103 protein-coding genes, 1 tRNA gene, 1 pseudogene and 1 other annotated feature (1 of these 106 cut by a window edge) are annotated in these 103,378 nt (G+C 51.4%); of the genes and pseudogenes, 83 read left to right on the plus strand and 22 right to left on the minus strand.

All coding sequences use genetic code 11. The annotated features are described in order from the left end of the window. Positions 1 to 71, minus strand: partial view of an acryloyl-CoA reductase gene (locus NSS83_RS33160; RefSeq protein WP_341186421.1) — the 5' end (the start) only. Its footprint begins 922 nt before the window's first position; only the first 71 of its 993 coding nucleotides appear in the window; the start codon lies at positions 69 to 71; the stop codon falls past the left edge of the window. Positions 72 to 206: 135 nt separating this feature from the next. Here NSS83_RS33160 and NSS83_RS33165 point away from each other — a divergent pair, with 135 nt between their 5' ends. The 6 genes from NSS83_RS33165 (at position 207) to NSS83_RS33190 (ending at position 5,240) form a co-directional block, all read left to right on the plus strand. Then, on the plus strand, positions 207 to 698 hold the full coding sequence (locus NSS83_RS33165; protein WP_341186420.1) for a hypothetical protein: 492 nt from the start codon (positions 207 to 209) through the stop codon (positions 696 to 698). Between the two features lie 81 nt (positions 699 to 779). Continuing rightward, the gene (locus NSS83_RS33170; RefSeq protein WP_341347405.1) at positions 780 to 2,186 is read left to right on the plus strand and encodes an NAD-dependent malic enzyme; all 1,407 of its coding nucleotides are present in this window, start codon (positions 780 to 782) and stop codon (positions 2,184 to 2,186) included. 492 nt (positions 2,187 to 2,678) lie between these two features. After that, positions 2,679 to 3,218, plus strand: a complete 540-nt coding sequence (locus tag NSS83_RS33175) for an AAA family ATPase (protein ID WP_341186417.1) — start codon at positions 2,679 to 2,681, stop codon at positions 3,216 to 3,218. 28 nt (positions 3,219 to 3,246) lie between these two features. Next, complete coding sequence (locus NSS83_RS33180) at positions 3,247 to 3,681, plus strand: hypothetical protein (protein ID WP_341186416.1); 435 nt, start codon at positions 3,247 to 3,249, stop codon at positions 3,679 to 3,681. 15 nt (positions 3,682 to 3,696) lie between these two features. Beyond that, positions 3,697 to 4,140: a GNAT family N-acetyltransferase gene (locus NSS83_RS33185; protein WP_341186415.1), complete on the plus strand. Its 444-nt coding sequence runs from the start codon at positions 3,697 to 3,699 to the stop codon at positions 4,138 to 4,140. An 11-nt stretch (positions 4,141 to 4,151) separates the two neighbouring features. Beyond that, on the plus strand, positions 4,152 to 5,240 hold the full coding sequence (locus NSS83_RS33190; protein ID WP_341347406.1) for an alpha/beta hydrolase: 1,089 nt from the start codon (positions 4,152 to 4,154) through the stop codon (positions 5,238 to 5,240). A 196-nt stretch (positions 5,241 to 5,436) separates the two neighbouring features. Here the strand turns inward: NSS83_RS33190 and NSS83_RS33195 are convergent, their stop codons facing one another. Further along, positions 5,437 to 5,667 (minus strand): hypothetical protein, encoded by a 231-nt coding sequence (locus tag NSS83_RS33195; protein WP_341186413.1) that lies wholly within the window; start codon positions 5,665 to 5,667, stop codon positions 5,437 to 5,439. A gap of 142 nt (positions 5,668 to 5,809) precedes the next feature. On the opposite strand from NSS83_RS33195, the gene NSS83_RS33200 reads away from it, so the two are divergent. The 9 genes from NSS83_RS33200 to NSS83_RS33240 all read left to right on the plus strand — a co-directional run bounded on the left by NSS83_RS33200 (position 5,810) and on the right by NSS83_RS33240 (position 16,342). Next, entirely contained in the window at positions 5,810 to 6,346 is a 537-nt protein-coding gene (locus NSS83_RS33200) for a hypothetical protein (protein ID WP_341186412.1), read from the plus strand. A gap of 14 nt (positions 6,347 to 6,360) precedes the next feature. After that, positions 6,361 to 6,984 (plus strand): hypothetical protein, encoded by a 624-nt coding sequence (locus NSS83_RS33205; RefSeq protein ID WP_341347407.1) that lies wholly within the window; start codon positions 6,361 to 6,363, stop codon positions 6,982 to 6,984. A gap of 586 nt (positions 6,985 to 7,570) precedes the next feature. Beyond that, complete coding sequence (locus NSS83_RS33210) at positions 7,571 to 9,244, plus strand: response regulator transcription factor (RefSeq protein WP_341186410.1); 1,674 nt, start codon at positions 7,571 to 7,573, stop codon at positions 9,242 to 9,244. Between the two features lie 5 nt (positions 9,245 to 9,249). Then, positions 9,250 to 11,025: a sensor histidine kinase gene (locus NSS83_RS33215; protein ID WP_341186409.1), complete on the plus strand. Its 1,776-nt coding sequence runs from the start codon at positions 9,250 to 9,252 to the stop codon at positions 11,023 to 11,025. A gap of 194 nt (positions 11,026 to 11,219) precedes the next feature. Continuing rightward, the gene (locus NSS83_RS33220) at positions 11,220 to 12,548 is read left to right on the plus strand and encodes an extracellular solute-binding protein (RefSeq protein ID WP_340941521.1); all 1,329 of its coding nucleotides are present in this window, start codon (positions 11,220 to 11,222) and stop codon (positions 12,546 to 12,548) included. 108 nt (positions 12,549 to 12,656) lie between these two features. Further along, a complete protein-coding gene (locus NSS83_RS33225; protein ID WP_340754232.1) occupies positions 12,657 to 13,553 on the plus strand; it encodes a sugar ABC transporter permease in 897 nt (298 codons plus the stop codon). Next, entirely contained in the window at positions 13,546 to 14,370 is an 825-nt protein-coding gene (locus NSS83_RS33230; protein WP_341186408.1) for a carbohydrate ABC transporter permease, read from the plus strand. The genes NSS83_RS33225 and NSS83_RS33230 overlap by 8 nt, the downstream gene beginning before the upstream one ends. Before the next feature lie 340 nt (positions 14,371 to 14,710). Further along, entirely contained in the window at positions 14,711 to 15,013 is a 303-nt protein-coding gene (locus NSS83_RS33235) for a metalloregulator ArsR/SmtB family transcription factor (protein ID WP_341150994.1), read from the plus strand. Positions 15,014 to 15,157: 144 nt separating this feature from the next. After that, entirely contained in the window at positions 15,158 to 16,342 is a 1,185-nt protein-coding gene (locus tag NSS83_RS33240) for an MFS transporter (protein WP_341186407.1), read from the plus strand. A gap of 77 nt (positions 16,343 to 16,419) precedes the next feature. On the opposite strand, the gene NSS83_RS33245 is transcribed toward NSS83_RS33240, so the two are convergent. Together NSS83_RS33245 and NSS83_RS33250 are read right to left on the minus strand one after the other, a co-directional pair. Then, the gene (locus NSS83_RS33245) at positions 16,420 to 17,325 is read right to left on the minus strand and encodes a helix-turn-helix domain-containing protein (protein ID WP_341186406.1); all 906 of its coding nucleotides are present in this window, start codon (positions 17,323 to 17,325) and stop codon (positions 16,420 to 16,422) included. A gap of 212 nt (positions 17,326 to 17,537) precedes the next feature. Next, the gene (locus tag NSS83_RS33250; protein WP_341186405.1) at positions 17,538 to 17,942 is read right to left on the minus strand and encodes a hypothetical protein; all 405 of its coding nucleotides are present in this window, start codon (positions 17,940 to 17,942) and stop codon (positions 17,538 to 17,540) included. Between the two features lie 266 nt (positions 17,943 to 18,208). Between NSS83_RS33250 and NSS83_RS33255 the strand changes: the two genes are divergently transcribed. The 3 genes from NSS83_RS33255 (at position 18,209) to NSS83_RS33265 (ending at position 20,647) form a co-directional block, all read left to right on the plus strand. Next, a complete protein-coding gene (locus tag NSS83_RS33255; RefSeq protein WP_341186404.1) occupies positions 18,209 to 19,039 on the plus strand; it encodes a copper amine oxidase N-terminal domain-containing protein in 831 nt (276 codons plus the stop codon). Between the two features lie 35 nt (positions 19,040 to 19,074). Beyond that, positions 19,075 to 19,923, plus strand: coding sequence for a DUF1835 domain-containing protein (locus NSS83_RS33260; protein ID WP_341347408.1), 849 nt, complete (start codon positions 19,075 to 19,077; stop codon positions 19,921 to 19,923). Between the two features lie 232 nt (positions 19,924 to 20,155). Next, complete coding sequence (locus NSS83_RS33265; RefSeq protein WP_341347409.1) at positions 20,156 to 20,647, plus strand: DinB family protein; 492 nt, start codon at positions 20,156 to 20,158, stop codon at positions 20,645 to 20,647. A gap of 72 nt (positions 20,648 to 20,719) precedes the next feature. On the opposite strand, the gene NSS83_RS33270 is transcribed toward NSS83_RS33265, so the two are convergent. Beyond that, positions 20,720 to 22,396: an ABC transporter substrate-binding protein gene (locus tag NSS83_RS33270; RefSeq protein ID WP_341347410.1), complete on the minus strand. Its 1,677-nt coding sequence runs from the start codon at positions 22,394 to 22,396 to the stop codon at positions 20,720 to 20,722. 123 nt (positions 22,397 to 22,519) lie between these two features. Here NSS83_RS33270 and NSS83_RS33275 point away from each other — a divergent pair, with 123 nt between their 5' ends. From NSS83_RS33275 to NSS83_RS33285, 3 genes are all read left to right on the plus strand, one after another. After that, on the plus strand, positions 22,520 to 24,058 hold the full coding sequence (locus NSS83_RS33275; protein WP_341347411.1) for a DUF4173 domain-containing protein: 1,539 nt from the start codon (positions 22,520 to 22,522) through the stop codon (positions 24,056 to 24,058). Between the two features lie 64 nt (positions 24,059 to 24,122). Then, positions 24,123 to 24,821, plus strand: coding sequence for a cyclic nucleotide-binding domain-containing protein (locus NSS83_RS33280; RefSeq protein WP_341347412.1), 699 nt, complete (start codon positions 24,123 to 24,125; stop codon positions 24,819 to 24,821). A gap of 149 nt (positions 24,822 to 24,970) precedes the next feature. Continuing rightward, complete coding sequence (locus NSS83_RS33285) at positions 24,971 to 26,674, plus strand: methyl-accepting chemotaxis protein (protein ID WP_341347413.1); 1,704 nt, start codon at positions 24,971 to 24,973, stop codon at positions 26,672 to 26,674. A gap of 53 nt (positions 26,675 to 26,727) precedes the next feature. On the opposite strand, the gene NSS83_RS33290 is transcribed toward NSS83_RS33285, so the two are convergent. Next, the gene (locus NSS83_RS33290; RefSeq protein WP_341347414.1) at positions 26,728 to 27,810 is read right to left on the minus strand and encodes a nucleotidyltransferase domain-containing protein; all 1,083 of its coding nucleotides are present in this window, start codon (positions 27,808 to 27,810) and stop codon (positions 26,728 to 26,730) included. 241 nt (positions 27,811 to 28,051) lie between these two features. Here NSS83_RS33290 and NSS83_RS33295 point away from each other — a divergent pair, with 241 nt between their 5' ends. The 3 genes from NSS83_RS33295 (at position 28,052) to NSS83_RS33305 (ending at position 34,415) form a co-directional block, all read left to right on the plus strand. Continuing rightward, positions 28,052 to 31,945: a discoidin domain-containing protein gene (locus tag NSS83_RS33295; protein ID WP_341347415.1), complete on the plus strand. Its 3,894-nt coding sequence runs from the start codon at positions 28,052 to 28,054 to the stop codon at positions 31,943 to 31,945. Positions 31,946 to 32,455: 510 nt separating this feature from the next. Next, the gene (gene cysK / locus NSS83_RS33300) at positions 32,456 to 33,379 is read left to right on the plus strand and encodes a cysteine synthase A (protein WP_341347416.1); all 924 of its coding nucleotides are present in this window, start codon (positions 32,456 to 32,458) and stop codon (positions 33,377 to 33,379) included. Between the two features lie 19 nt (positions 33,380 to 33,398). Next, positions 33,399 to 34,415 carry a hypothetical protein gene (locus NSS83_RS33305; RefSeq protein WP_341347417.1) on the plus strand — a complete coding sequence of 339 codons (1,017 nt, stop codon included), beginning with the start codon at positions 33,399 to 33,401 and terminating at the stop codon, positions 34,413 to 34,415. Between the two features lie 29 nt (positions 34,416 to 34,444). Here the strand turns inward: NSS83_RS33305 and NSS83_RS33310 are convergent, their stop codons facing one another. The 4 genes from NSS83_RS33310 to NSS83_RS33325 all read right to left on the minus strand — a co-directional run bounded on the left by NSS83_RS33310 (position 34,445) and on the right by NSS83_RS33325 (position 37,836). Continuing rightward, positions 34,445 to 34,960: a VanZ family protein gene (locus NSS83_RS33310; protein WP_341347418.1), complete on the minus strand. Its 516-nt coding sequence runs from the start codon at positions 34,958 to 34,960 to the stop codon at positions 34,445 to 34,447. A 47-nt stretch (positions 34,961 to 35,007) separates the two neighbouring features. Beyond that, the gene (locus tag NSS83_RS33315) at positions 35,008 to 35,871 is read right to left on the minus strand and encodes a M15 family metallopeptidase (RefSeq protein WP_341347419.1); all 864 of its coding nucleotides are present in this window, start codon (positions 35,869 to 35,871) and stop codon (positions 35,008 to 35,010) included. 179 nt (positions 35,872 to 36,050) lie between these two features. Next, positions 36,051 to 37,148, minus strand: coding sequence for a HAMP domain-containing sensor histidine kinase (locus NSS83_RS33320; protein WP_341347420.1), 1,098 nt, complete (start codon positions 37,146 to 37,148; stop codon positions 36,051 to 36,053). Then, on the minus strand, positions 37,141 to 37,836 hold the full coding sequence (locus tag NSS83_RS33325; protein ID WP_341347421.1) for a response regulator transcription factor: 696 nt from the start codon (positions 37,834 to 37,836) through the stop codon (positions 37,141 to 37,143). Before NSS83_RS33325 ends, NSS83_RS33320 begins: the two co-directional genes overlap by 8 nt. 471 nt (positions 37,837 to 38,307) lie before the next feature. Here NSS83_RS33325 and NSS83_RS33330 point away from each other — a divergent pair, with 471 nt between their 5' ends. The 14 genes from NSS83_RS33330 (at position 38,308) to NSS83_RS33395 (ending at position 50,593) form a co-directional block, all read left to right on the plus strand. Beyond that, the gene (locus NSS83_RS33330) at positions 38,308 to 39,180 is read left to right on the plus strand and encodes a histidine kinase (protein WP_341347422.1); all 873 of its coding nucleotides are present in this window, start codon (positions 38,308 to 38,310) and stop codon (positions 39,178 to 39,180) included. Beyond that, positions 39,149 to 39,814 (plus strand): response regulator transcription factor, encoded by a 666-nt coding sequence (locus tag NSS83_RS33335; RefSeq protein ID WP_341347423.1) that lies wholly within the window; start codon positions 39,149 to 39,151, stop codon positions 39,812 to 39,814. The genes NSS83_RS33330 and NSS83_RS33335 overlap by 32 nt, the downstream gene beginning before the upstream one ends. 67 nt (positions 39,815 to 39,881) lie before the next feature. Further along, positions 39,882 to 40,532: a DUF1775 domain-containing protein gene (locus NSS83_RS33340; protein ID WP_341348799.1), complete on the plus strand. Its 651-nt coding sequence runs from the start codon at positions 39,882 to 39,884 to the stop codon at positions 40,530 to 40,532. A gap of 339 nt (positions 40,533 to 40,871) precedes the next feature. Continuing rightward, positions 40,872 to 41,210: a hypothetical protein gene (locus tag NSS83_RS33345; RefSeq protein WP_341347424.1), complete on the plus strand. Its 339-nt coding sequence runs from the start codon at positions 40,872 to 40,874 to the stop codon at positions 41,208 to 41,210. A 144-nt stretch (positions 41,211 to 41,354) separates the two neighbouring features. After that, positions 41,355 to 41,531 carry a hypothetical protein gene (locus NSS83_RS33350; protein WP_341347425.1) on the plus strand — a complete coding sequence of 59 codons (177 nt, stop codon included), beginning with the start codon at positions 41,355 to 41,357 and terminating at the stop codon, positions 41,529 to 41,531. A gap of 197 nt (positions 41,532 to 41,728) precedes the next feature. After that, on the plus strand, positions 41,729 to 42,076 hold the full coding sequence (locus NSS83_RS33355) for a hypothetical protein (RefSeq protein ID WP_341186360.1): 348 nt from the start codon (positions 41,729 to 41,731) through the stop codon (positions 42,074 to 42,076). Between the two features lie 69 nt (positions 42,077 to 42,145). Continuing rightward, the gene (locus NSS83_RS33360) at positions 42,146 to 42,667 is read left to right on the plus strand and encodes a hypothetical protein (protein ID WP_341347426.1); all 522 of its coding nucleotides are present in this window, start codon (positions 42,146 to 42,148) and stop codon (positions 42,665 to 42,667) included. Between the two features lie 127 nt (positions 42,668 to 42,794). Next, on the plus strand, positions 42,795 to 43,256 hold the full coding sequence (locus NSS83_RS33365; protein ID WP_341347427.1) for a hypothetical protein: 462 nt from the start codon (positions 42,795 to 42,797) through the stop codon (positions 43,254 to 43,256). Beyond that, positions 43,253 to 43,795, plus strand: a complete 543-nt coding sequence (locus NSS83_RS33370) for a hypothetical protein (RefSeq protein ID WP_341347428.1) — start codon at positions 43,253 to 43,255, stop codon at positions 43,793 to 43,795. Before NSS83_RS33365 ends, NSS83_RS33370 begins: the two co-directional genes overlap by 4 nt. A 14-nt stretch (positions 43,796 to 43,809) precedes the next feature. Further along, complete coding sequence (locus NSS83_RS33375) at positions 43,810 to 44,037, plus strand: hypothetical protein (protein ID WP_341186357.1); 228 nt, start codon at positions 43,810 to 43,812, stop codon at positions 44,035 to 44,037. A gap of 198 nt (positions 44,038 to 44,235) precedes the next feature. Beyond that, positions 44,236 to 47,613, plus strand: coding sequence for a X2-like carbohydrate binding domain-containing protein (locus tag NSS83_RS33380; protein WP_341347429.1), 3,378 nt, complete (start codon positions 44,236 to 44,238; stop codon positions 47,611 to 47,613). Positions 47,614 to 47,790: 177 nt separating this feature from the next. Beyond that, positions 47,791 to 48,384: a sigma-70 family RNA polymerase sigma factor gene (locus tag NSS83_RS33385; RefSeq protein WP_341186355.1), complete on the plus strand. Its 594-nt coding sequence runs from the start codon at positions 47,791 to 47,793 to the stop codon at positions 48,382 to 48,384. After that, a complete protein-coding gene (locus NSS83_RS33390) occupies positions 48,363 to 49,349 on the plus strand; it encodes a hypothetical protein (RefSeq protein ID WP_341186354.1) in 987 nt (328 codons plus the stop codon). Before NSS83_RS33385 ends, NSS83_RS33390 begins: the two co-directional genes overlap by 22 nt. 572 nt (positions 49,350 to 49,921) lie before the next feature. Beyond that, the gene (locus NSS83_RS33395) at positions 49,922 to 50,593 is read left to right on the plus strand and encodes a hypothetical protein (protein WP_341347430.1); all 672 of its coding nucleotides are present in this window, start codon (positions 49,922 to 49,924) and stop codon (positions 50,591 to 50,593) included. Positions 50,594 to 50,666: 73 nt separating this feature from the next. On the opposite strand, the gene NSS83_RS33400 is transcribed toward NSS83_RS33395, so the two are convergent. After that, positions 50,667 to 51,284, minus strand: coding sequence for a nitroreductase family protein (locus tag NSS83_RS33400; RefSeq protein WP_341186352.1), 618 nt, complete (start codon positions 51,282 to 51,284; stop codon positions 50,667 to 50,669). A 324-nt stretch (positions 51,285 to 51,608) separates the two neighbouring features. Here NSS83_RS33400 and NSS83_RS33405 point away from each other — a divergent pair, with 324 nt between their 5' ends. From NSS83_RS33405 to NSS83_RS33455, 11 genes are all read left to right on the plus strand, one after another. Next, positions 51,609 to 52,046, plus strand: coding sequence for a DUF1641 domain-containing protein (locus tag NSS83_RS33405; protein ID WP_341186351.1), 438 nt, complete (start codon positions 51,609 to 51,611; stop codon positions 52,044 to 52,046). A 31-nt stretch (positions 52,047 to 52,077) separates the two neighbouring features. Beyond that, a complete protein-coding gene (locus NSS83_RS33410; RefSeq protein WP_341186350.1) occupies positions 52,078 to 53,256 on the plus strand; it encodes an NAD(P)/FAD-dependent oxidoreductase in 1,179 nt (392 codons plus the stop codon). A 165-nt stretch (positions 53,257 to 53,421) separates the two neighbouring features. Beyond that, positions 53,422 to 54,051: an SGNH/GDSL hydrolase family protein gene (locus tag NSS83_RS33415; protein ID WP_341186349.1), complete on the plus strand. Its 630-nt coding sequence runs from the start codon at positions 53,422 to 53,424 to the stop codon at positions 54,049 to 54,051. A 96-nt stretch (positions 54,052 to 54,147) separates the two neighbouring features. Beyond that, a complete protein-coding gene (gene map / locus NSS83_RS33420) occupies positions 54,148 to 54,894 on the plus strand; it encodes a type I methionyl aminopeptidase (protein WP_341186348.1) in 747 nt (248 codons plus the stop codon). A gap of 81 nt (positions 54,895 to 54,975) precedes the next feature. Beyond that, the gene (locus tag NSS83_RS33425; protein ID WP_341347431.1) at positions 54,976 to 55,335 is read left to right on the plus strand and encodes a carboxymuconolactone decarboxylase family protein; all 360 of its coding nucleotides are present in this window, start codon (positions 54,976 to 54,978) and stop codon (positions 55,333 to 55,335) included. Between the two features lie 107 nt (positions 55,336 to 55,442). Next, the gene (locus NSS83_RS33430) at positions 55,443 to 55,865 is read left to right on the plus strand and encodes an Rrf2 family transcriptional regulator (RefSeq protein ID WP_341021047.1); all 423 of its coding nucleotides are present in this window, start codon (positions 55,443 to 55,445) and stop codon (positions 55,863 to 55,865) included. Between the two features lie 388 nt (positions 55,866 to 56,253). Next, positions 56,254 to 56,802, plus strand: coding sequence for a GNAT family N-acetyltransferase (locus tag NSS83_RS33435; RefSeq protein WP_341347432.1), 549 nt, complete (start codon positions 56,254 to 56,256; stop codon positions 56,800 to 56,802). Between the two features lie 29 nt (positions 56,803 to 56,831). Further along, positions 56,832 to 57,227 carry a hypothetical protein gene (locus NSS83_RS33440; protein ID WP_341347433.1) on the plus strand — a complete coding sequence of 132 codons (396 nt, stop codon included), beginning with the start codon at positions 56,832 to 56,834 and terminating at the stop codon, positions 57,225 to 57,227. Between the two features lie 30 nt (positions 57,228 to 57,257). Further along, positions 57,258 to 57,932: a DUF4085 family protein gene (locus NSS83_RS33445; RefSeq protein ID WP_341186345.1), complete on the plus strand. Its 675-nt coding sequence runs from the start codon at positions 57,258 to 57,260 to the stop codon at positions 57,930 to 57,932. Between the two features lie 572 nt (positions 57,933 to 58,504). Beyond that, positions 58,505 to 59,371, plus strand: coding sequence for a VOC family protein (locus NSS83_RS33450; protein ID WP_341347434.1), 867 nt, complete (start codon positions 58,505 to 58,507; stop codon positions 59,369 to 59,371). Positions 59,372 to 59,553: 182 nt separating this feature from the next. Then, complete coding sequence (locus NSS83_RS33455) at positions 59,554 to 61,584, plus strand: Na+/H+ antiporter (RefSeq protein ID WP_341186343.1); 2,031 nt, start codon at positions 59,554 to 59,556, stop codon at positions 61,582 to 61,584. A 166-nt stretch (positions 61,585 to 61,750) separates the two neighbouring features. On the opposite strand, the gene NSS83_RS33460 is transcribed toward NSS83_RS33455, so the two are convergent. The 3 genes from NSS83_RS33460 to NSS83_RS33470 all read right to left on the minus strand — a co-directional run bounded on the left by NSS83_RS33460 (position 61,751) and on the right by NSS83_RS33470 (position 63,715). Next, on the minus strand, positions 61,751 to 62,188 hold the full coding sequence (locus NSS83_RS33460) for a threonine/serine exporter family protein (protein ID WP_341186342.1): 438 nt from the start codon (positions 62,186 to 62,188) through the stop codon (positions 61,751 to 61,753). Positions 62,189 to 62,215: 27 nt separating this feature from the next. Next, positions 62,216 to 62,983, minus strand: a complete 768-nt coding sequence (locus tag NSS83_RS33465) for a threonine/serine exporter family protein (RefSeq protein ID WP_341186341.1) — start codon at positions 62,981 to 62,983, stop codon at positions 62,216 to 62,218. Between the two features lie 150 nt (positions 62,984 to 63,133). After that, entirely contained in the window at positions 63,134 to 63,715 is a 582-nt protein-coding gene (locus tag NSS83_RS33470) for a YitT family protein (protein WP_341186340.1), read from the minus strand. Between the two features lie 116 nt (positions 63,716 to 63,831). Between NSS83_RS33470 and NSS83_RS33475 the strand changes: the two genes are divergently transcribed. Beyond that, a complete protein-coding gene (locus tag NSS83_RS33475; protein ID WP_341347435.1) occupies positions 63,832 to 64,053 on the plus strand; it encodes a hypothetical protein in 222 nt (73 codons plus the stop codon). A 69-nt stretch (positions 64,054 to 64,122) separates the two neighbouring features. Here NSS83_RS33475 and NSS83_RS33480 read toward each other — a convergent pair whose 3' ends face one another. Both NSS83_RS33480 and NSS83_RS33485 read right to left on the minus strand, forming a co-directional pair. Beyond that, on the minus strand, positions 64,123 to 66,558 hold the full coding sequence (locus tag NSS83_RS33480; RefSeq protein ID WP_341347436.1) for a glycosyl transferase: 2,436 nt from the start codon (positions 66,556 to 66,558) through the stop codon (positions 64,123 to 64,125). A 111-nt stretch (positions 66,559 to 66,669) separates the two neighbouring features. Beyond that, positions 66,670 to 67,728, minus strand: a complete 1,059-nt coding sequence (locus tag NSS83_RS33485; RefSeq protein WP_341347437.1) for a LacI family DNA-binding transcriptional regulator — start codon at positions 67,726 to 67,728, stop codon at positions 66,670 to 66,672. Between the two features lie 215 nt (positions 67,729 to 67,943). On the opposite strand from NSS83_RS33485, the gene NSS83_RS33490 reads away from it, so the two are divergent. From NSS83_RS33490 to NSS83_RS33520, 7 genes are all read left to right on the plus strand, one after another. Beyond that, positions 67,944 to 69,743 (plus strand): sensor histidine kinase, encoded by a 1,800-nt coding sequence (locus NSS83_RS33490; RefSeq protein WP_341347438.1) that lies wholly within the window; start codon positions 67,944 to 67,946, stop codon positions 69,741 to 69,743. Continuing rightward, positions 69,718 to 71,325 (plus strand): response regulator, encoded by a 1,608-nt coding sequence (locus tag NSS83_RS33495; protein ID WP_341347439.1) that lies wholly within the window; start codon positions 69,718 to 69,720, stop codon positions 71,323 to 71,325. The genes NSS83_RS33490 and NSS83_RS33495 overlap by 26 nt, the downstream gene beginning before the upstream one ends. A gap of 63 nt (positions 71,326 to 71,388) precedes the next feature. Next, positions 71,389 to 72,303, plus strand: a complete 915-nt coding sequence (locus NSS83_RS33500) for a sugar ABC transporter permease (protein ID WP_341347440.1) — start codon at positions 71,389 to 71,391, stop codon at positions 72,301 to 72,303. 3 nt (positions 72,304 to 72,306) lie between these two features. Then, complete coding sequence (locus NSS83_RS33505) at positions 72,307 to 73,146, plus strand: carbohydrate ABC transporter permease (RefSeq protein ID WP_341186333.1); 840 nt, start codon at positions 72,307 to 72,309, stop codon at positions 73,144 to 73,146. 33 nt (positions 73,147 to 73,179) lie between these two features. Next, positions 73,180 to 74,502 carry an extracellular solute-binding protein gene (locus tag NSS83_RS33510; protein WP_341186827.1) on the plus strand — a complete coding sequence of 441 codons (1,323 nt, stop codon included), beginning with the start codon at positions 73,180 to 73,182 and terminating at the stop codon, positions 74,500 to 74,502. Positions 74,503 to 74,586: 84 nt separating this feature from the next. Next, a complete protein-coding gene (locus NSS83_RS33515; RefSeq protein WP_341347441.1) occupies positions 74,587 to 76,239 on the plus strand; it encodes a hypothetical protein in 1,653 nt (550 codons plus the stop codon). A gap of 50 nt (positions 76,240 to 76,289) precedes the next feature. Then, the gene (locus NSS83_RS33520; RefSeq protein WP_341347442.1) at positions 76,290 to 77,189 is read left to right on the plus strand and encodes a glycoside hydrolase family 43 protein; all 900 of its coding nucleotides are present in this window, start codon (positions 76,290 to 76,292) and stop codon (positions 77,187 to 77,189) included. A 59-nt stretch (positions 77,190 to 77,248) separates the two neighbouring features. Here NSS83_RS33520 and NSS83_RS33525 read toward each other — a convergent pair whose 3' ends face one another. After that, on the minus strand, positions 77,249 to 78,529 hold the full coding sequence (locus NSS83_RS33525; protein ID WP_341186330.1) for a hypothetical protein: 1,281 nt from the start codon (positions 78,527 to 78,529) through the stop codon (positions 77,249 to 77,251). A gap of 170 nt (positions 78,530 to 78,699) precedes the next feature. Between NSS83_RS33525 and NSS83_RS33530 the strand changes: the two genes are divergently transcribed. From NSS83_RS33530 to NSS83_RS33560, 7 genes are all read left to right on the plus strand, one after another. Further along, complete coding sequence (locus tag NSS83_RS33530; RefSeq protein ID WP_341186826.1) at positions 78,700 to 78,909, plus strand: hypothetical protein; 210 nt, start codon at positions 78,700 to 78,702, stop codon at positions 78,907 to 78,909. A 165-nt stretch (positions 78,910 to 79,074) separates the two neighbouring features. Continuing rightward, positions 79,075 to 79,746, plus strand: a complete 672-nt coding sequence (locus NSS83_RS33535; protein WP_341186329.1) for a stalk domain-containing protein — start codon at positions 79,075 to 79,077, stop codon at positions 79,744 to 79,746. 164 nt (positions 79,747 to 79,910) lie between these two features. Beyond that, positions 79,911 to 80,507: a hypothetical protein gene (locus NSS83_RS33540; RefSeq protein WP_341347443.1), complete on the plus strand. Its 597-nt coding sequence runs from the start codon at positions 79,911 to 79,913 to the stop codon at positions 80,505 to 80,507. A gap of 432 nt (positions 80,508 to 80,939) precedes the next feature. Then, positions 80,940 to 81,314: a hypothetical protein gene (locus tag NSS83_RS33545; protein WP_341186327.1), complete on the plus strand. Its 375-nt coding sequence runs from the start codon at positions 80,940 to 80,942 to the stop codon at positions 81,312 to 81,314. Then, the gene (locus NSS83_RS33550) at positions 81,307 to 81,876 is read left to right on the plus strand and encodes an accessory gene regulator B family protein (RefSeq protein ID WP_341186326.1); all 570 of its coding nucleotides are present in this window, start codon (positions 81,307 to 81,309) and stop codon (positions 81,874 to 81,876) included. Before NSS83_RS33545 ends, NSS83_RS33550 begins: the two co-directional genes overlap by 8 nt. Beyond that, entirely contained in the window at positions 81,836 to 81,979 is a 144-nt protein-coding gene (locus NSS83_RS33555) for a cyclic lactone autoinducer peptide (RefSeq protein WP_341186325.1), read from the plus strand. Before NSS83_RS33550 ends, NSS83_RS33555 begins: the two co-directional genes overlap by 41 nt. A 17-nt stretch (positions 81,980 to 81,996) precedes the next feature. Then, positions 81,997 to 82,392, plus strand: a complete 396-nt coding sequence (locus NSS83_RS33560; RefSeq protein WP_341186324.1) for a LytTR family transcriptional regulator DNA-binding domain-containing protein — start codon at positions 81,997 to 81,999, stop codon at positions 82,390 to 82,392. A 92-nt stretch (positions 82,393 to 82,484) separates the two neighbouring features. On the opposite strand, the gene NSS83_RS33565 is transcribed toward NSS83_RS33560, so the two are convergent. After that, complete coding sequence (locus NSS83_RS33565; protein ID WP_341186323.1) at positions 82,485 to 83,015, minus strand: GNAT family protein; 531 nt, start codon at positions 83,013 to 83,015, stop codon at positions 82,485 to 82,487. A 303-nt stretch (positions 83,016 to 83,318) separates the two neighbouring features. Between NSS83_RS33565 and NSS83_RS33570 the strand changes: the two genes are divergently transcribed. Both NSS83_RS33570 and NSS83_RS33575 read left to right on the plus strand, forming a co-directional pair. Further along, complete coding sequence (locus NSS83_RS33570) at positions 83,319 to 83,864, plus strand: hypothetical protein (RefSeq protein WP_341347444.1); 546 nt, start codon at positions 83,319 to 83,321, stop codon at positions 83,862 to 83,864. Positions 83,865 to 83,929: 65 nt separating this feature from the next. Beyond that, a pseudogene (locus NSS83_RS33575) lies at positions 83,930 to 84,454 on the plus strand (Rpn family recombination-promoting nuclease/putative transposase); the annotation flags it as partial. Positions 84,455 to 84,532: 78 nt separating this feature from the next. Here NSS83_RS33575 and NSS83_RS33580 read toward each other — a convergent pair. Further along, positions 84,533 to 84,604 (minus strand) — tRNA-Val (locus NSS83_RS33580). Positions 84,605 to 84,798: 194 nt separating this feature from the next. Between NSS83_RS33580 and NSS83_RS33585 the strand changes: the two genes are divergently transcribed. From NSS83_RS33585 to NSS83_RS33595, 3 genes are all read left to right on the plus strand, one after another. Continuing rightward, complete coding sequence (locus tag NSS83_RS33585) at positions 84,799 to 85,221, plus strand: NUDIX domain-containing protein (RefSeq protein ID WP_341186321.1); 423 nt, start codon at positions 84,799 to 84,801, stop codon at positions 85,219 to 85,221. Positions 85,222 to 85,283: 62 nt separating this feature from the next. Next, complete coding sequence (locus tag NSS83_RS33590) at positions 85,284 to 86,093, plus strand: helix-turn-helix transcriptional regulator (RefSeq protein WP_341186320.1); 810 nt, start codon at positions 85,284 to 85,286, stop codon at positions 86,091 to 86,093. A 154-nt stretch (positions 86,094 to 86,247) separates the two neighbouring features. Next, positions 86,248 to 87,201, plus strand: coding sequence for an aldo/keto reductase (locus tag NSS83_RS33595; protein WP_341347445.1), 954 nt, complete (start codon positions 86,248 to 86,250; stop codon positions 87,199 to 87,201). 108 nt (positions 87,202 to 87,309) lie between these two features. Here NSS83_RS33595 and metG read toward each other — a convergent pair whose 3' ends face one another. Then, positions 87,310 to 88,965 carry a methionine--tRNA ligase gene (gene metG, locus NSS83_RS33600; protein ID WP_341347446.1) on the minus strand — a complete coding sequence of 552 codons (1,656 nt, stop codon included), beginning with the start codon at positions 88,963 to 88,965 and terminating at the stop codon, positions 87,310 to 87,312. Between the two features lie 49 nt (positions 88,966 to 89,014). After that, positions 89,015 to 89,286, minus strand: a binding site (T-box leader). Positions 89,287 to 89,415: 129 nt separating this feature from the next. Between metG and NSS83_RS33605 the strand changes: the two genes are divergently transcribed. The 6 genes from NSS83_RS33605 (at position 89,416) to NSS83_RS33630 (ending at position 92,890) form a co-directional block, all read left to right on the plus strand. Then, positions 89,416 to 90,492 carry a site-2 protease family protein gene (locus tag NSS83_RS33605; RefSeq protein ID WP_341347447.1) on the plus strand — a complete coding sequence of 359 codons (1,077 nt, stop codon included), beginning with the start codon at positions 89,416 to 89,418 and terminating at the stop codon, positions 90,490 to 90,492. Between the two features lie 69 nt (positions 90,493 to 90,561). After that, a complete protein-coding gene (locus NSS83_RS33610) occupies positions 90,562 to 90,777 on the plus strand; it encodes a hypothetical protein (RefSeq protein ID WP_341347448.1) in 216 nt (71 codons plus the stop codon). A 123-nt stretch (positions 90,778 to 90,900) separates the two neighbouring features. Then, complete coding sequence (locus NSS83_RS33615) at positions 90,901 to 91,344, plus strand: GNAT family N-acetyltransferase (RefSeq protein WP_341186315.1); 444 nt, start codon at positions 90,901 to 90,903, stop codon at positions 91,342 to 91,344. 91 nt (positions 91,345 to 91,435) lie between these two features. After that, on the plus strand, positions 91,436 to 91,672 hold the full coding sequence (locus NSS83_RS33620; protein WP_036695032.1) for a DUF3892 domain-containing protein: 237 nt from the start codon (positions 91,436 to 91,438) through the stop codon (positions 91,670 to 91,672). 256 nt (positions 91,673 to 91,928) lie between these two features. Continuing rightward, a complete protein-coding gene (locus NSS83_RS33625; protein ID WP_341186314.1) occupies positions 91,929 to 92,483 on the plus strand; it encodes a copper amine oxidase in 555 nt (184 codons plus the stop codon). A gap of 83 nt (positions 92,484 to 92,566) precedes the next feature. Then, positions 92,567 to 92,890: a DUF1292 domain-containing protein gene (locus NSS83_RS33630; RefSeq protein ID WP_019911532.1), complete on the plus strand. Its 324-nt coding sequence runs from the start codon at positions 92,567 to 92,569 to the stop codon at positions 92,888 to 92,890. Positions 92,891 to 92,967: 77 nt separating this feature from the next. On the opposite strand, the gene NSS83_RS33635 is transcribed toward NSS83_RS33630, so the two are convergent. Next, positions 92,968 to 94,443, minus strand: coding sequence for an aminotransferase class I/II-fold pyridoxal phosphate-dependent enzyme (locus NSS83_RS33635; RefSeq protein WP_341021098.1), 1,476 nt, complete (start codon positions 94,441 to 94,443; stop codon positions 92,968 to 92,970). Positions 94,444 to 94,587: 144 nt separating this feature from the next. Between NSS83_RS33635 and NSS83_RS33640 the strand changes: the two genes are divergently transcribed. The 4 genes from NSS83_RS33640 to NSS83_RS33655 all read left to right on the plus strand — a co-directional run bounded on the left by NSS83_RS33640 (position 94,588) and on the right by NSS83_RS33655 (position 99,177). Then, complete coding sequence (locus NSS83_RS33640; RefSeq protein ID WP_341347449.1) at positions 94,588 to 95,877, plus strand: MFS transporter; 1,290 nt, start codon at positions 94,588 to 94,590, stop codon at positions 95,875 to 95,877. 327 nt (positions 95,878 to 96,204) lie between these two features. Beyond that, positions 96,205 to 96,801 carry a hypothetical protein gene (locus NSS83_RS33645; RefSeq protein ID WP_341186312.1) on the plus strand — a complete coding sequence of 199 codons (597 nt, stop codon included), beginning with the start codon at positions 96,205 to 96,207 and terminating at the stop codon, positions 96,799 to 96,801. Positions 96,802 to 97,066: 265 nt separating this feature from the next. Further along, entirely contained in the window at positions 97,067 to 98,479 is a 1,413-nt protein-coding gene (gndA, locus tag NSS83_RS33650) for an NADP-dependent phosphogluconate dehydrogenase (RefSeq protein ID WP_341186311.1), read from the plus strand. Positions 98,480 to 98,670: 191 nt separating this feature from the next. Then, a complete protein-coding gene (locus NSS83_RS33655; RefSeq protein WP_341186310.1) occupies positions 98,671 to 99,177 on the plus strand; it encodes a shikimate kinase in 507 nt (168 codons plus the stop codon). Between the two features lie 39 nt (positions 99,178 to 99,216). Here NSS83_RS33655 and NSS83_RS33660 read toward each other — a convergent pair whose 3' ends face one another. Further along, entirely contained in the window at positions 99,217 to 99,525 is a 309-nt protein-coding gene (locus tag NSS83_RS33660) for a rhodanese-like domain-containing protein (protein WP_341186309.1), read from the minus strand. 126 nt (positions 99,526 to 99,651) lie between these two features. Here NSS83_RS33660 and aroA point away from each other — a divergent pair, with 126 nt between their 5' ends. The 4 genes from aroA to NSS83_RS33680 all read left to right on the plus strand — a co-directional run bounded on the left by aroA (position 99,652) and on the right by NSS83_RS33680 (position 102,994). After that, positions 99,652 to 100,944, plus strand: a complete 1,293-nt coding sequence (gene aroA / locus NSS83_RS33665) for a 3-phosphoshikimate 1-carboxyvinyltransferase (RefSeq protein ID WP_341186308.1) — start codon at positions 99,652 to 99,654, stop codon at positions 100,942 to 100,944. After that, entirely contained in the window at positions 100,932 to 101,498 is a 567-nt protein-coding gene (locus NSS83_RS33670) for a GNAT family N-acetyltransferase (protein ID WP_341186307.1), read from the plus strand. Before aroA ends, NSS83_RS33670 begins: the two co-directional genes overlap by 13 nt. Positions 101,499 to 101,663: 165 nt before the next feature. Continuing rightward, positions 101,664 to 102,098 (plus strand): CoA-binding protein, encoded by a 435-nt coding sequence (locus tag NSS83_RS33675; RefSeq protein WP_341186306.1) that lies wholly within the window; start codon positions 101,664 to 101,666, stop codon positions 102,096 to 102,098. A 224-nt stretch (positions 102,099 to 102,322) separates the two neighbouring features. Next, entirely contained in the window at positions 102,323 to 102,994 is a 672-nt protein-coding gene (locus tag NSS83_RS33680) for a hypothetical protein (RefSeq protein WP_341347450.1), read from the plus strand. The last annotated feature ends 384 nt before the right edge of the window (positions 102,995 to 103,378 follow it).

Consider the following 103,378-nt stretch of genomic DNA (forward strand, 5'->3'; position numbering starts at 1 on the left):
GATACCGGTCTGATCTCAACGGAGAATGGTTCTGTCTTGTCCACTACCAATGCTTGAAAAGGCTTCGTCATATCTTCTCTCTCCTAATTCGTGCTGTATTTGTTCAAACATAAGAATTCATAGGCTTCACACCATTACTATTGTGCCCCGTCAATCTAGGAAACACAATGATATGCCACACTAAATGGTTACAAAGGAGTGTTCATATGAGGGCGAAATTGCATAAAAGCGTGCTTATCGCAGCAATCTGTCTCGTTTTGGGCGGGGGAGCATTGTACGTATCCGCAACATCTGATTCCGGTCCGGCAGTACAGAGGCTGCGTCTAAGTGAGGATGAGCCTGCGCGGTATCTGCAAGGGCTTGCGGCTGTAACTCTGGATCGGCTGGAGCTGACGCTTGGTGATCAGAGCCGTCCGGGTAATTATATCAGTATTCCTAACCATACAGAGCTGCTATGGAGGAAGCCTGTGCAGACACCGGCAGGCCAAGGGGAACTGATCAAGTTCATACAGGAGGGGAGTGCGGTCTATCCAGCCCCTGAAGTTACTTATTATTGGCTCTGTTATCAGCGTCCCGGCAAGAGTGAGAGCGATGATACCGTCACCTACTATATAGAAGCGAAAGTATTGGGGCAAGATGAAGAGGCTGCGGAAGCAGAGCTGCTAGAGCTGGCCGAGAACTGGGAAATTCCCGGTTAACCCGGATTTAATTGTGAACAACAAGTGAACTGTAGTATATTGAGGGTAGAATTCATCCGTCTGATGAGGGAGGCATACTCTATGTCCATTGCAACAACGATGATTATCCGGCTTGAAATCCGTAAGGCAGAAGCTTCTTTTGGCGATGTGGCGTCCAGGCTGGCAGCAGCCGGCGGCGATATTGTAGCGATTGACGTGATCCGTGGCGGCAAGGATGTGACGACCCGTGACCTGACCGTGAATGTGCAGGATGCGGCGAATGAAGAGATTATCAGCGTGCTGAAGAATATGCCTGGAATCAAAGTCATCAATGTCTCCGACCGTACCTTCCTGGCCCATCTCGGCGGCAAAATCGAGGTTACCCCGAAGATGCCGATCAAGAACCGCGAGGATCTGTCGCTGGTGTATACCCCAGGCGTGGCCCGTGTCTGTACGGCGATTGCCGAAGATCCGTCCAAGGCGTATTCCCTGACGATGAAAAGAAATACGGTAGCTGTCGTCACCGACGGCACCGCTGTGCTGGGGCTTGGCGATATCGGACCAGAGGCGGCGATGCCGGTGATGGAAGGTAAGGCCATGCTGTTCAAGCAGCTGGCGGATATTGACGGGTTCCCGCTATGTCTGGACACTAAGGACCCGGAAGAAATCATTCAGATTGTGAAAGCGGTTGCTCCCGGCTTCGGGGGCATTAATCTGGAGGACATCAGCTCTCCGCGCTGCTTTGAGATTGAACGCCGGCTATCAGCGGAGCTGGATATTCCAGTCTTCCATGATGATCAGCACGGAACGGCCGTAGTTGCGCTGGCCGGTCTGTTGAACGCTCTCCAAGTCGTGGAAAAGTCGATTGCAGACTCCAGAATCGTAGTCGTCGGCATCGGTGCGGCAGGCGTATCGATTTGCCGTCTGCTGCTGGCGGCAGGTGCCAAGCATCTCTATGCGGTAGACAAGGAGGGGATACTGAACCGGAACGAATCCTACACCAATGCCGAATGGAGCTGGCTGGCCGAAGCCACGAATACTGAGAATCTGAGCGGAGGACTGGATGAGGCGGTGCGCGGAGCAGATGTCTTCATCGGTGTATCCAGAGGAGGGATTTTGCAGGTTAGCCATTTACAGAGCATGGCCCAGGACAGCATCGTGTTCGCTATGGCTAATCCGACCCCGGAGATTGAACCGGATCTGGCCGAGCCTTACGTCCGGGTGCTGGCAACCGGCAGAAGCGATTACCCTAACCAGATTAATAACGTGCTGTGTTTTCCGGGGATTTTCCGCGGGGCGCTGGACTGCCGGGCCAAGACGGTGAATCTGGAGATGAAGCTCGCAGCGGCGCAGGCCATTGCATCGGTGGTTCACCCGGATGAGCGGAATGAGCAGTATATTATTCCGAGTATTTTCAACGAGAAGGTTGTAGAGCAGGTACGTCTGGCTGTAATTAAGGCCGCCATAGCGACCGGCATCGCCCGGCGCATCCCGCCGGATGTGAGCTGAGGAGTCCACTGAGTATGGGGAAGGTGAACAAGCTGTGGCCTTAGGCTGCGGCTTTGTTTGCGTCTGCTTTTGAGCAGGAGTATATAGTTGGCCATGTAAAAGCAAGGATGCCAGGGGCCCGGGAGTGATAGATTGAGCGGAGGAAGGCTTACGCCTGTGCTTATGGGAGAGGTGGGAAGGGACGAGTGGCAGGAATTAGATGAATTTTGTACATTTGCTGGTGGCCGTTGGGGGCATGGTAGGGCAACAATTGGATAAACAACACTTAATTATCGTGATTCAAGGAAAGTCTTCAAAAGTTGAGTTAACAGTTGGACTTTTTCCACTTGTCTCCTGGAAATCCCCGATATTCGATAAATTAAGATACGTTTGTACACTTGCTTCCTGCCGGGGAGGAAGAATCCTTTAAGATCAGGCTACGCTGTTTATATATAAGGGGCAGCATGGTAAAATATACAAATGGATACAATGATTCATCATTCAGGAGGGCTTATGTACCGCAGAATTCATATTATGGGAGCTTCCGGGGCGGGAACAACTACCTTGGGCAAGGCGCTGGCGGCGAGGCTTCCGCATGTTCAATTGGACAGTGACGATTATTTCTGGGAGCAGAAGTATACGAAGCAAAGTGTTGTGGCAGAGCGTCTGAACAAATTGCAGGCAGATATGGCGCAGCATGAGCCATGGATTCTGTCCGGTGCGGTTTGCGGCTGGGGGGATTCGCTGCGGGATACCTTCGATCTGGTGATTTTCCTGTGGATTCCTGAGCAGGTACGTCTGGATCGGCTGCGGGCGAGGGAGTATGAACGATACGGTGATGAGGGTCTGCCGGGCGGAGATAAATATGAGGATGTACAGGAATTTATGGCTTGGGCGGCGCAGTACGATACGGCAGGACCTGAGGTCCGCAGCCGCACGCTGCATGAGGATTGGATGGCTGGGATAAACGGTGATCTGTTGCGGCTGGAAGGGGATTTTACAGTGGAGGAGCGGGTGGAGGCAGTACTGCAATTCCTATCCCGTTCAAGCTAATTGAATCTATGGGAAAAGGGGGCTGACCATGAGGACGATACTTCGTGTGCTGCTGCTTCCGGCAATTCTGCTATTGCTGCTGACGTCCTGCAATACGGAAACGACCTATTTCAATTATACGTTCAAGGGCGAGGGGGACACCTGGTCAGGGGTGTATAAGCAAGAGGCCAGCCAGAAGCTGACCAAAAAGAATAAAGTGACCAGTGAAAGCTCCAAGCGGTATAACTTAGTACTGCGTTACAAAGGCGACCAGTCTGATCTCGAAACGATTAAACAGATGAAATATACGTTCAAAGCTAAACATAGCAGCGGCAGCCAGACTATCGAGGGGCCTGTTGAAGTAGCAATGCTGAAAATGGGTGCTTCTGGAAATGGCTCTGTTGAGAAAAAAGACTCCGTCATTAAAGTCACTGTTGAGTGGGACGGGAAGAGTGAGGAGTTTGAGCTCAAGAATGAGAAGTAGGGGGCGTATCCGGCCATGGTAACCATCGAACAAATCGAAATCGCATCACTCGAAGCATTGAACACACTCTACGATGAATTAATGGGCGGACGGGCGGACCCGTTGAAGCTGGAGAATGCCTTTCGGACAATCCGGGAGGATGAACGGTATGTGCTGCTGGGTGCTTTTGTGGACGGGGAATTGTTAGGCTCGCTGATGGGGATCGTCTGCCAGGACTTGGTGGGGGATTGCCGCCCGTTCATGGTCATAGAGAATGTGGTGGTATCTTCGCGCGCACGGCGGCAGGGGCTTGGCAAGAAGCTGATGACTGCGATCGAAGCGATTGCGCATGAACGGGACTGCTACTATATCATTTTCGTGTCGGGAGAGAAGCGGAAGGAAGCGCATATTTTCTATGAGGCGATGGGGTATAGAGAGGAGAAGGTCGAGGGGTACCGCAAGCATCTTAGCTCGCATTAGGGCGGGAACATATGATTGAGGGGAAACTTATAAGTGTAGGAAATCATAAGTTGTATCACAGTATTATGGGTGAGGACAAAGGCTTGCCTCCAGTAGTGTTGGAGCATGGCTGTGGTTCTTCTGCATTGTTCTGGTCACTTGTTGCTCCTGAGGTTGCTAAGGTCACACAAGTTATCGTATATGATCGTGCGGGCTATGGCTGGAGTGAGCCAGGACCGTTTCCGCGTACCAATGAGCAGTGCGTAACTGAGTTGTATGAGCTATTGCAGCAATCTGGAATGAAAAGTCCCTATTTATTGGTCGGTCATTCCTATGGCGGATTAAATGTAAGGCTGTTTACCGGGAAATATCCCGGTCTGGTGGCGGGAGTAGTGCTGGTAGATTCGATGCATGAGGATGAAGTTACAGCGCGGTTTCCGGAAGAGCATGTGAAGGGGCAGATTTTGGCGGCGAGGTTCTATCGGGCCCTGAATTTGCTATCCAGAACTGGATTGTTAAAGGTCTTGTCCGCGTTAAGAAGCTTCCCCGGTTTTTCAGCTACCATTAAGCCTTTTTCGAAGCAGACGCAAGAGTTGTTATGGAGATTATCCTTTCAAAAAAAGACTATAGCGGCCATGCACAGCGAGTTCTCTAATGTTCAGGCCGGCTATGAGCAGGTTAGGGAACTGATGCAAACCGATATTCCATTGACCGTTATCAAATCGGAAATAGTCAATGACTTCTATCCGGGGACTTCAGAAGATACGAAGCGGACCATAAGAGAGAAGCTGTGGGAAGTGGCAAATGAGCTGAACCGTATCATAAGTTGGGGCAAGTTTTTTTGGAAAAAAATAGCAGGAGTCTTTATTTACAGCATGAGGGCCATTGGAGCAGGGGAGTTCACGCTCCGGTCGGAACATTGCGTAAACGGGCTCCTGCAAGTTTATTTGTACTATAGAATGATGATGTACTTCGAAGGGGCTTTTGCCGATTCACAGCAAAAGCCCCTTCCGCCGTTTCGGCAGAAGGGGCCAGTTCAAAAAAATGTTGTTGCACCTGCAGGTAGAATTCGAGTTCTATGCTTCGCATATCCTTTTGGATGCCGAAGTGAATCTGCCTGATGATGGTCTGGAAGAGAGTCTTCTGTGTTTCTGAGGAGAAGAATGCAGCAGCGAGTGGAATGGCCCAGTAACTGCTGAACCAACTTTACCGGAATTGGGTCGGAGGCGCACTCCATGATCCGCTTCCTGTTAGGGATGGTTGTATAAAACAAGCCGCATTCTTCTTAACGAATTCCCATGCTCTCTTTAGAAAACATTACTTAAGAAAACTTACAATAATTAATGTTAAAAACAGTAAAGGGATTCCAAAAACGATACAATATCCAATATATCTTAATGGTACAGGCAAGCTTTGAAGATCCACTTTTTTTGGTGGGCCACCAGCTTCAATTTGTTGCAAAGGGTTTAGCTGCTCATCTATATAAGTTGATTTTTGTTCAATAATGTTTTTATCGGTTGATTGTGTTTCATGAGTTTTCTGTTCCATTGTAACACGCTCCTCACCTAGTTTAACCATATTATAACATAAAAAAAGATTTATGATGAAATAATCCATTAAACTTGAATTAATTCCCTTATTATGGAATGATATAGATGCAGCTGCAAATCTATAATTTAGAGGTGGAAAAATGACTAAAGTAAAAACACTAATTCTTACGGCAATAATTTTACCAGTGTTACTTATTGGAGGGAATTCAGCCCAATCTGTCCATGCCGCTTCTGTTGATGAAGAATCAGTAATAAAACCGTTGGCATTCTTTCCTGAGGATACTGATCTAATTTCGATTTGGCGGGTTGCAAGTGGAGGATATATTTACTCTCCGGTCAGTGTCACCTCCTACGTAAGTATTTATTCAACAACGTCCGGCTCTAATCTCTTAGCTACAAAAAGAGAACTGGTAAGTAAAACCTTTCTAAGTGCATGGGACGTTTATCCTAATGCGACTTTTGGGCCCGGTATTCTTAATATTAGGGGTTCAAATGTTTCATTGCCCAATTATGGTAGTTATTTGAGTGATCCTAGTTGGGTAATGATAGGCAAATATAATGATACTCAGGCTTTGTATAGTTCCACCTCAGGAAGTGGATATGGACAATCAGTATTTGTTGGAGGCAGTGGGTCTTTTCAAGTAGATACTACAGGACAAGTTGATTTCACTTGGTAAGGGGAGAGGAATTTATGAAAAAAAAATATATTGCCAGTTTTGCAGTTCTTTTTGCGGGAGTAATTTCTTTTAGTGTTATGTTATCTGCTGAAACTCCATTGGAAACTAAATCTTCACAGATCCCTAAACAAGTTGAAAGTAATTTACAACTTGAGACAAAAACTATTTTTCAACTTGACAAAATTTCAATAACTAATCAAGATGTTGAAAATTTTAAAGCATATCAACAAATAGGAGATTCATCACTAACTGATAAAGAAATAATAGAACAACTAGCAACTGAGCAAATTTATTTGAGCGTTGCTCAACAAAAAAATGTTGCTGCAACTCTAGAAGAGGGTAAACAAGAAGCTCTAAAGAATAGAGAAATTCTAAAAACACAACCTCAAAATATTCAAAATACACAATTAAAATTGATAAAACTCATGGGACTTGACGAAGAAGAGTATTGGAATGATTTTGCTCCAAAAGAATATCAAAAAATTCTCACTGCTCAAAATTTAACTAAACTTCTCTTAGAAGAAAATATTCTTAAATACAACTCTAATCAGCCACAGGAGTTCGGAAAAGAACTTAAAGCTTACAAACACAATCTTTATGTTCAAGCTCTTAAAAAAGCAAATGTACTACCAGAATAATTCAAAAAAGCCGTTCACAGTAAGGCTACGTGAACGGCTTCTTCTGAGATTAGGTGCTTGAACATATGGCAGTCTACAATCAGGTGTTTTTTCAAACTAAAGGGCAATGGAACAAAATTAGAGGAGATTGATTAAACTTTTTAATTTTGGAGGACATTAAGAAATACAACCTAATCCTAAACAAAGATAAGGTCTATGAAAAAGATCCTTGTTTTTTTGTCGTTCAAGATTTGCTATTATTTAAAAACTTGCCGCTTCAGCTATCAGGGTGAGGCATACCTCCACTAAAGGGCACTTGGTTGAAGCACAGGGCAGCGGGCATAATATACATATAGAGAAACCACAGATTATTATTGATGCAATAGTGCAGATGCTGCGGCCCCCTCATTAATAGGCTATTTCCAAAGCTGGGACACACAGGTTCTAGCTTTTTTTGTTGTTACAATTCCAATTCTCCGCTAAGTGTCAGGTATCTTCACAGTGATCCTCCAAAATTTAAGTTTGACCATCTCCATGATAGCGCTTTATAATCCGTTCATGACTGGCATAGGCCGGCGAGGATCACTATGAAAGGCGGGGGAGAAACATGAATCCAATATGTAAGGTGCTGATTGTGGACGATGAAATCCTGGTCCGGCAAGGGATTAAGTATGTGCTGGATTGGGAACAGGAAGGATTTCAGATCGTGGGTGAAGCGGCCAACGGACGGGAAGCATTGAATTCGCTGCAGACCTTGCAGCCGCATATCATCATTACGGATATTGTCATGCCGGTGATGGATGGCGAGGAGTTAACCAGGCTGGTGAAGCGCGATTATCCGGCTACCGAGGTGATTGTGTTAAGCAGCTTCAGCGAGTTCCATTATGTGCGCTCGACGTTCCAGCATGGGGTGGCGGACTATATTCTGAAGCCGAAGCTGGAAGCCGGAGCCTTATTGCAGGTGTTAAAAAAGACCCGGGAACGCATCCCGGAACTGAGTGCCGCCGCAGCATCCATGGAGGAAGCAGAAACCCGGCAGCCGCTGGATACCCTGCTCGGCCGGATGCTATCCGGTTACCGGCTGCCGCCGGAGAGCGAAGCGGAGGTGAAGCGGCAGCTGCCGTATAAGGGCTTCGCGCTGCTGGGCTGGGAGACGCTACAGCCGGTACCGGGCGGCGAAGCCCTTAACCGTAGCTCCGGTAACGCTGCCATGAACAATAGCGCCCTTAGCCTTAGCGGCAATCATGCGGCCATAAGCAGCAGCGCCCGCACTGCATATGAGACGGCATCTGTCACCGTCACCACCGCAATTACCGGAGAACTGGACCGGAGAGTTCCGGGACTTAAGCAGTGCGTCCTTCCAGGCGCAGAGCCTTCGGGCACTACATTCATGCTGATTAATCTGGAGGAAGCCCATTGGCCGCAGTTGCTGGAGGCTGTACACCAGTTAGCCGATACGCTGGCTGGGCAAGAAACGGAAATACGGCTGACGCTCAGCCGGAGATTCAGCTCGCTCAGCGAGCTGGCGGCCATCCAGCAGGAGAGTAATGAGCGACTACAGCAGTGCCGGTTTTTCCGGCCGGAGCAGATCCTGCTCAACCAGCTGGAACGTCCAGATCAGGAGGCCCCGCTGCCCAAGTTCAATCTGACGCAGTTCACAGAACAGCTGAAGCGGCAGCAGCTTACGGAAGCGTTCGGTGATCTGCATCAGCATGTGGATGCGCTCAGCCGCCAGAATGACGGGGATGTGTATCAGTTCAAGTCCTTCCTCAGCAATATCATCTTCAATATTACGAATCAGTTCAGCCATCTGCAGGAGCTGGAGGAGGGGAAATACGGCCTGTTCCGGGCCATCGATGAAGCGGGTACTGCGGAGCAGGCTATGCAGATTCTGGATCATTATCTGACCCGGATCATGGAGCTGACTTCATCGGCAACGTCTGCACCGGGCGGCAATGCCAATATGGCGAAGCTGCTTCAGTACATAGAGGAGCATTATGCCGAGCCGCTGACCCTTACGGAGCTGGCCCGTCATTTTCATTTTAACCCATCCTATCTGTCCAGCCTGTTCACAACTCATAATCGCGAAGGCTTCAAGGAGCATCTCAACACGGTCCGCACGGGCAAGGCGGCAGAACTGCTGCGGGCTGGGGAAGCGCCTATAGCGGAGATTAGCAGTATGGTCGGGTACGGGGACCACAGCTATTTTTGCAAAGTGTTCAAGAAATACACCGGCTTGTCCCCGAGCGGCTACCGGCGTCAGCATTACGGGCAGGAGTAGAGCGCATGCGCAGATACTGGGAACGGTTCAAATTTCACAGCCTGTTCATCAAAATCTTCATCGTCATGCTCATCAGCATCATCGCCGTAGCCATCGCTTCCTCCTGGACAACCGTCCGCATGTCGGAGAAGCTGTTCATGAATACCTTCAGCATTACGAATTCCAAGGTGATCAGCCAGATTAAGTCGAGCTTTGAAGCGTTTCATTATTCGATCGTTACGGCTACCAATAATACTCAGCTAAGCGGCACGATCCGTTCCTTCTTGTCTGAGGAGGACTCGGACTCCCTGCGGATGCTGCGGACCTATTACAATATGACCACGCAGATGAAGAAGATTCAGTCCACGCTCGATGCCTACCAGGTCGGGATCAAAATCATGGGCAAAAACGGCCGCAGCTATTCCACCAATACGAACAATCTGCTAATGAGTGACCGGGAGCTGCAGCAGCATGAGCTGACACGGAATACTTTGGCTGAGCCGAAACGGCTGATGTATCAGTTCTATGAGGAGACGGTGCAGGATGCGCCGAAGAAGGAAGCAGTGATCGTGGGCAGCAAAGCGCTGATGGACAGGACTAGCGGCGATATATACGGGACGCTGTATTTTACCATTCATGAAAAGGATTTCCGCTCCTTCTACGGGAGCTTTGTCAGTACCGGGAACGATGTGGTGATTCTGAATAAGCAGGGGATGATTGTGTCCAGCAACCGGAGTGATCTGATGGGCCGGCAGGCAGGAGATCTATTGCAGGTGGCCAGTGAGATTGAGGAGCAGCAGCTTGCGTACCGGAACATTGATTTTCAGGGCACGGATTCGATTCTGATTGCGGATTACCTGCCGTCTTATGATTTCTATATTGTGAACCTGATCGATAAGCAGACGGCCCTCGGCCAGATGGTCAACGGTAAAATGGTCGTGCTGTTCTGCTCAGCCATCGTGGCCGTGGCCCTGATCGTGGTGTTCCTGATCTTCAGAAGGCTGACCCGCTCGCTCACGCTGCTTACCCGGCAGATGTCCAAGATCACCGAGCGTAACTTCCACAACTACATTACGGTTACGGGGAGCTTTGAATTTCAGGAGCTGGGCCATGCCTATAACTATATGCTGGACGAGCTGAATGAATATGTCGAGAAACTGGTGGAGACGCAGAAGGAGCAGCGGAATGCCGAGCTTGCGGCCTTGCAGCATCAGATTAACCCGCATTTTCTGTACAATACGCTGGCTTCGGTCAACTTCCTGGTGCAGCAGGGCAGCCAAGAGAAGGCGGTGCATACGATTCATGCCCTAATCTCGATGCTGCAGAATGCGCTGAGCAATGTCAGTGAGAGCATTACGGTGACGCAGGAGCTGGAGAATCTGAAGTCTTATGTGTTCATCAACCATGTGCGGTACGGCGAACGGATCAGGGTGAATTTCTTCGTCTCCCCGGACTGTATGGAATACCAGCTGCCGAAGCTGATTATTCAGCCGTTCATTGAGAATGCCTTCTTCCATGCGTTTACGCACAAAAGCGGCGGATATATCCATATCCTAATCTCCCAGGATGCCGGGTCCCTGCTCTGCGAGGTGGTGGACAACGGGGACGGGATGGATACTGGTGCGGCTGATCTGCCTATGCCCGGCCTTGAGGGAAAGCGCCAGCTGTTCACCGGAATCGGTATCCGCAATGTGCATGACCGGCTGGTGCTGATGTACGGCGAAGAATATGGAGTCACGATTAAGAGTGCGCCTGGAGAGGGGACTGCCATCCGAATCCGCCTGCCGCTGATGAAGAAGTGAGATTATTACCATTTTCCAAAAAAAGAACAAATGCCAAACAAGGTAACGCTTACAATCAGGCGATAAAATGACCAATCCCCATAAAGTAAGTTCTAACGGGTCCCCTGGAACGGGTGATAAGATTACTTATGTAATAAATAAGCGCTTACATACAAGCGAAATACAGTAAAGCGCATCAAAGGGGAGGCTTACCAATGAAAAAAGGCTTTGCGTTAGTCCTGATTTGCCTGCTGCTGCTTACGGCCTGCAGCTCGAACTCCGGGTCCAAGAATTCCGGCAACACTGCTGCGGACACGGGAAAGACAGAGAATACAACAGCTACAGAGCCTGCACAGGCGAAGGAAATTACGATTTGGGCTTGGGACCCTGCATTCAACATCGCCGCGCTGGAAGTGGCCAAAGCAGAATATGCCAAGACAAATCCTGACGTGAAAATAAACATTGTGGAATATGCCCAAGCGGATATTATCCAGAAGCTGAACACGGGACTGAATTCCGGAACCACCAAGGGTCTGCCGAACATCGTGCTGATTGAGGATTACCGTTCCCAGAGCTTCCTGCAATCGTATAAGGATTCCTTCTACGATCTGAGCAGCTCGATCAAGGGCACCGACTTCGCGGATTACAAAAGCGGACCGACCAGCCTGGACGGCAAGCAGTATGGGATTCCTTTTGACTCCGGCGTGACCGGCCTCTATCTTAGAACCGACTATCTGGAGCAGGCAGGCTACAAGCTGGCCGATCTGCAGGATATCGACTGGAAGCAATATATTGAAATCGGCAAAGCGGTGAAAGAGAAGACCGGCAAAGCGCTGATTACCCTGGACCCGAACGACCTCGGCCTGATCCGGGTGATGATTCAATCCGCAGGCGAGTGGTACCTGAAGGAAGATGGCAAGACGCCGAATATCGCGGGAAATGCACCGCTTAAGGAAGCTTTTGAAACCTATAAGGAGCTGACCGAATCGAACGTAGCCAAGGTGCATGCAGACTGGAGCCAGTTCGTGGCTGCCCTGAACAGCGGTGATGTCGCCTCCGTGCCGACAGGCAACTGGATTACCCCTTCGATTACGGCTGAAGCGTCACAATCCGGCAAGTGGGGCATTGCACCGCTTCCGAAGCTGACGGTGAACAAATCCGTTCATGCCTCGAACCTGGGCGGAAGCTCCTGGTATGTGATGAATGTGGATGGTAAGGAGACGGCAGCAGACTTCATGGCAAAGACCTTCGGCTCGAATGTGGAAATGTACCAGAAGCTGCTGACGGACATCGGTGTCATTGGGACCTTCAAAGCGGCTGCGGGCGGAGAAGCTTACAGCCAGGCCAATGAATTCTTCAGCGGCCAGAAGATTGTATCGGATTTCGCCGCCTGGACGGAGCAGATCCCAAGTGTCAATTACGGAATCAACACGTATGCGATTGAAGACATCCTGATTGTAGAGATGCAGAATTATCTGAACGGCAAGGATATTGACAGCGTGCTGAGCGATGCCCAGGCCCAGGCCGAGTCACAGATTAAATAGTTAGCTCTTATATAGTGACCTTGGGCGTGGCCAGCAGCTTCCGGGAGTTCAGGAGGCGGGCGGCGTCCGGGGTTTATTTTATAATATTCAGGAAAGGACTGGGCAGCTGTGCATCAAACCAATTCCAAACTAAGATTCCGCACCAAAAGCGTGTTGACCGGATGGTCCTTCGTCCTGCTTGCGGTCATTCTGATCTTCGTCTTCTATTTCTATCCGATGCTTCAGGCACTTATTCTGTCGTTCCAGACGGGAACGGGCAGCAATCTTACCTTCACCGGCTTCGATAACTATTCACGGCTTCTGTCTGACAAGACATTCATAGTATCGGTTAAGAACACCTTCATCTATCTGCTGGTTCAAGTGCCGCTGATGATCATCCTTGCGCTGTTTATCTCGGTGCTGCTGAATGACAGCAAGCTGAGATTCAAGGGGTTTTTCCGGACGGCGATCTTCCTGCCCTGTGTCACTTCACTGGTTGCGTATTCTGTGGTATTCAAGTATTTGTTCTCCGGCAACGGCCTGGTGAATACGATGCTGCTGAAGCTCCATCTGGTCAGTGCCCCGATAGAATGGATCACCGATCCGTTCTGGGCCAAAATCACCATTATCATAGCGATCACTTGGCGCTGGACGGGTTACAATATGATTTTTTACCTGTCGGCCCTGCAAAATATCGATCACTCCATCTACGAGGCCGCCAAAATTGACGGAGCATCGTCTACCCGCCAGTTCTTCGGAATTACGGTCCCGCTGCTGAAGCCGATCATCCTGTTCACCTCGATTACTTCAACCATCGGAACGCTGCAATTGTTCGACGAGGTCATGAATATTACAAAGGGCGGCCCGGGCAACGCGACCCAGACGATCTCCCAGTATATCTACAATTTGTCGTTCAAATATGCAGCAGACTTCGGCTATGCAGCCACCGTATCGTATTCGATTGTCATTATGATCGCGCTGCTGTCGGTCATCCAGTTCAAAGTGGCAGGTGATAAGAATGGCTAAAAGTAAACGGTTCTTCATGTATCTGTTCCTGAGCATCGCGGCCTTTGTCTCGATCTTTCCATTCCTGTGGATGGTCGTCAGCTCGACGAACCAGTCGGTGGATGTCACCCGCGGGCGGCTGCTGCCGGGCACCCATCTGATGGAGAATCTGCGCAAGCTGCTGGACACCACGGACCTGCAGGTATCCCTGATGAATTCAGCGAAAATCTCCATAACCACCACGCTGCTGGCGCTGCTGATTGCCTCGCTGGCCGGTTACGGCTTCGAGGTGTTCCGCAGCCGCTCGAAGGACATAGTCTTCAACATTCTGCTGCTGTCGATGATGATTCCGTTCGCCGCGCTGATGATCCCGCTCTACCGGATGTTCGGCCAGATCTCGAACGTCTTTCCGTGGATGGGTATCGATACGATGACCTCGGTCATTCTGCCTACCGTGACCACTGCGTTCCTGATCTTCTTTTTCCGGCAGAGCACCAAAATGTTCCCGAAGGAGCTGCTGGAGGCCGGCCGGATGGATGGGCTCAGTGAGCTGGGCATCTTCCTGCGCATCTACCTGCCAACCATGAAGACGACTTACGCAGCCGGAGCGATCATTACGTTCATGTCGAGCTGGAACAACTATCTCTGGCCGCTGATCGTATTGCAGACTCCGCAGACCAAGACCATGCCACTGCTCATATCGACCCTCGGCTCAGGCTACGCCCCGGACTACGGCATGATTATGATAGCGATCGTAATCGGCACGATCCCTACTGCGCTGGTATTCTTCGTGATGCAGAAGCATTTTGTGGCTGGGATGATCGGGTCGGTGAAGTAAGGTGAACAGGAGTTACCTCTCTATATTGGGAATAGTCGTGGCTCCGGAGATTGTTTGGACTTTCGGCCGCTGTTGTCTCCAGATTTCTTGATTCAAGCCGCTTCCAGCGGTTGAAATCTGGAGACAAAGGCGGACGCTACCGCTCCTACAGTTCCAAACATCCCCTCCGCCACTCCTCCCAAATAGGGGGAAGCTCAAGTTCACTTACTTTGGGGGTAGGGCAGGGGGAAAGGATAAAGGCAAAGAGAAAAGCAAAAGCAAGGGGGGTTTAAAATCCCTAAAGGAAAACCAATATGTCTTCCGTATTGACATATCGCAAATCATCGATATAATAATGATTATGAATCCAATAGATGTATTTAAGGCTTTATCGAATGAATCCAGGTTACAGATCTTACAATGGCTCAAAGAGCCATACGTCCATTTTAAACCCCACGAAGGAGTGGATATGGAGGAGATTGGGGTTTGTGTAAGTCAAATAACCGACAAGCTGAACATGACTCAGTCAACGGCCTCTCAATATCTTACGATGTTGCAGCGGGCAGGGCTAATCACCACAAAACGTATAGGCAAATTTACGTATTATCAGAGAGACGAAGAAGCTATACGTCAGTTAGCCCAGTATACGATGAGTGAGATGTAAGAGAGATGAAACTGAGTTCTGTACACAGAATTCAGCTTTTTCTCGGCACTATGATTCGACAATTCGCGATATGTCTTTTTAGATATCAAATCGACAATTCACGAATTGTATATTCAAAAATATTCAAAGGAGTTGTATCATTCTATGTCTGTAAGCTGGAAGGTGTATATTTTAGCCATTGTTAGTTTTTTGGTCGGGACGTCGGAGTATATTCTGTCTGGCATTCTAGATAAGGTATCCCTTTCTCTTGGTGTTTCAGTTGCTGCAGCCGGACAATTAATTACGATTTTTTCGCTAGTCTACGCTATATTCACTCCAATTCTTATGGCTGTAACCGCAGGTATAGACAGACGAAAATTAATTATGATGGGTCTAGGTTTGTTTGTGGTATCTAACATTCTCGCTGTTCTTTTGCCCGGGTATGGATTGTTTGTAGTTGCCCGCATCATTATGGCCATAGGCGCAGGGGTAGTGGTTGTTACCGCCTTAAACATCGCAGCGAAAATTGCCCCAGAGGGTAAACAAGCAAGTGCGATTGCAACGGTCGTAATGGGCTTTACAGCATCATTAATCATAGGCGTACCTCTTGGGCGCATTGCAGCGGATACGCTTGGCTGGAAATCTGTGTTCGGGGGAATCGCCCTTTTAGGGATTATCGCAATGATTATACTTTCTTTCGCCATCCCGCGTGTTAAGGGAGATGAACCTATTCCATTAAGGCAACAATTACGTTTGCTACAAAAGCCTAAGGTCGCACTGGGACTCTCGATTACCTTCTTTTGGCTTGGCGGATATTCGGTAGCATATACGTATCTTTCACCGTATCTGCTTGAAGTATCGGGCATAAATGATAAATATCTCAGCGGAGCTTTGCTTATATTTGGAATAGCCAGCATGATAGGCTCCAAAATCGGTGGCTTCAGCACAGACCGGTGGGGGGTTAACCGAACCTTATTCAGCGGGTTGATACTCCATATTGTAATGCTGATCCTATTGTCTTTAGTAACGAATACACTCATTGGTGTAATGGTTGTGCTATTGTTGTGGTCCTTCTCCGCATGGTCCTCTGGTCCAACGCAGCAATATCATTTAACGACAATTGAACCCGAAGCGTCAGGTGTGATGCTTGGCCTTAATCAGTCTATGATGCAGCTTGCTATGGCAGCGGGTGCTGGGATAGGGGGAGTAGCTATTGAAGCAGTCTCGCTTGTATCTATTACATGGATTGGTGCTGTTGGGGTTGCGATTGCTATAATCGCTACGCTCATTTTATATAGAATGAATTCTAAATCAGAGATGAATGTTCAACATCTAGTTCAGAACCAGTGAATGTTGCTAACCTTGCAGAAATACATCTGGTGACAAAAAAACGGTGGCCGGTTATTCCGGGCACCGCTTTTTTCATCCTATTCCCCGACTCTATACCATAGTTCACAATATTCATAGCCATCTGCGCTTGTACCATACATTTCGAAATTGCCGCCATCTAGAATCGTATAGGTTGATGTTGGCAGCCATTCCGAGAAGATACGATTCTTCAAAGACCGTAAATCATACTTGCCGCTGCCATTCCCATCATGGAGTGTTGAGAATACGACCCACGTAGCTGCGGGAACATCAACCACAGTGTATCCTTTCACTTGGCTGCCTGGCGCTTTGTAGCACCCGATTAGGTATGGGAAGGTCGAGTTGCTAGTGAAGGTATAGGCATCGAAGGCAAAGACCGCTCCAAGCTCCTTACTGAAATTGCCTTCGTCTCTCCAAGCCCCGCTTACTGATTGGGCTAAACGTTCGAACTCACCATTCTTGAATATATTTTGCCAGACCTCCGGGATCGTTACGCCCGCTTCATTCGCAATAGTGTCGTAGTGGTAGATATCCTCCAGCCCATACACTTGAAAAGCATCCCGTTTCTCCATCCGGTAATTCATTCCGGTCACTCCCTTTAAGATGATTTGAAAGGAGATGCGGGGATAGGCTCTTAACTCACTTCCGGCATTGCGCGCTAATGTAGGCGTCATTCCATGCAGATTGTGAAATGCACGGGAGAAGGCTTCCGGTGATTCATACCTGTACTTCAAGGCTATCTCCAGCACAGTGTTCTTTCTGTCCTTTAGATCAAACGCAGCCAGCGTCAGTCTTCTGCGCCTGATATATTCGGACAAGGGGACATCAAGAACAAATGAAAACATACGTTGAAACTGGTAAACCGAACATAAGGCGATTTTAGCGATTTGATCGTAAGCAATATCTTGTTCCAGGTTGTCTTCAATATAGCTGATCGCCCGATTCATTCGTTCTAGCCACTCCACGGCAATCCCTCCTTTCGTAAGAAGCATATCATCGGGCAGTAATCGAAGCCTGATTATCGGTGCAGCATATTGTCAGGCTTAGTTTGGGAATAGTTATGGCTCCAGGAATCGTTTGGACTTTCGGACGCTACCGCTCCTACAGTTCCAAACATCCCTTCCGCCACTCCTCCCAAAAAGGGGGACCAAATACGCTTATCGTGTTTCCCTTTGTACTAACACCCAATATGTTCGTCCCCGCATTCGTAATTAATTCTATTTCCGATGTTCCACTTCATGAATAAATTAATATCCTCGATAGAATCTAGGATTCTCCATTTATACTCTTTGTTTTCGCGGAGCTCTCTCAGGACGAGGGGTTTAACGATGTGTTTCTCTAACTGTCCTTTCGTCCGGGCGATGTATGCAAATCCCAAAACGGCATTAGCACGAATAGCAGCTGACTCATGATCCGCAAGCTGGGCACAAGTATCTTGGGCGAACTTCCAGTTCGAATGGTATTCACCGACAGAAAGAGGGAGCGTCAGAAGATCAGCGGCGTCATTTCTTTTTAGACGGTCCTTTATCTCCTCGCTGGTGAGTTCATTGAGCGGTGTATAAATTCTGGACGACTTTAGCATAATTCTCCTTCATCCCCTTGCACTTTGGCATAGCTCATAATATTAATCTCTTTTGCAATAACTTCACTCTAATTATAAATAGATCAAGTAAGTATTCAAATGGCTTCTACGTCTTCAATCAGAGAAAGGGCATGTCACGAAAATGACACTGCCTCCCTGGGCGGTTTGTTAGATTTTAGTAGAGAGGCGCAACTGATGCGGAAATATGGAGTAATAAGAAAGATGGTAAAAATATATGAAATAGAGGAAAAGAGAGGATGTTTGGGATGAAGACAGGTAAAAAAGTGCTGACAGCCTTACTGGCTGCGGGATTGAGCTTCGCTATGTTGACGGGGGTGAATCCGGGGAAGGTAGAGGCGGCGGCCAAGAAATACCCTGCGCTGCTGAAAATTAACGATTACTATGTGCTCTATACGGCACCAAAGGCGCCATATGTGGATGCCAACTACCGGACGATGATTCCGCTTCGCTCCATTAGTGAGCTGATGGGGGCCAAGGTCAGCTATGATGCCAAGGCAAGAACGGCTGCCATCGAAAAAGATAGTGTAACGGTTAAGTTCACAATTGGTTCCAAAACTGTATCGGTTAACGGGGTTGCCGGGTCGATGGATACGGTTCCGGTGATGGAGCAGAATTCGATGTTCATCCCCGTCAGTGTACTCGCCGGACGTCTGGGCATTGTGAGCAAATGGGATCAGGCGAATCAGCTCTACACGCTGACAGGTGAAACCCTGATGCAGACGGATATCATCAAGTATTCTATAGAGGACACTGAGAAAGGTCCCTTCACTTCCCCACCGGGGACGATCATTAGCGACGATGCGTTCCGGCCAGTTTCTTACACCTTTGACCCTGCAAAAGGCAGCTTCACGGTGAAGGCGAAGAATATAACAGGGAAGGATGTTCCTGAAGGAGCAGCGGATGTTGCCGCGTATATTCTTTATGATGATCAATTGATTCAGTTGCCGGCGCAGAAGCGGGAAAGACCGGCTGTCCGTAAGGATGGAACAATTGAGGTTACCGTTAAAACCGAAACACCGAGTACTCCTGCCTATTTGCTTGTAAAAGGGCGCCTGCTCGACCGCTCCGAGAATTAATTTCAATTTCGATTTTGGAACAGAGGTGAATCTATTTGAAGGACACCCATGTTCACATCCTGTGCGGCGACTCGTTCGGGGGCAGTATGAAGCAGGCGCTGAAAGGTCTTGGCTGGACGGATAGCCATAAGCTGATTATTCTTCGGGAGAATTATGCTATAGGTCCGCTGGATCAGTTGGATACACTCGTGGGAAGGAAGCTTCGCAGCGACTGGTTCCGTCAGCATATCCAGGAATACTTTACGGTCTCTGATGAATGTGATAGAGAGTATACGGAGCTGCTCGATAACCTGGAGCAGATTCCCGAACAGGCCAAGATAGTCATCTGGACCGGGAGCAATGCATCCGAGCAGGCGGGGCTACGTCTAACCGTTCATCTGCTGGGGAATAGAGAGAATGAACTCATAGTGATGGACGCCGGGGCCATCTGTGAGGAGCTGTTCAACCGGCCGGATGCCTTCATTAACTACTGTCATTCCGGAGAGATTCCGTCAGACAAGCTTAGGGAAGCGCTTCTGCGAATTGATGTGGGCAGCAGGTTGAGTGCTTCGCATATCGCGCGGCTGTCTCAGGATTGGCTGAAGATTTCCGGGCAGTCCGGCGTACTGAGAATCTGGCAGAAGGATGCCCTGCAGGAAGTGCCTGCTGATTACTACGACAGCTATCTGCTGGAGAAGCTGGATTCACTGACACCCCCGCCAGGAGAAGACGGGTTCCTGAAATCAGCCCGGCTGGTCGGAGAGGCGATCGGATACTGTGAGCAGTATGTCGGTGATGCTTATTTCGAGCATAGGGTGAGGGAACTGATCTACAGCGGGGTGCTGGAGATCAAGGGCGTTCATACAGCGATGAGATTCTATAGCATCCGGCGCAAGAAAGGGTAAGGTATAAAGGTTATATAAGAAGCACTATAGCAATTAACAAAAAGCAAAAAGAAGCGGAGGGGAAATTTGGAACTGTAGGAGCGATAGCGTCCGCCTTTGTGTTTGGATTTCTACCGCTAATAGCGGTTATAATCAAGAAATCCAAACACAACAGCGGCCGGAGGGCCAAATGTTCACCGCAGCGACGGTCAAGCTTGGAGTTCAAATCTTTAGAGGCAAAAGGAGGCCAACCATGCAAACCTTATTTCGTTATAACTGGCAGGTCCGCGAGGAATGGTATCAATGGTGCGAGGAGCTGCCGGAAGAAGAACTGGTGAAGGCACGCATTGGGGGAGTCGGCGGGATTCTGCAGACACTGGTGCATATAGTGGATGTGGAATTAAGCTGGGTACGGGATATGGAAGGCAAGCCGGATATTCGTATAGACTTCCCGGAGTATAACACTTTGCAGAAAATCAGAGAGGTGGACGCACGCTTCCGGCCGGAGGTGGAGTCCTTCATAGTAGCCTGGAATGAGGATTTGGAGCGGAGGATTCTAAGGGAGGATAGACCGGATGGGCAGGTTACCCAGCACACCTGGGGCGAAGTAATACGCCATGTTATCGCCCATGAGATTCATCATATCGGCCAGCTCTCCATCTGGTCAAGGGAACTTGGCCGGAAGCCAGTCTCCCCTAATCTGATAGGCCGGGGGCTGGCGGAGTATCTGCCCGGCAAAGCATAGGGGCTTGTCCAACCCTATGTCTCTGCCGGGAGTCTTCACCGGCTCCAAAAGTATTAGCTACTTTCTGTTCCGCTACAGCTCCGGCGGAAACCACAGATGGCGCAGATCGACCCAGCCCTGGCTGTTGAAGGTCACCCCGCGCACGGAGGGCAGATAGGCAGTCTCGGCAGGCCGCTCGTACAGAATATGCAGCTGGTGGTCACGGGTTAGAGTATCCTCAATCACCCGGAAGCCTTCCGCACGCACTGCGGCGTCAGGCTCCCGCGAGATCTGGCGCAGCCTGCCCTCAATGCCCGCGCGGGTGCGCGGTTCAATGTGCAGCGAGAGAGTCAGATACAGGTCGTACAGCCGGAGCTGCTCGTCCTGGTCGCGGAGCAGCGAGAAGACGATCAAGTCGGACTTCAGGCGGATCGGGCCTTTGAATTCCTCCGGCGACACGGATAACACCTTGCAGGAATACCCGTGCTGCCTTAGTCTTGCGGCGATGTATTCGGCATCCCCGGCATACTGCGGGATCGTGGCAATCTGCAAGACTTCAGCCGGAGGCGCTGCGAAATGCCGGAAGGGCACTCTCGGTGCTTCCTGCAGACAGGACAGCAGCTCGGCACGGAGAAGGGGATCGCTTAGCGGTCCCTTTTTCTTCGTGTTGCAGGTTACGAATTTGCGGACATAGGACTCAGAGTGGATTCTGCTTAGAGAGTCTGTGCCGGCTGCTGACGGATTCGGGATGACATGGAAGGCAGAGCCGGTCTCTGAGGGCTCCCGGTCAAGGCTCCACGGGACATAGATAATCTCCACACGGTCCAGATGGGCCCGCCCCTGGAAGTAGTAAGGGAACACCTCCAGCACACAGGTGTCCTCATTCATCTCCACGACCTTGAACGGACCGGTGCCCGCCGGTCTGCGTCCAAACAGATTCTCTCCAATGGATTCCAGATCGCGGGGCACAATCGCCGCCCGGCTGGTGCAGAGGAAGGGAAGGAAGAGTTCGTTCGGCTTCTTCAGCAGAATACGGACGGTTGACGCATTCAAGGCCTGGACCTCCTGAATCTCCTTGACAATATAACTGTACAGCATGCGCTGCGAGGTAGACATCATCCGTTCGAAGGAGTAGACGACATCCTCCGCGGTCAGTACCTTGCCGTGATGGAACAAGACCTCCTTGCGCAGATGAAAAGTCCAGGCCGTCCGGCTCCCGTCTGTCTCCCAGGCATGCGCCAGGCCGGGGATCACCTTGCCGCGTTCACCGCTGCGGCCGACCAGCCCGTCAAAAACATGGCTGGAGACAAACGACTCCGCCAGCAAATTCATATACAGCGGATCGAAGGTATGGAGCTGCTGGGTGACCGGCAGCCGCAGCGTATCGATCCGCTTATCGCTGTGCACCTCGGCATGATGCCCGAAGTACGCCAGCAGCCAGCCTTGCAGCGTGTCCTGCAGTGATGAAGTGCGGGCATGTCCGCGGATGCCCTCCAGCGCACTGCTGATATCTTTACTGCTTATCGCCTGCTTCATGGATTCCAGGGCAATGTCCTCGGCCGCCGCGAGGAATACCAGCTTGGAGCGCCGTCCCCGCCCCCGGCTGGGGGTCCAGGTGATCCAGCCGAGATCGGCCATTTTGCGGATCACATGCAATGCATTGCGGTGGGTACAGCCAAGGGTCAGGGCCAGCTCGTCCAGGGTGATGGAGATCTCGGCCGGACCTCCATGCTGCGAATGCAGCTTCAGGAATTGACTGTGCAGCTTCATGTGGGACATTCTCCTCCTGTCAAATCTATAAAATAGGAAATTAATGATAATATATTTCTCTTTTTCTTCTTATTTTATCAGCTAAAATCAGGGTATGACAGTAAAAAGATGGGGGAATTTACCATGGGCGATCAAAATGATTCCAAACGGGGGCTTGGTCGTGTAGCTTTATTAGCCGCATTCCTGCTTGCGGTTGTGCATCAGTATCTGTTTTACGACAAAATGCCGGGAATCTCATATCCGATTTTTATCACGCTATTTTATGCCTTTATGCTCTATTTCGCCAAGGAGCGGCTGCGCAAGCAGACCTGGTTCAGCTATGTTTGGATGGTGTCCATATTTCTGTTGTCCCTGACCTATATGCTGTTCGGCAACTGGTTTTTCTTTGCGCTTAACTTCGTTGTTATTCCGGTGCTCATTCTATTACATATGACGTATATGCTTAGTTACCGCAAGCCCGCATGGAGCGGACTTGCGCTGATCGGCGCGGCACTTGAGCATCTGTTCCCGCAAAGTCTGCGCAACTGGGCCACGGCACTGAGGCTGCTGCGCCGGGGCAAAGGCGGGATGGCGAATGAACGCAAGCAGGTATTGATGCGGGTGATGATCGGCCTGCTGATTTCCGTGCCGCTGCTGCTGATCGTGATCTCGCTGCTCTCTACGGCGGACGGAGTGTTCAGTCAGCTGCTGGCAGCCCTCCCGGGGATTTTTGACAATATTTCGCTGGGGGACTGGATCTTCCGAGGCTTGTGGGTTCTGTTGCTCGGACTCGGCATGTTCGGCTTCCTCTGGGGGTTCGTACAGAGCAAATCCTATATCCGCTCCCCTCTGGTCAGTGAGCTTGATGCGATGGGGAAGAAGCTGGAAACGGCTGAAGCAGGGGACGAGGGGATCGGTCTGGATGACCCGGTCATTATCACTACCATACTTACCGCAATCAATGCAGTGTACATGCTGTTTGTGAGTGTCCAGTTCTCGTATCTGTTCGGGGCCTGGGATGGTATTCTGCCGGAGAACAGTACGTATGCGGACTATGCGCGGAGCGGTTTTCTGGAGCTGATTCTGGTCACATCGATTAACTTCGCAATCTTGCTGCTGTCCTTGCTGGCAGTGCGCAAAGCGGGCGGTATCCTGAAACGGGTCATTCAGCTCCTGCTGTATATTCTGGTGTTATGCTCCATGGTCATGCTGTATTCTGCATACTCGCGGCTGACGCTATATGAAGAGGCGTACGGTTACACCTACATCCGGTTCCTGGTGCATGCCTTCATGATCTTCCTCGGATTGCTGCTGGTGCTGGCGGCCGTGCGGATTAGCCGGGAACCCTTCCCGCTTCTAAAATGCTACATTGTGCTCGGCCTGCTCTCCTATGTGCTGATGAACTATATAGGGATGGATCATATCATTGCGAAGCAGAATATCCAACGATATAAGGCAAGCGGCACACTGGATGCCGGTTATCTGGCCGGGCTCTCCGCAGATGTGGTTCCAGAGCTGATCGAATTCAGCAAGCAGAAGAAGGGAATTCTGGACGAGGCGCTGCGCAGCAGACTGTCTAACCTTACTCAGCCTAAGCAAAGCTGGCCATCGTTCAATCTGGCGAATCACCGGGAGCGCAGAGCGCTTGCGGAATATTTTGCGGGAGAGGTAGCACAGAAATAGCTTCCGTGCTTTGACTTGTGTTACAGTGATTTCAGCTAAGATGACACAAGGAGAGAAGAAGCTGATGCAATCGATTATAAATCCGGAGGCGGTTCGGAGCCTTACCGAGCAGAATGGCCTTACAGCCATGTTCAGCAGCAGCGCCATTGCCCAGATGGAGCTTCGGCGCTACGGCGGCGGGGAGGCGGTCTGCTCAGTGGGCGACCGGCTGGAGCATATGTTTTTCCTGATGCAGGGCAAGCTGAAGATTCATACGCTGCTGCCCAACGGCAAGTCGATGCTGGTCCGGTTCGCCCGGCCGATGTCAGTGATCGGGGATGTGGAGCTGCTGCGTCAGTATCCGGTCAAGAATGAGGTTGTCTCTGTAGGGGATAGCCTGTTGCTTGTCGCCGGAAGGAAGCTGCTGCTCCGGGAGATTGAAGACAATACCGCGCTGCTGCGCTTCCTGGTAGGAGAGCTGAGCCACAAAATGTACACGCTCGGCCAGACCTCAGCCATGAATGTGCTCTATCCGGTGGAGAACCGGTTCGCGAGCTACCTGATGTCGCTGTTCGCGGACAACACCGGCGACCAGCGCGTAGAAGAGATTCGTACCTCCACGCTGACAGAGACAGCCGATCTGCTTGGCACCAGTTACCGGCATCTGAACCGGGTGGTGCGCCGCCTGATTGAAGACGGGATTATTGAACGCAGGAACGGCCGTCTGATTGTACGGGATGAGGAGCGGCTGGCAATGCTTGCGAACGGGAATTTGTACGATTGAACCGGATGATTAGGAAGTAATTCAGAGAACCACTATTTCTGCCTTGGCAGGGATGGCGGTTTTTTGCATTCAGATTTATTTAAGAATTATGAAGTACGATACATAGAGAATACATAGTAGAGCTTACATATCGAGTGGAGGTAGTTATCATGTCGAACAGAGTTAGAGGAATCCGGGCCAAAATCATGTTTGGTTTCGCCGCTGTTATTATCGTGTTCATTCTCGCATTAACCGGCAGTACTCTATTTCAGGGTAAGGTGACCATGCTTACAGATCAGATCAACCGTAATTACAGCAAGCTCTCGATGGTACAAAAATTAACCGATGAGATCCGGACGGCGGACGGCCTGGCCGCAAGGTATGTGATGAGTAATACCACTGAGGAGAGAACAGCCAATCTGACCGCCTATGAAGCCAAGATCCCGGAGATTACAGCCGCAGTCGAGGAGGTTAAGGGCGCCGGCCTGAATGAAGCGGAGCTTGCGGGAATTCAGAAGCTGGAGGGCGAGTGGGACAATTATCTGACGGTGCTGAAGCAGGCTTTTGCCTTGGCTAAGGAAGGGAACTTCCCGCAAGCGCAGAAATCGTTCACAAGCCTCTCCCTTACGACTATCATCGATTCACAGCTGGTGTTCGAGACGATGCTGCATGATGAAATTATGAAGGAACAGAGCCAGGCGGCAACCCACCGCAGCTCGGCAATGATTACCAGCATGGGGGTTACGGGCTTATCCGTGGGACTGGCTCTGTTGATCGCGTTCGTATTGTCCGCACGGATACTGAGGCCGGTGAAGGATATCAACAGGCAGCTCCAGGAGATTGTGGACGGCGATGCCGACTTAACCCGCAAGCTTAGTGTGCAGACGAAGGATGAGATCGGTGAGCTGGCCCGGAATTTCAATAAAATGACCGATAATCTAGGAGCGATGATCACCCAGGTGAAGCTATCCGCGAACGGTCTGGCGGCTTCTTCAGTGAAGCTGACCTCGGATAGCGGAATGACCGCCGGAACTACCGAGAAGATCGCCGGAATTATGGGTGAGGTCGCTAGTGGGGCGGGAATGCAGATGAATGACCTGCAGACTAACATGAACAACATTATTGAAATGTCGGACGGCATTCAGCTGATTGCAGCCAGTGTACAGGAAATCTCGGAAGCTTCCCTGCGTTCTGCAGATTATGCGGTGGCCGGGGATCTATCCCTGCAATCTGCTGTCCGGCAGATGGATTCCATCAATGAATCCATTCAGTCGTTATCGCAGAAGGTGACGGGCTTCGTGAATCGTTCACAGGACATAAGCAGCATTGTCGGGGTGATCAAGGGGATTGCCTCAGAGACGAATATGCTGGCACTGAATGCAACCATAGAAGCGGCCCGGGCCGGAGAGCACGGCAGAGGATTTGCTGTGGTAGCCGATCAAGTGCGCAGACTGGCCGAGCAGTCCGCAGATTCCGCCAATCAGATTGCAGAAATGGCGACTGGAATCCAGACCGATGCTGACCATGCAGTGAAGGTGATGAAGAATAGCATGAACGAAGTAATGGGCGGAACCCGGATCATAGAAGAGGCCGGGCAGTCTTTCAATGCCATCCGCCATTCGATCGATTCACTGGCGGGACAGGTTCAGAAGGTATCCGGTGCGGTAGAAGAAATCACGGCAGCGACGGAGGAAATTGTAGATTCCATCCGTACTGTTACGCATATCTCGGAGACCACAGCGGCCAATACACAGCAGGTATCCGCAGCATCGCAAGAGCAGATGGCTTCAGTGGAACAGATCGCCTCTTCTGCCAGTGCCCTCAGCATGCTGGCGCAAGGACTGCAAGGACTGGTAGCACGGTTCAATGTGTAGTTAGGCAAGCCCCCAACCTGAACGCAGGGAGGGGGCCTGGTCTTGCTTATCTGTTACTTATTCATATATTGCCGGTACAGCTCTTCAAAAGTATCGTAACGCTGGGGCTGCCGGCCGACCCGGTGATATTCCTCCAGATAGCCGTCCATTGCCAGGAGGAACTGATCCTTGAACAGATCCAGATTGGCGGCATCAAAATACTGCATGAGCTTGAACTTCCGTGTTCCCCGCGACCCGGTCATCTCATCCAGCAGACCCTGCGCTCCCAAGGCGGTGTAGAAGGCGTAAGAGGCATCCTTCTTTTCAGCACTAGCAATGACCTTGTTGCGGTAGTTGCACCATAACTCCTCATAAGTACCTGCCAGATTATCATAAGTCGGGACTGGCTGTTCCACATATTTTTGATATAGGGTTCTGTACAAATCAAGGATACTTTTGAGCAGAATGCCGGAGGACCTTCGGATCTCGTTAACCGTCTTTGCGCAGATCACATTCATGTAGATCGTTTCATAATTCACAGGGAGATAGCGGTAGGCTGCGGTGTCCTCCAGGTATCTTTTCATCCCTCTTTTCAAATAAGTATTGTTCATATGCGTCAACGCGTTCACCAGATTGTAGACCAACTCCGCTGAAGCCAGCCTAACGGCTCCCTTATCCTCCGTAAGACAAAGATTCGCATATTCCTGCTTCGCCAGATCGATCCACTTCTTCGCCCTTTCCAGACAATCGCGTCCTACAGGCTTCGCTAGTGCATCCAGCGCCCGCTGCTGGTACCCTCTAAGCTTCTCCAGGTCCTCAGGCTTGGCATAATAGAGCACCTGCAAATCTATAAGCGAGGAGATCATCGGACTCTCAAGCGCCGCCTGATCTTCGATCCGGGTCTCCCATGGAGTGCAGTAGATATCATAACCGACATCCCCCAAAATGAAGCAGGAAGAGATGCTCCAGCCTTGGTTGTTATTATTGATGATGATCAGATCCAGATCGCTTTTCTCATGATAATCTCCGGTATTGTAAGAGCCTGTAAGTCCGATCACCGCAATCTCTTCCGGAAAATCCCGTTTGGCCCGCTCGATCACCATGTTGATCAATTTTTCATTTTTGGATAATAGCTTCTGCCTGATACTTTCATTCATAGCTGATTCCTCCTGCGCTGTGGCTTGTTGTTGTACTCATTGTAAAAGGATCTGCCGCCCGCGGGTATGCCGACTTCAGCTAGGTTCATTCTCTCCCAGAACGCTCCGTATGTACGCACATACTTTTCATAGAATATGCCATCGACCTGAGCCAGGCTCTGTCTTATATTATTACCATAATTTGTTTTATGAAAGCGCATACTCGAAGGTGGCACTATAATCTATGGGAGGTGGTTGTCAAATGATCAGCAGAACCAGGTCTTCGGTGAAAAGGACATTCCTCATGTACGGTCTGATGCTTGTGTTATGTGTGGGACAGCTCGCGTTATTTCCGGCAACGGGGGCGGCGGCAGGCAATCTGGCTCAAGGCAAGACGATTAGCGCAAGCTCAGTCGGTGATGTGTATGTAGCAGCGAACGCCAATGACGGTAACCAGGGGTCGTATTGGGAGAGTGCCAGCAATGCTTTTTCGCAATGGATCAAGGTGGATCTGGGTGCCGTCAGCAGTGTGAATCAGGTTGTACTCAAGCTGCCAGCAGCCTGGGAAGCAAGAACGCAGACGTTGTCGGTCCAAGGCAGTACGGATGATGCCTCATACAATAATCTGACCGTCTCTGCGGGGTATGTGTTCAATCCTTCCAGCGGCGTTAGCTCCGTCACGATTCCCTTCACTGCAACAACCGCCCGTTATATCAAAATAAACTTCACGGCCAACACCGGCTGGCCTGCTGCGCAGCTGTCGGAGATTGAGGTGTACGGCACCACGGCCTCTCCACCGGGAACCTACGAAGCGGAGGCCGCCGCCTTATCCGGCGGGGCCAAGACGAACACCGATCACACCGGCTATACCGGTGCGGCCTTCGTTGACGGCTATTTGACACAGGGAGCAGCCACAACCTTCACGGTAACGGCTCCGGCGGCAGGGAATTACAGCGCGGCTCTGCGGTATGCCAATGCCTCAGGCAGTACGAAGACGCTGAGTATCTACGTGAACGGCATGAAGATCAGGCAGACGCAGTTTGCCAATCTGCCAAGCTGGGATAATTGGTCCACGCAGGCTGAGGTGGTGGCCTTAGCTGCCGGAACTAACACGATTGCCTACAAATATGAGGCGTCCGACTCCGGGAACGTGAATCTGGATCAGCTTGTACTGACAGCTTCAACGGCACCAACGGCAACGGTTGCCCCTACGCCCGTTCCAACGATAGCGCCGACAGTTGCGCCAACGGTTGTGCCAACTGCAAGGCCGGCTACCACACCAACTGTAGCTCCAACGCCAACTACTACACCTGTGCCAACATCTACACCAGTCCCTACAGCAACCCCAACCACAGGTCCCGGCGTGAACCTGGCGACCGGCAAAGCTGTGAATGCTTCCTCCTCCGTCTTCACCTTTGTTCCGGCCAACGCCAATGATGGAGATGTCACGACCTATTGGGAAGGAGCAGGGGGAGATTATCCGAATACGCTGACTGTTAACCTTGGTGCAAACGCCAATATAACTTCGGTAGTTGTGAAGCTGAATCCGGCAGCAGCCTGGTCAACCCGTACCCAAACTATTCAAGTCCTGGGGCATAATCAGTCGACAGGCACCTTCTCCAGTCTGGTACCGGCAGCTGTGTATACCTTCAATCCGGCCAGCGGCAACACAGTGACCATTCCGGTCACAGCAACCGTCAGTGAGCTGCAGCTGAAATTCACAGCGAACTCCGGATCAAGCGCCGGACAGGTGGCGGAGCTCCAGATCATCGGCACACCGGGGGCGAACCCGGATTTGACGGTGACCGGGATGTCATGGAGTCCTTCCGCTCCGGTAGAGACAGATTCTCTGACACTGAACGCTACAGTGAAGAATAGCGGCACTGCCTCATCCGCAGCTACCAATGTCAGCTTTTATCTCGGTACCGTTCTTGCCGGATATGCCCCCGTGGATACCCTGGCCGCAGGAGCTTCGGCCAATGTCTCCTTCAGTGTTGGTGCCAAGGATGCCGGAACCTATACGGTAAGCGCCAAGGTAGATGAGATGAGCAATGTTGTAGAGCTGAATGAAGGCAATAACAGCTATACGCATCCTTCTGCCCTTACAGTAAATCCGGTATCCAGCTCAGATCTGATCGCCTCTCCGGTCAGTTGGTCTCCAAGCAATCCGGCAGGGGGGAACGTGGTCAGCTTCGCGTTAGCCATCAAGAATCAGGGATCAGCTTCCTCGGCAGGCGGCGCTCATAACATCACGCTGACCTTGTCCGATGCTACGACCGGCGCGGTCCTCAGAACGTTGACCGGCACTTATAACGGTGTCATTGCTGCCGGAAGTACTACCGCTCCTGTGGCTCTTGGAACCTGGACGGCTGTGAACGGTAAATATAATGTAAAAACAGAAATTGCCGTGGATGGCAACGAACTGGCGGTAAAACGGGCCAACAACATCCAGAATCAGCCGCTCTACATCGGACGCGGGGCCAATATGCCTTACGATATGTATGAGGCAGAAGATGGAGTGATCGGCGGCGGAGCGGTCAAGCTGGCACCGAACCGGAATATCGGTGATCTGGCCGGTGAAGCTTCAGGCAGACGGGCCGTTACGCTGAATACCACAGGCAGCTATGTCGAATTCACCACCAAAGCCAGTACGAATACCCTGGTCACCCGGTTCTCTATTCCCGACTCGGCCAGCGGTGACGGCACAACAGCGACCCTGAATATTTATGTTAATGGTGTCTTTAACAAAGCCATCACCTTGAATTCCAAGTATGCCTGGCTCTATGGCTCAGAGACCAGTCCGGGCAATTCGCCAAGCGCCGGTTCCCCGCGCCATATCTATGATGAAGCGAACATCATGTTCGACAGTATCATTCCGGCAGGCAGCACGATCCGGCTGCAGAAGGATGCAGCCAACACCTCACAATATGCGATAGACTTCGTGAGCCTGGAGCAGGTATCGCCGATCGCCAATCCTGATCCGGCGAAGTATACCGTTCCGCTTGGATTCACACATCAGGATGTGCAGAATGCGCTGGATAAGGTCCGTATGGATACAACGGGTAATCTTGCGGGTGTCTATCTTCCTGCCGGAAACTATGAGACCTCGAATAAATTCCAGGTCTACGGCAAGGCAGTGAAGATCATCGGAGCCGGACCGTGGTATACCCGGTTCTATGCTCCGCTCAACCAGTCGAATACAGACATCGGCTTCCGGGCGACAGATTCAGCGAATGGCTCGACCTTCTCGGGGTTTGCCTACTTCGGCAACTATACTTCACGGATTGACGGTCCCGGCAAGGTGTTCGACTTCTCCAATGTGGCGAACATAACGATCGACAATATCTGGACTGAACATCAGGTATGTATGTACTGGGGGGCCAATACCGATTATATGGTGATCCGCAACTCCCGTATCCGCAACACCTTCGCCGACGGGATCAACATGACGAACGGCAGCACGAATAATCTCGTGTCCAATAATGAAGCCCGGGCTACCGGAGATGACAGCTTCGCGTTGTTCTCGGCGATTGATTCCGGCGGCTCGGATATGAAGGATAACGTCTATGAGAATCTGACCTCGATCCTGACCTGGCGGGCAGCCGGGGTAGCGGTATACGGCGGTTATGCCAATACCTTCCGCAACATCTACATCGCGGATACGCTCTGCTACTCAGGAATTACGATCAGCTCGCTTGATTTCGGTTATGCGATGAATGGCTTCGGCGCTTCGCCGCCGACGAACTTCCAGAATATCTCGGTCGTCCGGGCAGGCGGACATTTCTGGGGCTCCCAGACCTTCCCGGCCATCTGGGTGTTCTCCGCCTCCAAGGTGTTCCAGGGCATCCGGGTGAGTGATGTGGATATTGTGGACCCGACCTATCACGGGATTATGTTCCAGACCAATTATGTCGGCTCATCGCCGCAGTTCCCTGTGGCCGATACGATCTTCTCGAACATTACAATTTCCGGTGCCCTCAAGAGCGGTGACGCCTTCGATGCCAAGTCCGGTGTCGGTATCTGGGCGAATGAGTCGGCAGAGCCCGGCCAAGGACCGGCGGTGGGTAATGTAGTCTTCAACAACCTGAAGATCCTGAATACGGTAACGCCGATCAAAAACACGACCTCCACGTTCACTATAACGGTGAATCCGTAGGGGGGACGAAGCACCGCCTTCTGTGAAGCAGCGTACCACAAAAAACCGCCGCCCGTGTGTCCGGGAGAGGCGGTTTTTTGTGCTAAATCGCTGCGGGGTCCTTAGGCTTAGATTGCAGCATGACTACTCGACCACATAGGTTATCTTTCATACCACGCCTGGCTACGGGAAATCCTGCATCTTTTACAACAAATTAGTCTCTGCATAGCCTCCAAAACGGAAATCCTGCACAAATTACAACAATATGAACTCAGACTTCCCAATCTGCTGATTAATCCTGCAAAATGTGCAACAATCGTGGACCTGAGCTACTCTGAAGCTGGAAATCATGCAAAATGTGCAACAATCGGCGACCAGAGCTACTCTGCGGCTGGAAATCTTGCATAATGTACAACATTGCCGGTGTTGCAGATTCCACAATTCTTTAAAATCGACAAATGCTATCCCGTGACTATACAATGGGTGTTATATCGTGCATAGGATAAGGACAGAAACAAAGGAGGCACACCCATGACGAATCGGGTAGTAAGCAATATTACGGAGCTGATCGGCGGTACGCCGGTTGTGCGCTTGAACCGGGTAACGGGACCTGCGGATGCGGAGGTGTATGTGAAGCTTGAGATGTTCAATCCCAGCGGCAGCGTCAAGGACCGGGCGGCCTATAATCTGATTCTCCAGGCGGAGCTGGACGGGCGGCTGCAGCCGGGCGGGACGATTATCGAGCCGACTAGCGGAAATACGGGGATTGGGCTGGCAATGAACGCGGCAGCGAAGGGATATAAGGCCATTCTGATCATGCCGGATAATATGACGAAGGAACGGATCAATATCTTGAAGGCTTATGGGGCGGAAGTGGTGCTGACTCCGGCGGCGGAGCGGATGCCCGGTGCGATTGCCAAGGCGGTGGAGCTGGGACGGGAGATCCCCGGCAGCTTCATTCCGCAGCAGTTCGAGAACCAGGCGAACCCGGACATTCACCGCACCACCACCGCGCCGGAAATTCTGGAGCAGATGGAAGGGCGGCTGGATGTCTTCGTTGCCACTTCCGGGACAGGCGGCACTATTACCGGAACAGGCGAGGCGCTTCGCGCGGGGCTTCCGGAGCTGCGCGTGGTTGTCGTGGAGCCCCAGGGTTCGCCGGTGTTATCCGGCGGTCAGCCCGGGCCGCATAAGCTGGTGGGGACCAGCCCCGGCTTCGTGCCGGCGATTCTGAATACCGGCATTTACGATGAGATCGTCCAGGTATCCGATGAGGATGCCTTGGAGATGGTAAGAGAACTGGCCCGTACCGAGGGAATTCTGATCGGACCTTCCGGCGGAGCCGCAGTCTGGACTGCCTTGCAGGAGGCACGGCGCCTGGGACGGGGCAAGCGGGTGTTATGTATCGCGCCGGATACCGGGGAACGTTACCTCAGCATGGGGATTTTCGACTAAATCATATTGGAGGACCGCTATGAATCAAGCGAAGCGCAGTTTCCGGTACGGGGTAAGAGCGGCTGGAAGTCTTATTCTTACAGCAGCCATAGCCGCTAGCCTGAACGGGTGTGCCCGGACGAACAGCAATGACGCTGCCAGCAGTGCAGCAGCTTCGGCCGGTCCGTCTGCCGGCAGTCCATCGCCAGCCGCACAGCCGACGGATAGTCCGCCAAGTGCGGTCCCGGCAGCATCAGCGTCAGCTACGGCCTCCCAAGCCCCGGCTGTCTTCCTCGACCCTGCCAAGCTGCAGCCGGTCTTCGGATTCGCGAGTGAGACCGGGAGTCATATTATCGTCACCAGGGAAGAGGAGGGCGCCGGGGAGCAGATGAAGTCCCTGAATACTGCCATCGGGAACGGAGGCCAGGTGTTAGCTGTGAAGCTGGAGAAATGGCAGACGGGCAACGAGAATAACAACGGCCGGGAGCTGGCGAATAATATTCCGAATATGTCCGGTTATCTGTTCAAGGTAGAGGGTGACGCAGCGATGCGGGATGAGACCTATGTTCTGGTTGATTCTGCGGTCTTTCCGCAGGCAGCCTTGCTGGAGCTTCAGCCTGCTGACCCGGCAGGCCCGCAGCTTGCAGCTGGTGATCCGGTCCGCAAGAGTATAGCAGCCGCCAAAGGGCGGAAGATCCAGGCAGCCTGGAAGCTGGCCGGGCTGGGCCCGGACAGACAGCTCTATCTCGTGCAGTTCGTAAGACAAGATAAGGATATGCTGTTTAGCCTTGTTCTGGAGGTGGACGGGAAGCTCAGCTTCAAGGACTATCCTGCGGAGATTACGGATAATGAATATTCAGTCTGGCGTGTCGATGACGGCGGTGAGGTGAATCCGCAGATGTTCTCCCTGCTGTTCGCTGCACATTCCGCAGACGGACTACTGCTAGGGCTGAACTGGTGGGGAGCAGAGGGGGTGAACAGCTTTTTCCTGCAGCAGGAAGGCAATGGCTTCACAGAGCTAGCGATCGAATATGGCCGCTATATCTCTCCCTTGTGAGCAGGGCGAACGGACAGCAAGGCTCCCCGTCACTTTTGGGTGACGGAGGGGCCTTGTCTGCCTGTCATATAGATCATCTGGATAGGCCGGATCAGCATATATCCCAGCATCCCGCCAAATGTATTCAGAAGAAGGTCATCCACATCAAAGGTTCCAATATAGAAGACGGCTTGCGAGCATTCCAGCACCGCGCTTAACGCGAAGGACCACAGCAGGACTCCGGTGAAGGAGCCGCTGCCTTTTCCATTCGGGTTGAGCAGCACCAGGAAGATGCCATAAGGAATGAATAAGGCGATATTCCCCAGGAAATTAACGACGGTGCTTGTGCTGATATGGTGATAGGTATTGGTTAAGGTGGCCAGCGGGACCAAATTTCCTCTTTGCAGACTGGCGGCAATATGGCCCGGGCTGTTCTGGAGCTGCTGCCATAGAAACGGGAGATCCATCGAACCGAATTTGAACAAAATAATTTTAAACAAAATATACACGTAGACGATAAACAGTACCTGTAAGCCGTACTTTGTCTGCTTGTGTGCCGTATTCATTTTATATCACCGCTTTCTATAGATTGTAATGTTATATGGCTTAGTCCTTAAGGATAGACCGTCATAATCACACCGTTCATATTGTCGCCGGAGAACTCAATATGCTGAGCGTCAGGGGTGGGAACAGGAGTGTTCCCGGTAACTTTGATATAGGAAATTTGATATTCGACCCCGTTAACGGTAGTGACAATCGACTTCTGCTCCTTAAGGAATTCAAGGTATTCTTCCAGCGTGAAGTTCTTGTCGCGCATAATCACACTGTGCGGAAGCCCTACATACCGGAAATGCCAGGGCTCATACTTGATGCCGGTGATATCTGTTTTATCCTCAGGATAGCGCAGAATGAAGCCGTAATCCCATGCATGCTCCCGCAGCCATTGCCCTTCAGGGGCATGGCTCATGGACATCTGAGAGGAGCCGATGTCAAGCGACAAGCCCAGGTTATGCTCGCTGTATCCGGGCGGAAGAGCGTAGTCTGCTCCTTTTTCCTCGTATAATTGCTTCTGCTTCTCATTGTCCCGGTAGCCGCTGCTGATCAGAAAGCTGTTGATGTCATCCCCGGCTGCGGCATGTACCATCTTGGTGAATTTCTCTGCCACTTGCTTGGAGAGCAGCGTTTTGTGATCCAGCAGCAGGTAGCCGGAAGTCAGCTCATCATAATCGGTAAGCCTTACAATATCCGCGCTGACCCCCGAGGGCTGAACGGGATACTCCTTGTTGACCAGCAGCAGGTTCCCCTGATAGATCTGGCCCTTCGGGATCACGGTCAGAGTCTTCGAGCCATTATCATTATCTGCCGAGACTCGTATTGTCTTAATATTCAGGTCTGCCGTGGCATCCTCTTTATCCCTGGACAGCCACTCATAACCGATCAGCAGGGCAATCACAATTACCACTAACCATTTCTTCATGTTCTCGTCCTCCTTGTTTCAATGACTTAAGCATAGGGGAGCGTGTTTAAATAGAAGTGGGGGAAAGATAAAGTTTTTCTTAAAACGTCTCCGCTTAAAGTGTTCCAGCTTGAAATGTACATGCAAAAAAAACCGTCCTTCTAAAAGGACGGCAACACTTCGGCTATAGCTGGAGCAGACTAGTGGATCAGACCCGGCAGACGGACCTCGAAGAGCGTGCGGATCGTGTCACTCTGTACGGAGATCGTCCCCTGATGCTGCTCGACGATATTTTTGGCAATGAACAATCCCAGCCCGGTACTGCCTTCCTGATGGGTTCGCGCCCGGTCGCCCGTATAGAACATATCGAATAGAAAAGGCAGGTCCTCCTCAGGAATCCTGTCTCCATAGTTGATGACCTGGACAACGACCTGCTCACCCTCCGGGTAGCAGCGGATATCGACATAACGGCCGTCTTTGCCGTAACGCACCGCATTGGTCAGCAGGTTCTCGAACACCCGGGCCAGTAGTTCCCCGTCCCCGGTAATTTTGAGCTGCGGAGTGACCTCAATCCGGGCCGTCAGCCCGTTGTTCTCCAATAGAGGATACAATTCCTCGATCAGCTGGACCAGCAGCTCGCTCAGATCAAGGGGGCGCTGCTCCACGGTAAGCATGCCGTAGTTCATCCGGGTAATCTCGAACAGCTCATCGATCAGCTTTTCCAGCCGCTGTGATTTGGTGTAGGCAATCGTGGTGTAATGTTTAACTTGTTCGGCGGTTAATTCTCCGTCCTTCAGCACCAGATCCAGGTAGCCGAGTACAGAGGTCAGCGGAGTCCGCAGATCATGAGCCAGATTCAGCACCAGCTTGTCCTTGCTGTTCTCCGCGAAGTCCCCGCGTTCCACCGCTTCTTCGAGTTTGTCTTTGGCCTGGTTAAGATCGGCGGCAATATCCTCGAATTCATCGTTAGAATGGATTTCGATCCGGCTTTTGAAATCCCCGTTAGCCAGCAGGCGGATATGATGCGAGATTTCTTTGAAATAGCGGGCGTACGGCTTGGTGAACAGGAAGAAGAACAGCAGCGCCAGCGGAATGAAGAAGATCAGGAAGAAATTCAGGTCGCCGAAATCGGCAATTAGGTAACGGAAGCGGGTCAGCTTGTCTTCATACTTCACCTGAGAGGTATAATACATTTGCAGGCTTTTGTAGAGTACAAAGGTAATAACGCCGGAGCAGAGCATGCTGAGTACCAGCAGGGATATCATTTTGAAGCGGAAGCTGCGGACCAGATTAGCCATTGAACGTGTACCCAACTCCCCAGATCGTTTTGATCCATGTATTTTTACTCTGGTCTTCGCCCAGCTTTTTGCGCAGGGTGCGGATATGGACCATCACGGTGTTCCCGCCTTCATAATAAGCCTCACCCCAGATTTGCTGAAAAAGCTGCTCAGCGCTGAATACTTTCTTCGGGTAGCTGGCGAGCAAATACAGGATATCGAATTCCTTCGGCGTCAGCTCCACGGGCTGTCCGTACAAGGTCACGGAACGGCGGTCCGGATCGACAATCAGTCCCCCGGCTTCCACCACGGCCTTCTGCTCGGTAACCGGCTGGTTCAGCTTCATGGAACGTCTGAGCTGCGCGTTCACTCTGGCGACCAGCTCCATGGGATTGAAGGGCTTGGTCATATAATCGTCGGCGCCGATGACAAGCCCGGTGATTTTATCCAGATCCGAAGTCTTCGCGCTCACAAAAATAATCGGCAGCCCATGCTGCTCCCGGATCTGCCGGGTCACCTCATACCCGTCCAGCCCGGGCATCATAATATCCAGAATTGCCAGGTCGATATGCCTGGACTGGATGACCTGCACCGCCGCCGGGCCGTTTGTAACCTTTATAGGGTGGTAGCCTTCTTTTTCCAAATGCAGTCCGATCAGATCGGCAATTTCCGCATCGTCGTCGGCGACAAGAATCGTAATTCGTTTCATTTCATTATCTCTCCTGTAGTGTCAGCATGAAATTATCCTTGATTGTGCTTCAATCCTAGTGTAACCTATCGGATATTGTTTCGCTAACTGTTATGATAGTAAGACTATATAAGAAGCACTTAAGATTTTTGAACTTGAAGCTTCATCGTCACTGCGGTGAACATTTGGACTTCCGGCCGCTGTTGTCCCCAGATTTCTTCATCCAATCCGCTGTTCGCGGTTGAAATCCGGTGACAGCTTATGCTTACGAGGTAGCTTTCCTGCGGAAAGCTTTCGGGCGGTCGCTACCGCTCCTACAGTTCCAAATTTCCCCTCCGTTTCTTTTGCTTTGTGTTAATTTCTTTAGCGCTTCTTATTTAACATTTTAAATACTTAATTTCGTAACAATTATCTGTGGGTATAGCCCGAAAGAGTCATGCCGGGAAATGCCCGGGAATGATAAAGTAATCCATAGTAATTAGGGAGGGAACCGTGACGTATACCCGAATTAAAGTGCTAATCCTGCTGATTCCAACAGTCATGGTGGGTATCTGGGAGTGGGTGAGACATCAGTTCCTGATGCAGTACATTTCCATGGACACGGGAAACTACTTAACACCTGTATTGGTTTTTATGTTCAGTATTATTCTGCTGCTGCCGCTCTTTCGGATCATGGAGCGGAACCAGCGGGAGCTGGAGCAGGAGCGGGCGGCAACAGGGGCGATGGAAGCGCGGGAGGCTCTGGCCAAGGAGCTGCATGACGGAATGGCCCAATCCCTGTTCCTGCTCTCCGTGCGGATTGACCGTCTGGAGCAGAGCCGTAAGGACGGCAGCGTCAGCGCGGACAGTGTGGATCAGATCAAGAAGACCGTTCACGAGGTGAACCGTTATGTACGTCAGGCCATTGCCAATCTGAAGGTGCCGGTGAGCGGCGCGGAGAGCTTTTCGCTGGAGCGTTCTATCCATGAGCAGCTGGCGGCAATAGCCGGAGAAGTCATGATCGAGGTATCTCTGGACTGGCATCTGGAAGAGCAGGTGCTCACACCGGCGGAACAGGCAGAGCTGTTGTCCTGCATTCGTGAAGCGATTATCAACGTGCGTAAGCACACACGTGCGGGCAAGGTATCCGTATCGGGCCAAGGGAATGAGCATGGCTGGCGTGTAACCATTGCAGATGACGGTGCTGGAATTGAGCATGACGATCCTTTTGCGGTGAACGGCAGCTATGGCCTGCAGATTATGAGGGAACGGTCCCGCAGTATGGGCTGGGCGCTTCAACTTCACTCAGGAGCGGACGGAACCACTGTAGAAATTGTAAAAGGGGGTGCGCAGAATGGAACGCTGCCGGGTGCTGATCGTCGATGACCATGCGCATGCACGTGAAGCGATGATCGAGATTGTGGGACTGGATGAACGGTTTGAAGTGATTGGTGCGGTGGCCAGCGGAGCTGAGGCGATCGTCTGGACCGGGCAATGGATGCCGGATCTCATTCTGATCGATATCGAAATGCCGGGAATGGACGGTCTGGAGACCACGCGGCGCATTAAGCTGGAATATCCGTATGTCCGGATTGTCATTGTCACCGTGTCGGATGAGATCTCTTATCTGTTCGAAGCGCTTAAGCAGGGCGCGCAGGGGTACCTCCTGAAGAACCTGGCCCCGTCCACCTGGATCGAATATCTGCTGGCAATTGTAAGCGAAGAGGTGCCATTGAGCCGGGAGCTGGCATTCCAGATTCTGAAGGAGTTCGCGGTCACCTCCGTCAAGGAGGAGCGGGAGGCATTAACCGCGCGGGAGAAGGAGATACTGGGCTGTGTATCCTCCGGGTCCACCAATAAGGAGATTGCCGTCACTCTCGGGATCTCCGAGCATACGGTCAAGAATCATCTCAAGAATATTCTTCAGAAGCTTCAGCTTCAGAACCGCACACAGCTTACCAGATATGCGATGGAGCAGGGACTGGCTTCGCGGGAGCGGGATTTTCCGGGGAAGAGATAGAGCTTAAGATAGCGTAGACAGACCCAATATCCATTATTAGAGAATAGGGGAGATTCCATTGAATAGAATGTTTCGCAAAATAGCAGCACTGGCTGCACCGGCAGCCGCCGTACTACTGTTGTTCGCAGCCGTGGCGAGCGCCCACGTAACCGTTAGTCCAGCGCAGTCCAGCACGGGGGCCTGGGAGACGTATACCCTGAAAGTACCGTCTGAAAAAGAAAGCGCCACCGTCCAGGTGGATCTGCGGATTCCGGCAGGCGCGGAATTTAAGCAATACGAAGCCACTCCCGGCTGGGAGGTAACAGTGGACGGGAATAAAGTAAGCTGGATTGCCAAGGATGGCGGCATTCAGGCCGGACAGTTCCAGCGCTTCTACTTCACAGCCAAGAACCCGGACTCCGCAGGCGATATCGCCTGGGATGCCTATCAGCACTATGCGGATGGCAGCCTCGTGCAATGGTCCGGCGAAGCCGGCTCAGAATCCCCGCATTCCATCACCGCCATCGCTGAAGCCTCCGGCAGCGCCGATGGCGGTCACGGCCACGGTGCCGCAGACATGTCCGGCTCCGGCACCATGACCATGGACGAGCATCAGGCCATTGTGGACAATGAAGGCGCCAGCACCGGCACCTCGCCGATGCTCTACATTACCCTCGGCATCTCGCTGGTCTCCTTCCTGCTGGCAGCGATAGCCTTGCTTCGGAGGAAGCAGGAGTAGGCTGGAGGATTAGGATGGATTGACTTGTATGGAGAGAACCCCGCAGCAGATGTGATTTCTGCTGCGGGGTTCTTTGTGGTTGGTATGGGTGCGGCGTTGGCCCGGACTGTTGTCTGTTGCACTATACTGGATGCTGTTTATATAATGGCTATTTGTGATAGCGCGGAGAGTGAGGGAATAAGTATTGGATCCCAAGTCGGTTGATTTCCTAAAAAAGGTAGCAAAAAGGCGGCAGAATCGTTAAAGTGTTTGTACCCCTATATCTTCCAAAATGAGATGACTTTATGAAAATATCTGAATTTTGAAGTTTTAGAAAAATTAATTGAAAGGAGATGCTTAATGTTTGATTTTGAAGAATTAAAAAAATGGATTATAGAACACGATATTGAACAAAAAGCATATAAGGGATTTTGGATGAATCTAGAGAATTATAAAATCGAAGAGCCTAATGAATTTATATGCTATTTTTCTGCATACAAAGGAAAAGAGGATAGAGGGGATTTTGAAGTCGAAATTAAATCAGTATCAATAAATTATAGTAACAACTATCCTAAATGTGATTATAATCATGTTATTGTTACAATCCCTGTTAAATATAAAGGGAAAGAAGTTGGATACTATCAACTGCTTTTAAATTTTGATGGTACACCTGACGATGATTTTTTTGTAATACACTAATATAGTTAGATTTATCAGTAGCTGTTTTACTGCTTCATGATAAATGAATGAATCTAAATTGAGAATAATTTGGGTAGCCGAGAATCCAGAGCGGGAAGCACAACAAGCAGGATTAAAATCCGTTCCAATTAAGGTGGAGAAATAATGGGAGTAGAAAGCTTTTATGCTAAATTACTTGTTAAAGAACAAGAAGGGAATAATAAATCAATATCTGATTTAATAAGTAGGCTTACTGAATTGAATATTAATTGTGTTCCAAGAAATGAAAATGAGTTTGAATTAGAGAAGTTTTTAATAATGACGATTTTTCCCTTATTATAAATTACAGGTTTGATAATCCAATTGAATATGTGAATACTACTTTAAACGTAATTTTTATGGGGAGATCTTTCGCTGAATATTATATTCTTCTAAATTTGAATGGAGAAATTATAGATGATGGATTAAGTTTTGAATAAAAGGGAAAAAAGTATCAGATAAGTCGATACGAGTTAAATGACAATAAATAGGAGAACAATATGGAGAACCTCAAAGTGCTGTACTTAAATGATACTGAACGTTCAGAATGGGAGGGCAAGAGCAAAGGGTATAGGAATGATGTTTACGTTAAGGTAGGGAACAAGTTATTTAACATAAAAGTCTATGATATGGTAAGGCTTCAGCAGGACTACGAATTAGAAATACAAACATATGGATACTACTCCATTGAACCTAATCTGGTTTTAGTAAAAGATGTGAGCAAAGAGGAAATTGAATTTGTTGTCAGAAGATTGTTTGAACAGAACTATTTTGAAAATATACAACCAATCGATGATGAGAATATCTATAGTCATTTTGAAAAAAATGCAAATAACGGTGAATATTGAGTTCATAATTCCAGGTGAAAGCTTTGTCTCTAAACTTGTATCAACAATTCGAACTCATAGGGTAGGTATATGGAAATAAAAAAAAGAACAATAGTGAGAGTATTATTTATCATTATGTTTACTATACTTATCGCTACAATAGTCTTAAAGTATAGTTCATTTGAGCGAAGGATCTTGTTGTTTGAAATGTTTCGTGGGATAGTTTCTTTGTATGGACTAATTGTAGAGCTTCCTTTGGCATTCGTTCGAAATCGTAATCAGTTAGATAAGTTATGGAAAAGAGTAGTATTATTACCTGTTCTCATATTTGCAGTATTTAGTATCTGTGTTACTGGGATAAATACATATAATCTGACCAAAGATGTCTTCACAGGATATCTCGTAAAAGTGGTATCCATTATTGAACGAGAACATGAGTATAGAAGTAGTGACCGTATTTGGGTTAGTGACAATTCTAAGCGTTTAAAGCTATACCTGGCCCCTGGATACGTTAATGTAGACGTTGGAAAAGCTTATACTTTCCGGGTTTTTGAGAATTCTCATATAGCAATTCCTATTAATAAAGTGGAGCAACCTAATGATGATAGCTAAGGAAGGATCTATCTAATAAAAGGAGGAGGGAACGCAGATACAATTAAGACTAGAAAAACTATGGAAGAGGGCACATATAGAAAGAAGCTACTTTAGTCTGGAGAAAATATCAGACAGATTTATTTTGGTGAAAATAGTATTTGATTATGACAAGGTGAAAGATTATTACGGGAGACTAGTATGGTGTTATTATGGTAAAGCGGAACCTCTCATTATTTACTTTGATAAAAGCAGGGAAACTTATACAAGTGAAGAAGTTTTGCTCCCTAGTGAGTTGACATTTTTTGTTGACTCATTCTCAGATAAGTACGTAAATTATCCGCAGATAAGAACCTCAGGGCTTCCCGCTTTATCTTTAACAACAAAGGAAAGGATGAGTGATGACTTTCTTGTTGAGGAAAGAGGCGAGTTAACAGTGGCTTATAAGGACAACAACATCTATTGCCTATTGAATGCAGGTCAACCTGACGATATTGTACAAGCGGGAGAGAATATTGGTTTTTATTTCTCTAACAAAATGCTGTCTGGAATTAAGCTGCAGTTAACCGATCATGATATGCTGCTACTCCAGCAGGTCCATTTAATTTGACTAATACAGATTTATTGAGCGAGGTGATCCCCATAGCCGCTAACTTCAACATAGTCATCTACTCTCGGGACATCATTGACCCGGATAAATTGTTGAGAATTGTGCGAGACAAGGGTTTTGCACCTGCTATCAAACAGATCGAATCAATAAGAAACTGGGAATATGAAGATTCGAGAACTCTCACGATTCAGGGAATGCTGACAGACCCTTTAACCGCTCTTCTAGAGGAAGGGAGAATTATTCTAATCCAGGGAGAGGCCAAGCTGAACAGGTTTGTAGTGCTTTTGAGCAAGTCGGAAGAAGTGTATGAAACAAGAATTTCAATCGATACCCGCCATATAGATTACCTGGACGATACTCTGAACGAACGTAACCAGCCCTTCTATGATGCACTATCAAACCTGTTGTTATCTTCCGAACTGTCGAATGATTTCCTTGTTGCCGCATTAGGTGTTGAAGTGGTGGTAGACTACCATACCGACCCAAACAAGATGATGCGCAATAGCCACAATGTGCTGAAGTGGGTATTTAAACCATAAAGGAGGCTCCCATAATGTCCCTATCCCGACAACAACTAATTGCTCTTGTAACCAAGATCGTGAACGCTGAAGGAACTGAGGCGGAGCTGGATGAGTGGCTGGAGGTGGTAGCGAGCAATGTGCCTCATCCCGGCGTGAGTGATCTGATCTTCTGGAATGAGCCGGAGCTGACGCCGGAGGAGATTGTGGATGCTGCGCTAGGGTATCAGCCGATTGTGCTGCCGCCTCCAATAGAGAACTAGCTCTGAACTGCCTTGCGATTGCTGATCGCGAGGTTTTTTCATTACACAGTACCCCAATCCCCAAATTCGTCAAGTGTGAAAATGGTGCGCTAATTGCTGACAAAATTCCCGTATAATCAACCGTTTTCTCTCACAGCATCGGCGAAATCTGCTCTATGATGGAAGCGTTACCAAAGTATGCTTGGGGAGGTAAGGATCATGAGTCGAAAACGTATCCGAAGACTAGGAATACTTGTCCTGCTGACAGCGATGTCAGGCTCTTTGTTGAACGTTGCTCCCGCTGTAACCCATGCCGCAGCCACTGAAGACTATAGCTGGAACAGTGTGGTTACCGGTGCGGGCGGCGGTTTTGTGCCGGGGATTATTTTCAACCAGACGGAACCGAATCTGATCTATGCGCGGACGGATATTGGCGGCGCTTACCGCTGGAATGAGGCGGACAAGAGCTGGATTCCGCTGACTGACTCGGTCGGCTGGGCGGACTGGAACAAGAACGGGGTAGATGCGCTGGCTACTGATCCGGTTGATCCGGACAAGGTGTATATGGCAACGGGCACATACACGAATTCCTGGGACGGCAACGGTCAAATTATGCGTTCCAGCGACCGTGGGGATACCTGGCAGTCTACCCCGCTGCCGTTCAAGGTTGGCGGCAATATGCCTGGACGTTCAGCCGGAGAACGGCTGGTGATTGACCCTAATAAGAACAGCATCCTGTTCTTCGGGGCGCGGAGCGGGAACGGTCTGTGGAAGAGTGTGGACTCTGGCGTGACTTGGTCCAAGGTTACCTCCTTCACTAACGTAGGAACGTACATCCAAGATCCGGGGAATGAGTATCAGAGTGATATCGTGGGCTTGTCCTGGATTACTTTTGATAAAAGCACGGGCTCTGCCGGACAAGCGACCCAGACGATCTATGTCGGCGTCGCCGATACCGCCAAAAGTGTGTTCCGCAGCACAGATGGAGGCGCCACCTGGTCTGCGCTGCCCGGCCAGCCTGTAGGCCTGCTTCCGCATCATGGGGAGCTGTCTCCTACCGGCGATCTGTACATTACTTACAGTGACGGGGTAGGTCCGTATGACGGACACAAAGGCGAGGTCTGGAAATACAACACAACCAGCGGGGTTTGGAAAAATATCAGCCCTACAACGGGGGCCGACAACTTCTACGGCTTCGGTGGGCTTGCCCTGGATGCCCAGCATCCGAATACGCTGATGGTCGCCAGTCTCAACGCCTGGTGGCCGGACGAGGTGATCTTCCGCAGTAAGGACGGCGGAGAGACCTGGAGCCGGATCTGGGATTGGGGCTTCTATCCGGAGCGCAACTACAAGTTCGAGATGGATATCACGGCGGCGCCGTGGCTTAATCTTGGACTGACTTCGAGCTCGCTTGATCCTGCACCGAAGATGGGCTGGATGATGGGGGACCTTGAGATTGACCCGTTCAACTCGGACCGGATGATGTACGGCACGGGTGCTACGATCTATGGTACGAATAACCTCGGAGCCTGGGACACCGGCGGCAAGGTCAAGATATCCGTTATGGCTAAAGGGGTAGAAGAGACCGCAGTGCTTGGGCTGATCAGCCCGCCAGCGGGTGCCCACCTGATTACCGCACTTGGCGATGTGTCCGGCTTCCGGTATGAGGATCTGACAGCGGCACCCGTCAAGTTCCAGACCAGCCCTTCCTGGGCCAGCACGAACAGCATCGATTATGCGGAGCTGGACCCGGCCTATGTCGTCCGTGTCGGCGGTGTGGACAAAGAGAAATATCCGAACAGCAAGTCGATCGGGATTTCGAATGACAACGGCAAGAACTGGTATATGCCCAATGCGGAACCCTCCAGAAACGGCAGCACCACGGTAGGCCAGGGCCAGATTGCTGTATCGGCGAGCGGCAATGCGCTGCTGTGGAGCACCTCAGATATCGGGGTCTTTTATTCCAAGACCGGGGGCAATGCCTGGACCGCAAGCAGCGGCGTACCTGCCGGAGCGAAGATTGCCTCGGACCGGGTGAATCCGAATAAATTCTATGGCTTCTATGAGGGCAAGCTCTATGTCAGTACGGATAGCGGAGCTACCTTCACTGCTACGGCAGCCACCGGCTTGCCTGCCAATAACGTGAACGGCCTGCAGCCCAGCCAGGCACAGGTCAGTCTTAAGGCGATGCCAGGCGTTGAAGGAGATATCTGGTTCGCCGGCGGGCATCCGCTGGATAAGTACGGCATCTGGCATTCTACCAACTCAGGTGCCAGCTTCACGAAGCTGAGCAATGTGGAAGAAGCGGACCTGATCGGGTTCGGTAAGGCCGCGCCGGGTGAGAATTATATGGCACTCTATACGGTAGCCCAGATTGACGGGGTTAGAGGAGTCTTCCGTTCGGATGACGCCGGAGCCAGCTGGGTGAGGATTAATGATGATAATCATCAGTATGCCAGAATTAATATGGCGATTACAGGAGATCCGCGCGTCTATGGCCGTGTCTATCTCGGAACCAATGGCCGCGGGACGTTATATGCAGATCCGGTGAACCCTCCGGCAGCAGGCTCCGTCATTACGCCGGTCACTGCCAGCTTTGATAAGAAGACGGGGAATCAGAGCGACATTGCAGTGACGATGACCTTGAACGGAAATACCCTGGATTCCATCACCAATGGTTCTACTACGCTAACTGCTGGCACGGATTATACAGTCAGCGGTTCAACAGTGACGATCCATAAGGCTTATCTGGCAGCGCAGGCTGTGGGAACTAGCACATTAAGCTTCCATTTCAGTGCCGGAGCTGCGAAGACCTTAACGGTTACGGTGGCAGATACGACATCAACGGCTAATGATTCAGCCATAACACCAGTCACTGCCAGCTTCGACAAGAAGACGGGTAATCAGAGCGACATTGAAATAGCGATGACCTTGAACGGGAATACTTTAGCTTCTATCAAAAATGGCCCGGCAGTGTTAACCGCCGGAACCGACTATACAGTGAGCGGATCGGTTGTAACGATCCACAAGGCCTATCTGGCAGCACAGGCTGTGGGAACAACCACGCTGAGCTTCCAGTTCAGTGCAGGGGCTGCGAAGACCCTGGCGGTTACAGTAAGCGATACGACAGCGCCGGTGGACGGCGGTCTGAAGGTCCAGATGTTCAACAGCAGCACGGCAGCTGCAACGAATGCCCTCAGCCCGCGGATCAAGCTGGTGAATACCGGTACTGCTGCGGTCTCCCTCGCAGATGTGAAGCTCAGATATTATTACACCAGTGACGGCGAGCAGGCCCAGAATTTCTTCTGTGACTGGTCCCAGATAGGGAGCGCCAATGTGACAGGGACGTTCGTGAAGCTTCCGGCAGCCTTGAGCGGAGCGGACCATTACCTGGAGCTGGGCTTCACAGCAGCAGCAGGCTCGCTTGCTCCGGGAGCCAGCATCGATATCCAGATGCGGGCCTCCAAGGTGGACTGGACCAACTATAACCAGTCCGATGACTATTCGTTTAATCCTACAGGTACAGCTCCTGCGGATTGGGCCAAGCTTCCGGCTTACCTCTCCGGCAGTCTGGTATGGGGGAATGAGCCTTTGTAATCTGTAACGCATAGCCAGGGAGGTTCCGGCGGCAGCACAAGAACCGGTTGCACATGATGAAACTCATGGGCAACCGGTTTTTGATATGTCAGGATGAAATAAATTGCATAATAAGGGAACCTTCGGCCGGTACCGGACCAATATAGAGTGAAGTCAACTTAGAGAGGGGAGAGGAAGATGACTGAAGAAGAGCTTCGGGATTGTCTGCAAAGGCTGGCACAAGGAGATAAAGAAGCCTTCACCGTATTACATAACACCATCCGGCAACAGGTATACGGAACGGTCAGCCTGCTGGTGAACCGGCAGGCTGATGTGGCAGATGTAGTCAATGAAATTTATGTCGAGCTGTTCCGTTGCCTGCCGCAGTATGATGGCACACGCCCCTTCGGCGCCTGGTTGAACGGTATAATCGTCAGGCAATGCAGTAATTGGAACCGCAGAAGCTGGCGCCTGATGCGGCTCATGATCCGCAGCCGGGAGAATACATCTGAGATCCTGTATCCGGGGGCGGATGCACAGCTTCTGATGCAGGAACAACAGGGCGAACTGATGCAGCTGGTCAGCGGACTGCCGCCCAAGCTCCGCAGTGTAATTGTGCTGCGTTACTATGGGGAGTGCAGCTATGATGAGATTGCTTCAGCCTTGGGCATACCACTGGGGACAGCTAAGTCCAGGCATCATAAAGCGCTGCGCAAGCTGCGGCAGCATGCGGCTTTTACGGAGGAAGATGAGATGAAGGAGGAATGGACATGTCTGCCGAGAGTCAACTGAAGCAGGAGTATGCTGAGTATAGACGTACCATAGCCGTACCGGAGCCGCTAGAGCAGCGGTTAGCAGCGAGCTTTGAGCAATTTCATCTGCCGCAGCAGCGGGGAAATACCGGCCGGCCCGTGCGCGTGCGCGGGACAGCGAGGATCGCCCTGGTACTCTGCGGACTGATGCTATTCGGCGGCGTGGTCTATGGTGCGGAGCGGCTATGGCAGGTTACTTATGGTGCCACCAGTTTGGAAGTAGACATTCATGAGGGAGCTAATGAGTCGACAGCCTTTGCGAACCATACAAGGCGAATGATTACAGACATTCAGTCCCAGCTCGCTGATAATGAGTCGGCTATGCTGCTAATTTCCAGGTCAAACGGGATGACGGAGCTCCGTATGATTAACCGCCCGCAGATATTCACAGATATCGATAGCTGGAAGAAGGCTATGGAGCCTGTCACAAGTAAGCTGAGCGTGCCGGGCCGAATGCCGGAAGGGTATCATTTTGCCGAAGGAAGATCCGACAGTACAGTGGGCATTACAGACAGCTCCTGGGTCAAAAAATACACGAATGTCCTAACCAAGCGGCTTAAGCCCGGTGAGCATTATGCCTGGATCAAGAGCTTCAATGTGCCCAACCAGCAAGCCGGGACGGTTAGTCCTGAGCTGGTGTACCAAGGTCCTAAGGGAGAAAATGATTTCATCTCGATTACTTATTCCCCGCTTACTCCATGGGCACAGCTTACATCTGATGTTTGGGCAAATACAAAGGTTGAGCATCTAAAGGTGAATTCTGAGGAAGCCTTGTATGTTGAGAACCGCCAAGCCTATGAGAATAACAGCAACGGTTATTATGCTTACATCCGCTGGATTGAGGTGCGGGAGGATGAGGAGAGGAATTTGATGTATCAGGTAAGTACCGGCTCGCCTAAAGTCACCAGAGAGATGCTGCTAAAAGTGGCTGAAGGCCTGCGTTAACCTAGAGCGGCGGTAAGACTGTGCAAACACATATAAACCTCTATCGTTGATCAGTACATCAACAATAGAGGTTTATAATGTTACCACTATACCCATGTTAGTCTCAGACTCCTTATCCTATCCTTTGTACTCAGCCGGGTAGAAATGGTCCGAGGCGGCAGTATATTTGCCTATCCTGCACATTCATACTGCTCTAACTGATCCGCTTACCACGATAGGATTGGATGGTGTAGCCTGTGAGCTTTAAGAAGCTCATACCGTTTCGTGCAGGGACTCACTTAAGGCGGGAATGTCAGGATCAAAGATATAGTCTCAGTCACAAGGTGGAGCGCTGCTTAAGATTAGCTGCCGGAGATTCTGCCCTGGCTCACGTTCTTTCTGCAGTGTCTGTTTCCTTGAGCTGATATCTGAATTATACCGTCCGTACGGAGAATAGTAAAAAGCCGAAATTTTTAAATTTGCACTTCCTGTTTGGAAAAAGGTCTTGTAAGCGCTATTATTCTGCGATTTCCTTAGAATCTGCTGAATTCAAATCCCACTGCCTTTGCTGTATAATGAAAAGGATGGTTTCAATGCTGCGTATACTCCGGCAGCTTTGCGTGGAGGGAAAGGATACGGAAATGAGCTTGTATGGGGTGAAGCTTGAGGAACCCGGCAGCGGGCTGCTGAAGTCCTTTTTGGAGGATAATTATATATGTGCGGGCTATCCCGGCGTGGGTGATCTGGAGCATCATAGCAGAGAAGAGATTATCCGTAAACTGGTTGCTGCCAGCTATCACGGACAGGAGCTGGAGAGTGCAGCGAATACCCTGGATATCTTCGTCAATGCGATGCAGGATGGGGATTATGTGCTGATCGCCGATGAAGAGTGGGTATATCTTGGGGATCTTGGCGATTATTTCTATGATACCCGGCACAGCGGAACAGAGGACAGTACAGCACACCGGCGCGGTGTCACCTGGCTGAAGAGTCTGCCCCTCGCTGCGGTTCATCCGGCTGTAACAGAGCTGCTTGCCTCTGACAGCAGAATAACTGTCTATTCCGGAGTGCTGCCCGCAGCCCGTATCGATCTGTGGCTGGGGAATCAGGCAGGGGATGGCGGGAGTGCCGCCGGGTCCTGTTCAGTTCAGGTGGATGAAGCTACAGTTGCGCAGGCGCTGGCTATCCTGAAGGCGGCTCTGCACAGCACGGATGTAGAGCGGCAGGAGCGTGCGGCTGTGGCAATTTTGCAGTATGCCCGGTGAGGATGGGGTTATGAATACGGAAGGATGATATAAATAAGGGTCTTTCGGTGTAGTAGCCGGAAGACCCTTTTTATTAGATAAATTCAACAAACTCATTAACCGGCTTGCGGTAGCCGCGCGATCTGATCTTGTGCTGGTTGTCCTTGCCGATCGTAATCAGCATTACTGGAACCATATGGTCGCCCAGACCGAGGGTAGCCTTCACAGCCTCCGGATCGAAGCCGATCATCGGGCAGGTATCCCAGCCCTTATCCTTGGCAATCAGCATGAACTGCATCGCCGACAGAGAAGCATTGCGGATCGCTTCATCCCGCTGGAACGCATCATTCCCGGTATATGCATCATTGATGGATTGAATGGTTTGCTCATAAGCATCTTCGCTCATTGCTCCCAGCAGCTTAAGCCCGCTATAGATTTCAGGAGCCTGCTGATAGGCATTCTTGTCACCCAGCACGACAATAACAGCAGAAGCAGTGTGGATCTTGTATTGGCCATACGCGTCCTTGCGGATGGCTTCCTTCACGTTGTCATCGCTGATTACTTTGTAATGGGCGTGCTGAAGATTATAAGCTGAGGGAGCCAGACGGGCCAGGGAGAACATCTCTTCAAGCTCACTCTGCGGGATGGTAACACCTTCCACGAAATTATTAGCCGATCTGCGGGATTGCACCAATTCGGAAAAAGTACTCATAAATCATTACCTCCATCTAATTATGTATGCTGCTTAGTTAAAATTAATTGCTGATATTAATTAATAAACTTACAATAAGTTACTTGCTTAAGATATCACGACTATCCGTATACGTCAATGAGCAAAAACATAATCATTTGTAAATTTAACCTGATTTAATGACTAAGTTGGATGAAATCGACGAGGAAGTGATAATAATCACAAAAATAGGTTGAAAAGACAAAAAGATTGTGACAATAATAACAAATAGAGTGTTATAATAGTCACATAGTTTTACCTGGATGTCATTATGCAAGAATACGATTTGTAAAAGGAGACTTCGATATGTCAGAAACCCTTACCCAAAATCTTCCTGAACAAGAAATACCAGAAGCAGCCCTTCCCAAAGAGGATGTACTGAAAGAGCTCTTGAAGCCGGAGGTTCAGCAATCTCTGATGGTACTGGTCGAGCAGCTGCCGCAGATCACACAAATGGTCAGTGTATTGTCCAAATCATTAGATTTTGTGCAGTCGGTGGCCACGGATGAAGTGCTTAAGAATGACACAGTCGGTGCGATCAAGGAAATGGCGGGTCCTGTGGTGGGCACAGCCAAGAATCTGGCGGCTACTGTCATTGAAGCGAAAGACCGCGCGGAAGCAAGCAGCGAAACCGTCAGCCTGTTCGGCATGATGAAGATGATCAAGGACCCGCAGGTGCAGAAGGCTCTCCGGTTTATGAATGCCTATCTGCAGGTCAGCGGTGAACGCCAATCGGGCAAATAAGCCCGTAATACTTAATGATGGAGGAATAATCATGTCAAAACATATAGTGATTCTAGGTGCAGGCTACGGCGGTCTGCTTAGTGCCTTAACCGTTCGTAAATATATGAGCAAAGCGGAAGCCAAAATTACGGTTGTCAATCAGTATCCGACACACCAGATTATTACGGAATTGCACCGGCTTGCAGCGGGCAGTGCGTCTGAACAGGCGGTTGCCATGCCACTGGCGAAGCTGTTCGCCGGTAAGGATATTGATCTGAAAATCGCCAAGGTCAACTCGTTCTCCGCAGAGAACAAGCAGGTTATTCTCTCGGACGGCGTTATGCTGACTTATGATGCTCTCGTTGTCGGTCTCGGCAGCACCACCGCATACTTTGGTATTCCGGGACTTGAAGAGTACAGCATGGTGCTGAAATCAGCAGCAGATGCGCTGCGGATCCGCCGTCATATTGAAGACCGGATTCGTGACTATTCCAAAACCCGCAACGCAGCAGATGCTACGATTCTGATCGGCGGCGGCGGACTGACCGGCGTAGAGCTGGTAGGCGAAATTGCTGACATTCTGCCTAAGCTGACGAAGCAATACGGAGTGAATCCTGCTGAGATCAAGCTTCTGCTCGTTGAGGCGGGTCCGAAGATTCTCCCCGTCCTGCCGGATCATCTGATTGAGCGCGCTACGGCCAGCCTGGAGAAGCGCGGGGTGCAGTTCCTGACGGGTCTTCCGGTTACGAAGGTGGTTGACAATACGATTGATCTGAAGGATGGCCAGCAGATTGTGGCGAACACCTTCGTCTGGACCGGCGGGGTACAGGGCAATCCGCTGGTTGGGGAATCCGGTCTTGAAGTCAACCGCGGCCGGGCCACGGTGAATGAGTTCCTGCAGTCCACTTCACACCCTAATGTATTTGTAGCCGGAGACAGCGCTGTTGTCTTTGCACCGGATGGCCGTCCTTATCCGCCAACGGCACAGATCGCCTGGCAGATGGGTGAGCTGATCGGCTACAATCTGTTCGCATATCTTAATGATAAACCGCAGGAAGCCTTCAGCCCGGTCAATTCCGGCACACTTGCCAGCCTCGGACGCAAAGACGGGGTAGCCATTGTCGGCGGTAACTCCACTCCGCTGAAGGGGCTGCCGGCTACACTGATGAAGGAAGCCAGCAATATCCGTTACTTGACTCATATCCATGGCTTGTTCAGCCTGGCCTATTAATCTTTGATCCTAAGATCCCCCTCGGGCTGTCATATGGCAGTCTTAGGGGGTTTTCTAATTTAAAATAGAAGGAATAATTTTCAATGAAAACGTGTCCGCAGGAAAGTCTATTTGCTATAATGATCATGTTTATATAACAGATGTTTTCATAGGAGGATTTCAGGCATGCCATTTCAAAAGAACGATATCATCCTGTTCCAGGGGGATAGTATCACGGATTGTGGACGCAATTACGCCGATGCCTCATCGCTGGGTGTAGGTTACGCGCTGATGGCCGGCGCCCGGCTTGGCCTTCAGTATGCAGAGAAGAATCTTACGTTCCTGAACCGCGGAATCAGCGGCAACCGGGCGGTAGACCTGCAGGAGCGCTGGGAGCGGGATTGTCTTGCGCTGAAGCCAACCTGGGTATCTATTTATATTGGAATAAATGATACCTGGCGCTGGTATGATTCGGGGCAGGAGACTACAGCAGCTGAATTCGAGTCGTCCTACCGTGATCTGATTGAACGGACCAAGCAGCATCTGGATGCCAAGCTGGTACTGGTGGAGCCGTTCGTATTGCCGGTGCCGGAAGACCGCAAGGGCTGGCGTCAGGACCTGGACCCCAAAATCCATGTGGTCCGTGAGCTGGCCCGTGAATACGGAGCGGTGCTGGTGCCGCTGGACGGCCTGTTCGCAGCGGCATCCGTCAACGCTGAACCTGGCTACTGGGCGGCGGATGGCGTGCACCCTTCGCCTGCCGGACATGCCCTAATCGCCGATGCCTGGATGAAGGCTGTAGGTGCAATAAGGTAATAGGTACGTTCATTTCACTCTGCGTAACAAGGCTGTTATACTTGTAGGATACATACTCAAGGTGTAGCTTTGATAACGAGAGGAATGTGAGCAGGGATGACGAGCGAGACGCTCCAGGATATGCAAGGACTGAAAGCGGCGGGTGCAGTGGTAGGCCACACCATCGCGGAGATGAAAAAAAGTGTAGTTCCCGGAATGACGACTGCGGAGCTGGATGAAGTGGGGGCGAAGATTCTGAACCATTTTGGCGCAAAATCTGCTCCAAAGGTAACCTACAACTTCCCTGGAACGACCTGTATCAGTGTCAATGAAGAGGTGGCACATGGAATTCCGGGACAACGCGTCATTCAGGCCGGAGATCTGATCAATATTGATGTCTCCGCCGAGCTGAACGGTTATTTTGGCGATGCCGGGGTATCGTTTCAACTGCCTCCTTATAATGAGAAACTGGTTCACCTCTGCCGGAGTACGGAAGAGACCATGATGAGCGTGATTAATCATCTCCGGGCGGGTATGAAGGTTAACGAGATCGGCCGGGTTATGGAGTCTGAAGCACGGAAGCGCGGCTATAAAGTCGTGCGTAACCTATGCAGCCATGGCATCGGCAAAGCGTTGCATGAGAAGCCGTTTGAGATTCTGCCCTTCTATAATCCGCGTGTTTCGACGGTTCTGAAAGAAGGACAGGTGATTACCATCGAGCCGTTTCTGTCCACGGGAACTGATTTTGTAGAGCAGCAGGCGGATGGCTGGACACTCAGCGTCGCCGACAACAGCCGCGTGGCCCAGTTTGAGCACACCATTGTGGTCACCAAGGGCAAGCCGATTATTTTGACCAGTGCGTGAAGAGATTTAGGAATATTTAACAGTTGTAATGTATGCATTACGCAAGAAACCCTCATACTAAAGATGATGTTATGATTTGGAATGCAAGAATATGTTTCCAGAATCGGAGGGTTATTTAAAGTGGATAATGTACCGCAAGTCAGTCATGCCTTTATGACATTTATGAAGGAAGCGCCGGAGCAGCAGAAAGCCCTTGGCGAAATTGTGAAGAAGCTGGATGCTGCAAGCAGCCTGGATGCCAAAACCGAGGAGATTGCTTATATTTCCGTACTCGCGGCGGTTAGGCTGGAGAGCGGGCTTCCCTTTCATGTCAAGCATGCCAAAGCGCTCGGCGCAACCCGTGACGAGATCATCAGCGCAGTGCTGCTGCCCCTTCCGGCGGTGGGCAATGTGGTGATTCAAGCCCTGCCGGTGGCATTGCAGGCTTATGACAGTGAATAGTGTTCTGTTGTCTGCAAACTCCTCGCGGGATTGACAATTGCTCGAAATGTAACTATTATAGTTGCATCTGGCGGAAGTTTTCCGGCCAGTGTGAAGGAGTGATTGTTATGAACATTAGCACGCGGTTTGCGGTGGCTATTCATATTTTAACCTTAATTGACAGCAACAAAGACGGCAAAAGTACCTCCGAGTGGATCGCCGGCAGCGTGAATACCAACCCCGTAGTGATTCGCCGCCTTACGGGTATGTTGAATAAGGCAGGACTTGTGGAAGTTCGTCCCGGTGTAGCCGGAGCGAAGCTTGCCCGCAGTGCAGCTGATATTACGCTGCTGCAGATTTATAAGGCAGTGAATGCGGTGGAAGAGGACTCTCTGTTCTCTGTCCATGAGCATCCGAACCCGGAGTGTCCGGTGGGCAAGAACATTGCAGGAGCTATTGTTCCTGTGTTCTCTCTTGCACAGAAGGCGATGGAGAATGTGCTGCAGGAGGTCACCCTGGATCAGATCGTACATCAGATTCCTGTAGGGTAAGCCAGGATTTGATGGAAGTGAATTTTAAGGAAACCTTCAGCCCCGCTTTATGTTTTTTTAAGGTTCGGGGAGTATAGTGAAGTTCTCCACCCCCCAGTGGAACCATTTGTGGAAGACCCCGCCGTGCCTCGGCAGGGTTTTTCTTTTTGCTACTATATATATTCATGCATTTTCATTAAACCTTTATGTGTTTTTCATCTGGCCTTAAGCTTCGCTCAGTATAGTAGACCCATGACCCCCTTACAATAGACTTTGGCCCTGCCGGTTACCGGCGGGGCCACTTTTTTTGACGCGTAGCTGTCCTGGCGTTAACTTTACACTGCGATTTCTATCGTTTAGACTGACACATATGTGACAGGATTACAGGAATATAAGGGGAGATCTCATAATGATTCTATTTCAGAACGGGGACCTCAGTGTCCGCAGGCTGGAACAGCAAGATGCGCCGCTGCTCGTACGATGGCTCTCAGACCCGGAGGTGCTGGAATATTACGGGGGCCGTGACCTTCCGCATGATCAGGAGCTGGTGCAGACGACTTTTTATAATCATGAGGAAGAGGAGATTCATCGGGCAATTGTGCAGTTCAAAGGCAGGGACATAGGCTATATCCAGTTCTATCCTGTCGGCAGGGAAGAGCTGATAGAGTACGGTTACGCAGAGTATATGGGAAAAGTCTACGGTATGAATCAATTCATCGGTGAGCCGCAGAGCTGGAACCAAGGCATTGGTTCACTATTAGTAGGCGGGATGGTGAAGCATCTGATTGAAGTGGAGCAGGCAGACCTGATTGTCATGGACCCGCAGTGCTGGAATCATAGGGCACTCAGAGTCTACGAGAAAAACGGATTTGTCCGCGGCAAGCTTTTACCGGAGCATGAACTGCATGAAGGAAAGTGGAGAGACTGTTGGCTCCTTACGTATAAGGCTGCGCATTAATCTAACATACATATAAGGAGATGCTGTTCATGAAGAATCAATATACCGTCCTGGGAGCTGCTCTGATTCTGGGCCTGTGTCTGGTTGCCGGCAGCTTTGTGATCGGTGATCGGATTAGGGCGGGTTATGAGACGCAACTGCCGGCACCTGCCGGAGCGCAGACGGAGAGCCAAGCTGAGGATCATCCGTTAATGACACTTGCAGAGACTGCGCAGTTCCTGCGGCTGAGTGAAGATCAGGTGAAGAATATTATGAAGGCGGAAAATGCAATGTTGCGTAATGACGGACCCTTCGAGGGGACGAAGCTCCCTTATCTCAGAATAGATAATGAGTTCCTGTTCAATAAGCAGCAGTTAACCGTCTGGATTCTGGCTGCTTCGCAGGAGCATAGGGTATACGCGGGGGCGAAGCTGGCCGGGAATTAAGGATCGCTACAGAGTGGAGGGAAGGGCAGAATGAAATTTTTCACAATACCCTGGTATGAAGAAATGCAGGTGCGCGGGTTCATGGTCTTCCCGGAGACAGAGCAGGATTGGGTGGAGGATGTGGCCTGGCATGTGGCGGAAGGGATCAGCTACGAGGAGCGGGCCAAGGATTGTCTGGAATATATGAAAAAAGATCTGCTGAAATATCTTCCCGGGTACTTCCACGCTTCGATACATGACGGAACGATAAATTCCACCTATCCTGCGTCTGAGTTCAAGGAACGGGCCTTGCAGTGGGGCAGGGAATACGATGAACGGATGCAGGTGCTTTTCAGGGAATACCGCAAAGGGTACGAAGCTGTTAAGCATGAACTCCCGGAGGGCGCGGTACAGCTAGTCGAGAAGAGTCTGCATGATGCAAGAGTAATCTCTTATGCCATACCTGCAGAAGGGGTGCTGGAGATGATTCTGGACTGCGGCGGGGCAATGCATTACCAGTGTGAGGTGAAGCTAACGTTCAGCGGTGTGAGCGGACTGCGCTTGCCAGAGCCGCTGGAGAAGAAGTATTGGCTGTATGACGAGATCTATGCCGTGGAGCAGGGGTTCGAGCTACGGGTTCTGATGGATTCCCCGCCGAGTGAACTAAGAATTACTGCACAGGATGTATCGATAGAGATCCTTGGGGAACCTAAGTATATGGAATGACTGTGCTTTCGGAGTTTAGTAGAGCATCAGATTAAAAAGGATGGATAAGCTTGTTAAACCCTATCGACCCAAAATCTAACGGACCGGAGAGATCTTATCCCCGCGAAAGCGCCACTTTTTGCAGCTTAACGGACTCCGTGGAGCTTATAGTCTCTCCATGAGACATTTCGGAGTTGACGTGCAAAGGATAAGGCCTGTGTAGTCCGTTACTTGCCCCATTGGCGACTTTCTTCCCAGATAAGAGCACCTCAGTCCGTTACGCTACGCCAAACGCCCCTGAAGAACAACGCCCGCTTGGAAAAAGATGAAATTCGAAGCGGAATTTCGTCTGCTCCACTATTTTAAATCTGATAAGGTACTGGCCTGTTGGCTGGGCTTTTTTGTTGGACATGACCTGTATTATAAAAGTAATTGACAAACATATATAATGCTACTAATATTAAGTAAGTTAGTATGTAACGGAAATCGAAATTACCTTTGCATGGACAGGATAGGAACAGTTAACACTAACCGTTAATATGCACCGGGGATTGTATTTGAATTAGCATACATTTATTTCAGGAGGGATTCCTATGACAACAACAGCTATTTTACCGCAACAACTGGAAATTGGACTTGTACAGATTCGTGTAAGTAATTTGGAGCGCTCGCTCAGCTTTTACCAGAATGTGATAGGACTGAAAATCCTGCGGCAGCAAGGGCGAACGGCAGAGCTGACGGCGGACGGCCAGCAGGTGCTGCTGGTTCTGCGGGAGATTGAGCAGGCTCAGGTGCTGCGCCGGAACTCGGTAGCCGGACTGTACCATTTTGCAATTCTGCTGCCGGACCGCCCCTCTCTGGGACTGGTGCTGCGCAATCTGATCGACTCCGGGATATCGGTCGGACAGGGGGATCATCTGGTCAGCGAAGCTCTGTACATCGAAGACCCTGACCATAACGGAATCGAGCTGTACCGCGACCGCCCCCGTGACACCTGGAAGTATGAAGCAACAGGCGAGGTGGTCATGACCACAGATCCGGTGGATGTGGACGGTCTGCTGGCTGCCTCGGAAGGACTGAGCTGGACCGGGCTGCCTGCCGGCACTGTAATGGGTCATGTTCACTTCCATGTGGGCGATCTGGCAGAGGCCAAGAAATTCTACGTGGATGCGCTTGGATTCGCGGTGACCGCCCATTATGGCGATGCGGCCATGTTCATTTCGGCTGGAGGCTATCATCATCATATGGGACTGAATACCTGGGCTGGCAAGGGGGCTCCTGCGGCTCCGGCGAATGCGGCGGGTATCGATTATTTTACACTATTGCTCCCTGACATTCAGGAAGTGCATGAAGTGGCTGAACGTGTGAAGCGTGCCGGATACCGTGTTGAAGAAGAAGGCGGTATAGTCACTCTGTGGGACCCGTGGAATATTGGCATACAGCTGCTAGTGAAACGCTAAAATAAAAGGGCGGACAGCATCACGTTACTATTTACTGCTAGACACGCGGCGGACAGCCGTGAATGATAAGGCAACGGAAGGTACGGGCGGAGAATCATAATTTCCGTGGTGCCTTCCGTTTGTTGACGTTAGCCGGGTCACTGCAATATTATAATTGATTATCAGACGGGGAGATGATGGGCTTGGAGACTTTTCTGGCTGTGCTGTTAATGCTTGGATTAATCGCCGTATCGAATATCTTGAACCGCTTCATTCCGTTTGTCCCCGTTCCCCTGATTCAGATCGGACTTGGAATCATTGCTGCACTCATTCCGACGGGAATACATATGCACTTCGAGCCTGAGCTGTTTTTTGTATTATTCATCGCTCCGCTGCTCTTCAATGACGGGCGGCGGACACCGCGCGGTGAGCTGTGGAACCTTAGGGCCCCCATTTTGCTGCTGGCGCTTGGACTTGTGTTTGTCACGGTATTTGTAGCGGGCTATGCAATTAACTGGATGATTCCCTCGATTCCGCTGGCGGCATCCTTCGCTCTGGCGGCTATTCTGTCTCCTACCGATGCGGTCGCGGTGAGTGCGCTGGCTGGAAGGGTTCATCTTCCCAAAAGCATCCACCGGATTCTCGAAGGAGAATCGCTGATGAACGATGCTTCCGGCCTGGTCGCCTTTAAATTCGCGATTGCAGCCATGGTTACCGGTGTGTTCTCTCTGCCTAAGGCCTCGCTCAGCTTTGTGCTGATTGCCGCAGGGGGACTGCTGCTTGGGGCAGTGCTGTCGTTCCTGCTGATCCGGCTCAGCGTGTTCATCCGCAGGTTCGGCATGGAGGATGTGACGATCCATGTTCTGCTGCAGATCCTTACCCCGTTTATTATTTATCTGATCAGTGAGGAGATCGGGGTCTCAGGCATCCTGGCCGTTGTGGCAGGGGGAGTCATGTATGCCATTGAGAAGGACCGGGCAGTCTCTCCGCAATATAAGCTTCAACTGGTATCTGCCAGTACCTGGTCAGTACTGCTGCTGGTGCTGAACGGGCTGGTCTTCCTGATTCTCGGCGTGTCCGTTCCGGATGTGGTCGAGGTTATTTACCGGGATCAGACGCTCAATAACTTCATGGTCGCCGGCTATGTTCTGGCGATCACAGCGCTGCTGATTGTGCTGCGGTTTCTGTGGGTCTATGGGTACTCCTTATGGGAGAGCAAGCGGCTGAAGGCAGAGAAGGCTCCGCTTAAGTCACAGATTATTACATCAATCTCAGGCGTGCGTGGAGCGGTTACCCTTGCTGGTGCTTTTTCGATTCCGTTGGTGCTTGGGGATGGAGTGACGCCATTTCCGGAGCGGGATCTCATTATTGCGCTGGCGGCAGGTGTCATTCTGATGTCGCTGGTCATCGCCAGCATCTTCCTTCCGCTGCTTGCGGACAGTGAAGAGACCATAGTTCAGAGCGCCGGAGCTGTGCACGGGAATACGGAGCTGACGGCCAGAAATGTGGTCATTGACGCCGGGATGTCGATGCTGCGCAGCCTGGTCTCAGAGAGCCCGGAACGTTCAACACAGCCTGTGCTGCTGGAATTCACAGATAAGGTTGACCGGCTGTGTGCTGCCAAACCGGATCATGATCCGGCCCATGAGCAGTTCCTCCGTCTGGGAGTCGAGGCACGCAAGAGTGCGCTCGAAGCTGAACGCACAGAGCTGCGGCGGATTATGGAGAACGGGTCACTGCCGGAGCCTGTTGCTGTGAAAATGGAGGAGCTGCTGGACCATACGGAGTCTCTGCTGTGCAAACGGCTGAATACGCAGATTAGGTTCTCTTTAACAGAAATTCAGCGTCTGTTCTCTGGACTGTTCTCAGGTAAGCTCGGCGGGGAAGAAGGACAGCTCGCTATGCAGAATGCCGAGAGTGCGCGGACGGCGAAGATTGCGATGTGCCAGGCGGCTGTATCCGCCGTTAGTGCGGGAATAAGTGATGAGAATCGGCTCGCCTCACAGAAGGTCATCGACAAGTACGAACGGCTGGAATCCAAGCTGGTACAGGGCGAAGGCTGGATTAATGACGGCGTGCTGGATGATGACAAGCTGGAGCTGAAGCTGCAGGCAATTCAGGAGCAGCGGAATACCGTGCAGGAGATGTACCAGAACGGGGCGATTAATCTTAAGATTGCCGGCAGGCTGCGGCGGTTCGTCGATCAGCTTGAAACCTCAATCTGGGAGGATTAAGCTCAGATCAAGTGGAAACGGCATTGCCGTCCTTTTAAGGACGTATGCAACATATAAATTCTTATATTTGTACAAAGCCCGCTTGCACAAGGACCCGGAGGCCTTGCTGCAAGCGGGCTTGTCTATGCTGCCTGAAGGCTCAGGCTGCTATCTGTGAAATGGAGCGTTACGGTTGTTTGGGCAATTTCCTGAGGCGCATAAAGACTTGGCCCAGCACCTCGCTCAGCACCAGCCCGGTAGCAATGGCCCCGGACAGCAGGAGCGCCTGAACCCCATACTGGATGCCGAGGTTATTATCATTCTCCACGAACCTGCGCATGGCATCATACGCAAGACCGCCCGGCACAAGCGGGATAATGCCGCCGACACTGAAGATGATGACCGGCATCTTGAAGGAACGCGCAAAAAACTGGCTGATCAGTCCAACCACAACGGTAGCACCAAAGGTTGCGACGACAGTATCGGAACTGTAATCCAGCAGCAGGTACAGCATCCAGCCGATCATTCCGGCAAAGCCGCATTGCAGCAGCGCGCGCACCGGCGCATTGAATAGAATGCAGAAGGTTGAGGCAGCGATGAAACTGGTGATCAATTGCAAAATCATGGCAGGAAGACCTCTTTCAAGTGGGTGTTAAAAAATGGACAGGACCAGCCCGATGCCGGTCCCGATGGCGAACGCAGTCAGAAAGGCGTCGGCCCCTTTGGAGATGCCGGATACCAGATGCCCGGCCATCAGGTCACGGACCGCATTGGTGATGAGCAGCCCCGGCACGAGGGGCATTACACAGCCGATAATAATCTTGTCCATCTCCCGTCCCACGCCGAGCTTGACGGAGAAGAAGGCCAGCAATCCAATAATGAAGGAAGCAATGAATTCCGCGAAGAAGCGGATCTGCACCAGACGGTGAAGATAAGTGGCTGCTGCGAAGCCTGTACCGGAGATCAGCAGCGAAGGCAGAGCATCCTGCAGGCTGCCCTTGAACATAACCGTAAAGCAGGCTCCGGTCAAGGCTGCGGCTGCGATCTGTACCCATACCGGGTAAGCATGGGCTGCGTCATCGACCACGCCAAGGCGTTCGCGGGCTTCAGCAGCTGTCAGCTGACGTTCGGTCAGCCGCCGGGAGATGTCATTCACCTCGGATACCTTTTGCAGGTCTGTTGTCCGTTCGGCGATCCGGAACAGCTTCACCGGCTCGGTCCGGCTGGTGGTGAACATAATGACCGTGGGCGTGACGTAGCTATGCGCACCGGGGAAGCCGAGTGCCGCCGCCATCCGGCTCATGGTATCCTCCACACGGTAGGTCTCTGCACCGCTCTGCAGCATGATCTTGCCTGCCAGCAGGCACAGATCGACAATGTCATGTGTGGAAGGGTTGCTATTCGTGCTTGTACTATCCAACTTCGTTAATCCTCCCCGGGAATGTTATCTATTCGATTGTCGCCTGAAAGTCTGAAAATTTCAACCTTTATTCCATAGCTTCCGGCAAATCCCGGGATTTTATCAAAAATAGCGCGGAAATCATGCTTCCGGCGGCCTAATGGTTACTGTCTATTCCTCCAGTGTGCATAATCCTGTAGCCACCCCTCCTGCAATAATCGTCAGAATCGAATGTAAAAAGGTCTCCTTGGAGATCAGAATACCGCCAGCACCGATGATCAGGAAATCCGTCAGGAAGATAATCAGGCCGACATTCAGCGGAAGGTAGCGCTGGATGAATCTGGCGAGGAGGTCGGTTCCGCCTGTACTGGCTTTGAAGCGCAGCATCAGCCCTAGTCCGGTGCCCATCAGGAAGCCGCCGATAATGGCGCTTGAAATGGAGCCCAGCTCAATATAGTACAGGAAATAATACTGGAGCGGAAAGAGCAGCTCGATCAGCAGGGAGGAAGCCAGCAGACCCAGAATGCTGTTGTAAAAGATTTCCCGCTCACGGAACCAGGCCAGCAGGAAGATAGGCAGACTGCATAGCATAATGCACAGTCCGATTTTGGCGCCGGAGATATAATTAATAATGAGGGCAATGCCGATAATTCCTCCATCGAGGATTTTATAGGGGACCAGAAAGAAGTTCGTTCCTGTTGCAATCAGCAGGCTGGCCAGCAGAATAATCACATAGCTTGGGAAGGATCGCATAGTTAACATCTCCGGAATTAAGGCATGTCTTAAACCTTATGCGCCTATCTGGAAAAAAATAGCTAAAATCTCTGCTCTGCCCGAATCAATTGACGATAAAGCAGGTGAAGTCTGAAATGGGTGATTTCTATAAAATACTGGAGACTGATATGGAGCTGCTGGCTGCTGCATTGTCGGAGGTGCCGGTGGCAGTATTGCTGAAGAGCGGATCAGAGGAGCAGCTGGAGACGGGACCGATCAGAGCCTACACGCCGCAATCCGTGCGGATTCGCGGGTTATCCTACTGCCGGGAGCTGCATCAGTTCCGTATCCTTGCCCCGGGTTCCGCCTGGCCATAAACAAACAACCCGGCTGTACCGCTTTGGCGGACAACCGGGTTGTTATGCTTTTATAGGAGTGATAGATAATTAACCGAGAGTGACTACAACCTGGTGTACTGCACCGTCGCCTGCAGGAGCGATAATGTTGCCTTCCACGGCAGTGCCGTCGAGGGTCAGGCTGGCTACGCCTTTGGAGACATGGTTCGGATTCTGGATCGAGATCACATAGGTGTCGCCGCGGAAGACGCGGGTAATCTCGAAGCCGTCCCATTCTGCAGGGATACAAGGGTCAACCTTGAGCCCGGCGAAGTCTGCCTGAATCCCCAGGATAGACTGTGTAATCGCTACATAGTTCCATGCGGCTGTACCTGTGAGCCAGGAGTTTTTCGCTTCCCCGTGACGTACGGCATCTTTACCGGCGATCATCTGGGAGTACACGTAAGGCTCCATACGGTGCACTTCGCTGATGTCCTCCAGGTAGGCCGGAGCGATTTTGCGGTAGATGTCAAAAGCTCTGTCGCCATGTCCAAGGACTGTCTCTGCAATCATGATCCACGGGTTGTTATGGCAGAAGATCCCGGCATTCTCTTTGTAGCCCGGAGGGTACGTGGAGATTTCACCTAAGTTCACATAGTATTTGGAATATGGAGGCTGCTGCAAAACGATACCATAGTCCGTATCCAGACGTTCCTGCACGGAAGTCAGGGCGCGGGCCGCTTCACCGTTCTCTACACCGATACCGGCCATTACGCACATGCCTTGCGGCTCGATGAAGATCTGTCCTTCTTCGTTCTCCTTGCTGCCGATCTTGTCGCCATAGTGGTCATAAGCGCGCAGGAACCAGTCGCCGTCGAAGCCGTGGGACAACGTAATGGCACTCATGTTCTCAATCTTGGCAACAGCGTCAGCGGCTACATCATCCAGTCCGCGCATCCGGCAGATCTCGGCATAGTCCGGTCCTACGAAGACGAACAGACCTGCGATGAACACAGATTCCGCTACGCCGCCTGCGATATTCTCCGTGGTCTGGAACGATTCTCCCGGTTCGGTAGAGAAGCAGTTCAGGTTCAGACAGTCATTCCAGTCCGCGCGTCCGATCAGCGGCAGGCCGTGAGGCCCGAGGTTGTTCGTCACATGCTCGAAGCTCAGCTTCAGATGCTCGAACAGGGTTGCAGTATGATCCGGATTGCTGTCAAAAGGAACCTGCTCATCAAGGATCGAATAGTCGCCGGTCTCCTTAATATAGGCAGCTGTACCAGAGATCAGCCAGAGCGGATCATCGTTGAAGCCGGAGCCGACTTCATTGTTGCCCTTCTTGGTAAGCGGCTGGTACTGGTGATATGCGCTGCCGTCAGGGAACTGGGTAGCGGCGATATCGAGAATCCGTTCTCTGGCACGCTCAGGAATCTGGTGGACGAAACCGAGCAAATCCTGGTTGGAGTCGCGGAAGCCCATACCGCGGCCGATTCCGGATTCGAAGTACGAAGCGGAACGGGACATGTTGAAGGTTACCATACACTGGTACGGATTCCAGATGTTCACCATCCGGTTCAGCTTGTCGTCACCGCTCTTGATCTGGTATTTGGACAGCAGATTATCCCAGTGTGCAGCCAGAACCTCCAGAGCAGCATCCACTTGGGCATCTGTAGCAAACTGATCGATGACAGCCTGGGCAGGCTTCTTGTTAATAACGTTCAGGGCTTCCCATTTCTCATCCTCAGGATTCTCGATATAGCCGAGCACGAAGATGAAGCTTTGTTCTTCACCCGGCTCCAGCGTGATGTCCAGAGCGTGGGAGCCGATTGGCGACCAGCCGCTGGCGACAGAGTTAGTAGCTTCACCGGCAGCAACCGCCTGCGGAGCATCCAGGCCATTGTACATGCCCACGAACGATTCGCGGTCCGTATCGAAGCCGGCAATTTCCTTATTTACAGAATAGAAGGCGTAGTGGTTTCTGCGCTCGCGGTATTCTGTTTTGTGATAAATGACGGAATCCTTCACTTCGACTTCGCCCGTGCTGAGGTTACGCTGGAAGTTGGTCATATCATCGTTGGCATTCCACAGGCAGAACTCGGCAAAAGAGAAGAGCTTCACAGTCTTCTTCACATCGCCTGTGTTCTTAATGACCAGACGGTGGACTTCCGCATTGTGGCCCATCGGTACAAAAGCAAGCTGATTCACGGAAATGCCGTTACGCTCGCCAGTAATGGAAGTGTAGCCCAGACCATGGCGGCATTCGTAGAAATCGAGATCCCGCTTCACCGGCATCCAGCCCGGAGTCCAGAAGTCCCCGCCATCGTGCAGGTAGTAATAGCGGCCGCCGGTATCCAGCGGAATATTGTTATACCGGTAACGGGTAAGTCTTCTCATCCGCGCATCGCGGTAGAAGGTATAACCCCCGGCAGTATTAGAGATCAGGCCGAAAAACTGCTCGTTGCCGAGGTAGTTAATCCAAGGGTAAGGGGTTTTGGGGGTGTTGATTACATACTCTTTGCGGGTGTCGTCAAAATTTCCGAATTTCATGAGAGACAAGTCTCCTTTCGATTGTGAACGCGCGTTTACAAAACGGAGAAAAAATTCCCTTGGGGCAAGGGATTTTTCTGTAACCGGATAAGTGCAATATGCGGTAAAACTTTACGGCTTCTTCGGTGGCTGACAGGAATCCCGGGTAATCAGACTCGCCGGGAAACTGATGGTGCTGAAGGTCGGCTGCTGTGAATCACATAGCTCAATGACCTTCTCGACTGCGGCTTTGGACATTTCATAAATCGGCAGGCGGACGGAGGTCAGCTTGGGATGAATCCGCGCAGCAAGCTGCACATCGTCGAACCCCGCGATGGAGATATCCTCCGGCACGGAAATGCCATGCTCCGAGAACGCTTCCATCGCCGAAATAGCCATATCATCGTTGGAGGAGAAGAAGGCAGTGGGCAGCGGTCCGCCGGACTCCAGCAGCTTCTTCACCTCCTGATAGGCGGTCTCCTTGAGAAAATCACCCTGAAGGACGAAGTCCTGCTGCAGGGCAAGTCCATGGCGCTTCAGCGTATCCTCGTAAGCCATGTAGCGCTCCCGCCCAGAATAAGTATTCATCCGCCCGCAGATCATGCCGATTTCCTGATGGCCGAGGCCGATTAAGTATTCAATGGCTTCAACCGTACCTTCATAATCCTTGGAATTCACAATAGCGAGATGATTACGGTCCAGATGCTCGGACATAATCTCCGAAATGTCATAATCGATCAGCACAAGCGGGGAGCCGAGACCCACCATCTCCCTTACAATCTCGATATCCTTCTGGGTGCCGACAATGATGCCGCCGTCAATCCGCTTCTGCAGGAAGGCCTGCTTGACCTTCAGGAAGTCGTCAGGAGAATAGACGGTGTGAATCAGAACATAACAGCCGCGGGCATTCGACGTATCTACCACAGCATCGACGAACGGGGCAAAATAATTATTCTGATAAATCCGCGTTGCATTCTCCTTCTCGTTCATGCTGATGGCAAACAGCCCGATCGTGTCGGTCTTCTTGCCGGCCAGAGCCCGGGCGAAGCTGTTCGGCTCGTACTGATGCTGTTCAATTACCTTCAGCACCTTGGCCCGGGTCTCTTCAGGGACATTGGAATAGTTGTTGATCACACGGGATACGGTGCTTCGCGAAACCCCGGCTAGCTTGGCAATATCTTCGCTTCGCATAATGTACCCCCTCTAATGTAAACGCGCGTTTATGAATTCATTGTAGAATAAATCTGTCCAGCGGTCAATCGTCCGCCGCAACATTTTTGCCATGCGATAAGAGCGTTTCCACTTGCCGGATTCTCTGATCTGCGTTACAACTAGAGACAAATCATAGCTCCACAGAGCTGCGGGGAGAAGGAGGGCTAATTATCTTTTATTCGTTGAAAAACCGCTTGATCGCGTTCTTTGTTGTGCTGCTGGTGCTGTCCTTCGGCACGATGTCGCTGCTGCTGTTCAATCAGTCACGCATGATTATCCGCTCTTATATCGAATCCTCTGCCCTGGAGAAAATGGACGAGTACGGGTCATTTATCAATATGGCGCTGCAGCAGAGCTATGACTTGTCCTCTCTGGTCTATAACAGTGATATTACCCAGAAATGGGATACCCAGCTTACGAATCCCGCTTCTACCGAAGGACAGAAGATGCTCGCAAGCATTACCATGAGCAAATTCCTGACCCAGACGACCAACAATTATTCGATTGTCTCCTCGGTCAGCATCTACCGGGAGGAGGGGCTGCGGGTCGGAGCCGAGAATCAGGTGATTACAGATACCTCCTTCAGGCAGGAGGCCTGGTACCGCAATTTCATTGAACACAGCAATCACTGGGTTCCGGCCCATACCGATCAGGCGGAGATCAAGGGGGCCAAGCCGTACGAGGTGGTGAGCCTGCTGCTGCCGATAGGTATCTTTGAGCCATCGCTGGCGAGGAATGTAATGAAGGTGAATATCAAGGCGGACTTTCTGCTGGAGCCGCTGAATCGCATACACCTGGGTGAAAGCGGTACCATCTTCCTGCTGAATGAGCAAGGCAGCCCCATTCTGTCCCAGGAGGAGTACAGCGCCTATCCGGAAGCGGCGAAGGAGGTTGACCGGGTCCGGTCAGGCCGGACCTTGCAGGGGGTGAGCTACCTGGAGGATCAGCAGGGTGCCTCTCATATTCTGGTCTATAAAAAGCTGCCCATCACCAACTGGCTTCTGGTGGGCTTTGTCTCGGAGAGGGACCTGTATGCCAATCTGTTCAAGCTTCAGAAAAGCATCATTGTGTTCGCTTCGATTATGCTGATAGCCGCCTTTGTACTGGCTTACTGGATCTCCTACGGGATTACCAAGCCGCTGTCCCGCCTGGTGTCGGCTATGCGCCATGTGCAGAAGGGGGACTTCGCCCAGGCCGAGCGGCTGACCCCGCCTGAGCGCAGGATACGGAGCGAGGTCGATTACGCCACCGATACCTTCCGTAACATGGTCCGGCAGCTGCGGCATCTGATCCGGACCGAGTTCGAACAGAAGCTCCTGCGCCAGCAGGCGGAATATAAGGCGCTGCTGATGCAGATGAATCCGCATTTCCTGTTCAATACGCTGGAGCTGATGAGTAGTCTGGCTATCCAGCAGCGGACGAAGGACACCGTTACGGTCATTGATTCGCTGGGCAAAATGCTCAGATTCTCGCTGCGCATCAGCGAGGATCTGATTCCGCTGCGCGAGGAGTTAAGGTATGTCCGCTATTATATGTCCATTCTGGAAATCCGCTTCGGTCCGGGTCTGGATCTGCAGCTGGAAGAGGAGGGGACACTTGACGATCTGGAAATCGTCAAGTTCCTGCTTCAGCCGCTGATTGAGAATGCGGTGAAATACAGCTTCATTCACCAGGCGCATGCCAAGGTGCGGATAATAGTGAGACAGGACGGGGAACGGCTGGTTCTGTCCGTGGCTGACAATGGCATCGGGATGGACCCGGAACTGCTGCGGCAGCAGCATCATCAGGATATGCGTCAGCAGCTGGAGCAGCTTCTGCAGAGCAGAACGCATCAGATTGGACTGCGTAATGTGCTGGCGAGATGCTGGCTCTATTACGGCGATTTGTTCAGCTTCCGGATCGATTCGGATCAAGACAAGCGGGGCACCTCTATTGAGCTGAGCCTGCCCCTGCAGAGGAGGAATGAAGATGTATCGCGTATTGATCGTGGATGATGAGCCGGAGATCCGTCAGGGCCTGCGGCTCAAGGCGGACTTTGCCGGTCTCGGGATGAGCGTAACCGGTGAGGCAGGCAACGGGCTGGAAGCCATGGAACGGCTGGCCCGTGAGCCGGTTGACATTGTGATCACAGATATGAATATGCCTGTCATGAACGGCGTCTCTGTGCTTGAGGATTGCTACAGGCTCTACCCGGAGCTGAAGCTGATTGTGATTACCGGCTATGAGGATTTCCAGTATGCCAGAGCGGCGGTCCGCAATCAGGCGCGTGATTATTTGCTGAAGCCGGTGACCGGGGATGAACTGACGGCGGTACTCCTGAAGGTGAAGGAGGAGCTGGACCGGGAGCGTAGTGAGCAGGACCGGCAGGCCTTCGCCCAGTGGCGTCTGTCCCAGTATTACAAGGAGATGAAGGAGCATTTCCTGGTGCAGCTTGTCAAAGAGGAGGTGGAGCAGGCGGCTGTGCTGAAGGAGCGTGCCGCACTGTTTGAGCTGGGCGAGTGGGATCTCGCCGATGTACGCTTCGTGACAGCCGGACTCCGCGAACGGACAGGGGATGCACCGGAGGCGCCGGAGCGCACGCCCGGTATGCTGCGTCTGCCGTTTGAGCTGCTGGGCAGAGAATTCGCAGGCGGATACGGCAGTCCTTGCGCTGTATTCCGCGATCCGAATTATCCGGGGCTGGTGCATTATATACTGCAAGATGGTGGAACAGATCTGGCACACTTCAGTGCGGAGCTGGCCGGATGTGTCACCGCACATCTCGGCTACGAGCCGGTCATCGGCTATAGCGGACTCAAGCTTGGCTTCAGCCAGTGGAAGGAAGGCTATCTGGAATCGCTGCTGTCCTGGAATCTCTCGGAGAATGCGGCCATCCCCCTGGCCGCAGGAAGGGCGGAACCGGAACCCGTTCTGACCGATGAGCTGGCACGGACCTTGCGCCGCCTGCTGCTTCAGGGAGAGCGGGACGCCACCCGGCAGACGGTGAGGCGTGAATTGCAGGCAGCCTTCGCCCAGTCGCGGTCCTGCCTGGTGAAGCTGATCTTCCAGCTGTATTTGCTTGTGGATACTGCGGTTGGCGCTGCGGCAGACCGGGGCGGGCAGGCCCAGCAGCTATGGCTGTATCCCGAAATGGTCCATAGGCTGGATTCGGTAGACAAGGCTGAACAATTCCTCATGGAGCTTATAGACCATGCGGACCGTGCGGTGCAGGCTGGCGGAGATGCCGAGGATTCGGTCATCCGTACGGCGACACAATATATCGACAGCAATTACATGTATGATCTCAACCTGACCCAGCTCGCCCAGCGGTTCAATTACAATTCATCGTATTTCTCGGAGCTGTTCAAAGCCAAGGTCGGCCGGAGCTTCATGGCCTATCTGACCGGCACCCGGATGGCCCAAGCCACGCACCTGCTGGTAAGTACAACCCTTGGACTCTGGGATATTGCCGAGCTTACCGGGTTCTCGAATGCCAGCTACTTCAGCGCAAGATTCAAAAAGATGTACGGCATCGCCCCGTCGGACTTCCGCCAGAACCCACCCGAAAAATTCAATAGCCAGCAGCCGAAGAAATAGCATTCAAGCAGGTGGCGCTTCTTCCTATAATGAGCCTATATCCATGAAGAGGAGGAGGCGCATATGAAGACAGCACACAGACCGGCTATGTGGAGAAGGAGCGGCACCGCTTACCTGTTCCTGCTCCCGTGGCTGATCGGATTTTTTGGACTGACCCTGGGCCCCATGCTGGGTTCGCTCTATCTGTCCCTGACCAAGTATAACCTGCTGAACGCCCCGGAATGGCTGGGGCTGGCGAATTACAGGCACATCTTCACGGCAGACGAATATTTCTACCAATCGCTGTCGGTAACCTTCCGGTACGTGCTATTCTCGGTCCCGCTGAAAATGGCCTTTGCCCTCTTGGTCGCCGTTGCCTTGAACAAAGGCATCCGGGCGCTGGGCATCTACCGGACCGTCTATTACATTCCCTCCCTGCTCGGGGGAAGCGTAGCGATCGCGATCGTCTGGCGTCAGATTTTTGACGGGGAAGGGCTGGTCAATCATTTCCTCGGCTGGTTCGGGATCGAGGGTCCGGCCTGGATCGCCCATCCCAGCTACATTCTCTCCACCATCGTCACCTTGTCGATCTGGCAGTTCGGCTCGGCGATGGTCATCTTCCTGGCTGGAATCAAGCAGATTCCGGCTGACCTGTACGAAGCGGCGCAGGTGGACGGAGCCGGGAAGCTGCGGCAATTCGCGCGGATTACACTGCCGATGCTGTCACCTGTGATCTTTTTTAACCTGGTCATGGGGATCATTAATTCCTTCCAGGTCTTCACACCGGGATACGTGATTGGGGATGGGCGGGGCGGTCCGGTCAACTCCACTCTGTTCTATACGCTGTATCTGTATCTCAAGGGCTTCTCCTTCTTCGATATGGGCTATGCCGCGGCTCTGGCGTGGATCATGCTGATCATTATCGGCCTGTTCACCTCCATCGTGTTCATAACCTCCCGGTTCTGGGTGTTCTACGGCGACGGAAAGGACGTGCGATAATTCATGGCTGAATCCAAAATGATCTTCAGGCTCGGCAAGCATGGCGTCATTATTCTGTTCGGGCTGCTGATGCTGTATCCGGTGCTGTGGCTGCTGTCCAGTTCCTTTAAGCCGAATGAGCTGATCTTCTCGGAGCCGGGTCTGTGGCCGTCGAGGTTTACACTGGAGAATTATTTGAATGGCTGGAAGGGTCTGCAGGGCATCTCGTTCAGCCGCTTCTTCCTTAATTCCGCTACCATCTCGGTGCTGTCGGTAATCGGCAATATTCTGACCTGCTCGCTGGCGGCTTACGCCTTTGCCCGGCTGGAGTTCCGCTTCAAAGGTGTGCTGTTCGCCTGCATGCTGGTGACGATTATGCTGCCATACCATGTCCTGCTGATTCCGCAATATATTATCTTCAGCAAGCTGGAGTGGGTGAACACATATCTGCCGCTGATCGTTCCCAAATGGCTGGCGCATGATTCGTTCTTCATTCTGCTGATGATCCAGTTCATCCGCGGCATTCCGAAGGAGCTGGACGAGAGTGCGACCATTGACGGTTGCGGCCAGGGCCAGCTCTACTTCCGGATCATTATTCCGCTGCTGGTTCCGGCGCTGATCACTACAGCGATCTTCACGTTCATCTGGAGCTGGGATGACTTCTTCAGCCAGATGATCTATCTGAGCCGGATCAATCTGTTCACGGTACAACTGGGCATACGTTCGCTCTATGACCCCTCGGGATCATCCGACTGGGGCGCGCTTCTGGCGATGTCCGTGCTGTCGCTTGTGCCGATTATGACGATCTTTATGCTCTTCCAAAAGCATTTCCTGGAGGGCATTGCTACAACCGGCCTGAAATGAGCAAGCGATTACAATTACTCTTGGGGGGACTTAATCATGAAAAAGATCTTGGGTCTTACATTGGCTGCACTACTGCTGACGGGAACGGCCGGCTGCTCCGGCGGGAATAGCGGCAAGCCTGCGGCGGCGGGGAATAAGGATTCCGCTGAGCCATCCGGGGATCAGGTGGAGCTGCGGATCATGTGGTGGGGCGACCAGAAGCGGGCGGACAAGACGAACGAGGCGCTGCGCAAATTCGAGGAGAAGCATCCGAACATTAAGGTAGTCGGGGAGTTCGCCCCGAACTCCGGGTACTTTGACAAGCTGAACACGCAGCTGGCTTCGGGAACGGCTCCTGATGTGTTTTTCCTCGGAGGGAATGTTACCGATTATGCCGATAAAGGCGTGCTGCTGGATCTGCAGCCCTATGTCGGCAAAGAGCTGGATCTGACCGATATGGATCAGACGATGATGGAGTACGGCACGCTTAAGGGCAAGCTGGTGCATATCTCGGCCGGAGCCAATGCCAGAGGCATGGTCCTGAATACCGAGCTGTTCAAAAAAGCGGGCATCGAGCTTCCGGCTGACGGCTGGAGCTGGGAGGATTACGCGAGCATCAGCAAAGAGATCTCTGAGAAGCTGGGCAAGGGCTTCTACGGTACCTATAATTTCACAGTCGAGGGCATGGATATCTATATGAAGCAGCGCGGGAAGCAGGTCTATGACATGGAGAAGGACGCGCTTGGCTTCGGCCAGCAGGATGCTGAGGACTGGTTCAACTACTGGAGCGGGCTGGCGGAGAGCGGAGGGATGGTGACCCCATCGATGCAGGTATCCAATCCGCCGGGGGACACGAGTAAATCGCTGGTGGTGACGGGAAAAGTGGCGATGAGCCTGATTCCGTCCAACCAGTTCGCTGCCCATCAGAATCTGATTCAGGACACGCTGACCATGGTGCAGGTGCCGCGCGGACCTAAGGGAACGGGAGTCGTCTTCGAATCCAGCCAAGGGCTGTCCGGGTATGCGAAGACCGCGCATCCGAAGGAAGTGGCGGAACTCATGAACTACTGGATCAATGATCCCGATGCCGCCCGGATTCTGGGCAGTGACCGCGGCGTGCCGGTGACCTCGAAGATGCGCGATCTGCTGATGAAGGATGCGACTCCGCTGGAGCAGACGGTCTACGACTTCACGAGCCGGGTATCGGAAGCGACGAAGAAGGAGCCTTTTGCCATAAGCTATAATCCGCCAAGCTTCACCGAGTTCACCAAGCTGGCCGAAACCGCTGTGCAGGAGATTGGCTTCGGGCAGAAGGATGTGAAGCAGGGAGTAGAGGACTTCTACAATGGGGCGATGCAGTTATTCGGTGCCAAATAGGCATGAAGGGAGAGAAGCGGTCTGCCCGGGCAAGCTGCTTCTCTGCTGCGGGACGGGCAAAGTGAAGATACAGGAGGGGACAGCATGACTGCTGACAGCATATTACAGCAGCTGCGGAAGATTACCGTAGAGGACAGGATCGGAGCGCTTACAAAGGAAGAGGACCGTGAATCTCTGGAGCAATGGAAGCAATCGGGAGTGGTCTTCGCTGCCTCGTCTGCGGACATGGAGAATGTCTACTATTCCGCGGTGCATAAGCTCATGGATTGTATCGTGCCAATGGATGGGGGCGGCCTGGTCCTGCATGAAGGCGGGGTCTATCTCGGGAGCTGGCTGGAGAGTACCGGCACGATCAGCGCGGAACGGCTGTCACGCTTCATGCCGGAGGTGGCGGAGGCGACCTTCCGGCTATTCGCGGAATATCAGCGGGAGGATGGGCTGATCCCTTACAAGGTAACCCCTGCTGGACCGGCTTACCGGCAGATTCAAATGGTGACTCCGCTGGCCCGGAGTGTCTGGAATCATTATATTGGAACCGGACACAGCAAGGCGTTCCTTGCCGAGATGTACCAGGCGATGAGCAGGTTCGACGCCTGGCTGGCCTCCCGGCGCAATACACGAGGAACCGGCTGCATCGAAGCCTTTTGTACGTTCGATACCGGACATGATCTCTCCCCGCGTTTCTGGCATGTGCCGGATACGCCCCATCTGGAGGATGCGGCCAGGGTTCATCCGGATTCGCCGCTGCTGCCCTTCCTGGCCCCTGATCTAACTGCCAATGTCTATTGCCAGCGGCTATATCTGTCCAGGATCGCAGAGGAGCTGGGGGAGAGCGATGCCGGGTGGCGGGCTAGAGCAGCAGCCAGCAGCCACAGCCTTTTCAGCCATTGCTATGACGGGGAGGATGCATTTTTCTATGACCGTGACCAAGGGGGAAGGCTGGTCCGGGTGCAATCGGATGTCTTGCTGCGGGTACTGGCCTGCGAAGTGGGGGACCGGGAGTTCTTTGATGCTGCCCTGCGCCGTTACCTGCTGAATACCGGCAAGTTCTTCGCCAAATATCCATTCACCTCGCTTGCGATGGATGATCCGAGGTTCGACCCTTCCTCCGGCTATAACACCTGGGGAGGGACAACTAACTTCCTCAGTCTGATCCGTGCGCCGCATGCCTTCGAGCATCATGGGCGTTACGTCGAGCTAACCTGGGTGCTGCAGCCTATTCTGGCGGCATGTTCGCGGATGACGCGGTTTGCCCAGACCTTAAGCCCGTGGACGGGAGAAGAAGGCTATACCGAAGCCTATTCACCGGCCATATTGTGCCTGCTCGATTATGTAGAGCGGTTGTGCGGCATTCTGCCGGCAGGTGGGGGGGAGCTATGGTTCACCTGTCTGCTCCCCTATAATATGGATCACGGCCGGGAGACGGCCCATGAGACAGGCTACCGCCGGATCGTAGATGGAACCGTATTTGAGCTGATTAATACGCATGAACAAGCTGTGATCTACCGCAATGAAGAGGAATACCTGCGCTGTCCGTTTGGAGTGCGTGTGGTGCTGGACCGGGCCGGACACCTGCGGAAGCTGATTGGCATGAGCGTCCGCCAGATTGAAGGAGAGGTCCGGTATCAGGGCAAGAGACTTCCATTTAATGTCAAGGGCAATGAACAGTTGGAGTATGCGGACGGCGGATTTGTCAGCATCAGTGATATCGGAGTGGTCTTGCCGGAATACCGGTAAAGCTTATATAGATATTGCTTGCAATGTGAGGGAAGAAAGGAGAGGCATTCATGATAGATAACCATAACCTGCAGATCAGAGATCCGTTTGTGCTGCCGCTTGCCGGACAGAGGCAGGGAGAGGGACTCTACTATTTATATGGCAGCACCGACAGTAATATCTGGGGCAAGGGGACCGGCTTCAATGCGTATACCGGCAAGGATCTGGAGCATTGGGAGGGGCCATTCCCGGTATTCCGGCCGGGGACGGATTTCTATGCCGAGCGGAATTTCTGGGCACCGGAGGTCTATGAATACGGCGGCAGCTACCTCATGTTCGCTACCTTCCGGCGCAAGGACAATGATCTGCTGGGTACGGCCGTGTTAATCTCGCAACATCCGCTGGGCCCATTCCTCCCGCACAGTGAAGGACCGGTCACTCCGGCGGATTGGAGTTCGCTGGACGGAACACTGCACTTAGATCATCAGGGCCAGCCGTGGATGGTCTTCTGTCATGAGTGGCAGCAGACCGGAGACGGGGAAGTGTGCGCTATGCGGTTAACGGAGGATCTGCGGAGCGCGGCAGGAGAACCCGCCGTGCTCTTCCGGGCCTCGGAAGCTCCGTGGACGACTCCGTTCGTATCTGCGCGTTATACGGATCAGCTCAATTATGTAACCGATGGGCCGTTTCTGTTCAGGTCAAGCGGCGGTACGCTGTATCTGCTGTGGGCCAGCTTCATTAATAACACCTATGCACTGGGCATCGCCCGTTCTGGAAGCGGAGAGATTACAGGGCCGTGGATTCATCAGGAAGAGCCGCTCTATACTAAGGACGGAGGACATGCCATGGTATTTCGCACCTTCAGCCATCAGCTGATGCTGGCGATTCATACACCGAATCAGACGCCGGAGGAACGGCCGGTTTTTGTAGAGCTGGAGGAAGAGAATGGTGTGATGAGGGTGAGGGTGTAAAAAGAAAAACGATTGCCGGTCCATCACGGATCAGCAATCGTTTCATTGCGGTGCGAAGCTTATTCGATATCAATGCTCCATTGTCCGTCTGCTTCTACAGAAAAGACATAAATTCCGTCGGTGTCGATTTTTTCCGCGGTAGAACCGGAATAATTACCAACTTCATTCACCAGCCCGCTATCATTCAATCTGACGATAAAGTTCGATTCACCTGTATGTTTGGAGGTGAACCGGGTCAGCTTGCTTTGCAGCTTTGCAAACACAACATCGTTACCCTTACCGGATAACTTAACCGGTGCGCTCTTGATATTCTCAGGGATGCTCTGCTTAATATCTGCCTTCCAGGAGCCATCCGACTCTACCTTCAGCATATACTTCCCGTCTTCGGGAATCACCACTAAAGACTTGCCCTTGTATGGTCCAATCTCGTTAACAACATATTCTTCAAAGTCTCCAGTTTCATCATACATGTGGATAATAAAGTTAGAATTCCCGGCGTCTGAGGCCTCCACAATTGCGATCCCGCTATTAAGTTGGAAGAACTCCGTAGCCTGGTCTTTTTTTCCTTTGAGATGAACGGCTTCGTCCTTTGCCGCTGCCGGGGCTGGCGTAGCGGTTACAGCCGTTGCTGAATCAGGTAAGCCTTGGTATAACGGGAGCAGCTCAGCATATAGTTTTTGAACAGTTGCCTTGTCATCTTTTTGAATGGCAGTGGCCATTTCCTTGTATTTGCTTTGGTTTTCCTTAATTATAAACTCCATGCTATGGAGAAAATATGCTGAAATATCATCTTTTATTTCTTGGGTAAGCTCCTTTTCCAGATAGCTTTTGGCTAAATCAAGTCCTCTCGATCCAAACTCCTGGTCTGCTTCTAGGTAGGTCATATCAGTATCCCCGCCAGAGGGTGCATCCGTTTCATCGGGTGTAGGTGTGGGATCCGGATAGCGGGCGGCAACGGAAGCAGGCAGAACTCCACCAATTTTCGTAAAAATCTTCTTTACATTTTGCACATCATTTTTCTCAATAGAGTCAGCAATCTCCAGATAAGTGAAGGTATTCTCTTTATCCTCTCTGGCCTTAATCCGGATGTTCTCGGCAATTTCTTTGGACGACTCAGCATTCCAAGCACTGGTGCCGAAGTTCTCCAGGTATTCCTGCGTCTTATCCTTCACAGAGAAGTTCTTCAGTTCTGGTGCTGGAGTAGGAGACGCAGTCGGTGCAGCAGAAGGAGTCGCGGTTGCAGCTTGCGTAACCTCAGCAGACCCGCCACATCCACTTAATATCACCGGTGACGCTAAAAGAGCAAAAGCTAAAGTCATTTTGGTTAATTTTCCGTACATCAGTAATTTCCCCCAAATGTTTAATCATACTTAGCCAGTATATCAAAATTGGATTATTTCTACAGTAAAATTTAATAGAACTTTGCATTCCTTACACAAACGTGCCAAACTTGATATGATTAGGATATAGACTTGTATCATGTTGAATTAGGGGGATGTAAGCTGTGTATATGACAGGTTTTGGGTCCTTGCTTGCTGGAGGATTCAGTATTTTTGCTCTTTTGCTCTGGTTGACTTGTTTGGGGATGGGGATATATTTATTCGTTCTGGTGGTGAAGCTGGCACGCAGAGGAATTATCGCGCTGGACTTGTACAATCACTCCAAAAATCTGGAAATCCGCGACCGCTACGAATCTGTTGGGCGGCGAGATGGACTCTAAGTGTAGTTTAGAGTACATAGGAGTATCGAATGCCCTGCCGGATTGGCAGGGTATTTCTTTGGCTTGACAGCCTTCTAAGGGGTATGTTGCATCTGGTGGCAGGATTTATTATACTCCCAATATGGAATATTCAAATTTGTTATAAATGGAGAGGAGTATGATCGAATGAAGAAGAAGATGACTGCTGCACTGACTGCATTTGCCGTACTTGGAGGAATGGGCACGGGCGTGTATGCCGGAGCCAACCTGCAGGAGATCAAGGCTTTCCTGAATCCAAGCATCAAATTCAAGATGAACGGCCAGCCCGTACAGCTTAAGAATGGCAGCGGTGCGGTGATTGCCCCAATTTCCTATAAGGACACAACGTATCTGCCGGTCCGTTCCGTATCTGACCTGCTTGGCGTCACTGTCAAGTTCGATGCTGCAACTAACACCATTTCTCTTGGAGAGCAGACGGCAGGTGTGCCGATTGCTACAGGCTTTGACAATATGTATCATACCAAAGACCCGGGCAAGACTGTATACAAGGACAAGGACTACAAGGATGTATTCTTCGATGACGCCAGCAGCGACCGCGGAAGTTCCTTCATGCTGGAGCCTAACAAAAAGTATCAGAAGCTCTATCTTCAGATCGCCGCAATTGGCGGGGAGATCAAAGACTTCACGATTCAAGACGCGGACACCAACACTGTGCTGAAGAAGCAGACCATTGACCCGGCCAGCGGGCTCACGACCATCGAAGTGGATATTGCCGGAGTCAGCAGCTTGTATCTCACCGGCGATGTGAAGAAGGGAACCTCGGTCTTCGTTCCGCTTACGACATCTTATTATAAATAATTTCTGAACTTATAAATTATTCGATTCACCCGGGAGCCTTGGTTTCCGGGCTTCTTTTTGTCTACATTTGTTGTTTGGAGGAATGTGAAAAGGGGTATTATCCGGTAAGCCATTGAATCTAACTGGCGATGTTAAAGTTCCATGAAATCATGAGGAGTGAGAAGATGTACACCAAAAAACTAATAATGTCCTTATCCTTGACCTTGTCCCTGCTGGTCCTGAGTGCGTGCAGTAATTCAGCGAATGCGCCGTCCGCTGAGCCGTCCCAGGAATCCACACCGACAGCCGAAGCGGTGCAGACCCCTGCGGCGTCAACAGAGCCGGAGCAGACACCAGCAGCAACGGATGAACCGGAGCAGACGCCCGCACCATCGGCAGAGCCGGAACAGACGCCTGAACAGTCGGACGCTGGAGGCGGTACTGCTTCCGGCAGCGTAGACATTCCGAAAGAGCTTCCAGAGGATTTTCCGATGCCGGATAATATAACAGAGACTGTGCTGTCCACAACGTCTAAGAACGAAGGCAAAACATCGGTGATGCTGGTTTATAGAACGTCCGATAGTATGGAAGCTGTAACGAAGCTCTATGATGATTATCTGTCTGCCCAAATGGGGGACCAGTCTGTGAAGACCATTGATGCCAAGAATCTAATTATTCAGGGTATGACCAAAGACAACAAACACAGCTGGTCAGTTATTGGCGGTCCGCTTACTTCCCAGGAGGGAATCGTGGAGATTAACATCATCTGGTCCGAAATTTAATTCGAATAGCCAAGCTGTTATATACAGAAGAACATCCGTTGAGACTCGATTCAGAGCATTCAGCGGGTGTTTTTTTGCCTTGAGTAAAAAGTGTCGAATTTTGTAATTAAGTAGTATACGTCTGGTGCGGCGTGGATATATAATTAATCTTGTAAACGAAAATTAGTCAGGCGGTGTTTTGGTTTGTCGTGGGAACCTGTAGGCTTTATGTTTTTTTCAACTATAGAGACGCTTGCGCTCTATTATCTGATTATGTCGCTCTTTCGATTCAAATGGAGATGGTACATATGGCAGGCCCTATTCGTCATTTTGCTGAACAACCTCCAGAGCTATCTATTACGCAATGAACTGGGCATGTCAAATGTCGCACCACTCGTATTAATCCTGATCTTTATCTTATTCTTTGCAGCGGTAGTGAGGATGCCTCTAATCTTGTCCATTATTGCAACGATATCAGGATTTGCTATTTTTGCAGGGATTCAGACGTTGATTCTTTGGAGTGTCTTCGGCTCCGTTTCGAATATCGACAATAAGGCGAACGGGTATTTTCTGCAGGTTGCGACCGCTGCTATTGTCTTTGGAGTATTCGGCTACCTATACCGCAAAGGCAAAGGCTTCACCTTCGATCTGGATAAACTCCGCTTCAAAATAGAGGATATCTTGCTGTCCGTGCTGATTTGTGCATTTGTAATAGTAGTATCTCTCCTGCTCTATTACAATGATATTTTGTTAAATGCACTGATTTTTTTGGTTATGTCTGTCTTCCTTCTATACTATTCCACCCGGAAGGAGATGGAAGATGCTTGAATTCATGTCCGGCAAGCTTGCACTGCGCATCAAACGTATAGTTCCCGAGCATCCGGCATCTGCTACGGTCCTGAAGTTTGCTATTGCGGTCATCCTTAATGCGTTATTTATTATTGGGCTGACACTGGTGTTGTCCCTTCTGACGGGCAGGACAAAGGAGACTATTCAGATTTTGATCTCCTTTGCCTTATTGCGTCAGGTATCCGGCGGGTTGCATCTGAAATCGGGAATGGCCTGTGTCTTGTTTACAGCAACTTTGTTCACGTTCTTGTCCTTCATTAAAGCAGGAGATACAATGATTCTGCTTATGAATGGAATCAGTCTATTGATTGTACTGTGGCTGGCCCCTATCGGAATCGAACGCCAGACCCGGATTCCCAGACAGCACTGGCCTAAGCTCAAAGTCATAGCAGTAATGCTTGTTATGGCCAATGTGGTGGCAGGTTCACCGGTGATTGCTGCCAGTTTTTTGGCTCAATCGATCAGTCTGCTTATTGCTAGAAGGGGGGTGAGAACTGAGAATGAAGGGGTTACAGGCTCTACGACGCACAGTAGTGTATAAACTTGCATCCGGTTTGTCTGCCTTCGCTGCCCTTATCGTGTTGGTTACAGCAAGTGTATTTTACATTAACCAACCCGAGGTTCCTGAAGAGTTACTTAAATAACATTGGAGTTGATCCCTTTGAGCACGATATCTGTTACTAGAGACACAGAGGGAAACACTGGTGTATTCTCACTCGATATTGAAAAAATAACTTTTATGGAATTTGAACGGACTATCTATCGGATCATTGTCCATACGTACGATCAGACCTTTTATACAGTAGGTACGCTGAAATATTGGCTTAATACCCTGGCCAGTTCAGGATATAATTTCGTTCTAGCAGATAGAAACACGTTAATTCAGGTTTCTAACATTATCCAGTTGGATAAGACGTTTCATATTGCTTATTTTGGGGAAGACCACAAAGGAGTCGAGCAAAAGTGTTTTCTGTCAGAGAAGGGCTATAAAGAAATTCTCAAATACGTAAAGACATCCGCATCGGATATTCAATTAGTGGAGCTGCCCCAGTGGTAGCTTTATTTTTTATGAAGGCTTGTATATAAAATAAGGCTGACCCTGCGCTGTTCATTCTGAAGCGCCTGGGGCCAGCCTTTGTTCAGATTATCCTAATCTGCAGCTAATTTAGAATACATACACAGGTCAATGAAGGTTCCGTTGGACCGCTCACTCTGTCTCATTGTTCCTTCCAGCGAGAAGTTTAATTTCTGCAATACTTTAATAGAATTGATATTAGCAGGCTGAGCCTTTGCTTCTATTCTATTGAAGCCCAGTGTATCAAACGCATAATCTATTAGCGCACGAAGGGCTTCAGGCACATAACCTCTTCCCCAGAACTCGCGGCTAAGGTCATAACCGATCTCTGTCTTCGCATTGTCATAGTCCAGCATATTGTAACCGCATGAGCCGATAATCCGGCCGGATTCTGCTTCAATGATAGAATAGCGGATCGCCTGATTCTCATCGGCTAACTTACCAAGCAGCTCAATCATTTCTACGGCCTGACTCTCATCTGTGAAGCTGCTGATATTCATGAAGCGGGTGACTTCAGGATCAGACCAGATCGCGAAAAGGCTGGCTGAATCGGCGGTACTCATTTGTCTTAACACTAATCGCTCGGTACGTAATTCAGTAATCATCAAAGTGTTACCTCCATGAAGTATATATGGTATTGGTGAGGTACAACTATTGATATCTGCGCATAGTTCAGTCCTTTCCGTGTGTAAGCTGACTCTATTATATAGAATGCACGGGAGAAAGTTAAATATCTGGTGTGCGATCCTGACGGCGGTGTTCAAAAGACGCTGACAGTAACGACCTGATTGCTGTAAATTCGTAACCGTCATTATTAGAGGTTGTGTGAGCTTGTGCTCATGCAGTCTTTTTTATGTTTCTTATTCCTCCAAGCATGGTAAGGTTTAGGTAAAAACATCCGGGAGGGCATGATGAGAAAAACGGTACTGGTAATGTTGTTCTTGTTCGTATTGACGGCTTGTGCGGATTCCAAAGACGGGGTAACCACCAAAGACTTAGCCATCCAAAAGGTGAACGATCATAAAGCCATGGTTGAGTATGGTATGAGCCGCGCGGAAGCAGAAGAGGTATTGGGCAAAGGAGAAGATAAGGATATTGCGAATTCAATCATGTACAGCTCTGGCGTAAGAATTATGTACCGTGAGGATAAAGTGGCAGGTATTACTCTGGCGGAGGAATCGAAAGATACGTATGAAACCACTGGCGGTTTTAAAATTGGCATGTCTAAGGATGACTTCAAACAAATCTATGGCGATCAGTATCTGACGGATATGGAGCGCAACCTGGATTATGCTTACGATTCCATCAACAAGCGGTATTTGCATGATAAAGAATGGGCAGCGAAAGCTGAAGATGATACGAAAATATATGTAATTTCAGGCCTGTTCAACGGTAAGGGTGAAGCGGACGGCGTGGTATTGGTGGATAAGCGAATGGCGATAACTTACAGGTGAATGGGAGGGCTGAATATAAAACTGGGCTTGTATGTTTCATAGATCTTTGAAGGGAGAAACAATTTATTCTGGACATTAAAGCCAAGACGGCTGAGGGCAAACGGATCAACATCGAAATGCAACTATTCAATCCATATAATATGGAGAAGCGGACACTTTTCTACTGGAGTGAGATGTATTACCACCAAATTCAAAAAGGCGACGATTACATTCAATTGAAGAAGTGTGTAACGATCAATATTTTGAACTATTCCTGTCTTCCTAATAACCGCCATCATAATATCTTTCGCCTTCGGGAAGATCACACCGGGATTCCACTGAACAATGATCTGGAAATTCATGTAATAGAATTAACAAAGCTCGAGGAGCAGGCCGTCCCATTAACTGGTGGTCTGATCAACTGGTTATTATTTCTGAAGGGTGTTGAGCAACCAAACTGGGAGGTGCTGACCATGAATGAACCGATGTTGAAAAAAGCAATGGATACGCTGGAGTTCCTGAGTCAGGATGCCGCTACAAGGATGGAGTATGAAGCCCGGATGAAGTATTTGCGGGATGAGGCGTCTCGGATGAACGGGGCTAAGGCAGAATAAAACTGTTGCAATGATAACAACGAAAAACGAAGCCGATCATATGATCGGCTTCGTTTCTTTAAGGCTATCCATATATAGGACGGATGGGGTTCGAACCCATGACCCCTACCCTGTCAAGATAGTGCTCTCCCGCTGAGCTACCGTCCTGCAACGAAATTTATAATAACACAGGACGTAAGGGAATGGCAAGAGATTTTTAAATATGCTATAGATGATCAGTTAAGCATGACCCTTCCATACCACCGCAGTGACAAAAACCCACGACACCCCATCCATAGTATATTACAATAATGGCGCTTGTCTGGAAGTTCCTTAACCAACATAAAAGGTGGAATTCTATCATGATCGTAACATTGCATGAAGCGGAGTGCCCTGGGGGGAGTCTCAAATATGTAGTGATTTTTATGAAGCAAGGGAAGGATTGGGTTCTGGTACGGCACCGTGAGCGGTCCACGTGGGAATTTGCCGGCGGGCATATTGAGGCGGGTGAGAGTCCCGGGGAAGCTGCGGTAAGAGAACTCTACGAAGAGACAGGCGCTGAAGATTATGAACTGCATCCGCTATGCATCTATTCGGTCAGAAGTGATGAGCTGGCAGAGAGCTACGGGATGTTGTATTATGCAGATGTCAAAAGGTTCGGAACTTTGCCCCCGTACGAAATGGCGGAGCTTCGAAGCTTCAGCGAGCTGCCGCAGGCTGTGACCTACCCGGGGATCTACCCCACGCTATATGCGAGAGTATGTGAATATGTGAAGCATCTGTGAATCAATCTTAATCGTATTTCTGGTAGAATAGACACTCGATTGGCTGAAAGGAGGCCCAGCTCATGAGCAATGAGATTACGAGGTTTAAGCGTCTTGGCGACTACCTGAGATCACGCCGGGACCGCCTGCAGCCAGAAGCTGCAGGGATCAAGGAAACGAACAGTCAGCGCAGAACACCAGGTCTGCGGCGGGAGGAGGTTGCGGTTCTGGCCGGTCTCAGCAGCACTTATTATACATGGCTGGAGCAGGGCAGGGAGGTTACCGCCTCCAGAGAGGTCATGGAGAGTCTCAGTCAGGCGCTGCGGTTGTCGGCAGATGAGCGCAAGCATCTGTTTGAGCTATGGAATCCCGGCTTGCCGGATACACTTGCTTCTATAGATACGGTCAGTCCGGAGCTGAGTCCGCAGTGGCGGGATATTATCCGGCAATTGACTTATCCGTCTTTTATTACGAATGAGCGGTCTGAGGTACTGGCCTGGAATGATAAAGCGAGTGAAGTGCTTAGTGATTTCGGAGGTCTGTCTGCTTCTGAGCGCATTATGATGCGTCTTCTGTTCCTGGATCTGGAGCTGCGCTGCCGGATGCTGAACTGGGAGGAGTTCGCCCTACATTCAGTAGGTGTGTACAGAACCTATTATGACTTGAACCTGCATGATCCTTGGCACAAGGAGATGGTCGATCAGCTCTTGGAGGACAGTGCGGATTTCGCCGAGATGTGGAAACAGCACAATATTCAGGGGAAAAGAGTCAACCGTGTGGTCATAGAGAGTCTGGGTACAAGTGAGCCTGTAGTCTACGACATCAATTCGATGGCCAATCTGGCGGATCACCCGGGACTGCATATTTGTATCTATACGCCTGTTATAACGTAGCAGACGATTCTCGGGGGACATACGCCCTACGTTTCCTCCGCTCCCTGGTAATGATCTTACTAGCATGAACGTACTGTGGCTGCTCCACGGCAGGACGGTTAGAATAAGGACATGTTCGTAAGATCTATTACAGGGACAAGAGGGAGGCAACCATATGCATACAAGAACACTCGGGAACGAAGGGCTGAGCGTATCGGCTCTGGGACTCGGAACGATGATGATGCCGGATAATGAAGAGTCTGTACGAACCATTCATGGCGCGCTTGATCTGGGCGTAACTCTGCTGGACACAGCGGATATCTATGGAGCCTTCGAGCAGCAGCGCTTCGGCGGCAATGAACGGCTTCTCGGGCGGGCGCTTAAGGGCCGGAGAGATCAGGCTGTGATTGCGACCAAATTCGGCATTACACATACTCAGGGACCCAAGGGAGACCCGGCCTATATCAAAAAATCCGTAGATGCCAGCCTCTATCAACTAGGCACAGATTATATCGATCTGTACTATCAGCACCGTCCTGATCCGAACACCCCTATTGAGGAAACCGCCGGTACCCTGGCTGACCTTGTCAAGGAAGGAAAGATCCGTTATATCGGCTTATCCGAGGCTTCGCCTGAACTGATCCGCCGGGCACATGCGGTGCATCCGTTGACCGCCCTGCAGACAGAGTATTCACTCTGGAGCCGGGAGGTGGAGGATGAGATTCTGCCGCTGGTCAAGGAGCTGGGCATCGGCTTCGTTCCTTATAGCCCGCTGGGCCGCGGTTTTCTGACTGGACAGATCAAGAGCTTCGATGATCTGCCGGAGGATGATTACCGCCGGCATTACCCGCGGTTCCAGGGAGAGAACTTCACCCGGAATCTGGAAGTCGTCTCGCTGATCGGGCAGATGGCAGCCGAGAAAGGCTACGCTCCGGCACAGCTTGCCCTGGCCTGGCTTCTTGCACAAGGAGAGCGGATTGTACCGATTCCCGGTACGAAGCGGCTGGAGCGGTTACAAGAGAACCTCGGAGCGCTTCAGGTTACCTTGACGGCGGAGGATCTCGCAAGGATTGAGCGGATATCCCCGCAAGGGATTGCAGCCGGAGCACGTTACCCCGGCCAGAACTAAGTTATCACACAGAGCAGACAGCTACTGTGTATCCATCCATATTTTTCCTTGAGCGTTCTTGCCTGCGCTGCTTGCTTTAGCGGGCGGTATGCGGGAAAGAACGCTTTTTTAACCCATCCCCATCCGCTCCAGCTCCTCTTCTATCCGCTGCACCTCTATCCGCTCAAACAGTAATTCAAGCTCCAATATAGGCCGCCCTGCAAGAATGGATACCGGGTGCCATACGGGCTGTTCTATGGACAAGAAACCTCTAATCTTCCCGCAGGAGAAAGGAATGAACGGGTTCAGCAGGTTTGCCAGGTTGGCAATAATCTGAACACAGGTGTACAGCGTGTTGCCCCCTGCCGCAGGATCATGCTTGATCTGGAGCCACGGCTGCTGTTCATCAAAATACTTGTTGGCCTGGCGGACGTGCGAGAAGATGAATTCCAGGGCTTCTTTGAAGTGTCCTGCTTCAATCAGCCTTCCTGCTTCCCTATACAGGTGATCCAGACTGCTCACCCATGCTTCGTCTAAGACTCCATCTGGAACTTTGCCATTCCAGAATTTATTCACGAACACGAGGCTGCGGTTGACAAAATTGCCGAACGCGCCCAGCAGCTCGCTGTTATGGCTATAGATGAACTCTCTCCAGGAGAAGTCGGCATCCCGCTTCTCGGGACCGTTCGCGGTCAGGAAGTAACGGACCGAGTCCGGGTCATACCGGCTGAGAATATCCGGCACCCAGACCGCCCAGTTGCGGCTGGTGGAGAATTTCTGCCCTTCCAGGGTTAAATATTCAGAAGAGAAGATCCGGTCCGGCAGATGCAGTTCCTCAGCTCCGAGCAGGAGAGCGGGCCAGATCAGGCTGTGAAAAGGAATATTGTCCTTCCCATGCACATAGTAGGCGGTTATAGGCGGCTGCTCATCGTAATCTTGTGCGGACGCTATAGACCAGAAATCCTCCCACCGGTTGCCTGTCTCCGCCGCCCACTGCTTGCTGGCGGACAGATAGCCGCTGACCGCTTCGATCCAGACATAGATTTTCTTGTCTGCGAAGCCGGGAATGGGCACATCCACGCCCCAGTCCAGATCGCGTGTTGCTGCGCGGTCCTGCAGGCCTTCCTGCAGATATCTGCGAGTTAGACGGACAGCATTATCTCTCCAGCCCTGCGCGGAATCAGCATATTCTGTGAGTGCTTGCTGGAAGCTGGACAGCGACAGGTAGTAATGCTGAGTAGAGCGCAGCACCGGCGTAGAGCCGCAGAGGGCGCATGTGCGCTCCAGCAGATCCACCGGATCGAGAATCGTGGAACAGTAATCGCATTGGTCCCCCCGGGCCTGCTGTCCGCATACCGGGCAGAGACCATGGACATAACGGTCCGGCAAGAAGCGCTGGTCTTGCTCACAATAGCACTGGAGACTGGGTTTCTGGTACAGATACCCGTTGTCCAGCAGCTTAACGAACAGCTCCTGTACTGTGCTGTGGTGATGGGTCTGATCGGTCCGGGTATACAAGTCATAAGTGAAGCCTAAGGTGCGGAAGCAATCGGCGAACTCCTCATGATACCGGCTGGCGAATTCACCTGGCGTTACACCCTCCTGCGCTGCCTGTACAGCAACGGGGGTGCCGTGGCAGTCACTGCCGGATACATACAGTACAGCGTCACCTTTGGCACGGTGGTAGCGGGCCAGAATATCTCCCGGAAGAATGCTGGCGAGTCTGCCCAGATGCAGGGAGCCGTTGGCATAAGGCCAAGCCCCTCCGATAAAAATGTTAGCCATCTTTCTCTCCTCCTCAAATTCATTGAACGCAAAAAAGGCACTCATCCCCTAAAGGGACGAGAGCCTATGCTCACGTGTTACCACCCAAATTCATCAATGCCTCGCGGCATCCACCTCTTCAGGTACGTCCGCAGAAAAAAAGCGGGTATACCCTAGCATGGTAACGGATGCGGGTTCCGGCGCAGCCTACGTCCCGTTCATGCCGGGATTCGGTGCGCAGCTCTGAGACCATATTCCCGAGGGTTTTCTTTGCTCCTTTTCACCAGCCGGAGCTCTCTGTGGAAGAATTGCCAGGGTACTCTTTCTCTTCGCAGCTATTGTGGTTATCCTAATTACTGGATATCATATATGCAGGCCGGGAGATTTGTCAACATCATAAGTCTATTTGCAATCCACCGTACTCCTGTGCGACAGTAGAGAGACACAGAGGTCAAAAGGAGATTGAGACTATTGCAGGAAAACAAACAGGAGAAAAAAAGCTCAGGCGCATGGGGATGGCTGGGCAGCGGGGCGGTATTGCTTCTGCTTAAGGGAAAAGCCATTATCTCTCTGCTCAAGCTGGGTAAAATCGCAGGTCCGCTGATCTCCATGATGGTATCGATCTGGGCTTATGCACTGATCTCACCATGGCAGTTCGCTGTGGGCTTCGTGGCGTTATTATTCGTTCATGAGATCGGCCATGTTATCGCTGCCAAACGGATCGGATTGCCGGTAAGTGCACCACTGTTCATTCCTTTTATGGGCGCACTGATTACGATGAAGAAGCAGCCGCTGGATGCCAGAGAGGAAGCGTATGTCGCTTTTGGCGGCCCAATATTGGGGAGTATCGGTGCTCTGATTGTTTTTGGAGCAGCCTATTATTATCATAGCCCCTTGTTATATTCACTGGCCTACATCGGCTTCTTCCTTAATCTGATTAACCTGCTGCCGATCCATCCGCTGGACGGGGGGAGAATTGCCACGGCAGTTACCCGCTGGTTATGGCTGGTAGGGCTCATTGGAGGATTAGCTGTAATCATCTATCTGAAATCTATCCTGTTCGGCATCATCTGGGTAATGTTCGCCTATGATATGTATAAGAAGTACATCAGCCGGCGTACGAAGAATCAGATGCATACGGTGCTCAAAAGCTTCCTGATCCCCATCGGGGATCTGCAGGAGCAAGGGTATCTGATCCCCGGCCCTGAGCATAAACGGGAGCTGCCGTTCACCACCTACAGTGATTTGAACCGTCAGCAGTTCGTCGGGGTACGCTGGGATAACCTGGATTATTATGGAACGGCGACCCTGCCGGTACAATCGCTAATCGGAAAAGTCAAAGTCGTGCAGCTCGATCAGCTGTATGTGGACGCCAGCCTCCACATGAAGATGACCTGTGAGATCAGCTTCACAGTATATGACAATGATAAGTACTATGATGTGCCGGCTGCTTCCCGCTGGAGATATGGGGCTGCGTATTTTGTCCTTGCCGGAGTTCTCGGGGGGATGATGTATCTTGTCCATGTGGTTGGCAATGTAAATCTGTAAAGCTTCGTTTATGAACCTCCCGATTCGTCAAAGCTGTAAAGAGCCGAGAAGGATGAGGGGGTAATAACAATGCGCATGGCCAGAGTATGTCTATTATGGATGGGAGCATGTCTCCTTCTGGGAACCGCCGGATGTGCGTCAGGCAAGGAGATTCCTGAATATACGGATGTTCACAGCATGACCGGACTAGACGGAAGTCTGAATTCACGGGATAGCCTGACCTCGCCGGTTCTGCGGGATGTGTATGACCGCTCGATTCCCGAGGAGGTCTATGACACTCCCTGAAATCAGTGTCCGGCGGTTCCCTGCCCGCTGGCCTTCCCCGGAAACTCTCAGGCTCTATACAGGATATTAATAATTCTGTATAATGCTCCATATTGATTGGACCTATAGAGAGGAGTCAGGGAGATGGCAGTGGAAATCGTACATGTTACTACAGAGGAGCAGCTTCAAATGGCGCTGGAGATCCGCAAGAAGGTATTTGTGGAAGAACAGAAGGTGCCGGTAGAAGAGGAGATCGATGAATATGATGTCATCAGTGAGCATGTGCATCATTTCCTGCTCATGGAGGGCGGACAGCCGGCTGCAACCGGCCGGATGATCTATTATAAAGCGGACACCGCCAAGATGCAGCGGATTGCCGTTCAGGAGGCCTTCCGCGCTAAGGGATGCGGACGTATCCTGCTGCTGGCTATGGAAGAACGCGCACGTGAGCTGGGTCTGCAGGCATCCATTCTGGATGCCCAGTGTCAAGCAGAACCCTTTTACCGCAAGCTTGGCTACGAAGTGATCTCCAAGGAGCCTTTCTATGATGCGGGGATTCTGCATGTCAGAATGAGTAAGGCCCTGTAATCTGCCGGGTACATACTCTTTCGCTGCGATGGACAAGCTAGAATCGGGCCAGGACAGCTGGCTAATTCTAGTGCGAAGGAGACGATCCTAAGTGATGAATCAAGAACGGGAACGCTTTATTGCCGCCAAACGTAACGGTGACGGGGACCTGACCGGGTTCCAGACCTCCTCCGGACGCGTGCTGGATTATCAGCAGGCACTTCAGGAGGTGCAGTCCGGCAGCATCGCAGGCGTCAATGTATTTAAAGGCAAAGATGGTGAAATGTATATCCGCGGCGATGCAGACGGAGATCCTACGAATAATCTGGATCAGCTTCCGCAATTTTAGCCGGGCATAGATAACAGGGGGAACGGCCGGACAGGCGTCTTACAGGCGCTGAAGTCCGGCCTTTTCTATGTCCAGAGGAGACAGCAGCTTCTCCAATAATGCTGCGTTAACGTCTGCTGCACATGCCGAAACCGGTTGCTGAAGGGCTTGGTTTTCTTTTCTTCTGCAAAAAGAAATAAATCCCTGAATTCTGCGCAACTTGTCGTTGGCTTAGCAGTATACATTAACAGCATGAATTATTTGGAGGGGCTTTACAATGAGATGGAGAAAAATTGCTCTGTGCACGGTTGTGTTTTTCATGATGGGAAGCTCCTATTTGTTCGCGGACGCTGTGAACCAGAGGATCAAAGTATGGAGCAATGGAAAGGAAATAGCCGACGGCGGCTATTTGATTGACGGCAAGACCTATATTCCCGCCAGGGAGGCCGGGGGTATCGTCAGCTGGGACGGCTCAGGCAGAGTGACGATCCTCAAGCCGAATGTTCATATCGTACTGTTCAAAGGCGACACGGTATTCGGCAATGTCAACACAGGCAAGCTGAAGATGAAGATTCTGACACAGGTGGACAGCCTGAAGGACAGCATCGCTGCCGTGAAGGTGGCGATCACCGATCCTGCCGGGAATGTGAAGGATATTCTCGAGGATGCCGTCGGCTCCAAGAATGAGGATTTCTGGTTCTCCACACCGGAGTTCACCTATGATTTCAAGGAACCGGGCAAATATAGTGTAGGCTTCTTCATGAAGGCGTCCAAGAACGGAGAGTACATTCTTGTGTCCGAGAAGGTAGTTACGGCTTCATCCAAGAATTAAGTCCCTCCTGCAAATTGACCTGTCCTTATCTTACGTGTTACGATACCAAATGTAGGATAATTCAATTAAAGTGAGGTATTACAATGAGCGATCACAAACATGAGCATGGCCATGAACATGGTGAAGCATGCGGTTGCGGACATGATCACGACCATGAGCACGAGGAGTTTGTGCTGACCTTGACGAACGAGCAGGGCGAAGATGTAGAAATGGTACTGGTGGAAACGTTCGACGTAGGCGAGAAGTTGTACGCCCTGCTGCTTGAGCGCGAGAACCCGGAAGCAGACGGAATCATCCTTCGTATGGAAGAAGAAGACGAGGAAATGGTTCTGTACAACATTGAAGATGAAGCTGAATGGAAAGCTGTTGAAGAAGCTTATAACGAGCTGCTTGCCCAGCAAGAATAGATTTCAGGCATTCATGCAAAACCCCGATACTCTATACGTATCGGGGTTTTGCATGTCGCACTGCTATGGGACAAGCCTTAGGAGATCGGCTCTGCTTCAACAATGACTTTTATATTGGTAATGCTGCGGTCCTCGGGTCCTTTGACAGGTAATCCGATTTCTACATGGTCGATGATATAGTCGATATTATCCTGGGTAATAACTTCTCCAGGGAGAAGAATAGGAATACCCGGCGGATAGACGTAGATGAACTCTGCAATGATGTAACCGGCAGACTCCCGGAAGGGAATCAGCTGCGTATCCGCGTAGAAGGCATCTCTCGGGATCAGGGCCAGCTGCGGGATATTCGGTACCTGTACCTTAAGCTCATAGATCTCACCCTTGCTGTAATGGATCGCTGAGAGCACCTGCAGCGCAGCTAGCAGCTTATCTACAGATTCTTTAGTATCACCAGGGGTAATCAGGCAAAGAATATTATACATGTCGCTGAGTTCAACTTCGATATTATACTTCTGCCGGAGCCAATTCTCGGTCTCATAACCGGTAATGCCCAGGTGGCGTACATGAATGTTCAGCTTTGTCGGATCATGATCGAAGGTAGCTTCTGTTCCGAGAATTTCTTTGCCGAAGCTGTACAGCCCCTCAATCTCATTAATTGAATTACGGGCATAGGTCGACAGTGCAATGGTTCTCGCCGCCATCTCATGTCCGTTCAGGGCAAGGTTGCGTCTACTGGTATCCAGAGAGGCAAGCAGAATATATGAGGTTGAAGTGGTGGTCAGCATGCTGAGAATGGTCTGTACCCGTTGTGGGTTGACAAGACCCGTCTTGGCATTGAGGTTCAGTACCGAGCTCTGCGTCATGGAGCCGCCCAGCTTATGCACGCTGGTTGCTGCCAGGTCTGCACCGGCCTGCATGGCCGATACCGGTAAGTCCTCATGAAAATGAATCAGTACTCCATGTGCCTCGTCCACAAGTACGGGAACCCCGTAACTATGGGCCAGGTCGACAATCGAACGGAGGTCGGCGCATACGCCGAAATACGTCGGATTGATAACGAGGACACCCTTGGCATCCGGATGGCGCCTTAAAGCCCGCTCAAGCGAGCTGGTGGTTATGCCGTGGTCTATCCCAAGATTCTCATCCTGTACAGGAGAGACGAAAATAGGCTTGGCTCCGGAGAAAATAATGGCCGACATCACTGATTTGTGAATATTGCGCGGCACAATAATTTTGTCTCCTTCTGAGCAGACAGAGAGGATCATAGTCATGATGGCATTGCTCGTGCCCTGTACACTGAAATACGTGTAATCGGCGCCGAAAGCCTCTGCAGCCAGCTTCTGAGCTTCAAGAATAACCCCGGTGGGCTGATGAAGATCATCAAGCGGTGCAATATTGATCAAATCTATGGATAGAGCGTTATCGCCGATAAACTCACGGAATTCGGCATCGGTCCCGAGCCCCTTCTTATGTCCCGGAATATGGAATTGAACTGGATTTCCGGCGGCATGCTTTTTGAGAGCAGTGAAGAGGGGAGTAGCTTGTTGATTCATTTAATGCTGTCACAACCTTTCGCGAAGAGTGGTTTTTTGATTTCGCTGAAGCAAAAGGTGTCCCCGGAGGGACGGAATCCCCATTTCTACTTGAGCAAGCATCAGTATAACAAATCAATCAACATAATACTAGGATGTGATGAAATGTCTGGCAAAGCAGCGGAACGTATGCATATCAGTTTAGCCTCACCGTTCATATTAGAAATGTGGATCATTATTTTCCTGGTCGAATTCGTCAAAGGATCGCTGCTGGTAGCCCTGCTGCCGGTCTATATGGAGAATATTCTGGGTCTCTCCGTAACGGTGGTCGGGTTCGCCTTCGCGCTGCAGTATCTCGGGGATAACCTGTTCCGCAGCCCGTTCGGCTGGGTGATGGAGCGGATCGGCTACCGCTGGACGATGACAGGGGCGCTACTGCTGCTTGTGGTGGCTGTCGGGCTGATTATCTATGCCAAAGATGCCGTAAGCTTGTCCATCGCCTGTCTGATTCTGGGGATCGGCACCTCGCCGCTGTGGCCTTGTACGATGACAGGCATCACCGAGCTGGCGGACTCTACCCGGAGCGGCAGCAGCGGTGCAGCCATGGGGGCGGTGGAGATGGCGTCACTGGCCGGAACCGGCGTCGGTCCGATTATCGTCAACTTCATGATGGATCATGGCGGACATGGCTACCGGACGGTCTTCCTGGTGCTGATGGGCTTCGCTGCCGCCGTTGTAGCCGTGGCGCTGTTCCTGCCTTCGAAGATTGGCGGGCATGCGCCGCGCGCTGTCCGCGAGATGTCGGCAGAGGGGCCGCCGGTACCGCGTAAGCCGGTAAGACCCTTGCAGAGTCTGAAGCGGACCTGGAAGCAGGTGACCTCCTCTCTGAAGGTAAGCCGCCTGCTGTTTCCTGCCTTGTTCTTGCAGGCATTTGCGATTGGGCTTATGACGCCGGTGGTTACCCTGTTCGCACGCTCGGAGCTGCATGTCACCCCCAACCAGTTCAGCCTGCTGCTGATTGCCGGGGGAGGAATTACCGTGCTGACACTTATACCCGCCGGGAAGCTGGTCGATAAGGTTGGCACCTCCATCTTCCTCAATATCGGCTTCCTGCTGGCAGCCTGCTCCATGGCCTTCTTCTCACAGGTCCGCTGGCTTCCGCTGGCCTTCGTGGCGGTAGCTCTGGTCGGGATCAGCTATGCGCTGATTCTTCCGGCGTGGAACGCCTTCCTGGCCAAGCAGGTGCCGGAGGGGGAACGCGGGACCGTCTGGGGGCTCTTCCTGACGCTGCAGGGATCAGGAATGGTTGCTGGTCCGGTGGTGTCAGGCAAGCTGTGGGATACGGTCAGCCATGGTGCTCCTTTTCTGGCCAGCGCGGGAGTAATGGTTGTATTATTCGGCCTGCATCTGCTGATCGTCCACCGGACGAAGCTGAAGCACGGCAGGGCGCACTAACAAGAGCGGGCACAGGGGATTGAACCCGGTACAACAATGCAATAAGCCGCAGACCGCCTGAAAAAGAGGAGGAATGCGGCTTTACTGCTGTTTTTGCGTATAAATGGCTGGTCCATAACATCTAAAGCGGGTACCAGCGTTTGGAAAAGGCCGAAAACGGGTAAAAATAGTCAATAAACCAAGTTACCGCTACATAATATGAAGTATAAAATAAGTGTAAGCCACACAAAGAACCAAGGTGCAAGCGGAGGTCCGGCAGTCTGTTCTACTCTTAGGTTAGGCCATGAAGCTGACGATGCTTAAATCAAGCAGTTAGGGGGGAGTGCCGTGAACAAAAACGATGAAGTGGAGTACTGCAATCTGGAGCTGCGGTTTGACAGACAACATATCCAGGATCTAATCAAGGACTTGATCAAGGAAGGTTATTCCCTGTACTGGAGTGAGAACGAGAGTGTTTTTCTTATTTCGGTGCGCACCGGCCGCAAGCTTGTGAAGCTGCGCTTCCAGCGGATTAAGGACGGCTTCAAGCTGGTGGGAGACTACATGATCCGTGATGCGCGCCTGTCAGAATGGATGGAGAAGCTGATTGGGGATATGAGAGGTCATGCCGTTGTCAAGCGCTTCCGTGACCGTCAGATCATTATAGAGAATATTTTATTCGGTGAAGTTATCCGTCTGGTGGAGATTTCCGGTTATCAGCAGCGGGTGCTGTACCAGAAGGGGCCGCTTTTGTCCGATCAGGAGCTGACGAAGCTGTTCTACTCCATAGAGGGCGAAGAGCGAATCCGCGACCGCAGGCTTGCCGTGGATGAACAGCTCGACTTGCTGAATGAAGCTATGCGTGAGTGCGATGCAGACGCGGTGGCGGCCAGCACAGCTAGGCTTGAGCAATTGACCAGGGAGCTTGCAGCGCTGGAGTGGTAGGGAGCGAAGTGAATACATGCGGTTAAGGGCATCCCATCGCGGGGTGTCCTTTTATTGAGCCTTTCTTGAGGACGGGGGTTCACTTCTGTGCACAAAACCGTTAAAATAGTCATTGTGAGCAATTTCCCTGATGGATCGAAGTTTGTCAATGAAATTGATCTCTCTTTCGCAGGCAGAACTTTGCTGTCTCTGACAAAGGGTGGTATTCTTATACTGCGAGAAATGAATTTCACAAAAATACAGGGTGCAAAGGGTGGAGAACCAGATGTCAAAACAACAAATCGGCGTTATTGGCTTGGCGGTAATGGGCAAAAATTTGGCTCTTAACATCGAGAGCAAAGGCTTCAGCGTATCCGTGTTTAACCGTTCCCCGGAGAAGACACATGATCTGGTCGCAGAAGCAGCAGGCAAGAATCTGGTGGGTACGTTCTCCGTTGAAGAGTTCGTAGGGTCGCTGGAAGTACCGCGCAAGATTCTGATCATGGTTCAGGCAGGCCAGGCTACGGATGCCACCATTGAGCAGCTTCTGCCGTTCTTGGATCAAGGCGATATCATCATCGATGGCGGTAACGCTTATTTCCCTGACACAGTACGCCGCAGCAAATATCTTGAAGACAAAGGCTTCCGCTTCGTCGGCACCGGCGTGTCCGGCGGTGAAGAAGGCGCGCTCAAGGGCCCTTCCATTATGCCAGGCGGTCAGGAAAGCGCGTATAAGCTGGTTGAACCTATCCTTACGGCGATTTCAGCCCACGTGGGCGGAGAGCCTTGCTGTACATATATCGGGCCGGACGGTGCAGGACACTATGTGAAAATGGTGCATAACGGTATCGAGTACGGTGACATGCAGCTGATTGGCGAAGCGTACCACCTGCTCAAGGACGTCCTGGGTCTGGATGCCAAGGAACTGCACAGCACCTTCGCAGAATGGAATAATGGCGAGCTCGACAGCTATTTGATCGAGATTACGAAGGATATCTTCGCCCAGTATGACGAAGAGACCGGCAAGCCGATGGTGGACGTCATCCTTGATGCTGCCGGACAAAAGGGTACCGGCAAGTGGACAAGCCAAAGCTCGCTGGATCTCGGCGTGCCGCTGTCCATGATTACCGAATCCGTCTTCTCCCGCTTCCTGTCTGCCATGAAGGAAGAGCGCGTTGAAGCCAGCAAGGTACTGAGCGGTCCTGCTGTGGCTCCTTTCGACGGCGACAAAGCCGAATTCATCGAGAACGTGCGCAAAGCATTGTTCGCCAGCAAGATCGTATCGTATGCCCAGGGCTTCGCACAGCTGCGTGTGGCTTCTGACGAATACGGCTGGAATCTGAAATACGGCGAGCTGGCCAAAATCTGGCGCGGCGGCTGTATCATCCGTTCCCGGTTCCTGCAGAACATCACAGATGCTTATGAGAACAACGCAGAGCTGAAGAACCTTCTGCTTGATCCGTTCTTCAAGGATGTCATGGACAACTACCAGTCGGCATGGCGCAAGGTTATCGCTTCGGCTGTAACGCTGGGTATTCCGGTTCCGGGATTCTCCAGCGCCCTTGCATACTACGACAGCTACCGTACAGAACGTCTTCCGGCGAACCTGCTGCAGGCGCAGCGCGATTACTTCGGCGCTCACACCTTCAAGCGTGTGGACAAAGAAGGCGTGTTCCACCACAACTGGCTGGCTGAGTAACAGGCAGCGTTTAGCTTAATGCTCAGGAACCCGAGATGCTTTCCGCTTCATGCGGAGGGCTTTCGGGTTTTTTGCATCTATGAGGCACAGCCATGGCAGGCACAGCCCGCTTCAAAATGAAGGCTGCCGGCATTGTGCAAACTTTTCACCCTGTGTTATGATATGACAAATGTCGCGGCTTGGAGGTTGTTATGGACGATCGAAATATCATTCTCGTCGGGATGATGGCTACGGGGAAGTCTACAGTAGGCGCCATTCTGGCCGAGGAGCTTGACTATGAACTGGTTGATCTGGATGCAGTGATTACCGGAAGAGAGGGCCGCAGTATTGCGGATATCTTCGCAGATGGCGGAGAGCAGGCGTTCAGGCGCATTGAATCAGCGGTGCTTCAGGAAATGTTGCAGGGAGAGCGCAAAGTGATCTCTACAGGCGGAGGGGCGGTGCTTGCGCCAGGGAATGCAGAAGTCATGCTGGAGCATGGATTTGTTGTGGCTCTTACAGCCTCGGAGGATACCATTATTGAACGGGTCAGCGGGGATGAGAACCGGCCGCTGCTCGCCGGCAATGCGGCAAACCGGGTCCGTTCCATTATGGAACAGCGCAGGGAAGCTTACCGTTTCGCGCATTGCACGGTCGATACAACGGAACTGAACGTGGCTGAGGTCTCGCAATACATTTTACTGCGTTACCGCGCTTGAGCTTTTATGTGTGTTGGTGCTTAGGGATCAGGATGGGGCTTATTCCGCCCCGGTATCTTCCCACTCGATCATGCCGCCGCTCAGGTTAGAGCCTTGAATGCCAAATTGCTGCAGATATTCACAGACCCGCTGACTGCGGCTGCCGGAACGGCAAATGAAAATGATCTCAGTGTCTGACGGAAGCTTGTCCGTCTGCTGCGGGATCTGGCCCATCGGGATATGCTGTGCACCTGGAATCATGCCGAAGGCAACCTCATCCTCTTCACGGACATCGATCAGTACAAGCTCTTCGCCGGCAGCGAGCCGCTTACGCAGCTCCTGCGGTGTAATTTGCGGAATTTCATTCATGGTAGTACCCTCTTTTCTGCCCGAATGGGAATGGATTCTCTTCACGCAATGATAACACAACTGCGGATTACCCTGTCAAACAGGACCGTACATACAGACTATATATGATGAAGGAGCGCTTATACTATGGACGTTATTGTTAGGCCTACGCCGACGCTGCAAGGAGAATTCGGAGCCCTGTCCTCCAAAAACTACACCACGCGCTACCTGCTGGTAGCCGCTCTCTCTGAAGGAGTCAGCACGATCTACCATCCTGCCCACAGCGAGGACAGCGACGCGATCCGCAGATGTATCGCCGATCTCGGTGCAGTCCTGACCGAAGATGATGAGAAAATCATAGTGCAGGGATTCGGACGCCATCCCCGTGACATCAAGGAGCTGAATGTCGGGAATGCCGGTGCTGTTCTCCGCTTCCTGATGGCGGTGGCAGCACTTAGCCCGGAGGTTACCTTCGTAAATACGTATCCCGATTCTCTCGGCAAACGGCCGCATGACGACCTGATTCTGGCACTGGGCCAGCTCGGCGTTGAAGTAGAGCATAATAACGGAAGGCTGCCGATTACGATCCGCGGCGGCAAGCCGCAGGGCGGACGCATTACCGTCTCCGGCGCTGTCAGCTCGCAGTATCTTAGCGCACTCCTATTCCTGACCCCGCTGCTTGAAGAAGACAGTGAGATCATCGTGCTGGATGATCTGAAATCCAAGGTGGTCATCGGCCAGACGCTGGAGGTGCTGGAGCAGGCCGGGATCATCGTACATGCGGCGGATGATTATATGTCCTTCAAGGTGCCTGGACGCCAGAACTATGCAGCCAAGACCTATACGGTGCAAGGCGATTATCCGGGATCAGCCGCAGTGCTTGCGGCCGCAGCGGTGACGAAGTCGGATGTGACTATTCACCGGCTGGCTGAGAGAAGCAAGCAGGGGGAGCGGGCCATTGTCGATGTGCTGCAGATGATGGAGGTGCCGCTCACCCATGAGAACGGAACAGTGCATGTGCAGGGGAACGGCATTCTGAAGGCAGTCGAATTCGACGGCGATGCGGCAACCGATGCGGTGCTGGCAATGGTGGCTGCGGCGGTTTTTGCCGAAGGGACCTCACGCTTCTATAATGTGGAGAATCTGCGCTACAAGGAATGCGACCGCATCACGGACTACCTGGCAGAGCTGACCCGGGCCGGTGCGAAGGTCGAGGAACGCCGGGACGAGATTATCGTGCATGGCACACCTGAAGGCGTGGAAGGCGGCGTAACCATTAATGCCCACTATGACCACCGTGTGATTATGGCGCTTACTGTAGTGGGCCTGCGTGCCCGCCAGCCGCTGCTGATTAAGGATGCCCATCATGTGGCGAAGTCTTATCCGCAGTATTTCGATCATCTGCGCTTGCTGGGTGCGGATGTGGAATGGGTGAAGTGAGCATTCTAGGTTCTTTAAGCATCACACCTCTTGCTCCGGAAGATATCCCTTCCGTATCGAAGCTGTTCAAGGTGACGATCGCCGACGCCTTCGAACGGGAAGGATTGGGGCACCTGCAGGAAGACATCCGGCAGGAGACCGCAGCCAAGATACAGATGGCCAATGCTGCGCTGAATCCGCAGGATACGGATGTGTATTTCTGGCTGGCCAGAAGCGGCGGAGTGGTTATCGGCACGGTTTCTTATGCACCTTGCGGAGAGGACATACGGAACTGCACCGATAACCGCCTATCGGCTGTCGGTGAGCTGGGAAGCTTGTATGTCCTGCCTGAATTTCAAGGGCAGGGTGTAGGCTCAGCTTTAATTGAGGAGGTCACGGTCTTTCTCAGAAAGCGGGGGATTTCCGAATTCTGCCTGGACAGCGGATATAAGCGGGCGCAGGACAGATGGCTGCGGAAATTCGGAACGCCCCATGCAGCAGTGCAGGATTATTGGGGGCCGGATTCCATTCATATGGTATGGCTGTGCAGCTTGGGGCACCCAGAGGATTCGTAGATCCAGATATAAATGAACAGGTTACGTAAGGCTGACGGGAATTTGGAACTTCTGGTGCGGCGCTGTATGATATAGGTGTTGCTGAAAATGACAGAACCGTGGCTGAAGCGGCAAGCAGTGCTGCGGAGGGCATGGACGAAATCAGACGGAAGGGGAAATACACACATGAGCTTTGAGAACCCTAGCAGGGAAGAGATCGGCGAGATACTGGCTGCGGCAGGCAATATCGCTGTTGTTGGCCTATCCGACAAAACAGACCGCACCTCATATATGGTTGCAGGGGCTATGCAGAGCCGGGGTTACCGGATCATTCCGGTCAACCCGTCTGTGGACGGGGAGATCATGGGCGAGAAATGCTACCATACGCTGGCGGAGATTCCGGAGCCGGTGGATATTGTGAATGTGTTCCGCCGCAGTGAATACTGCGCGGCTGTTGCGCAGGAGGCTGCTGATATCGGCGCACGTGTGCTTTGGCTGCAGCAAGGGATCATTAGTCAAGAGGCGGCGGACATTGCCGCTGCCAATCATATGATCGCGATCATGGACCGCTGCATTAAGGTGGAGGAAGCGATTACGATGAAGGGCCGGAGCCGGGGATAAGACGATTCACATGTATGATCAGGTGTGCAGATGCCGGATATACTTGTAGGTCAAAGCTATCCAGATTTAATTTTTCCAAATGTCCCTCAGACCTGGTTGCAGTATTCTTGATTGGTTTTCGCTAACAATTATTGAAATGATTTACACAGACGAAGAACGTCCTTTACTCCATTAACAAGGGGAGAAGGGCGTTTTTTGCATTTTTCGGGAGGGGGAAGATAGATATGGAATTTGAAATGGCACACAGCAGCTTTATGGAGGCACATACGAATGAAAGAACGGGTGAACGGAGAGGGAGGCTGCTGCGCGGACATAACTATGCGGAGAAGCTGTTTCTGCAGAATGTATGGTGGCCGCTATTCGAGTCACTGGAGCATCTGCACCCTGAATATGAGGTGTACGACTGGAACCGGAAGTCGCAGTTTCTGGATTTTGCTTTTCTGCCGCAGAACGGAACCCGCTTTGGCATCGAATGTGACGGTTATCAGAGCCATATCAAGGATATGGACCGGGAAAAATTCAACTATGCGCTGAACCGGGACACCTTCCTGACCGGGATGGGCTGGAAGATGCTGCACTTCTCGTTCGACGATATTCAGCAGCGTCCCGAAGTGTGCCGGATGCTGCTGCAGCTGGCGCTGGCACCGTTTTTGGCGCGGAGTAGAGTGGCCGGAGCACAACTGTTGTCTGGAGAAAAAGACGTATTACGTTTAGCCTGGCAGATTGGAAGCCCCCTTCGTCCTAAGGATGTAACGGATTATTTCGAGATTAACTTTAGAACGGCACACAAACTGCTCAGCGCTCTGAGCGAGAAAGGACTGCTCCAGCCTGTCGCTGGCGGAAGAGGGGTAAGATCCTATGAACTGAGGCCAATGCATCAGGATCAGAGTTGGTGAGGAGACGGAACATCATTGTTTAAAAGGCATTGAATAGTCGCAGCCGCACCAGTGTGAATGTATTTTGTACATTAGAATTTAGTCAAAACCCGCGATTTCGAGCTTCTGTTGCATTTTATACAGTAGAATTTTGATTTATGGTTGGTTATGATGTAATTCTGAGAATTCTAATGTACGAAATACAATAGATCGTGGATATGAGTGGAATTTCGGCCAATCTGTTGTACAAAATACATTCACCGCTCTATTGGTAGGCTGTCTGTGCTCATGCTACACTTTAGCGGGTGCGAAGGGTGCGAAGGGTGCGAAGGGTGCGAAGGGTGCGAAGGGTGCGAAGGGTGCGAAGGGTGCGAAGGGTGCGAAGGGTGCTGACGGTGCCGTCTT

The sequence above is a fragment of the Paenibacillus sp. FSL H3-0469 genome (assembly GCF_038051945.1).
Classification (GTDB): Bacteria; Bacillota; Bacilli; order Paenibacillales; family Paenibacillaceae; genus Paenibacillus_AQ.

Bases quoted from the DNA above. Each gene is read 5' to 3' on its own strand.
- NSS83_RS33165 (WP_341186420.1), top strand. From the start codon at position 207: ATGAGGGCGAAATTGCATAAAAGCGTGCTTATCGCAGCAATCTGTCTC.
- NSS83_RS33170 (WP_341347405.1), top strand. From the start codon at position 780: ATGTCCATTGCAACAACGATGATTATCCGGCTTGAAATCCGTAAGGCA.
- NSS83_RS33175 (WP_341186417.1), top strand. From the start codon at position 2,679: ATGTACCGCAGAATTCATATTATGGGAGCTTCCGGGGCGGGAACAACT.
- NSS83_RS33180 (WP_341186416.1), top strand. From the start codon at position 3,247: ATGAGGACGATACTTCGTGTGCTGCTGCTTCCGGCAATTCTGCTATTG.
- NSS83_RS33185 (WP_341186415.1), top strand. From the start codon at position 3,697: ATGGTAACCATCGAACAAATCGAAATCGCATCACTCGAAGCATTGAAC.
- NSS83_RS33190 (WP_341347406.1), top strand. From the start codon at position 4,152: ATGATTGAGGGGAAACTTATAAGTGTAGGAAATCATAAGTTGTATCAC.
- NSS83_RS33195 (WP_341186413.1), bottom strand. From the start codon at position 5,667: ATGGAACAGAAAACTCATGAAACACAATCAACCGATAAAAACATTATT.
- NSS83_RS33200 (WP_341186412.1), top strand. From the start codon at position 5,810: ATGACTAAAGTAAAAACACTAATTCTTACGGCAATAATTTTACCAGTG.
- NSS83_RS33205 (WP_341347407.1), top strand. From the start codon at position 6,361: ATGAAAAAAAAATATATTGCCAGTTTTGCAGTTCTTTTTGCGGGAGTA.
- NSS83_RS33210 (WP_341186410.1), top strand. From the start codon at position 7,571: ATGAATCCAATATGTAAGGTGCTGATTGTGGACGATGAAATCCTGGTC.
- NSS83_RS33215 (WP_341186409.1), top strand. From the start codon at position 9,250: ATGCGCAGATACTGGGAACGGTTCAAATTTCACAGCCTGTTCATCAAA.
- NSS83_RS33220 (WP_340941521.1), top strand. From the start codon at position 11,220: ATGAAAAAAGGCTTTGCGTTAGTCCTGATTTGCCTGCTGCTGCTTACG.
- NSS83_RS33230 (WP_341186408.1), top strand. From the start codon at position 13,546: ATGGCTAAAAGTAAACGGTTCTTCATGTATCTGTTCCTGAGCATCGCG.
- NSS83_RS33235 (WP_341150994.1), top strand. From the start codon at position 14,711: ATGAATCCAATAGATGTATTTAAGGCTTTATCGAATGAATCCAGGTTA.
- NSS83_RS33240 (WP_341186407.1), top strand. From the start codon at position 15,158: ATGTCTGTAAGCTGGAAGGTGTATATTTTAGCCATTGTTAGTTTTTTG.
- NSS83_RS33250 (WP_341186405.1), bottom strand. From the start codon at position 17,942: ATGCTAAAGTCGTCCAGAATTTATACACCGCTCAATGAACTCACCAGC.
- NSS83_RS33255 (WP_341186404.1), top strand. From the start codon at position 18,209: ATGAAGACAGGTAAAAAAGTGCTGACAGCCTTACTGGCTGCGGGATTG.
- NSS83_RS33265 (WP_341347409.1), top strand. From the start codon at position 20,156: ATGCAAACCTTATTTCGTTATAACTGGCAGGTCCGCGAGGAATGGTAT.
- NSS83_RS33270 (WP_341347410.1), bottom strand. From the start codon at position 22,396: ATGAAGCTGCACAGTCAATTCCTGAAGCTGCATTCGCAGCATGGAGGT.
- NSS83_RS33275 (WP_341347411.1), top strand. From the start codon at position 22,520: ATGGGCGATCAAAATGATTCCAAACGGGGGCTTGGTCGTGTAGCTTTA.
- NSS83_RS33280 (WP_341347412.1), top strand. From the start codon at position 24,123: ATGCAATCGATTATAAATCCGGAGGCGGTTCGGAGCCTTACCGAGCAG.
- NSS83_RS33285 (WP_341347413.1), top strand. From the start codon at position 24,971: ATGTCGAACAGAGTTAGAGGAATCCGGGCCAAAATCATGTTTGGTTTC.
- NSS83_RS33290 (WP_341347414.1), bottom strand. From the start codon at position 27,810: ATGAATGAAAGTATCAGGCAGAAGCTATTATCCAAAAATGAAAAATTG.
- NSS83_RS33295 (WP_341347415.1), top strand. From the start codon at position 28,052: ATGATCAGCAGAACCAGGTCTTCGGTGAAAAGGACATTCCTCATGTAC.
- cysK (WP_341347416.1), top strand. From the start codon at position 32,456: ATGACGAATCGGGTAGTAAGCAATATTACGGAGCTGATCGGCGGTACG.
- NSS83_RS33305 (WP_341347417.1), top strand. From the start codon at position 33,399: ATGAATCAAGCGAAGCGCAGTTTCCGGTACGGGGTAAGAGCGGCTGGA.
- NSS83_RS33310 (WP_341347418.1), bottom strand. From the start codon at position 34,960: ATGAATACGGCACACAAGCAGACAAAGTACGGCTTACAGGTACTGTTT.
- NSS83_RS33315 (WP_341347419.1), bottom strand. From the start codon at position 35,871: ATGAAGAAATGGTTAGTGGTAATTGTGATTGCCCTGCTGATCGGTTAT.
- NSS83_RS33320 (WP_341347420.1), bottom strand. From the start codon at position 37,148: ATGGCTAATCTGGTCCGCAGCTTCCGCTTCAAAATGATATCCCTGCTG.
- NSS83_RS33325 (WP_341347421.1), bottom strand. From the start codon at position 37,836: ATGAAACGAATTACGATTCTTGTCGCCGACGACGATGCGGAAATTGCC.
- NSS83_RS33335 (WP_341347423.1), top strand. From the start codon at position 39,149: ATGGAACGCTGCCGGGTGCTGATCGTCGATGACCATGCGCATGCACGT.
- NSS83_RS33340 (WP_341348799.1), top strand. From the start codon at position 39,882: ATGTTTCGCAAAATAGCAGCACTGGCTGCACCGGCAGCCGCCGTACTA.
- NSS83_RS33345 (WP_341347424.1), top strand. From the start codon at position 40,872: ATGTTTGATTTTGAAGAATTAAAAAAATGGATTATAGAACACGATATT.
- NSS83_RS33350 (WP_341347425.1), top strand. From the start codon at position 41,355: ATGGGAGTAGAAAGCTTTTATGCTAAATTACTTGTTAAAGAACAAGAA.
- NSS83_RS33355 (WP_341186360.1), top strand. From the start codon at position 41,729: ATGGAGAACCTCAAAGTGCTGTACTTAAATGATACTGAACGTTCAGAA.
- NSS83_RS33360 (WP_341347426.1), top strand. From the start codon at position 42,146: ATGGAAATAAAAAAAAGAACAATAGTGAGAGTATTATTTATCATTATG.
- NSS83_RS33375 (WP_341186357.1), top strand. From the start codon at position 43,810: ATGTCCCTATCCCGACAACAACTAATTGCTCTTGTAACCAAGATCGTG.
- NSS83_RS33380 (WP_341347429.1), top strand. From the start codon at position 44,236: ATGAGTCGAAAACGTATCCGAAGACTAGGAATACTTGTCCTGCTGACA.
- NSS83_RS33385 (WP_341186355.1), top strand. From the start codon at position 47,791: ATGACTGAAGAAGAGCTTCGGGATTGTCTGCAAAGGCTGGCACAAGGA.
- NSS83_RS33390 (WP_341186354.1), top strand. From the start codon at position 48,363: ATGTCTGCCGAGAGTCAACTGAAGCAGGAGTATGCTGAGTATAGACGT.
- NSS83_RS33395 (WP_341347430.1), top strand. From the start codon at position 49,922: ATGCTGCGTATACTCCGGCAGCTTTGCGTGGAGGGAAAGGATACGGAA.
- NSS83_RS33400 (WP_341186352.1), bottom strand. From the start codon at position 51,284: ATGAGTACTTTTTCCGAATTGGTGCAATCCCGCAGATCGGCTAATAAT.
- NSS83_RS33405 (WP_341186351.1), top strand. From the start codon at position 51,609: ATGTCAGAAACCCTTACCCAAAATCTTCCTGAACAAGAAATACCAGAA.
- NSS83_RS33410 (WP_341186350.1), top strand. From the start codon at position 52,078: ATGTCAAAACATATAGTGATTCTAGGTGCAGGCTACGGCGGTCTGCTT.
- NSS83_RS33415 (WP_341186349.1), top strand. From the start codon at position 53,422: ATGCCATTTCAAAAGAACGATATCATCCTGTTCCAGGGGGATAGTATC.
- map (WP_341186348.1), top strand. From the start codon at position 54,148: ATGACGAGCGAGACGCTCCAGGATATGCAAGGACTGAAAGCGGCGGGT.
- NSS83_RS33425 (WP_341347431.1), top strand. From the start codon at position 54,976: ATGCAAGAATATGTTTCCAGAATCGGAGGGTTATTTAAAGTGGATAAT.
- NSS83_RS33430 (WP_341021047.1), top strand. From the start codon at position 55,443: ATGAACATTAGCACGCGGTTTGCGGTGGCTATTCATATTTTAACCTTA.
- NSS83_RS33435 (WP_341347432.1), top strand. From the start codon at position 56,254: ATGATTCTATTTCAGAACGGGGACCTCAGTGTCCGCAGGCTGGAACAG.
- NSS83_RS33440 (WP_341347433.1), top strand. From the start codon at position 56,832: ATGAAGAATCAATATACCGTCCTGGGAGCTGCTCTGATTCTGGGCCTG.
- NSS83_RS33445 (WP_341186345.1), top strand. From the start codon at position 57,258: ATGAAATTTTTCACAATACCCTGGTATGAAGAAATGCAGGTGCGCGGG.
- NSS83_RS33450 (WP_341347434.1), top strand. From the start codon at position 58,505: ATGACAACAACAGCTATTTTACCGCAACAACTGGAAATTGGACTTGTA.
- NSS83_RS33460 (WP_341186342.1), bottom strand. From the start codon at position 62,188: ATGATTTTGCAATTGATCACCAGTTTCATCGCTGCCTCAACCTTCTGC.
- NSS83_RS33470 (WP_341186340.1), bottom strand. From the start codon at position 63,715: ATGCGATCCTTCCCAAGCTATGTGATTATTCTGCTGGCCAGCCTGCTG.
- NSS83_RS33475 (WP_341347435.1), top strand. From the start codon at position 63,832: ATGGGTGATTTCTATAAAATACTGGAGACTGATATGGAGCTGCTGGCT.
- NSS83_RS33480 (WP_341347436.1), bottom strand. From the start codon at position 66,558: ATGAAATTCGGAAATTTTGACGACACCCGCAAAGAGTATGTAATCAAC.
- NSS83_RS33485 (WP_341347437.1), bottom strand. From the start codon at position 67,728: ATGCGAAGCGAAGATATTGCCAAGCTAGCCGGGGTTTCGCGAAGCACC.
- NSS83_RS33495 (WP_341347439.1), top strand. From the start codon at position 69,718: ATGTATCGCGTATTGATCGTGGATGATGAGCCGGAGATCCGTCAGGGC.
- NSS83_RS33500 (WP_341347440.1), top strand. From the start codon at position 71,389: ATGAAGACAGCACACAGACCGGCTATGTGGAGAAGGAGCGGCACCGCT.
- NSS83_RS33505 (WP_341186333.1), top strand. From the start codon at position 72,307: ATGGCTGAATCCAAAATGATCTTCAGGCTCGGCAAGCATGGCGTCATT.
- NSS83_RS33515 (WP_341347441.1), top strand. From the start codon at position 74,587: ATGACTGCTGACAGCATATTACAGCAGCTGCGGAAGATTACCGTAGAG.
- NSS83_RS33520 (WP_341347442.1), top strand. From the start codon at position 76,290: ATGATAGATAACCATAACCTGCAGATCAGAGATCCGTTTGTGCTGCCG.
- NSS83_RS33525 (WP_341186330.1), bottom strand. From the start codon at position 78,529: ATGTACGGAAAATTAACCAAAATGACTTTAGCTTTTGCTCTTTTAGCG.
- NSS83_RS33530 (WP_341186826.1), top strand. From the start codon at position 78,700: ATGACAGGTTTTGGGTCCTTGCTTGCTGGAGGATTCAGTATTTTTGCT.
- NSS83_RS33535 (WP_341186329.1), top strand. From the start codon at position 79,075: ATGAAGAAGAAGATGACTGCTGCACTGACTGCATTTGCCGTACTTGGA.
- NSS83_RS33540 (WP_341347443.1), top strand. From the start codon at position 79,911: ATGTACACCAAAAAACTAATAATGTCCTTATCCTTGACCTTGTCCCTG.
- NSS83_RS33550 (WP_341186326.1), top strand. From the start codon at position 81,307: ATGCTTGAATTCATGTCCGGCAAGCTTGCACTGCGCATCAAACGTATA.
- NSS83_RS33555 (WP_341186325.1), top strand. From the start codon at position 81,836: ATGAAGGGGTTACAGGCTCTACGACGCACAGTAGTGTATAAACTTGCA.
- NSS83_RS33565 (WP_341186323.1), bottom strand. From the start codon at position 83,015: ATGATTACTGAATTACGTACCGAGCGATTAGTGTTAAGACAAATGAGT.
- NSS83_RS33570 (WP_341347444.1), top strand. From the start codon at position 83,319: ATGATGAGAAAAACGGTACTGGTAATGTTGTTCTTGTTCGTATTGACG.
- NSS83_RS33585 (WP_341186321.1), top strand. From the start codon at position 84,799: ATGATCGTAACATTGCATGAAGCGGAGTGCCCTGGGGGGAGTCTCAAA.
- NSS83_RS33590 (WP_341186320.1), top strand. From the start codon at position 85,284: ATGAGCAATGAGATTACGAGGTTTAAGCGTCTTGGCGACTACCTGAGA.
- NSS83_RS33595 (WP_341347445.1), top strand. From the start codon at position 86,248: ATGCATACAAGAACACTCGGGAACGAAGGGCTGAGCGTATCGGCTCTG.
- metG (WP_341347446.1), bottom strand. From the start codon at position 88,965: ATGGCTAACATTTTTATCGGAGGGGCTTGGCCTTATGCCAACGGCTCC.
- NSS83_RS33610 (WP_341347448.1), top strand. From the start codon at position 90,562: ATGCGCATGGCCAGAGTATGTCTATTATGGATGGGAGCATGTCTCCTT.
- NSS83_RS33615 (WP_341186315.1), top strand. From the start codon at position 90,901: ATGGCAGTGGAAATCGTACATGTTACTACAGAGGAGCAGCTTCAAATG.
- NSS83_RS33625 (WP_341186314.1), top strand. From the start codon at position 91,929: ATGAGATGGAGAAAAATTGCTCTGTGCACGGTTGTGTTTTTCATGATG.
- NSS83_RS33630 (WP_019911532.1), top strand. From the start codon at position 92,567: ATGAGCGATCACAAACATGAGCATGGCCATGAACATGGTGAAGCATGC.
- NSS83_RS33635 (WP_341021098.1), bottom strand. From the start codon at position 94,443: ATGAATCAACAAGCTACTCCCCTCTTCACTGCTCTCAAAAAGCATGCC.
- NSS83_RS33640 (WP_341347449.1), top strand. From the start codon at position 94,588: ATGTCTGGCAAAGCAGCGGAACGTATGCATATCAGTTTAGCCTCACCG.
- gndA (WP_341186311.1), top strand. From the start codon at position 97,067: ATGTCAAAACAACAAATCGGCGTTATTGGCTTGGCGGTAATGGGCAAA.
- NSS83_RS33655 (WP_341186310.1), top strand. From the start codon at position 98,671: ATGGACGATCGAAATATCATTCTCGTCGGGATGATGGCTACGGGGAAG.
- NSS83_RS33660 (WP_341186309.1), bottom strand. From the start codon at position 99,525: ATGAATGAAATTCCGCAAATTACACCGCAGGAGCTGCGTAAGCGGCTC.
- aroA (WP_341186308.1), top strand. From the start codon at position 99,652: ATGGACGTTATTGTTAGGCCTACGCCGACGCTGCAAGGAGAATTCGGA.
- NSS83_RS33670 (WP_341186307.1), top strand. From the start codon at position 100,932: ATGGGTGAAGTGAGCATTCTAGGTTCTTTAAGCATCACACCTCTTGCT.
- NSS83_RS33675 (WP_341186306.1), top strand. From the start codon at position 101,664: ATGAGCTTTGAGAACCCTAGCAGGGAAGAGATCGGCGAGATACTGGCT.
- NSS83_RS33680 (WP_341347450.1), top strand. From the start codon at position 102,323: ATGGAATTTGAAATGGCACACAGCAGCTTTATGGAGGCACATACGAAT.